We start from the raw sequence: 111,354 nt of genomic DNA on the forward strand, positions 1-111,354 counted from the left end.
GCCAAAGCTGCAAAGCCGCGTCGGCTGCGTGTAGTTGCGGTCGACATAGAGCAGGGCCGAACCGCCGCTGCCGTGCCGGACATCGATGACGCGGCCGATCATGACATTGTGCGTGCCGACGACATGCACAGTCTCGATCTCGCAATCGAAATTGACGATCGCATCCGAGAGTGCCGGCGTGCCGGAGGTCAGCGTCTGCCAGCGCGCCGAGGCGTAGCGTGCCTCCATGTCCCTGGTCGCGCCGGCGAACTTTCCCGCCAGATGCATGTGGTCATGCGTCAGCACGTTGACGCAGAAGCGCTGGTTGGACAGGAACATGGCGGCCTGCGTCGAGCGCCCGTTCATGCACACCAGCAGCGTCGGCGGCTCGTCGGAGACGCTGCACATGGCGGTGGCGGTGAAGCCGCCGCGCCCTGCCGGGCCATCGGTGGTGACGATGTTGACCGGCGCGCAGACCCTCGCCATGGCGTCGCGGAAATCGGTTTTCGAAATCTGCGTGGCCATCTGGTTTCACTCGGCCGTTGAGACAAGCGGATTGAACCAGGTATCGCCCGTCCAGCCATTCTCGTCATAGTCGGCCATGCAGGTGTCGACGAGCTCTTCCATCGCCTTCAGCCGCCCGCCGCGTTCAGCTCCTTTCAGCACCTGCAGCCGCACCTCTTCCGGCGCGCCGGCATAGTTGAGCTCGTAGAGCGCGTGACGGCCGCCGAACTCGGTGCCGGTCGCGTCCCACAAAAGCTTCATGATCTTGATGCGCTCGATGTGGCCCATGTCGTTGGAGCCGCGCACATATTGCGCCAGATACTTGTCGATCTCGGGGTTGTTGAAGTCGCGCACCGACGACGGCAGGTAGATCAGCCCGGACGCGATCACCCGGCGCACGGTGTCGATGACGCGCGGATAGGCTTCCGACATGAAGGTGCGGTAGGCGAGCGCGGCTTCCAGATTGGGCAGCACCGCACCATTCGCCCACGGGATCGGGTTGTAGGCCATGGCGTTGGAAAAGCTCCAGAACATGTGCCGCAGTGCAATGACCTCGCCCAATGCCGCCTGGTTGCCGCGGAAAGCATCGCCGCCCGTGGCGCGCAGCGCCTTGGCCAGCAGGCCGGCGAGGAAATCGAGCTTGACGGCGAAACGCGTGCAGCCCTGGAAGCAGTAGCCATGCATGAAGCCGGACGCCGGGTGGAAAGACAGGATCTTCTGCGCATCGCGCAGCACCAGCACGTCCTCCCAGGGGATGAAGACATTGTCGAGCACCAGGATCGCGTCGTTCTCGTCGAAGCGTGACGACAGCGGATAGTCGAACGGCGCCGCCACCGTGTTGGCCGTCTGCTCGTAGGAGACGCGGCAGAACATCTTTATCCCCGGCGCATTCATCGGCACGATGAACATCACCGACAGCGACGGATCCTCGGTGACCGTCGCCGATCCCTGCGCCAGGAAGTTATAGTGCGTCAGCGCCGAGGACGTCGCCACCACCTTGGCGCCGGAGACGTAGATGCCGGCATCCGTCTCCTTGGTGATGTGGACGAAGACGTCCTTCACCTGTTCGGCCGGCTTGTGGCGGTCAATCGGCGGGTTGACGATGGCATGGTTCATGAACAGCACGGCTTCCTGGGCACGCCTGTGCCAGGACAGGGCATTGTCCCTGAACGGCCCGTACCAGTCTGCGTTGGCGCCGAGCGTATTCATCAGCGCCGCCTTGTAGTCGGGCGTGCGCCCCATCCAGCCATAGGACATGCGTGACCACTCGGCGATCGCCGTCTGCTGGGCGGCGAGTTCGCCAGAGGATTTGGCGACGCGGAAATATTTGTGGGTGTAGCCGCCCGAGCCGGTGTCGGTCGGCGAAGTCAGCGTGTCCCGTCGCAGGGGATCATGCAGCGCATCGTAGAGGCGCGCCAGCGACCGCGCCGAATTGCGCATCGACGGGTGCGTGGTGACATCGGCAATGCGTTCGCCATTGATATAGACCTCGCGGCCGTCGCGCAGGCTCTCCAGATACTCGGCCCCGGTGAACGGCCGTGCCTTGTCGGCGCGGAAGTCTTCTGATCGCATGATGGTCCTCCTCTTGAGTCGCAACACTAGCGCCTTGGGCATGCATCGGTTATGGACGGAACGGCAAAACCGATTGGACTTTTTCAGGCGCCATGAGCCAGAATTCCATCCCCGACTTCTTCGTCTATGGCGAGCCTGTGCGGCCGCTCGATGTCGGTTTCCTGCATGTCGAGACGGTGCTTGCGCGCAGCAATATCCATCTTGGTCAGGTTGCGGCGCACAAGCATCCGCAGATGGGCCAGATCACCTACTGGACCAGCGGCTCCGGCACCTACCGTATCGAAGACCGATCCTGGGACTTTTCGGCGCCTGCCGTCAGCTTCGTGCCGAGCGCTGTCGTGCATGGCTTCTCGATCGGACCCGGCACCGATGCCATCGTCGTCTCGGTCGCCGACGGCGCGCTCGCGGCCATCGCCGCTCACAGCCTGCTGCCGCTGGACAGGCCGGTCTTTGCCGACGGTCTGCCACGACACGCAGCGTGGGCGAGACTGGCGGCGGTGCTGGAGATGATCGCCGCCGAATATGCCGAGGCGCAAGCCGGCAATGACAGGGTCCTGCCGGCGCTGATCGCCGTCGCACTCTCCCACATTGCGCGCCTCAGCCCCGGCGTGACCGCCTCCGCCGCCTCTTCCGATGCTTCGCTGGCGCGGGGCCTGCGTCGGCTCGCCGACACGCATTTCCGCGACAACTGGCCGGTCGATCGCTACGTCGAGGCGCTGGCCACCACGCCGCATCTTCTCGACAAGGCTGCCCATGCGGTTCTGGGCGCCGGCGTCAAGCGGGTCGTCAGCGAAAGGCGGCTGCTGGAGGCCAAGCGCCTGCTGCTGTTCACCGTACGCACGGTGGAGGACATCGCCTACGAGATCGGCTTCGACGACCCGGCGTATTTTTCACGGTTCTTTCGCGCGCGAGTCGGCGAAGCGCCCGCCGCCTGGCGCCGGAAGCACTTGCAGGGCCATTGATCCTGCGTGAAATGCAGACCCCGTGACGCGCAATCCTCGATGCTTGCAGCCACAGCCACTTTTTCGTGAAGCTGAACGGGTTGATCCCTTCGCCTGCCTGCCTAGGTAGAAAGGAGCGGCGGGTGCCACGCAAATCTGACATCGGACCAATCTGACGGTCGGCATGATATTTTCCTGCATTCAAAAGCTTGCCCTTCCTATTCTCTTCGTTGGCATCCAGTCTTCCTGCGTCGTTCCCGACGATACGTCGCGCGTGGCCAAGGTTGACCCCACCGCGGCGGCGGCTCGCAAGGAGATGGTCGGCCTCAGCGAAGCCGACGTCCGCATGTGCGCGGGGTTTCCGACCGCCACCGCGGACGCCGGCCGATCGGGCCAGATCTGGTCCTATAAGCGCGTCGTTCAGCGCGGCAATCTCAGCATCGTCGTCCCAACCATGGCATTGGGCGCGATCCCGGCGGTCGGTGGCTCCGTCAATGTCGCTCCCGGCGGTTATTGCGATACGCAAATTCGCATGGTCGACGGTCGCGTCGCCGAAGTTGCCTACGCCGGCGACAACAATATGCCGAACAGGCGCGACGCGCTTTGTGTCAGCACGGTGGACGCCTGCGTGACCTATGCGCGTCAACACGGTCAGAGGCCAGTGGCAGCGAAACGGCGATGACGGTCACGCAAATATCGTTGAGGGCTTGACTGACCCGCCGGACAGAATACGCTAGCGCAAAATACCGGCTCTGATCGCCGGGCGGCAAGAATGCCTCGTATGCCTCGCCCTCCCGGCGCTGGCTGCGAGGCATTGTCATTTTGGGGATCTGTTTGAAACGGCGTATCGAGATCGGCATCCTATATTCCCGCTCGGGGAGCTATCAGCTCGTCTCCGATGCGTGCCGCATCGGCGCCATGCGCGCCATCGCCGACATCAACGCCGATCGCAGCTCAGGTATCGAACTGGTGCCGGTCGAGCGCGATCCGCAAAGCAATGCCGACCGCTACGCAACGCTGTGCGAGGATATTTTCAGGACCAGCAGCGCGCGCCATGTCGTCGGGTGCGTCACCTCGTGGAGCCGCAAGGAAACCATTCCGGTGCTCGAGAAGGCGGGCGGCATGCTGTGGTACGCCTGCCCCTATGAGGGCTTCGAGGCCAACGAGCACGTCGTCTACATGCACGCCTGCCCCAACCAGCATCTGGTGCCGTTGATGGCGCATGTCGTGCCGCGTTTCGGCGCCAACGGTTTCCTGCTTGGCTCGAACTATATCTGGGGCTGGGAGATGAACCGCGTCGCCCGCGACCTGATCGCCGATGCCGGCGGCAAGGTTCTGGGCGAACGCTATCTGCGCATCGGCGAGACCGACGTGTCGCGTCTGATCGCGGAAATCCGCGCCACGCGGCCGAACTTCATCCTCAACAACCTGATCGGCACCTCGTCCTACGCCTTCCTCGCGGCCTATCGCGACCTAGGTCACGAGGATGCCGCCTTCAGTCCCGAGACTTGTCCCGTCATCTCCTGCAACCTCACCGAAGGTGAGCTGCCGGCGATCGGTGAATCCGGCAAGGGACATCTATCGGTCGGGCCGTACTTCGCGCCGCGGCCGGCCGCCTTCGCCTCGTCTTTCGAGGCCTCCGCCTATGCCTCCGTGCAGGTGATGGCCGACGTGCTCTCCAGCAATCCCGAAGCCGGTCCGGCGGAATTTTCCAGAGCCTTCGCAGAACGCCGCTTCTCCACCCGGCTCGGGCCGATCGCCATCGACGCGCACTCGCAGCACGCCACATTGCCGGTGATCATCGGGCGGATCGCGGACGGCTTCTTCGAGGTCGTCAGCCGCGAAGACGAAGTCACGCCGGATCCCTATCTGTCGCGCTACGACCCGGCAAAAACATTCGGCCGCCCACGCCTGAGGGTGGTGTCGTGACGAGAGCCCCACGCATCCCCAATCTCGGCGGCGCCAAGGCGTTTATCCTGCATCGCCCGCATCCGACTGTGCAGGCGATCACCAGGCAATTGTCGGCCATCGGCCTGATCACGCTGGATTGCTGGCCGGAACTGCCGCCCGAGGCGCTGGCGGCCGATTTCGTGTTCTTCGACGCCGATCTCGGTTTCGACGAGCAGTTCCCCTGGAAGCCGGGCGAGGCGCCGATGCCGCTGGTGGCGCTGATCGGCTCCGAGGCGCCGGGCCGCATCGAATGGGCGCTGTCGCACAAGGCCGATGCCCAGCTCCTGAAGCCGGTCGGCAATGCCGGCGTCTACAGCGCGTTGCTGATCGCGCGCCAGAGTTTCGAGGCGCGAAAACACCTGGCCAGTGAGATTGCCTCGCTTCGCCAGCGCGTCGCCGAGCGCCAGACGATCGTGCGCGCGGTCACCGCACTGGCGAAAGGCACCGATGACGGCCGCGCCTATGCGCAGCTTCGCTCGCTGGCTATGAGCTGGCAGATCAGCGTCGAGGATGCCGCGCGGCGGATCGTGGCAATGACAAGTGAAGAAGCAACAGGGGAAGAAGGCGGCGATGACCAGTCCCATCGCGCCTGATCTCACCGCGCCAGGGCGCATGCCGGTCAAACCACGCGCCGGCGTCTGGCGCCGGCTGGTCAGGCGCCGTCTCGCACTGCTTGGGCTGATGATCGTCGCCATTGTCGTTGCCGGCGCCGTGCTGGCGCCATGGCTGACTGGCTATGATCCCAACGAGCAGATGTTCGACGGCCTGACCATCGAGGGCTCGCCCTTGCCGCCGGATGCAAAATTCTGGCTGGGCACCGACCTGCTCGGCCGTGACCTGTTGACCCGCATCCTCTACGGCGCCCGCACCTCGCTGATCATCGGCATCGTCGCCAATGGCGTGGCGCTGTTCATCGGCACGCTGGTCGGTGTTGTCGCCGGCTATTTCCGTGGCTGGATCGGCAGCGCGCTGATGCGCTTCACCGATTTGATGATGGCGTTTCCGGCACTGCTGCTCGCCATTTGCCTGGCGGCGGTGTTCGAGCCCAGCCTGTGGATCGTCGCCATGGTCATCGCGCTGGTCAACTGGGTGCAGACCGCCCGCGTCATCTACACCGAAACCTCTTCGCTGGCCGAGCGCGAATTCATCGACGCCGAACGCACCATTGGGGCGAGTGCACCGCGCATCCTGTTTCGCCATATCCTGCCGCATCTGCTGCCGACCATCATCGTCTGGGGCACGCTCGGCATCTCGACCACGGTGCTGCTCGAGGCGACACTCTCCTTCCTCGGCATCGGCGTGCAGCCGCCGACGGCGTCGTGGGGCAACATCATCTTCGAGAACCAGACCTATTTCCAGGCCGCACCCTGGCTGGTGTTCTTCCCCGGTGCCGCGATCCTGGCGCTGGCGCTGGCCTTCAACCTGATCGGCGACGCACTGCGCGACATCCTCGATCCGACACAGAGGGGCCGGGCATGATCGCCTATCTCGGCCGCCGCCTGATCCAGTCGCTGCTGATCCTGCTCGGCGTCTCGCTGATCACTTTCGCGCTGCTCTATCTCCTGCCCGCCGATCCGGTGCGCCAGATCGCCGGTCGCAGCGCCACGCCGCAGACGGTCGAGAACATCCGCCAGCAGCTCGGCCTCGACCAGCCCTTCATCGTCCAGTACTGGCGCTATCTCACGAAGCTCATCAGCGGCGATCTCGGCCGCTCCTACATCCAGCGCTCCGAAGTCACCGAGCTGATCGTCTCACGGCTGCCGGCCAGCTTGTTGCTGATGGTCGGCGCCATCCTGTGCGAGCTGCTGCTCGGCCTGAGCATGGGCCTGATCGCTGCCGTCAAGCGCGGTACCGCCACCGACCAGACGCTGATGGTCGCCTCCTTCGTCGGCGTTTCGGCGCCGCAATTCGTCGTCGGCCTGCTGCTGCTCTACGTCTTTGCCGTGCGGCTCAGCTGGTTCCCGATCGGCGGCTATGGCACCTGGCGTCATCTCGTGCTGCCGTCGCTGACCATGGGCATACTCGGCGCCGGCTGGTACGCCCGCATGATGCGCTCGTCGATGATCGATGTTCTGCGCCAGGATTATGTCCGCACCGCCCGCGCCAAGGGCCTGGCGCGGCGAGCCATCCTGTTCCGCCATGCACTGCCCAACGCCATCCTGCCGGTCATCGCCATGATCGGCATCGACATCGGCATCTTCATGGGTGGCATTGTCGTCGTCGAAAGCGTGTTCGGCTGGCCTGGCATCGGCCAGCTGGCGTGGCAGGCCATCCAGCGCGTGGACATCCCGATCATCATGGGCGTCACCCTGATCTCGGCCTTCGCCATCGTGCTCGGTAATCTGCTGGCCGACGTCATCGCGCCCTTCATCGACCCCCGCATCAAGCTCAGATGAAAATGAAAACCAGATAGAGAAAGGGAACATAAAAATGAAAAAGTTTCTCGCATCCACGGTAGCGGTATCGGCGCTGGCGCTGATGCTCGGCATGACAAGTGTTCGCGCCGAAGACGCCGTCGACCCGAACGCCAAGCAGGGCGGCGCCATCACCATCACCTACAAGGACGATGTCGCCACGCTCGATCCGGCGATCGGTTATGACTGGCAGAACTGGTCGATGATCAAGAGCCTGTTCGACGGGCTGATGGACTACGAGCCGGGCACCACCAATTTGAAACCCGACCTCGCCGAAAGCTACGAGATCTCGCCCGACGGCAAGACCTTCACCTTCAAGCTGCGCCATGGCGTGAAATTTCACAATGGCCGCGAAATGACCGCCGACGACGTGAAATATTCGCTCGACCGCGTCACCAATCCAAAGACCCAGAGCCCCGGCGCCGGCTTTTTCGGCTCGATCAAGGGCTATGACGATGTCGCCGCCGGCAAGGCCGAGAGCCTCTCCGGCGTCACCGTCGTCGACCCCTACACGGTCAAGTTCGAACTGACCCGCCCCGACGCAACCTTCCTGCATGTCATGGCCATCAACTTCTCGCATGTCGTGCCGAAGGAAGAGGTCGAGAAATACGGCGCCGATTTCGGCAAGCATCCGGTCGGCACCGGCGCCTTCAAGCTCGCCGAGTGGACACTCGGCCAGCGCATCGTCTTCGAGCGCAATGCGGACTATTGGCACAAGGGCCTGCCGCATCTGGACAAGATCACCTTCGAGATCGGCCAGGAGCCGATCGTTGCGCTGCTGCGCCTGCAGAAGGGCGAGATCGACGTGCCCGGCGACGGCATTCCGCCGGCAAAATTCCAGGAGGTGATGGCTGATCCCGAGCAGAAGGCGCGCGTCGTCGAAGGCGGCCAGCTGCACACCGGCTATGTCACCATGAACACCACCATGGCGCCGTTCGATAATGTGAAGGTGCGCCAGGCGGTCAACATGGCGATCAACAAGGCGCGCGTGATCCAGATCATCAACGGCCGCGCCGTGCCGGCCAATCAGCCGCTGCCGCCGTCGATGCCGGGCTACGACAAGGAATACAAGGGCTATCCCTATGACGTCGCCAAGGCCAAGGCCCTGCTTGCCGAGGCCGGCCATCCCGATGGTTTCGAGACGCAATTGTTCGCCATGAACACCGATCCCAACCCGCGCATCGCCCAGGCGATCCAGCAGGACCTGGCGGCCATCGGCATCAAGGCCAGCATCCAGTCGCTCGCCCAGGCAAACGTCATTGCCGCCGGCGGCGACAAGGCCGGCGCACCGATGATCTGGTCCGGCGGCATGGCCTGGATCGCCGATTTCCCCGATCCGTCGAACTTCTACGGCCCGATCCTCGGCTGCGCCGGTGCGGTGCCGGGCGGCTGGAACTGGTCGTGGTATTGCAACAAGGATCTCGACGCCAAGGCGGCCGAGGCCGACTCGGTGGTCGATCCCGCCAAGGCTGGCGAACGCGACAAGATGTGGAGCGCCATCTACGACAAGGTGATGGAGGACGCGCCTTGGGCGCCGGTCTTCAACGAGCAGCGCTTCACCATGAAATCGGCGCGCATGGGCGGCGCCGACAACCTCTATGTCGACCCGGTCCATATCCCGATCAACTACGACAATGTGTACGTAAAAGATGTGCAATAACTGCGACTACACCATCCACGGGCGCCAACATCATTTCGGCTGGGACAATTCGTTTGCCCCGGCCGAGCGGGTGGCGCCCGGCTCGACCATCGAGTTCCAGTGCCTCGATTCCTCCGGTGGCCAGTTGCAGGCCGACAGCACGGTCGCCGACGTCGCCAAGCTCGACTTCGCCACCGTCAATCCGGTGACCGGGCCGATCTTCGTCGAGGGCGCCGAGCCGGGTGACGCACTGAAGGTGACGATCGAGATGTTCAAACCGTCCGGCTTCGGCTGGACGGCCAACATTCCGGGCTTCGGGCTGCTCGCCGACGACTTCAAGGAGCCGGCGCTGAACATCTGGAAGTACGACGCTGCCTCGCTCGAGCCGGCGCTGTTCGGCAAAAATGCGAGGGTGCCGCTGAAACCCTTCGCCGGCACCATCGGCAACGCCCTGGCGGAAAAGGGTCACCACTCGGTGGTCCCGCCAAGACGCGTCGGCGGCAATCTCGACATCCGCGATCTCGCCGCCGGCACCACGCTGTACCTGCCGGTGGAAGTGGCGGGCGCGCTGTTTTCGGTCGGCGACACCCATGCCGCGCAAGGTGATGGCGAGGTCTGCGGCACGGCGATCGAAAGCCCGATGAACGTCGTGCTCAAGCTCGATCTGGTCAAGGACGCCAGGCTGAAGACGCCGCGCTTCACCACGCCAGGCCCGGTGACGCGCCATCTCGACGCCAAGGGCTATGAGGTGACGACGGGAGTTGGGCCGGACCTGATGACGGGTGCAAAGGAGGCGGTTGCCCAGATGGTCGACCTGCTTTCCACCCGCTACAGAATAGACCCCGTCGAGGCCTACATGCTGGCCTCGGTCTGCGGCGATCTCCGCATCAGCGAGATCGTCGACATGCCGAACTGGGTGGTGTCGTTCTACTTCCCGCGCTGCGTGTTTGAATGAGGTTGGGCCGGCGCTGCACCCCCCTCTGTCCTGCCGGACATCTCCCCCGCAAGGGGGGAGATCGGATGTCACGACGGGCTTCGCCACTTTTCAACGGTGACGAATGGACGCCGCGGCAAGGCCGCCAATCTCCCCCCTTGCGGGGGAGATGTCCGGCAGGACAGAGGGGGGTGTGCCGGAGTAAATCCCCCTCCGGGTCACACGCGCAATGATCGCCGCCAGCAAACCCATACTCGACATCGCCAACCTCTGCGTCAGCGTGCGCGGTGAGGACGGCGAGCGCGAGGTCGTCTCCGACCTGTCGCTGACTTTGGCGCGTGGCGAGACGCTCTGCATTGCCGGTGAATCCGGCTCCGGCAAATCGATGACCGCACTGGCGATCATGCAGCTTCTGCCGCAGCCTGCCGCCCGGATTTCATCCGGCAAAGTCCATCTGGGCGATACAGATCTGACGACTCTGGACGAGCGCCGGATGCGGCGCATCCGCGGCGACCGCATCGCCATGATCTTCCAGGAGCCGATGACCTCGCTCAACCCGGTGCTGTCGATCGGCCGGCAGCTCACCGAATCCATCGAGGCACACACCAGCCTGTCGCAGGGCGAAGTCCGCCAGCGCGCCATCGAGGCTCTGAAAGCGGTGCGCATTTCGGAAGCCGAAAGCCGGCTGAAGCAGTTTCCGCACGAACTGTCCGGCGGCATGCGCCAGCGGGTGATGATCGCCATGGCGCTGGCGCTCGAGCCGGACGTGCTGATCGCCGACGAGCCGACGACGGCACTTGACGTCACCGTGCAAGGCGAGGTGCTGGAGCTGCTGCGCGACCTGCAGCGCCAGCACGGCACCAGCGTCATCCTGATCACCCACGACATGGGCGTGGTCGCAGAGATGGCCGACCGCGTCATCATCATGCGGCATGGCCGCATGGTCGAAGAGGGGAAAACCGCCGACATTTTTTCCAGGCCACAAGCCGACTACACGCGCGAACTGCTTGCCGCCGTACCGCGCATCGGCAGCGGCGTCGGCCGACAGACATCCAGGGAGGCCGAGGCGACGACGGCATCGGCCAATGTCGCCGAGGTCAAGGACCTGCATGTCCGCTTCGACCTGCATGGCGGTTTCTTCGGTCGGGTCAACCGGCGCGTTCACGCCGTCGAAGGCGTTAGCTTTTCGATCGCGGCCAACGAGACGCTGGCGCTGGTCGGCGAATCCGGTTGCGGCAAGTCGACCACCGCCAAGGCGCTGGCCGGACTGGTGCCCTACAGCGGAGGCGTCGTCATCGGCGGCCGCAATTTGTCTGGCCTTGGCCGCGACGAGCGTAAGGCGGTGCGCCGCGACGTGCAGATGATTTTTCAGGATCCCTACGCCTCGCTCGACCCGCGCATGCGCGTCGGCGAACTCGTCGCCGAGCCGCTGCTGATCCATGGCATCGCCTCGAAGCAAGAGCGCAGCGACCGTGTGGCCGCGCTGTTCGAGCGCGTCGGCCTGTCGGCCGATCAGATGGAACTCTATCCGCATGAATTCTCCGGCGGCCAGCGCCAGCGCGTCTGTATTGCGCGTGCCCTTGCGCTGCGGCCGAAGCTGATCATCGCCGACGAAAGCGTCTCGGCGCTCGACGTCTCGGTGCAGGCGCGCGTGCTCGATCTGTTGAAGGAATTGCAGCGCGAATTCGGCGTCGCCTATCTCTTCATCTCGCATGACATGGCTGTGGTCGAGAACATCTCCGACCGCGTCGCCGTCATGTATCTCGGCCAGATCGTCGAGATGGGCACGCGCGACCAGGTCTTTTCCAACCCGCGTCATCCCTACACCAGGCGGCTGATCGAAGCCGTGCCCGTGCCCGATCCGGCTAAGCGGCGAAGCCGCTTCGCCCGCCTCGACCAGGAGATCCCGAGCGCCACCCGCAGGATCGGCGAGGCGCCGTTGAAACTGGCGCTGAGGGATGTCGGCAACGGCCACCTCGTCGCCGCCGAGGGCTGAGGCAAGTACCGCCGCGGGTCGCGGTTCACGTGTTTGTGTTTCTATCTCGGGCTCAACGCCGGCATTCTGTCCCCAAAGCGCATCGCTTCGAACACGAAATCCGGGACGGCCTCTTGCCCTCTGTCCCTATCTTCCTCATGTTCAATACCATTGCGATGATCGATCGTAGGAGGGTCGGTCGGATTCATCGCTATGGGAGGAAGTCAACCATGAAGGTAAGCCTTTTCGTTTCCGCGGCACTTCTCGCCGCATCCGCGATCCCCGCCTCGGCCGCCGACATTTCCGACGGCAAGGTCAAGATCGGCATCCTCAACGACCAGTCGGGCGTCTATGCCGATTTCGGCGGCAAGTGGTCGGTCGAGGCGGCCAAGATGGCGGTCGAGGATTTCGGCGGCAAGGTGCAGGGAGCGCCGATAGAAATCATCAGCGCCGACCACCAGAACAAACCGGATATCGCCTCCAACATCGCGCGGCAGTGGTACGACACCGAGCAGGTCGATGCCATCATGGAACTGACGACCTCTTCGGTGGCGCTCGCCGTCCAGGGGATTTCCAAGGAAAAGAAGAAGATCGACATCGTCACCGGCGCGGCGACCACGGAGCTGACCGGCAAACAATGCTCGCCTTACGGCTTTCACTGGGCCTATGACACACATTCGCAGGCGGTGGGAACCGGCGGCTCTCTCGTGCAGCAGGGCGGCGACAGCTGGTTCTTCGTCACCGTCGACTATGCATTCGGCTATTCGCTGAAGGATCAGACCACCAAGTTCGTCGAGAGCCATGGCGGCAAGGTGCTGGGCGAGGTGCGTTATCCCCTGGGATCGACCGATTATTCGTCCTTCCTGCTGCAGGCGCAATCGTCCGGCGCCAAGGTCATCGGCCTGGCCAATGCCGGCCTCGATACCTCCAACTCGATCAAGCAAGCGGCCGAATTCGGCATCGTGCAGGGCGGTCAGCGTCTTGCCGCACTCCTGTTCACGCTGGCCGAGGTGCATGGGCTTGGCCTTCAAGCGGCGCAGGGCGTTGTGCTGACCGAAGGCTATTATTGGGATCGCGACGACAAGAGCCGCGAATTCGGGCAGCGCTTTTTCAAGCGCACCAACCGCATGCCGAACATGATCCAGGCCTCGACCTATTCGGCGGTGACGCAGTACCTGAAAGCGATCGACAAGGCCGGCACGGACGAGACCGAAGCGGTCGCCAAGCAACTGCATTCGATGCCCGTGGACGACGCCGCGATAACCAACGGCAAAGTGCAGGCGGACGGCAACATGGTCCATGACATGTACCTCTATCAGGTCAAGTCGCCAGCCGAGAGCACCCAGGAGTGGGACTACTACAAATATCTCGCCACCATTCCTGGCAACGAGGCCTTCCTTAGCGAAAAGGAAAGCGGCTGTCCGACGGCCGGCCAGTGATCGGCGCGGCCGATGGCGCCGACTGACCTGAGCGCGAACGAGCCGCCTGTGGTGCTTTCCGCCCGCGGGTTGCGGCGCGACTTTGCCGGCTTCATCGCCGTCAAAAACGTCGATCTCGATGTCCGCCATGGCAACATCCATGCCCTGATCGGACCCAACGGCGCCGGCAAGACGACCGTCTTCAACCTGCTCACCAAGTTCCTGGCGCCGACCAGCGGCAGGATCGAGCTGCTCGGCCACGACATCACCCGCACCTCGCCGGCCAGGGTCGCGCGGATGGGCCTGGTGCGCTCGTTCCAGATATCGGCGATTTTTCCGCACCTCAGCGTGCTCGACAATGTGCGCGTCGCGCTGCAGCGGCCGGGCGGGCTCAGCGTTCAGTTCTGGCGCTCGCTGGCGGCGCTCGACCGGCTGACGCCGCGCGCCGAGGAATTGCTGCGCTCGGTCGGTCTCGACGACGCCAGGAACAGGCTCGCCGGCGACCTTTCCTATGGCAGGAAACGCGTGCTCGAGATCGCTACGACCCTGGCGCTCGATCCGAAAGTGCTGCTGCTGGACGAGCCGATGGCCGGCATGGGGCATGAGGACGTGGCCACGGTTTCCAGCCTCATCCGTTCGGTGGCCAGGGATCGCGCCGTGCTGATGGTCGAGCACAATCTGACCGTCGTGGCCGACCTTTGCGACTGGATAACGGTCATGCAGCGCGGCGAGGTGCTGGCCGCCGGCGACTACGCCACCGTCAGCCGCGACGAGCGCGTCAAGATCGCCTATATGGGCACCGCCGATGACTAGTGCCGCACCTCTGCTTGCAGTCAGCGGCCTCAACGCCTGGTATGGCGAGGGCCATGCGTTGCACGGCGTCGATCTGGAGGTGTTTGCCGGCGAGACGGTCACGCTGCTCGGCCGCAACGGCGTCGGCAAGACGACGACGCTGCGCGCCATCATGGGGCTGATCCGCAAGCGAACCGGCCGGATCGCTTTCGACGGCCAGGATCTGATGCGGCTGCCGCTGCACCGGACCGCGCATCAAGGCATCGGCTTCGTGCCGGAGGAGCGCGGTATCTTCGCGACGCTGACCGTCGACGAGAACCTGGTTCTGCCGCCGGTCGTCGCGCAGGGCGGCATGAGCGTCGAGGAGATTTTCGACCTGTTCCCCAATCTGAAGGAGCGGCGCAACAGTCCAGGCACGAGGCTGTCGGGCGGCGAACAGCAGATGCTGGCGATCGCGCGCATGTTGAGAACCGGTGTGAAAATGCTGCTTCTCGACGAGCCGACGGAGGGTTTGGCCCCCGTCATCGTGCAGCGCATTGGCGCGTTGCTGGCGACGTTGAAAAAGCGCGGCATGACGATCCTACTGGTGGAGCAGAACTTCCGCTTCGCCAGCCGTGTCGCCGATCGTTTCTATCTGATGGAGCACGGCAAGGTGGTGGCGGGGTTTCCGGTCGGCGAGCTGCCGGACCGCATGACGCAGCTCCACGAAGTCCTGGGTGTATGATGGCGCCATGACGATGATCTTCGGCATCCCCGTTCAGGCTTTCCTCGGCCAGTTGCTGGTCGGCCTGATCAACGGCTCGTTCTACGCCATGCTGAGCCTGGGCCTGGCTGTCATATTCGGCCTGCTGCGGGTCATCAATTTCGCCCATGGCGCCCAATATATGCTCGGCGCCTTCGTCGGTTATCTGCTTCTCACCTATCTCGGCATCGGCTACTGGCCCGCCTTGATCCTTGCGCCGCTGATCGTCGGTGCCTTCGGCATCGTGGTCGAGCGCCTTGCGCTGTCGAGACTGTACGATCTCGATCCGCTCTACGGCCTGCTCTTCACCTTCGGCCTCGCGCTCGTGCTCGAAGGCATCTTCCGCTACTATTACGGCGTCTCGGGAAACCCCTACGCCGTGCCGCCGCTGCTTTCGGGAGGCACCAATCTCGGCTTCATGTTCCTGCCCAACTATCGCGGCTGGGTCGTCGTCGCCTCGCTGATCGTCTGCTTCGGAACCTGGGCGCTGATCGAGAAGACCAGGCTCGGTTCCTACCTGCGCGCCGCGACGGAGAATCCCCGCCTCGTCCAGGCTTTCGGCGTCAACGTGCCCTTGCTGCTGACCCTGACCTACGGCCTCGGCTCCGCGCTGGCCGGGCTTGCCGGGATTCTGGCAGCGCCGATCTATCAGGTGAGCCCGCTTATGGGGTCGGATCTCATCATCGTCGTCTTCGCCGTCGTCGTGGTCGGCGGCATGGGATCGATCCTTGGCGCCATCGTCACCGGCTACATGCTTGGCCTTGCCGAAGGCCTGACCAAGGTCTTCTACCCCGAGGCCTCCAACCTCGTGGTCTTCGTCATCATGGCGATTGTGCTTCTGGTCCGGCCGGCCGGCCTGTTCGGAAGGGACGCCTGACATGTCGGAACTGACGCTTCGCGAGACATCGGCCAAAACCTCGGCACGGCTTGAATGGACGCTGGTCGGGCTCGGCATCCTGGCGCTGCTGGTGGCGCCTTTCCTGGTCTATCCGATCTTCCTGATGAAGATGCTGTGCTTCGCGCTGTTTGCCTGCGGGTTCAATCTTCTGCTTGGTTACACCGGGCTGCTGTCATTCGGCCACGCAACCTTCTTTGGCGGCGCCGCCTACTTCACCGCGCATGCCGTCAAGGTCTGGGGCTGGCCGCCGGAAGCCGGCATTCTGCTCGGCATGGCGGGTGCGGCCTTGCTCGGCCTCGTCATGGGCTTCTTCGCCATTCGCCGGCAAGGCATCTATTTCGCCATGATCACGCTGGCACTGTCGCAGATGTTCTTCTTCTTCTGCGTGCAAGCGCCGTTCACGCAAGGCGAGGACGGCATTCAGGGCATACCGCGCGGCATGCTGCTAGGCGTCCTCGACCTGAACGTCTCGCTGAACATGTATTATTTCGTGCTGGCGGTGTTCCTGATCGGCGTCTTCGCCATCTGGCGCATCGTCAATTCGCCATTCGGCATGATCCTGCGCTCGATCCGGGAAAACGAGAATCGCGCCATTTCGCTGGGCTATTCCGTCGCCAACTACAAGCTCGGCGCCTTCGTCATGTCGGCGGCGCTGGCCGGGCTGGCCGGCTCGCTCAAGGCGATCGTCTTCCAGTTCGCCACGCTCACCGACGTCACCTGGCAGATGTCGGGCGAGGTGATCCTGATGACGCTTCTCGGCGGCATCGGTACGATGGTCGGGCCGATCATCGGCGCCAGCCTTGTCATCGGCCTGGAAAACACGCTTGCCACTTCCGGCTTTCCGGTGACCATCGCCACCGGCCTGATCTTCATGGTGTGCGTGCTGATCTTCCGGCGCGGCATCGTCGGCGAATTTTACGCGCGGATTTTCGGGCGGGCGGGAAAGGACTGATCAGCTGCAGGTTGGTGGGACGCGGTTTGCGCGTGGTGACATGCGTCACCACAATGAGCACCTGTCCGGATTCTTCAGAAAACTATAGACCTCGATCAATCGAGGCGACTGCTTGCGACCTGGGGCAATCGCGACCCCATCGGAACGGGTGAGCACTGCTGTGGACAAATCGTGATGCGTGCATTCTTTCGATTGGTTGCGGTTATGACCGTGGTGTCCGGCGTGACCGGCTGCACCAGCATTTCCTACTACGCGCAATCCATGAAGGGTCATCTGCAGATCATGACCGCACGCCAGGATGTCGGAAAACTGATCGAGGATCCTTCGACGCCGAAGGCGTTGCGCGCCCGAATGGCATCGGCGAGCGCTATACGACAGTTCGCAACGGATGAACTGGCGCTGCCCGACAACAACAGCTACCGCAGCTATGTCGACATTGGTCGGGACTCGGTGACATGGGCTGTCTTCGCCGCGCCGGCATTTTCGCTGACGCCGCGAACATGGTGTTTTCCTGTTTTCGGCTGTGTTCCCTACCGGGGGTATTTCTCCAGGAAGTCCGCGACTGAAACCGCTGTCGAACTTCAAGAACAGGGCATGGACGTCTATGTGACGGGCATCACTGCATATTCCACGCTCGGCTGGTCAAGTGACCCGCTGCTAAGCACGATGTTCGGCGAGGATAAAACCTATCTTGCAGGGCTGATTTTCCATGAACTCGCCCACCAGCGCGTCTACGTGCACGACGATTCCGCATTCAACGAGGCGTTCGCTGTCGCCGTCGAAACAACCGGCGTGAGAAAATGGTTGCGCATGACTGGCGATACCGCCGCATTGCGCCGTTACGAAGCCGCCCGGAGACGCAAGGCTGAATTTCTTGCGCTGGTGTCGCGGACCCGGGACGAGTTGGCGCAAGTCTATTCCAACGCCGGCACCTCGGAGCAAAAACTGGCCGCAAAGACGGCCGCTATTGAACGGCTGCGGATGCGCTACCGGCACATGCGCGACAGACGCTGGGGCCGATACCGGGGATACGATGCCTGGTTCGCCTCCCCGATCAACAACGCGAAGCTCGCCGCGACGTCCGTTTATAGCGATCGGGTGACCGCGTTTCTGCGCCTGTTCGACTTGTGCTCGGGCGACTATGTCAGGTTCTATGCATCGGTCCGGCGGATTGGCGCACTGGACGAAGCTCACCGCGTCGAAGCACTTGCCGCGGCAGATCGCTGTTATTGAGTCAGCCCGTGAGGCGTCCACGAAACAACGTGCAGCCGTCCGTCAGGCGCGACCTGGAGATATCCCGGAATCCGGCCTCGGTCATCCACGCGCGATACTGACCCTCAGTGTACGATTCGCCGTGGCGATAGAGGTTCAGGAAGGTGAGATTGAGAAAGACACCCTCTGGCGGGCCGAGGCGGTCGTCATCGACGACACCCCACCCGGCAATTGCGATCTCGCCGCCATGTGTAAGGCAACGCGCCGCGTTCAGGATCGAACTGCGCGCCTGGTCCGGCGGAAGCACCTGGACGACGGCCTTCAGGATCGCCAGATCGTGCCGACCGACCGATGGCGCGACGGTTATGTCCCCCTCTTCGACAACCACGTCGTCGGCACCGTATTCCGACAGGATGGCTGGCGCGACCGCTGAGACCGTCGGCAGTTCCATCAGCGTCGCCGCAATGTGCGGCCACCGCTCGCGAAGCCCGACCAGTATGGTCCCGGCACCCCCGCCGATGTCGATCACCGAACCGACCGCCGAGAGGTCCATCTCCTGGGCCAGATGTCGGCCGAAAATCACCCCACCCGGTGCGAGCATGCGGCTGAAGGCCGCCGCGGCCTCAGGTCCCGCTTCGGAAAAGTCGTGCAGCGCAGCCGGCCGGTTCTGCCGCAGCGACTCGGCGGTTAGTAGGTCGGCTCCCCAGAGCTCGCGCAGGAGCGCATGATCGCCGCCGCGATAGCTTGGCTTGGACGCATCGAGGAAGGCCGACGCTTCGGCTCCGTTGCGAAATTCACCATCCTTGACTTCAAGGAGGCCGATGCTGGCGAGCGCGTAGAGGAGCCGCGACAGACGATCGGGTTCGACTTTGAGCGTGGCCCCGAGGCTGTCAGCAGTCAGCGCGCTTTCACCGAGCCGGGTGAAGATGCCAAGGTCCAATCCGGCGCGAAGCGCCAAGGCGGGGGGCACCGCTGCGATCAGCTTGTCGATCCGGTCAGAATCCACCATGTCACATCCCCTCCGCGATCCAGGATCGGCCTTGAAACAACTCCCATGGACTAGAACTTACAGTCCCGACGTCCGGATGGCGACGGACCGGCCGAGAACTCCCAGTGGTGCGGTTGGGAGCGCGCGCGGCTCTAGTCTGAGAACTTCACGCTCACGCCGCGCTGCCGAAAATAAGCCTGCATCAACTTGCGGCCCGAGCGGTTGTTCTGCGCCAGTTTGGTCGGATCGAACACCGCCTGTTTTATCCCCTCCCGCGTCAGCGCCGCCTTAAGCGTCGCGATATGTGCGTCGATGTCGGCATTGTCCGCCCGGAGCGAGGCATAGATGCTCTCGGTCGCCTCGGCCACGGTCAGTTCGCTCATTGGTGTCGTCCTTTGGTTGGTTGGGCGGCGCTTAGCACAGATTCGCGGTCCGCCGATACCGAGACCGTCAGTACACAGCGCCCGCCGCGAAAGCGAACCGTTCCTTATGGGGCTTCGTAAAGTTCCAGCGGCAATCCATCCGGATCTCTGAAAAAAGTAAACCGTTGGTCTGTGTATGGGTCGATCCGGATTGGCTCAAAGGCAACGCCTGCGGCTTCCAGGCGGATAATTACGGGCTCAAGATTAGCCACAGCAAATGCCAGATGTCTCAGGCCTGTAGCCTCTGGGTGGGATGGCCGCATCGCCGGTGCAGGGAAGGAGAACAATTCCAGTTGGGCCGACCCGATCCGCAGATCCGCCTTCCATGACTGCCGCTCCTCCCGATAAACCTCCCGGATCAGATCGAGGCCGAGGAGTTCGACGTAGAACCGTCGCGACCGGTCATAGTCGGTGCAGATGAGCGCGACGTGGTGAATGGCGTTCAGCATGCTGCTAACTCCAGTCAAGGGGATATGAGGCCAAGGTGCTTCAAGTCCTGGATCGTCGCGCGCCGCGGCTCTGATTTATGCCGTCGCTCAATCTCACCCATAACACCCGCGTTCCACCGCCAGCCGCCGCACCAGCGCCAGCACGGCATCGATGGTCGGGGTCGGCTTGTCCGTTAGCCGGCCAAGTTCCTGCACCGCGCTCACCAGCGCGTCGATCTCCATCGGCCGGCCGCGCTCCAGGTCCTGCAGCATCGAGGTCTTGTGTTCGCCGACATCGCCGGCGCCCTTGATGCGCCGGTCGACCGCTATGGGAAAACGCACGCCGAGGCTTTCGCCGATCGCCTGCGCTTCCAGCATCATGGTGCGGGCGAGCGCGCGGGTGCCATCGTCGGCGACAATCGCGGCCAGCGTGCTGCCGGTCAACGCCGAGATCGGGTTGAAGGAGAGATTGCCCCACAGCTTCACCCAGATCTCGCTGCGGATGTCGTCACGCACCGGCGCCTGCAGGCCGGCCTTGACCATCTCCTCGGCCAGAAGCGTGACCCGTCCGCTGCGCTCGCCGGAGGGTTCGCCGAGCGAAAACCGTTTGCCCTCGACATGGCGGATGAGGCCCGGCGCATTGACTTCGACGGCGGGATAGACGACCGAGCCGATGACCCGCTCCGGCCCGATCCGCTGCCAGATCGCGCCGCCGGGGTCGACCGCGTTCAGCCTGGTGCCTTCCAGCGGCCCGCCGACGCCGTGGAAATACCACCAGGGCACGCCGTTCTGCATGGTGACGACTGATGTGTGGTCCCCGAGCAGCGGCGCGATCTGGTCAAGGGCTGGCGAGAGCGAATGGGCCTTCAGCGCCAGCACGACGTAATCCTGCGCGCCAAGCTCGTCGGCTTTGGCGGCGGCCCGGACGGGGACCGAAATCTCCTGGCCATCCTCGATCAGGCGCAGGCCGTCTGCCTTGATCGCTTCCAGATGCGCCCCGCGCGCGACGATCGAAAGATCGGTCCGCCCAGTCATGGCAAGCTTGGCCGCGAGATAGCCGCCGATCGCACCGGCGCCGAAGATGGTGATCTTCATCGTCAAAGCCCGAGTTTGGCGGCAAGGCCGATGCGCTGCAATTTGCCGGTCGCGCCCTTGGGGATCTCGTCCAGGATCAGGATCTTGCGCGGCACCTTGAAGTCGGCAAGCCGCGTTGCGGCATAGGTGCGGATGTCACCCTCGGTGGCGCTGATGCCTTCACGCAGCACAACCGCCGCGGCCACCTCCTCGCCAAGCTTGTCATGCGGCATGGCGAAGGTGACGACCTGCGCCACCGCCGGATGGTCCATCAGCACATCGTCGACCTCGAGCGGCGAGATCTTTTCGCCGCCGCGGTTGATGATCTCCTTGAGCCGTCCGGTAACCCTGAGATAGCCGTCTTCGTCGAGCACGCCCTGGTCGCCGGTGTGGAACCAGTCATGCGCGAAGGCGGTGGCGTTGGCATCCGGGTTCTTCTCGTAGCCAACAGTCACATTGGGCCCGCGAATGACGATCTCGCCGGTCTCGCCGGCATTAAGCAGCCGACCGTCAGGCGCCATGACAGCCACGTCCGGACCGGCGGAGGCGCCGACGCTGCCCGGCTTGCGCTGGCCCGGCGGCAGCCGGTTCGACGCCATCTGGTGCGCCGCCTCGGTCATCCCGTAGGATTCGATCACCGGACAGCCGAAGGTCGCTTCCAGCTCAGTCATCACCTGCGCCGGCAGCGACGCCGAGGACGAGCGGATGAAGCGAAGACGCGCCGCCGCCAGCGCCTCGGTGTTGCGTGCCGCCCGGGGCAGGATTGCCTGATGCATGGTCGGCACCGCCGTGTACCAGCTCGGCTGCGCCTCGCTCAGCCACTGGAAGAAGCGCAGCGCGTTGAAGCCGGGCGTGCAATAGATGCTGCCACCGGCAGCCAGTGACGACAGCACGGCCGCGATCAGGCCGTGAATGTGGAACAGCGGCATGATGTTGAGGCAGCGGTCATCGGCCGTCAGGCCAAGCGTGCCGCCGATATGGGCAGCCGAGGCTGCGATGTTGGCATGGCTGAGCGGCACCAGTTTTGGCCGCGACGTCGTGCCCGAAGTGTGCAGCAACAGCGCGATGTCACCGTCCTGCGCCATATCAGGCGCTGCCGGCGCTCCGATCGCCGCACCCTCGATTTGGAAGCTGCCGGCAGGTGTGTCCGGCTGCACGACAAGCCGCAGCACGCCGATGCCGAGGCGCTCGGCCACCGTCACCGCCGGGCCGGTCTCGCCCTCCGCAACGAGGATCGCCTTGGCGCCGATGTCGGACAGGTAGAAATCGAACTCGTCTGCCCGGTAGGCGGGATTGAGTGGCGCCGTCGAGGCGGCGGCCGCCACGGCGACGAAGGCGGTGGCCATTTCGGGCCCGTTCGGCAGCATGATCGCCACCCTGTCGCCCCGGCCGATGCCGCGCGCGTGCAGCTGTTTTGCCGTGTCGGCAATCAGGTGGCGCAATCCGCCATGGGTGAGCGTCGCCCTGTCGGGTGCCGAAATCGCCGGAGCATCATCGGCGCCGGCGGCGAGACGGCGGGAGAGGTCTGCGTGGGTTTCGGTTTGGGTCATGATCACCGGCTATGTTTCAAGTGTAGAAGTCTTGCATGCGATTTCGGCCCAAGATAGTCGCTTCGGACCAATTGTCGACGTTAGCGCCGCCCCTCATCCGCCTGCCGGCGCCTTCTCCCTGTATAGGGACGGGAGAAGGGGGAGCCGCACCCTCCTGGACGTTTCTTGCAACGCTGGCGATTGGCGAAACCCTCGATGAAAGCGTCTTTCTCCCCGTCACTATACGGGGAGAAATGCCCGGCAGGGCAATGAGGGGCGGCGCCAACGCTCGCTGGCAACTGCCGCCTTCTCCGTGTCGCAAGGCCGTGCCGATCGCCTCAATATCCAAGCGCCAAACCATCCTTGCGCGGATCGGAGGCGCCGGTCAGCGTCCCCTTCTCCCAGTCGATCAGCACCACCTGTCCGCCGCCCAGCGGATGATGCGGCTCGGCTATGCGATGGCCACGCCGGCGCAGGCCCTCGATCGCTTCGCTGGGAACGCCACGCTCGGCCTCCACCGTATCGTCATTGTAGAACACCCTCGGCGCATCCAGCGCCTGCTGCGGATCCATGCCGAAATCGATCATGTTGGTCAGCAGATGGACATGCCCGAACGGCTGGTAGCCGCCGCCCATGACGCCGAACGGCATCACAACGCGGCCGTTCTTCGTCGCCATGCCCGGCATGATCGTGTGCATCGGCCGCTTGCCCGGCGCGATCGCGTTCGGATGCGCAGGCTCAAGGCGGAAGCTGGAACCGCGGTTCTGCAGCACGATACCGGTCTTCGGGCCGACGACGCCGCTGCCGAACGAATAGTACGTCGAGTTGATGAAGGAGACAGCGTTGCGGTCGCGGTCGACGATGGAGATGTAGACCGTGTCGCTGCCGGGCAATTCCACGCGCGGCAGATGCGTCATGGCGCGGTCGCGGTCGATCTCGGCGCGCAGCCGGTCGGCATAGGCGCCGGACAGGAGCTCTCTGATCGGCACAGGGACATGGTCCTGGTCGCCGAGATAGCGGTCGCGGTCGCGATAGGCCAGGCGCCCGGCCTCGATCTCCAGATGCAGGCGCTCGGCGCCATTGGGGTCGAGTCCGCCAAGCTCGAAGCCCGACAGCAAATTGAGCATCAAAAGCGCCGTCAGCCCCTGATTGTTTGGTGGCATCTGGTGGATCTCATGGCCGCCATAGGAGGTGCTGACCGGCGCCACATAATCGCCTCGGGTCGCGGCGAAATCCTCGGCCGAATGAAGTCCGCCCAATTCGTTGAGCCGGCTAACCATATCGTCGGCGACAGCGCCTTCGTAGAAACCGGCCCGGCCGTGTTTGGCGATGATGCGCAACGTCGCCGCCAGTTCCGGCTGCCTGTGGATGTCACCCGCCTTCGGTGCCTTGCCGCCGGGCAGGAAGATGCGCGCGGCGTGCTCGTCGGTCGACAGATCGGTCTCCGGCTCGGCCCAGTCGAAGGCGACGCGATCATGCACGACATAGCCGTTTTCGGCATAATGGATGGCCGGCGCCAGCACCTCGGCAAGGCCCTTGCGGCCATGGTCTTCGAGCAGGCGGCTCCAGGCATCGACGGCGCCCGGCACGGTGACCGCGTGCGGTCCCTGCAGCGGGATGCGGTCGAAGCCTTTTTCGCGATACCAGTCGACCGTCGCCTTGGCTGGCGCTCGGCCTGAACCATTGAAGGCCAGCACATTGCCTTGCCCTGCCGGGCTATAGATGACGAAGCAGTCGCCGCCGATGCCCGTCGATTGCGGCTCGACGACGCCCTGCACGGCGGCGGCGCAGACGGCGGCATCCATGGCATTGCCGCCGGAGCGCAGCATCTCGATGGCCGCGAGCGTTGCAAGCGGATGCGACGTCGCGGCGACCGCCTGCGTGGCACGAACCGGCGAGCGGCCTGGAAACTGGAAATCACGCATTCTGTCTGGATATCCCCTGGTCACGTCTGCAAATTGGTCACTTCTGCGAATTCGTCTGGTGAAATCAATGCCGCCGGCCGAAGATCTGCGCAACCGACAACAGCACGACCGAGAGCACGATCAGGCAGGTCGAGATGGCGGCGATCGTCGGGTCGATCTGGTCGCGCAGCGCGTTGAACATGCGGCGTGTCAATGTCGTGGTCTCGCCGCCCGATATGAACAGCGAAACCACCACTTCGTCGAAAGAGGTGATGAAGGCAAACAGCGCGCCCGAAACGATCGAGAAGCGGATCTGCGGCATCGTCACCTGCCAGAAGGCGGCGACGCGGCCGGCGCCAAGGCTGCGCGCCACCCGCTCCTGGTTCATGTCGTAGGAGCGCAATCCCGACAGCACCGTCAGCACCACCAGCGGCAAGGCCTGCACCGTATGCGCGATGACCAGCCCGGTCAGCGTGTTGTTGAGCCCGATGCGGGCATAGAGGAAGAAGGTGCCGATGCCGATCAGGATCACCGGAACGATCAGCGACGCCGTCAGCAGCGCGTTGATGGTGCCGTTGAGGCGCAGCGTGCCCCTGTTGATGGCATAGGCTGCAGCGGTGCCGAGCGGTGTCGCGACGAGCACGGTCATAACAGCCACCTTGACCGAGACGATCGTGGCGTCGCGCCATTCCAGTGAGCCAAAATAGGTCTGGTACCAGCGCAGCGACCATTGCTGCGGCGGGAATTGCAGCAGCGTCGAATCCGAAAACGACATGATGACGATGATGATCGACGGCGCGATCAGGAACAACAGCACGAGGCCGCCGAGGCCGTAGAGCCACAGACGTTGCCGGTGCGAGATCGGCAGGCCGACGTCTTCGCTCATCGTGAACTCCACACACCTGTGGCGCGCGCGCCGAGCAGCCACTGGAACAGTCCGAGAAGCGCCAGCGTGACCACCAGCAGCACCACGCCAAGCGCCGCCCCCGCACCCCAGTTGGAATAGAGGCTGGTGGTCTGTTCCATGCGCATCGCCCACATGATCACCTTGCCGCCGCCCATCAGCGCAGGCGTGACGAAGAAGCCCAGGCACAGCACGAAGACGATGACCACGCCCGAGGCGAGGCCGGGCAGCGACAGCGGAAAGAAGATCTGCCGGAAGGTAGCGGCCGGGCCGGCACCGAGATTCATGCCGGCGCGCAGGCAGTCGGTGTCGATTGTCTTCATCGAGGCGTAAAGCGGCAGCACCAGGAACGGCAGCAGGATATGCGTCATGCCGATGACGACGCCCGAAAAATTGTTGGCGAGCGACAGCGGCTGGCTGATCACGCCGAGGTCGATCAGCCAGCTGTTGATCAGGCCCTTGCGCTGCAGGATCACCAGCCAGGCATAGGTGCGCACCAGAACCGATGTCCAGAACGGCAGGATGACGAAGATCAGGCAGATCGACGCCGCCCGGCGCGGCAGCTGCGACAGCATGTAAGCCAGGGGATAGCCAAGCAGAACACAGGCGCCGGTGACGATGAAGGCGACCTTGAAGGTGGTGATGAAGGTCTTGATGTAGGAGGCCTGTTCGAAGAAGCGCGCATAATTGGCGGGACTGAAGGCGCCGGCTTCGTCGAACAGCGACAGCCAGAACAGCCAGCCGATGGGCACGATGATGATGGCGAAGACCAGCAACAGGCTCGGCGACAGCAGCGCCAGCAACCGCAACGACTCGCGCCGAGCGTCCATATGCAGCGCCTGCGTGTTCAGATCCGGGCCCGAGCGGCCGGCTTTCTCCTGCATGAGGGCGGTCTGCGCGCTCATCAGTCTGCCGCCACCAGGATCGTGTCCTGCGCATCGAGACCGAATGAGACTGGCTGGCCGGGTGCGGGCATTTTCGCCAGCACATCGCTGCGGCAATAGTCGCGCAAAGTCAGCTGCCGGCCGTCGCGCAGCACCGCATAGCAGACGAAGCTGTCGCCCTGATAGATGATGTCGCTGACTTTCGCCTCGAGCACGTTGATGCCGCTTGTCGGTTTGGCGTTTGCCAAGAGCCGCAGCTTTTCCGGCCGCACCACCATCAGGTGCTGGCCTGCCGCCGGCACGGGTGCCGCGGTGTGGATTCTCCGGTCCTCATACCAGACGGAGCCGTTGCGGCACTCGACCGGAATGAAATTCGATTCGCCGATGAAGCCGGCTACAAATTGCGTCCGCGGCGTGGCGTAGAGGGTTTCGGGCTTGTCGAGCTGTTCGATGCGCCCGCCATTCATCACCGCGATGCGGTCCGACATGGTGATGGCTTCGCGCTGGTCATGCGTGACATAGACCGTGGTCATGCCAAGCCGGCGATGCAGGGCGCGCAGTTCGATCTGCATATGCTCGCGCAGGCCCTTGTCCAATGCCGACAGGGGCTCATCCATCAGCACGATGCGCGGTTCGAAGACGATGGCGCGCGCCAGCGCCACGCGCTGGCGCTGGCCGCCGGAGAGCTGGTCGACCCGGCGCTCGCCCAGCCCCTGCAATTTCACCAGATCGAGCGCCTTTTCGACACGCTCGGCCGTCTCGGCGGCGGCAACGCCGCGCTGCTTCAGCGGAAAGGCGATGTTGTGAAAGACGTTCATATGCGGAAACAGCGCGTAGTTCTGAAACACCATGCCGATGTTGCGCTTGTGCGGCGGCGTGGTGATGATCTCGTCGCCGCCGACCCTGATCGAGCCGGCATTGGCCCGCACAAAGCCGGCCAGGATCATCAGCAGCGTCGTCTTGCCGGAACCGGAAGGCCCCAGCAGCGTCAGGAATTCACCAGCCTCAACGTCGAGGTTGAGGTCGCGCAGCACAGGCACGCTGCCAAATCGTTTCTCGATCCCGCGCATGCCGATCGGCAACGCGGATGGCGCAATGGACAAGATTTTTCTCTCCCAGGGGCTGAGGCGGCGAAAGCAGGGCGAGGCGTCGCCCTGCCGTGGTTTGGGTTGCGGCCGCAGCCTATTGCTGGATCAGATTGTTGAACTTTTCCGTCGCCTCGACCAGATTGTCGCGCCAGAACTCGGCATCCTGCAACACCTGCTTCTTGACGTTTTCGGGCGCCGAATTGATGTCCTTGATCCTGTCCTGCGGGATCTTGCCGGTCTCGAAAGCCTTCTCGTTGACCGGGCCATTATCGACATAGAGCGGCAGATTGGCCTGCAATTGCGGGCTGACGAACATCGCCAGCGCCTTCATCGCGGCTTCCTTGTTCTTGGAGCCCTTGGGGATGACCATGCAGTCGGCGGTCAGCACGCCCTGGTCGAAGGAGAAGCTGACCGGCGCGCCTTCCTTCTTTAAGGTGCCGGCACGGCCGTTCCAGATGCTCGCCATGTCGACTTCGCCGTCCTTCACCAACTGCATGGCCTGCGCGCCGGAGGTCCACCAGGCGTCGATATGGCCACGGATCTTGTCGACGGATTTCAACGCGCCGTCGATATCGACCGGATAGACCTTGTCGATCGGAATGCCTTCGGCCAGTGCCGCGACGCTCAGCGTTTCGGTCGCCTGGCTGCCGCTCAGCGCGCGCCGTCCCGGAAACTTTTCCACGTTCCAGAAGTCGGCCCAGGTCTGCGGGCCTTTGTCGCCGAACACATCGGTCCGGTAGATCAGCACGACGGATGTGTAGGAAATGCCGACCCAGTCGTCATGGACAAGCTTCGGGTTGATGCCGCTCTTGTCGATGATGCCGTAGTCGAGCTTCTCGAACAGCCCTTCCTTCGAGCCGCGCGCACATTCGTCGGCGCCAAGTTCGGTGATGTCCCACTTCACCGCATTGCCGGTCACCTGCAGCCGGACGTCGTCGAGGCCGTTGGTGGTGTCTTCCTTGATGGTGATGCCGAGCGCGTCGGCGGTCGGCTTGAAAAACGCCTTGGTCTGCGCCTCCTGGTAGGTGCCGCCCCATGAGGCGACGGTGATGGTGTCGCCCGCCATGGCGGGGGCTGCGAACGAAGCCATGAGGCCCGCCATCGCAACGATACTAACGCTTCTGGTCCTGTTCATTTTTCGGCTCTCCAACCGGTGTTCCCATTATTTTTGATTTGGCATGCTGTTTTGTATACAATTTTGAGTGTAGCTTAGCGATCGATGTTGTCAACACCGCCGGCGCGCTCGAAATTACGCTTTGTGCTGGACCAGGTTGGCGAGGAACGGCGTCGCCGGGGGCGTGGCAAATTATGCCGACTGCGGCTACAGCTATGCGTGTTCCGGCTGAAAGGCCGGAGAAGTGGGAAGGGAAGCTTGGCCAAGGAAACCAAAAATACGTTGCGCGACTCGGTCTACTCCGCGCTCAAGGCGATGATCGTGACCGGCCAGATTCCGCCGGGCTCGCGCGTCACCGAAAACGACATCGCGGCGAAGCTGACTGTCAGCCGCACCCCGGTGCGCGAGGCCTTCAACCGTCTCGAGCGCGACGGGCTGGTCACCGGCCGGCCGCGCCAGGGCTATGTCGTCACCGAGTTCGACATCAACATGTTCCGCGAGGCCTTCGAGATACGCGAGCTGCTCGACGGCCACGCGACGGAACTGGCGGCAGCGGCGGCGACGGACCAGGACAAGGCACGGCTGCGCGCCATGCTGGCCGAATGCGAGCGGCTGGCCGCCATTCCGGAGCGCACCAACAGGGAAAAATTCCAGGAGCTTGAGGTCGGCATTGACCTGCACCGCGTCATCGCCGAAATCAGCGGCAATGTGATGCTGCACGGCATGCTGTGCGGCATCCTCGACAAGTGCCAGCACTATGTCTGGACCGAACTTTTGTGGCTGGACGAATGGAAGATCGCCCGCGACGAGCATGCCGAAATCGTCGATGCCATCTGCGCTGGCGACGCCGCCAGAGCCGGCACGCTGGCACGCGCCCATGTGCGCGGCTCGCGCGACAATGTGCTGCGCCTGCTGCAGGCCAAGTCGGACTATCGGAATTTCCTGGCCAAGGCGTCGTGAACGGGCTGATGGCCTGAAGTCGCTCAATGAACCGGTTGCGCTAAGACAAGGCGCCTGCCCGCGTCCTGCGGGCTGCCTCAGTCGCCGGGCTCGGGCGACACGTCCTTCAAGAAACCGTAGTTTCCTCGGTATTTTTGAAATTGATTTCACAAGCTAATGCGCCGTCAGCATAGCGAGCAGCGCGACGAAATATCCCGCACAAAGCAGGATGTAAGCTAACTGGATAAGGGTCATGATTTGGTCCTTCGCTTTTGGAGGACCCCTTTCATATGCGCAGATAGTTGTCGGTCAACCATCATTTTCTCAAGTGGGGCAGCAGAGGAACCAGTCCTGCGGTCCCAAGGCTAAAACTTGGAGGATAATCAACCTCGTGAGATACTGGTAGCGGACGGTTCCTCAACGAGCCGCACCAACTGTTTGCGGAATATTAAGCAACAACCACGATTGCAACCGGCCACGCAATCGAACCGATCACGTTGGCACCAATCGTCAGATAGTTGATCAAGCGGCCCGGCTCGGGCGCTGGCGGAGGATCGGGCGGGCTGCCGAAGTGAAGCTCAAACATTATGTCTCTCTCACTTCTTTAGAAGGGCCTGGGCACCATCCATAAGGAACACTCCGAAGCCGATCGAAAATATCAACATCGCGATCGAAAGCACTACGATGAGTAGCTTCATGCGAACCACGCTATTCGCGACGAGGTACTTCTCGCCGATATATTTGGCCATTATCTGATTGAGAAATACCAGCATTTTGGCTGCCAGAAGCCCGAAGACAATTGCACAAAAAAGGAAAATAACATTGAAAGGGACAGGCGTTTCCTGTCCCTTTTTGATGAAATAAAGAGTGACAAACAGAACGAACGACATGCGGACAATCATTCCGATAAAATCGGACAAACGTTTTCCGTCGTCAAAAGCTGAAGCAAAGCGCACTTCAGGGTTTTTAGCTTTGTCGGTATTCTGATTGTCGTCCATCAATGTCCCACCCGTATCCCCACTACGGCGAGAATATACGAGACAGCGAGCATTGCGTAAGCGATTTGCAGAAGGGTCATAAGCGGCGTCCTTGTTGACGCCTGCTCTATAACGCTATGCAGACCGTGTTGCGTTTTACGGTGAGAAGCTCGTGTTATTCAACGACAAGCGGCGGGATTGATGCGCCGTACGCATAACGACAAGCGCCGGGAATTACCGCGTACACAAGCTGGTCATTTGTGCAATCAATGCCCGGAACAATGAACGATAATGGCCGCAGGCAAACGCAATCAATTGCGGATAGCTAAATGGGAATGATTGGTCGAATTACCGGTTACCATAACGGTTACAAAGTTGACAAACGTAGGCAGTGTGCGTAATGCACAAACACGAAAGCGCCATTGGTTTCCCAACAGCGCTCTCGCTTAGATCAGACCGGTTTTGGAGACCGAGTAGTCATACCGGCGGGAGCTGCGAACTCCCGTCGCCTTTTTCAGGAGCCTGGCGCGGTGGCGCTTCGGTTCCGTTCCGCGTTGCTGTGGACACACCGCGAAGGCAGAGTGCGGTCTAGCAGCATTTTGTGACGCTGCCAATGTCACTTTTCCGACTTTTTCTACTTGTCCAGCACTCCCTGTATCGGCGTGACGGCTGGGAGATCCAGGCCGGTTAAGCGTGCATCTATAGGGTACAAGAAGAAGGCCCCAGCGTTTTGCTCGCCGAGCCCCCGAAGCCGCTGAGGGGAGCGCTTGCGGTCTCTGCACGGCATCCTCGATAAATGCCAGCACTATGTCTGGACGGAACTGCTCTGGCTGGACGAATGGAAGATCGCCCGCGATGAGCACGCCGAAATCGTCGACGCATCTGCGCCGGCGACGCCAGCCGAGCCGGCACGCTGGCGCGCGCCCATGTGCGCGGATCGCGAGACAACGTGCTGCGCCTGCTGCAGGCCAAGTCGGACTATCGGAATTTCCTGGCCAAGGCGTCGTGAGGGGCGTTGGCAGCGCGGACGAGGCGTGCCCGCCGACTGACCCTAATGACAACTGCCGGCAGGGCCTTAGCCCTTGCGCTCCTGAAGGCTGTTGCCGCCATCGATCACCAGCAGGACGCCGTTGACATAGTTGGCGCCTTCCGATGCCAGGAACACCACAGCTGCGGCATCCAGCCGCCCGGCCCGCGAGCGGGGATGCGATTTCTTCATTGCTGGACCGCGAACAACAAGTATTCAGGGACGAAGCACTTTTTCTTGTAGGCGGGCGGTATCAATGATTTATCTGGATTGGGGTTTGGATTTTTAGGGGCGAAATGAAGATGGCACCTCAAGCTGTCGCTAGTGAATTGCAGTGGTGGATAGCCCTGATTGGTATTATCGTGCCACTAACCACGTTGTCAGGGACGGCTGCTTATGTAGTCCGGCTGTTTCAGGACGCTGGAAACAAGCGGCGAGGCCAATTTTTCGAACTTATGCAGTACATCGACAGTCCCACTCCTATTGCGAGTAAGATGGCTGCCGTTTACCAACTCCGCCAATTCCCTGAGCATAGGGATTTCGTGATCCGATTTTGCGAGAGCCAGCGCGGCAACATCGCCGGAGCCCCAACGTCCGTCGGTCCTCTGCAGGCCGAAATGGACGGCACACGAGACTTCATGCGGACCGTATGATCCCCAACGAGCCTTGGCGACAAGTGCCGACGCTGTTCAAAGCGAAAGCGGGCGGGGGTGGGGAGAGATGACTATGTTTGCAGGTTGGGACAGTCAAGATTGGTTCGGTTTTGCGGCGGTGCTGGCAATAATCGCTGCTTCGTTGGCCTCTATCTGGGCGTCATGGATCACCGCGAGGCGAGCTGGGCGACAGAAAATAGCTGAGGCCCGATTGAGATGGAGTGATCGATACAAGGACTTGGTATTGGACCTCGATGCCAAGCTTAGTGAACTCGACAGGCTGATCGATCGGCCGCGCTACAACATCACTCGCAGACGGCTGCGTTTGGGAATCCGTCGCATTGCTACGGAAATGCTTTTCATGACCAACCCTGACAGCGTAGACGCCGCGGCCCAAGACGAATACGCGATGGAGCGCGACCTTCTTGACCGACTTGCCTACTTGGGAATGTCGCTAGACATGAACTTCGTCCGCAAGCATCGGCTGGTGATGAAGCACAACTGGCGGCAGGCTAAATCTGAGTTTTGATTGCCTTCTTGCCAAGTCGCGAATGGCCTTCGCGGGACAAAGCGCGCCCCACACGGCGGCAACAGCCTTCAGCCCTTGCGCTCCTGAAGGCTGTTGCCGCCATCGACCACCAGCAGGGCGCCATTGACATAGCTGGCACCTTCCGAGGCCAGGAACACCACCGCTGCAGCCACCTCGTCGGGCCGCCCGGCTCGTGCCGGCGGCGTATGCAGGGCGGCTTGCCGCTCCATCTCGCTCGACGACCCCGTTTCGATCCAGCCTGGAGCCACGGCATTGGCCGTGATGCCGCTTTTCGCCACTTCGAGCGCCAGCGTGCGCGTCAGGCCGACCATGCCGGCCTTGGCGGCGGAATAGGCTGATGTGCCTTCGAAAGACACCAGCGGCCCGGTGACCGACGCCACATTGACGATGCGCCCGTAGCCCGCTTCGACCATCGCCGGCAGGAACGCACGGGTGACCAGAAACGCGGTCTTCAGGCTGACGTCGATCCCCCGGTCCCAGTCGGCCTCGGTCATGGCGAGGAACGCCTTGTCGACCGATGGCGACGCCAGCGAGCCCATGCCGGCATTGTTGACCAGGATATCGACCGCACCGACATCAGCCCGCAGCCGCGCGACATCAGCAGCGATGGTGAGATCGGCGACCACGGCTTTGGCATCGATGCCTTCGCGGCAAAGCGCGGCGGCGCGATCGAGCACACGCCCACTGGCACCCGTGAGGAAAACGGCATGGCCGGCATGGCCAAGCTGCCGGGCAATGGCAAAGCCGATCCCGTCGGCCGCACCAGCCCCGGTGATTAGTGCGCGCTTTATGGTGTTCTTGGTCAAATCCGGCTCCGCCTCTCGCCTATTGGTTTTAGAACAATGGAAGGCCGAACATCGAGCCCTCTTGAAGAGCTTCGTCAGCAGCGCGCTGCTGGGAAGGATCAATCCAGCCACTGACCAGACTTGGCTTGGGCCAGCATAGCGACGGCATCCACTATTCGGCGGCGTTGGGCTACCGCAAGCCCGATCGCCCGTTTTTTGAAGAACTAACCGCCCTTTCACGATTTCCGGCTGAGCAATTGCTGCAGTCGATGGTTCTGCCGCAAAACCGCGTCAAGCGTTGCGCGAAGTGGAAGCCTTATGCGATTGTCCGCACGACACCGCCGTCGACACGCAAGGACGTGCCTGTTGTCCCCGACGCCTGCTCCGAGCAGACGTAGACGACCAGGTTCGCGACCTCTTCAGTTGTCGTGAAGCGATTGAGGAGTGTTGTCGGGCGCAACGTCTTCAGGAACTGCTGCTCGGCTTCCTCTTGCGTAATGCCCTGCGCCTCCGCGGTCGCCTTCATCCAACCGCTCATGATCTCCGAATTCGTTGGACCAGGGAGGACCGAATTGACGGTGACCCCCGTTCCGCCGACCGCCTCGGCCAGTCCCCTCGCGATGGCGAGCTGAGCGGTCTTGGTCATGGCGTAATCGATCATGTCCTTGGGGATTGCGAGCGCGGACTCGCTGCTGATGAAGACGACACGCCCCCAGCCGCGCTTCGCCATGCCCGACGCATAGTGGCGGGAAGCGCGGACGCCGCTCATGACGTTGAGCTCGAAGAGGTCAATCCACTCCTTATCGGCAATATCGAAGAACGGCTTCGCGCGCCCCGTGCCCACATTGTTCACGAGAATGTCCGCATCCGGCGCCCGCGCGAACAACTCGGCCGCGCCTTCCGGGGTGGCAAGATCGGCGACGACACCGACGAATTCGCCTTTCGGGAAAAGGGCGCGCAACTCGCGAAGCGTTGCGGCGACCCTGTCCTCGCGGCGACCGTTGATGACGACCGAGGCGCCCGCACGCGCCAACCCTTCGGCAATGGCTCGGCCAATGCCCGCCGTAGACCCAGTAACAACCGCCTTGCGTCCGGTACTATCGATATTCATGGCACATTCCCTTTCAAGCGTTGGTAGACGCCTCATTTAGGTCATGTGAAAAACATTGATAATAACGCATATCTCCATAAGATTGATGCCTAAGGAGAATAGAATGGACCGATTTCACGAGTTGAGTGCCTTTATCGCGGTGGTCGAATCGGGCGGCTTTTCGGCTGCTGCGCGTCGGACCGGCGAGTCACAGCCCGCTGTCAGCAAGGCAATCGCCGCGCTCGAGAAACGCCTCGGCGTGGCGCTGTTCAATCGAAGCACCCGCAGCGTGACCCTGACGGATCAGGGGCAGCGATACTATGACCGGACGAAGCCGCTCGTTGATGAAATCGACGATGCCGATAGCGAACTCACGAGCAGCACGCAGACTGTTTCGGGCCTCATCAGGATCAGCGCGGCCTCCACATTTGGCCGCCTGCATATCCTGCCGCTGATACCCGAGTTGTTGTCGCTTTATCCCGGCCTTCAGGTGGATCTCGTTCTTTCGGATTTCGTGCGAGACATGGTGGAAGATCGGATCGACCTGGCGATCAGGGTGGGGCCTGTCGAAGACTCAGACGCGGTTGTCCGCCGGGTGGCGGTCACGCCCCTCGTTTGCGTCGGGTCCCGTCGCTATTTCGAGAAGCATGGGATGCCGAAGACCCCCTCAGACCTGAGTGAGCACAATTGCCTTCTATACGGTGGCCTGACGGAATTGGCGAAATGGCCCTTTGCAGGCCCACACGGACGGTTCAGCGTGTCCGTTCGCGGCAACTTATCGTCCAACAGCGTCGAAATGATCCGGGCTGGGGTTCTAGCCGGCGTCGGAATTGGCCTCTTCGCCAAGGTCTCGCTCGCCGATGAGCTCAATCATCCTGATGTGATCACGATACTCGACGATTTTCTCGACGACGTCAGAGACATCAGCCTCGTCTGGCCGAAGCGTCGGTTCGTGCCGGCACGCGTGCGCCGCGCGACCGACTTCTTTGCAGCAGCCGTCCCGCAGCGTCTCTAGCTCAGGCCGAAGTAACGCCGATCACCATCGGTGGTGCTGGACGCCTAGCTAGGTACCGCAACGCCCTGTCGCCGCAACTTCCGCTTAGGGCCAAAGGGAGGCTTCGCCTGCTGCGCGAACAGTGCAAAGCTGTTGGTTGACGCTTTCCAAGCAGCCTTCACAACCGCACCTGGCCGGCAATCGACACGCTACGACCATTGCTCAAGCCTCCTCGTTTTTCCACTCAGGCTGACGCGTGGTGTTCGCAGCAGTGTACCGTAGTGGTGGGGTATTTGGCGCGCCCGAAGAGATTCGAACTCCTGACCCCCAGATTCGTAGTCTGGTGCTCTATCCAGCTGAGCTACGGGCGCGCATCAGGCCGTGTTTTGAACGGCCCCGCGATCCGATCCTGAGGACCGGCCGCGACGAGACGTGTTCCCTAGCGACTGAATTTCGGAAAAGCAAGCCGCTCCGGTAAAAGTTTTGTCACAAGTGCCTTGGCTGGCGATGACGGCCCGGATTCCGGCGTCTGGAAACGGTCCGAAGCCGAGGCCGGTTTCCTCCTCGTTAGGAAGAAGCATCTGCCCAGAGAGGCACGAGCATAGGGCAGACAGTGCTTAAAGGATCACGCCGGGCGGCGCAGGCCGTTGCGGGCCTGGTCGAGCCGGACCGGCTGGTCGGGGATGGTGACCGCGAATATGGTGCGCCCGCCAATGCTCTCGACCAGTTCCACCGTGCCGCCATGCGCCCGGATCAGTTCGTGCGCGATCGCCAGGCCAAGGCCGGTGCCGCCGCTGCGCGCCGAGCCGCGAAAGGCCGCGAACAGGTTTTCGCGCGCTTTCGGCGGCAGGCCGGGGCCGGTGTCGCTGACGGCGATGCGGCTGACGCTGCCCAGGCGCACGGCCGACACCGCCAGGCGGCGCACCAGGGCGTTTTCGCTGTCTGCCGCCATCGCCTGCACCGAGTTGCGGCACAGATTGGTGAGCACGCGGAACAGCTGATCGGAATCGGCGTCCACCTCGAAGGCCGGCTCGACGGAATTCACGAACTCGATGCCCTGCTCGATGTCGAGCAGGCCTTGCACGTCCTCGACCAGCTGGCGCAGCCTCAAGCGTCGGCGCGCCGGCGGCGGCTCCTGGGTGCGGCCATAGGCCAGCACGCCTTCGGAATAGGACACGGCACGGTCGAGCGCGCGCAGCAGTTTCGGTGCGAAGGCCTGCACGGTCGGGTCCTTGACCTGGCGCAGGCGGTCCGACATCAGCTGCGCCGAAGCCAGGATGTTGCGCATGTCATGGTTGATCTTGGAGACGGCAAGGCCGAGGTCGGCAAGGTGCTTCTGCTCGGAGAGCATTTTTTGCAGCCGCTCCTGCATCTGCGACAGCTCGCGCTCGGCGACGCCGATCTCGTCGGCGCGGGCGGCCGGATGGATGACACGCCCCGGATCGTCAGGGGCTTCGGAGAAGGACAGCATCGAGCGCGTCATCGTCCGGATCGGCCCGATCATGATCAGGTCGATGGCGGCATAGACCAGCATGGCGGTGAACAGCGAGATCAGCAGCGAGACGAAGGCGACGTTGCGCGAATAGCGCAGCATCGCATTGCGCAGGCTGTTGTCCGGCATGATCAGCTCGAACTCCTTGTCGGACTCGCCGACCGGGCCGAAGACGCGCAGCATCCGGTCGCCGCCGAAAAACAGCGTGTCGAGCGCGCCGGTCATGCCCTTGATCATGCCGATCGAAGCGATATCGATGTGTTCGTCGACCTTCGGCGGCATTTCGGCCACCACCAGCAGCCGCGAGACGCCGCCGTCGCGCACCGCGATCGCCTTGGCGCCGATCGCCATCAGCACGTCGTTCTGGGCCGTGCGCGACAGCGAGGTGGATTCACCTTGCACCAGCACGATCGACACCGCCGCCGCCGTGCTCAGCCGCTCCTTCAGCCAGTTCAGCCGGTAGCTGGCGATCCAGGGCAGGAAGATCAGCACTTCGGCCAACAGCACGAAGACGATGGTCAGCAGCAGCAGCTTGGTCGATAGGCCGCGCGACAGCGGAACCGTGCGCACGGTGGCTGGCGCCTCGGTGGGCCCCGCCGTGCCGATCCCTTCCTGTGCCTGTACGGTTTCGCTCATGCGGCTAATGTCTTCACGATCACTTGATCAACGCAGATTAGGCGATTACGGCTTTCTTGCCAATTTCATCCTTGGTCGCAAACATAAACCGGCCTGAACGGAGCCGGATTGCGCCCGACGACTCCGGATTGACTTCCAAAAGCCTTCTTTCTATAAGCCCGCACACGCTCGGGCCATTCGTCCCGGCGCGGTTTCGATCGCGCCAAAGCCGGCCCGGCAAAGCTCCTGTTACACAGTGACAGAATCAAGAAGGGCCGCACCCCGCGGTATTAAAACAAATGAAGCGTACCTACCAACCGTCTAAACTCGTCCGCAAACGTCGGCACGGCTTCCGTGCCCGCATGGCCACCAAGGGTGGTCGCGGCGTCGTCGCAGCTCGCCGCAACCGCGGTCGCAAGCGGCTCAGCGCCTGAACGGAAGACGAGATCGTTGCCCGCATCCGGCAAGCCAGTGGGACCAAATCCCAAGCGGCTTCTGAAGCGCGCGGAATTCCTGGCTGTCCGTCGTGGTGAAAAGCGACGCGGGCGGCTTTTTCTCGTTGAAGTCCTCGACCGCGGCGACGGCCTGTCGCCGCGCGTCGGCTACACCGTCACCAAGAAGGTCGGCAATGCGGTTGTCCGCAACCGTGTCCGGCGGCGGCTGCGAGAAGCCGTCCGCACGCATGCTGCAAGTGACATGGCGCCTGGCAATGACTATGTCATCGTCGGGCGCGAAGACGTGCTTACCACTCCGTTCGGCCAGTTGAAGGCCGAACTCTCCCGCCGACTGCGCGGAACACGATAGGCCAAGGGCTTTCGATGGAAAACAACCGGAACTTCTTCATCACCATCGCGCTGTCGGTGCTGATCCTGGCGGTATGGCAATATTTTTACGTGTTGCCGCGCAGCGAAGCGCAGCGCGAGGCAGCCCGCGTCGAACAGCAGCGCGTCGAGGAGCAGAAGAAGGCCGCCGGCACCAAGCCCGGTACCGACACCGGAACGCCCGCCGCCCCTGGCGCCATTCCCAACGCACCGGGAACAGACGCCGTGACGCCGGCCGGCCGCGAACAGGCACTCGCCACGACCACCCGCGCCAGGATCGACACGCCGAGCCTCGAGGGTTCGATCAACCTGACCGGCGCCCGTCTCGACGACCTCAAGCTCAAGCACTACACCGAGACGGTCGACAAGAACTCGCCCGAGATCAGCCTGCTCAACCCGGCAGCACTCCCCAATGGCTACTATGCCGAGATCGGCTTCGTCGGCAACGACAAGACCGGCGCGGTGCCCGGTCCCGAGACTGTGTGGGCCGTCGACGGCAATGCGACGCTGACGCCGACGACCCCGGTCACGCTGACCTATTCGAACGACAAGGGCCTGACCTTCAAGCGCACCTTTTCCGTCGACACCAACTACATGTTCACGGTGTCCGACACGGTGCAGAATACGGGCACGGCCGCCGTCTCGCTGTCCAATTACGGCCGTGTCACCCGCTTCGACAAGCCGCTCGTTGCCAGCACCTATGTGCTGCATGAGGGCCTGATCGGCTTCACCGGCACCGAAGGCCTGCAGGAGCACAAATACGCGTCCATCGAGAAGGACAAGCAGTTCACGCCGGGCAAGTCGACCGACGGGTGGCTCGGCATCACCGACAAATACTGGGCGGTGACGCTGGTGCCGACGGAGAAGCAGCCGTTCCAGCCGCGCTACGCCTATTTCGAGGACGGCCGCCATCGCTACCAGTCCGACTTCCTGACCGACCCGATCACCGTCGATGCCGGCCAGTCGGCGACGGTGGAGAGCGAAATCTTCGCCGGCGCCAAGGAAGTCGGCAAGATCAACGCCTATGCGGAAGACCGTCATATCAAGCGGTTCGATCTCCTGATCGACTGGGGCTGGTTCCACTTCATCACCAAGCCGATGTTCTGGCTGATCGACACGCTCTACAAATTCTTCGGCAATTTCGGCCTGGCCATCCTCGCCACCACCGTCATCGTCAAGGCCATCTTCTATCCGCTCGCCAACAAGTCCTACGCGTCGATGGCGAACATGAAGAAGGTGCAGCCGAAAATGCTCGAGATCCGCGAGAAATACGCGGACGATAAGATGAAGCAGCAGCAGGCGATGATGGAGCTGTACAAGACCGAGAAGATCAACCCGCTTGCCGGCTGCTGGCCGGTGGCGCTGCAGATCCCGGTCTTCTTCTCGCTCTACAAGGTGCTCTACATCACCATCGAGATGCGGCACGCGCCGTTCTTCGGCTGGATCCAGGATCTGGCCGCACCCGACCCGACGTCGCTGTTCAACCTGTTCGGCCTGATCCCGGTCACCCTGCCGCACATGCTGATGATCGGCGTCTGGCCGCTGATCATGGGCGTCACCATGTTCCTGCAGATGCGCATGAACCCGACGCCGCCGGACCCGACGCAGGCGGCGATCTTCACCTGGATGCCTGTCATCTTCACCTTCATGATGGCGGGTTTCCCGGCCGGCCTGGTCATCTACTGGGCCTGGAACAACACGCTGTCGATCCTCCAGCAGGGCATCATCATGAAGCGCCAGGGCGCCAAGATCGAGCTGTGGGACAATCTGGTCGCACTGTTTCGAAAGAAACCATCACCGGCCGAATAGAAGGCGCAGCGCTTTCTCCAGCCTTCAAAGCCCCGCCTCGCGCGGGGCTTTTTCCGTTTAAGCAACTCCGGGATCACGTTCCCGTGATCGGCGAAACTTGCGCCTCGCCGGGGGCGTGACTGCCTGTGCGTTTCCAAAGGCTATCAATTCCGATCAGCCCTCACCCGGAGGAAGACCACATGCGCTTGCCGTCATTCAGGACCATCGCCCTTTCCGCGCTCATCGCCGGCGTGGCGATTGCCGCGCCCGCCTACGCCAAAAACCCGAATGTCGGCGGCGCACCGATGTACACCACCAAGAACATCGTCGAGAACGCCGTCAATTCGAAGGACCACACGACGCTGGTCGCCGCCGTCAAGGCCGCCGGCCTGGTCGACACGCTGCAGGGCGCTGGCCCGTTCACAGTCTTTGCCCCGACCAATGCAGCGTTTGCGAAATTGCCCAAGGGCACCGTCGACACGCTGCTGAAGCCGGAGAACAAGGACAAGCTCACCAAGGTGCTGACCGCGCATGTCGTGGCCGGCAAGATTTCGGGCGCCGAAATGATGAAGAAGGCCAGGGCGATGGGCGGCAAGTACGAGATGAAAACCGTCTCCGGTGACACGCTGACCGCCGAAGTCAAGAAGGGCAAGCTCTACATCATGGATGAGTCAGGCGGCGAGGCGCGGGTGACGATCGCCGACGTCAACCAGTCGAACGGCGTCATCCATGTCGTCAACAAGGTGCTGTTGCCGAAGTAACGGCTTTCGGCAAAGGGGATCAAGGCAGGTCCGTTGGGGCTTTCTCGGCCTGCCGTCCCACCTCATGACGAGGTGCCATGTTTCTTGGGAAGTCGTATCGGCATCGGCCTGGGTCCTGTAGTCCCTCACAGGACCCCGTTTTCTTTTTGGCTGTTGCTTGTCCTGCCAGATGAGCCTCGACCGTCGTCACTCCATCACGGCGCTGTGGTCAATCTTGGCCGGAGTCGCCGGCTTGCGCAGCAACAGAACCAGCGGAATGGCGGCAAGCGACAGGATCATCATCAGCTTGAAGTCGTTCATGTAGCTGATGATGGTCGCCTGCAGCGTCACCACGCCGTCGAGCGCGGCACGGCCGGCGGCGCTGTAAGGGTTCATCGCCTGGAAGATCGCCGGATTGCCGAACGCCTGGTTGTAGGGCGTCACATAGGTGGCGATGTTGGCGTGGTTGATCTGCACGTTCTGCGTCAAAAGCGCGGTGACCACCGAGATGCCGACGCTGGAGCCGATGTTGCGCGACAGATTGTAAAGACCTGTGCCTTCCGCGCGCCGCTCCGGCGCCAGCGTGGCGAAGGTGATGGTGGTCAGCGGCACGAACAGGAAGCCGAGCCCCGCTCCCTGGATGAAGCCGGTGCTGATGATCGCCCACTGCGAAACATCAGGCGTCCAGCCGGTCATGTCGTACATCGCCCAGGCGGTGACCAGCAGGCCGGTCAGCAGCAGCCAGCGCGTGTCCACCTTGCCGATCAGCCTGCCGACCAGGAACATGCAAGCCATGGTCCCAAGCCCGCGCGGCCCCATGACGATGCCGGCCGTCACCACCGGATAGCCCATCAGCGTCTGCAGATAGGGCGTCATCAGGGCCAGCGAGGCCAGATAGGTAATGCCGATGATGAAGATGAAGACCATGCCGACGGCGAAATTCCTGTCGAGGAACAGCCGGGGGTTCACGAAGGTGTTTTTCGCGGTGAAGGTGTGGACGAGGAAGATGTAGAAGGCCGACGCGCAGATCAGTGCCTCGACGATGATTTCGGACGACGAGAACCAGTTGAGCTGCTCGCCGCGATCGAGAAACATCTGCAGCGATGCGATGGTGACGCTGAGCATGCCGAAGCCCAGCCAGTCCAGCCTCGCCTTGAGGTCCGTCTTGGTTTCCTGGACGAACATCGACACGCCGGCGAAGGCCAGGGCGCCGATCGGGACGTTGATGTAGAACACCCAGCGCCAGCTGACATTCTCGGTCAGCCAGCCGCCGATGACCGGCCCGAGCACCGGCCCGACCATCACCGAAACGCCGAACAGCGCCATCGCCGAGCCGCGCTCCTCGACGCTGTAGATGTCGAGCAGGATGCTCTGCGCCAGCGGCACCAGGGCGGCACCGAACAGGCCTTGCAGCAGGCGGAAGCCGACGATCTGCGGCAGCGACTGCGCGAAGCCGCACAGCACCGACGCGACGACGAAGCCGGTGATGGATATCAGCAGGATGCGCTTGCGGCCGAAACGATTGGCAAGGTAGCCTGAAGGCGGAGTCATGACGGCGGCCGCCACGATGTAGGACGTCAGCACCCAGTTTATCTGGTCGGCGCTCGCCGAAACGCTGCCCTGGATATAGGGCAGCGCCACATTGGCGATAGTCGTGTCCAGCGCCTGCATGATCACGGCCAGGATCACGCAGGCGGTGATGGCGCCGCGATTGGCGACCACGCCACCTGTCGCGGACGCGCCGGTCATGACTTTTGTCCGAACCGGCCGAGGAGGTCCGTCACGAAGTCCGGCAGGCCGCGCGCATGGCCGGTATCGATGCCGACCACGACGCTCATCCCGCCACGCAACGGCGGCTTGCCCTGGAGATCGTCCAACGTCACGCGCATCGGAATGCGTTGTACGACCTTGACCCAGTTGCCGGTGGTGTTCTGCGCCGGAAGCAAGGAGAAGCTCGACGACGACGCCGGGCTGATCGAGGCGACCGTACCGTGCCAGACGGCACCCGGGTAGCTGTCGACGCTGATCGTCGCCGTCTGTCCCGGCCGCACATAGGTCAGTTCGGTTTCCTTCGGCTCCGCCGCGATCCACAGATCGGTCGCCGAAATCAGGCTGAAGGCCGGCTGCGAAGCCGGCAGGTACTTGCCGACCTGAAGCGCGTCGACATTGGTGACGATGCCGTCGAACGGCGCCTTGACGATGGAATCGGCAAGGTTGCGCTGGGCGTCGTCGACCGCCGATTGCGCCTGAAGGTAGAACGGATTCTTCTCCACCGGCTGGCTGGCGTCGCCGCCAAGCTGGGCAAGCGTCGCCTGTGCCTGCGCTTGGGCAACGGACACTTTCTGGCGGGCGGCGACGAGGTCGTGTTGGGCGCTGTCGAAGGTCGCCTTGGAGGAGGTGGAGGTCTTGAGCAGATCCTGCTGGCGCTGGAAAGCGGCCTCGTAGTAGGGGATGTCGGCCTGCGCCTGCTCGATCAGCGCCTGCGACTGCAGGTAACTCGCCTGCAGGGTCAGCACCTGGTTGCGCACCGTGCCGAGCTGCGCCTGGGCGGCGGCAAGAGCGGTTTCGAAAGAGGCCGGCCGCAGCCGGAAAAGCACCTGGTCCTTCTTCACCGCCTCGTTCTCGTGCACATCGATCTCGGACACAGTGCCGGAGACATCGGTGGAAACGCCGAGCGACTGCGCCTGGATGTAGGCATTGTCGGTCGTCATGACCTGGCCGCCGATGACGTAGTAATAGCCGCCGACGACCAGCGCGACCGGAAGCAGGGCAAACAGGATCGGCCGTGCTCGGCCGCGCTTGGGCTTGACCGGCGCCGGAGGCGCCACCGCAACCCCGGCCTGGCGTGGCTCCTTGGACGGAGCCTCGAGCGCCGCCGGCTCCAGGGCGACCGGTGCTTCGAGCTCGTCATTGTCGATGACGGTGCCGGCTCGCCTTTGCTCGCGTTCGCTGTCCAGTCGGATGACCTGGTCGCGCGCCCGGTCGGCGGCGGATCCGTCTTCTTCGACAGGCTTCTTTGGTGAGGTTGATTCAGCCATGTGTTTTCTCCCGGTCGGCGGCAGGCTGGGCGCAAGCCGCGAGCAGATTGGATTTGATGAGGGATAGGGTTTGCAGCAGATGCAGTTGCGCATCCGCGGAAAGGCCGACGAAGGCCTCGTCACGCGTCTTCTGCCCATTGCTGCGCATGATTTCGATAAGCGGATGGGCTTGCGGCTTCAGGTAAAGCAGCCATGCCAGGCGGTCGGCGGGATTGGGCCGGCGCTCGATGAAGCCACGTGCTTCCATCTTGTCGAGCAGCCGGGCGAGCGTGATCGGCGTGATCTCGATAAGGTCCGCCAATTTGTTCTGGTGCATGCCTTCATGCACGCTGAGATAGGCCAGCACCTGCCACTGGGCGCGGGTCAGCCCCGATGCCCGCGACCTCTGCTCGAACCGCTTTCGAAGCAGGCGCGCGACATCGTGCAGCACGAAGCTGATGTTGGGTGACGATGGCATGGGAGGTACTGGAGTTTCGGCGCAACTTTTAGTGAGCATGCTTATTATCATCATGCACATAATCCCGCTGGACGCGGTGCGCAAGACGGACTAAGCCCGCCTGGAAAAAATGACGCATGGGCTGCGACGCCACAAAAAGGCTCCGGTAGCAGGCTGTTGCCGCGCAGGGATGAGACGATGAATTGGCTGAAGATCTTGACCGTATCGGCCATCGCGGGATGGCCGGGCATTGCGTTCGCAAAGGACGCCGTCAGCTGCGGTGGCGCCGCCATGCTGGGTGGCGCGCAATTGAACTGCAGCCACGTCGAACCCCAGGCGCCGCCTCAGTTTTGCACCTATAGCTGGGCTCTCCACATGCCGACCGGAGACCAGAAAATCGTCGAAGGCAGCTTCATGCTGCCGCCCGGCGCGGCGAACGTCACCGTCTATCAGGGCAGCGGTTTCGACAGCGCGCTGTCCGATCCGATCGTGATCTGCCGCGGCAGCAAATGAGCAAGACCGTCAAGGAAAGCTCGCTCGTCGCCCGATTGGTGCTATAGGGCGGATCACGCTATTTTGAACGGGCGCATTCGAGTTTCGGATGCGCCTGGCGGCCAATATTTTACGGACCTCGACATGGATGGACCCAACCCAGACATCAAGCACCCGATCCCGATGCACACGCGTGTCGGATTCCTCAAGGGGCTGGTGAGCGCACCGAACATCGAGATCGGCGACTTTACCTATTACGACGATCCGGACGGGCCGGACAAATTCGCCGAAAAATGCGTGCTGCACCACTATCCCTTCATTGGCGACAAGCTCGTCATCGGCAGGTTCTGCGCCATCGCCGAGGGCGCGCGCTTCATCATGAACGGCGCCAACCACGCTATGTCCGGGTTTTCGACCTATCCGTTCAATATTTTCGGCCATGGCTGGGAAAAGGGTTTTGACCCGGCGACCTGGTCCAGGGAAGTGCGCGGCGACACCATTGTCGGCAGCGATGTCTGGATCGGCATGGAGGCGGTGATCTTGCCCGGGGTGGAAATCGGCCACGGCGCCATCGTTGCCGCGAAATCGGTGGTGACTCATGACGTGCCGCCCTATGCGATCGTCGCCGGCAACGCGGCCAAGATCGTAAAGATGCGTTTCGACGACCGGACAATCAGGCGGCTGCTGGCGGTGGCGTGGTGGGACTGGCCGGTGGACAAGGTCAGCCGCAACCTCGATGCTATCCGGGGTGCCAATATTTCTCTTCTGGAGGCAGCAGCTTGAACGCTCTGAACAGCAGCATAATCGGCACCGAACTGTTTACGCGAGGATGGATCTTCATTCGCGGCGTTCCGGCCATGAAGTTCCTGCCGCCGGAAGGGCCGCCGGAAATCGCCTTTGCCGGCCGCTCGAATGTCGGCAAGTCGTCGCTGATCAACGCACTTGTCAACCAGAAGGGGCTGGCGCGCACTTCCAACACGCCGGGGCGCACGCAGGAACTCAACTATTTCGTGCCGGACGGATTTTCGGGTGAGGGCGCCGACCTGCCGCCCTTGGCGCTGGTCGACATGCCCGGCTATGGCTATGCCACCGCGCCGAAGGAAAAGGTCGACGAGTGGACCAAGCTGGTCTTCGACTATCTCAAGGGCCGCGTCACGCTGAAGCGTGTCTATGTGCTGATCGACGCCCGCCACGGCATCAAGGCCAAGGACGATGAAGTGCTGTCGCTGCTCGACAAGGCGGCGGTGTCCTACCAGATCGTCCTGACCAAGACCGACAAGATCAAGACTGCCGGCGTGCCGAGGCTGATCGAGGAGACGCTGGCAAAGATCAAGAAGCGGCCGGCGGCGTTCCCGTTCGTGCTGGCGACGTCTTCGGAAAAAGGCGAGGGCCTTCAGGAATTGCAGGCGGCCATCGTGCTTGCCGCCAATGGCGGCTAAGCTATGTCGATATTCAGGTGATGCCGGCCTGCAAACGACGGCTTTCTGCGCTTCCGGTGCTCACGGACCCGAATGTCCGCTCCGCTCCGGTTCTCGAAAGCCACCGTTTTCGGCTCGGCCTGACCTGAATCTCAACACACCTTAGAACTGGGTTAAGGCTTGGCCTCGATAGCAATCGTCTGATGGCCTTCTTCCGCCACAAGCCTTTCGGTGCCGTATGCCCTGAGGAACATGCTGACGCCTGACCTGACGATGTGATCGATCTCGTCCTGGGTCGGGGCTTTCGTGCGGTAGGCGAAGATGCACTGGCGGAACAGACCGGCCAGGCACAGTTCGGTGAACTGATAGGCGGCAAGATCGACATCGTCGATGCGCAGCAGGTCGCGCTCGATGGCGGCATTGAGAAAGGCCGCGACCTTGTCGTGGCCACGCTTGGGACCGCGCTCGTAAAAACGCGCGCCCATGTCGGGTATCCGGTCGGATGCCCCGATCACCGTGCGCTGTGCCTGGATGACCTTGGCCGACGTGATCTTGAGGGCCAGCACCTTGCCGAACTTCACCAGCGTCTCGCGCAGGTTGTCGGCGTTGTCCAGCACGTCATACATGTTCTTGAAGATGGTGCCGCGCTCTTCCTCGATCAGCGCCTCGAACAGCTCCTCCTTGTTGGCGAAGTAGACGTAGATCGTACCCTTGGAGACACCGGCCTCGCGGGTGATGTCGTTCATCGAGGCGGCTTCGAAGCCCTTGTCGATGAAGACACGACGGGCGCCGTCGATGATCTGGCTGCGCTTGACCGGATCCTGCCCCGCGGCCGGGCGGCCACGGCGCAAGCTTTCCAACAGGTCGTCGCACGACTCGTTTTCGACATTGGGCGGGGTCTCGGCCATGAAAGTCACACCTCGAAAATAATTCGAACCAAGCGGTTCGATTGCCCTTGATATGGTCCTCTTTACGCGCTATGTCAACGGCCGGATCGAACCGAACGGTTCAGTATCATATTATAACTTTAGAGAGATGTCATGTCCTCGAACGCGCCGACCACAGCCGAAGTCCGTCCCTTCCCCAACGCCAAGGTTGCGCCGGCGACGGAAGCGCCGGATATGCCTGTCCAGCCCGTCTCGTCGCCGCCGGCAGAGGCTCCGGTCAAGAAGAAGCGCTCGGTGCGTTCTTTTCTGCTGCCGATCATCGGCGTCGCCTTGCTGAGCGCCGGCGCCTGGTACGGTTACGATTACTGGACAACGGGCCGCTTCATGATCTCGACGGATGACGCCTATGTCCAGGCGGACATGGCGTTCATCTCGCCCAAGATTTCCGGCTATGTCGATCAGGTCAAGGTCAGCGAGAACCAGCTGGTCAAGGCCGGCGATCCGCTGCTCGTCGTCGATGACGGCGATTACAAGATTGCCGTCGCCCAGGCCGAGGCGCAGATCGCCACCTTGAGCAAGACGCTCGACCGTATTGACGCCCAGACCGACGCAGCCCGCGCCTCGCTGCAGCAGGCCCAGGCGCAGAAGGTCGCCGATCAGGCCGCCGCCGACAATGCAGCCAAGGTCGCGGCGCGCGCCTCGCAGCTGCTCAAGACGCATGTCGGCACGCAGGCGCAGCTGGACGACGCCCAGACGGCGGTCCAGCAGGCCGATGCCGCCCTTGTCGGCGCCGACGCACAGATCGCCGCCGCGCAGGCCAATATCGGCGTGCTGCAGGCGCAACGCGCGGAATCGGCGAGCACGCTGGCGTCCCTGCAGCTCAGCCATGACAAGGCGCTGCGCGATCTTTCCTTCACCGTGCTCAAGGCGCCTTATGACGGCATCGTCGGCAACCGCTCTGTCGAACAGGGCGACCTTGTCAGCCCCGGCCAGAAGCTCGCCGTCATCGTGCCGATGGACAAGCTCTACATCGTCGCCAACTTCAAGGAGACGCAGCTTGCCCGGCTGGTGCCCGGCGAGAAGGTCAAGATCTCGGTCGATGCGACCGACGGCCAGGACTTCGAGGGAACCGTCTCGTCGCTGGCGCCGGCTTCGGGTGCCGTGTTCTCGCTGCTGCCGCCCGAAAACGCCACCGGCAACTTCACCAAGGTCGTGCAGCGCGTTCCGGTCCGCATCGATGTGCCCGCCGATGCGCTGAAGAGCGGCAAGCTGCGCGCCGGCCTGAGCGTCGTCGTCGCCGTCGACAGCCGTACCGCCCCATCTGGTTCGGCATCAGCGGCAGCGTCGAACTGAGCGGCCGCCGGGGAGCAATGCCATGGCAACCGCAACCCTGACAGCAGGAGCGCCGCCGGCGAGGCCGGCTGTGCCTGACACCATTTCGACGCGGCGCGTCATCGCCTTCCTGGCGATGGTGTTCGGCATGTTCATGGCCATCCTCGACATCCAGATTGTCTCCGCCTCTCTGTCGGAAATCCAGGCCGGCCTGAGCGCCAGCTCCGACGAAATCCCGTGGGTGCAGACCGCCTATCTGATCGCCGAAGTGGTGATGATCCCGCTGTCGGGCTTCCTCAGCCGGATGCTGTCGACGCGCGTGCTGTTCACGATCTCGGCGGCGGGCTTCACCGCGGCCAGTGCGCTGGCGGCGACCGCCACCAACATCGACCAGATGATTGTCTACCGCGCCGTCCAGGGCTTCATCGGCGGCGGCATGATCCCGAGCGTCTTCGCCGCTGCCTTCACCATCTTCCCGCCCTCGCGCCGCGCCTTCGTCTCGCCGATGATCGGCCTGGTGGCGACGTTGGCGCCGACCATCGGCCCGACTGTCGGCGGCTACATCAGCCATGCCATGTCCTGGCACTGGCTGTTCCTGGTCAATGTCGTGCCCGGCATCCTGGTCACAGCGGCGGCCTGGACGCTGATCGACTTCGACAAACCCAACCTCAAGCTGTTCAGCAAGTTCGACTGGTGGGGCCTCGCCGGCATGGCGGCTCTCCTGGGCTGCATGGAATATGTGCTCGAGGAGGGTCCCAACAATGACTGGATGCAGGATCAGGGCGTCTTCATCTGCGCCATTGTCATGACCATCGGCGCGGTGCTGTTCTTCTGGCGGGCGTTCACCGCCGAGGAGCCGATCGTCGACCTGAAGGCCTTCACCAACATCAACTTCGCCTTCGGCTCGCTGTTCTCCTTCGTCATAGGCATCGGCCTTTACGGCCTGACCTATCTCTACCCGGTGTATCTCGGGCGCATCCGTGGCTACGATTCGATGATGATCGGCGAGGCGCTGTTCGTCAGCGGCCTGGCCATGTTCTTCACCGCGCCGATCTCGGGCATCCTGTCGAATAAGATGGACCCGCGGCTGATGATGATGATCGGCTTCTTCGGCTTCGCCACCGGCACCTGGTGGATGACGCATCTGACCGCCGACTGGGATTTCTATGAGCTGCTCATCCCGCAAATCCTGCGCGGCTGTTCGATGATGCTGTGCATGGTGCCGATCAACAACATCGCGCTCGGCACCTTGCCGCCCGAGCGGCTGAAGAACGCTTCAGGCCTGTTCAACCTCACCCGCAACCTTGGCGGTGCGGTTGGCCTCGCCCTGATCAATACCGTGCTGATCGACCGCAATGCCTTCCACTACGCAAGGCTCTCCGAACATGTGCAATGGGGCAGTGAAGCCGCGCAGACCAAGCTGCAGAACATGACGCTCAATTTCGAGCAAACCCCCGGCCTCGACGCGACAAGTGCCGCGATCTCCAAGCTGTCTGGCATGGTCCAGCAGCAGGCGGCGCTGCTGTCCTTCATGGATGTGTTCTTCATGCTGACGGTGCTGTTTGCGACGCTTGGCATGTTCACCATGCTGATCCGCAAGCCGGCCGCGGCGGGCGGAGGTGGCGGCGGCGGCCACTGATACGTGGGCAGCTGTTTCGGGAAGCTCCTCCAGTCCACGCCTGAAAAAGCTCTGACCGCGCAAAAAACTCCGGGCCCGCAAGCCCGGAGTTTTCATATCCAGTTGGAATTTGTCAGGCTGTGGCGGGCTTGAAGGTCAGCGCGACGCCGTTGATGCAGTGGCGCAGGCCGGTCGGCGCCGGACCGTCGTCGAAGACGTGGCCGAGATGGCCGCCGCAGCGGCGGCAATGCGCCTCGGTGCGCGTCATGCCGAGCGAGCGGTCCACGGTCGTGCCGATAGCCTTGGGGATCTCTTGCCAGAAGCTCGGCCAGCCGGTACCGGAATCGAATTTCGTCTCCGACGAATAGAGCGGCAGGTCGCAGCCGGCACAGGCGAAGATGCCCTTGCGGTGTTCGTTGAGCAGCGGGCTGGTGCCGGGATACTCCGTGCCTTCCTTGCGCAGCACGTTGAAGGCGGCAGGCGACAGGATGGCTTTCCACTCGGCGTCGGTCTTGGTGACTTCGAAATTTTCGGCGGCCTGTGCTGCCTGCGGATCGCCCATGCGCAGCATCGTTGCCGCGATCCCGACGACGCCGATGGCGGCGGCACCGCTCAAAAGAAAGTCGCGACGGTTCATGACCAGTTCCTCCTGATGTCCTTTTGCCAAACTATACCGTCGCGCGGAAATCAAAAGCCGGTGACGGAAGCCCCTCGAACGAACACTCCGCGCCCGCCCACATCCGAATGTGGGAGGCGCGGAGTGCGCGGGTCAATTGCGGATCACAGAGCGGGATCGTGCAATCGACGGAGGGCCCTTGCTGCCAGTTCGCCGGCAGCAAGCCCCTTGTTACATCTTCGGCAAAAGAACCTTGTCGATGACGTGGATGACGCCATTGGACTGTTCGACATCGGCGATCGTCACATTGGCGACATTGCCGTTCTCGTCTGTGACCGTGACCTTGCCGCCGTCAGCCTTGAGCGACAGCTCGCAGCCGCCGGCCGTCTTGACCTTGTGGGTGCCGCCGTCAGCCTTGGCCATCGAGGCCACGTCCGCCCCCATCGCCTTGGCACCGATGACATGGCAGGTGAGGATCTTGGTGAGCTTGTCCTTGTTTTCAGGCTTGAGCAGCGTCTCGACCGTCCCGGCCGGAAGGGCTGCGAAGGCCTCGTTGGTCGGAGCGAACACAGTGAACGGACCGGCGCCCTGTAGCGTCTCGACAAGGCCGGCGGCCTTCACGGCGGCGACCAGCGTGGTGTGGTCCTTCGAGTTCACGGCGTTCTCGACGATGTTCTTGTCGGCAAACATCGCGGCGCCGCCAACCATGGGGTTTTCGGCATAGGCGGCGGTGGCAAGGGCCGAAACGGCGATCGTACCGGCGAGCAAAAGGGTGGCGTATCTACGCATGATGTCGAACTCCTCGGGTTTTTCTCTTCCCATTTTTGGGGACGCGAGGAGATACGGGACAAAATCGCCCGAGTTTCAGAAATATCGTGATTTTTTATTTTATCTAACGCGCCCGGCGGATTTCCCAAGCAATCGGTCGCGGCCCACATGCTGTCTATGGGCATGTTCAGTGAGGGATAGACTTATGATAGTCTTTTGTGATTTTTCAAGCGCGCGGAGCCGGTCAGATGCTCTTCAGGTCGCCGGCGGCGACTACCGGTCCGGTCGGCTGTCCGGTCGGCGAACCGCCTGACGGCTCGAGGCTGACGGCAAGCACCGCGCCCTGGGCAAGCTTCTGCTGGGCCGCCGGCGAGACGACAATGTGCGCCGTAGCGCCGGCCGGAATGACGCCCATCGACACCGGCGGGTTCTTGCCCTCGATCATCCACAGCTCGAAGTCCTTGCCGGAAGCACGCTCACCGGAGACATGCGACAGGCCGATTTCGTGATGCGCGGCATCATAGACGGCGAGATATCTGACGTCGCTGCCTTCGGCGGCCAGCGAAGCGACGAGGCGCGCCTGCGGCTGCTCGACCGGGGGGTTGAGGACTGGCACGGCGATGTAAATCGCCAGTGCCGCAGCCGCGGCCGCGGCAAGGCCGCGCCAGAAGGCCAGGCTGGACCACAGGCCGCCGCGCGATTCGGCGGGCGTGGTCACGGCGGCAGCGTTGGCGAACAGGCGGCGGTCGACAGCGGTCTTCACCGAAACCGACGGCTCGACTTCCCGATAGGCGGCGGCAAGCGGTGAGAGACTGACCTCCCAACTCTCGACAAGACGAGCGAAAACCGTATCCGCATCGATGCGGCGGGAGACGATCTGGCGTTCGTCGGCATCGAGCACGCCGAGAACGTATTCGGCGGCGAGCAGGTCGTCGCCTCCACGTTCCGGTCCTGTGTCTTCTGCCAGCGTCATCTTTCCAGACATTCTCTGAGTTTCAACAGGCTGCGGCGCAGCCATGTCCGCATCGTGTTCAGCGGCACGCCATGGCGCTCCGCCAGTTCGGCATAGCTCTCGCCCTTGAGATAGGCGCCCCGGACGGCGGCTGCCCGGTCCTTCTCCAACTCATCGAGACAATGGTGGATACGTTCGGATTCGTCGCCCGCCACCGCCATCGCTTCAGGCCCCGGCGCCGGATCGGCCACGTCGAGCGCGGCATCGATGTCGGCGGCGGGCTTGCGTCGCGCTCGTATGCGATCGATCGCATGGTTGCGCGCGATTGCCACCAGCCAGGAGATCGGGCTTAGATCGGAGACCGCAAAACGATCCGCCTTCGTCCATATCTTGACGAAGACTTCCTGCAGCGCTTCTTCCGCGTCTCCCCGGTCGTTCAAGACACGAAGGCAGACGCCAAAAAGTTTCGCGCTGGTCTGCCGGTAAAGCAGATCGAACGCGGCCCGATCCTTCATCGAAGTCCGAACGATCAGCTTGGTGATGTCCTGCGGCGTCATTGCAGGCAAGTTAGGCGATTGCGATGTATTTGCAACGGCGGAAATAATCTTGTGCACGCCTAAGCTTTTGTGTGTCGCCGGCCCGGATCCGTCCACCGATTGCCAATGGAATCGCCACTGGCTAGCTTGCCCTCAGTGATGGGGGAGCGCGCATGTCGGTCGAACGGATCCTTTGGGAAGAAGATGCCACGGGCCTCGCCAATCTGGTCCGCAAGGGCGACGTTTCGGCCGTCGAGCTGACGGACACCGCGATTGCCCGCGCCGAGGCCACCCGTCCCGACATCAATGCCACGGCCGAACCGCTCTACGATGCCGCCCGGGCCCGCGCCAAGACCATCGACCGCTCGCTGCCGCTGGCCGGTGTTCCCTTCGCCATCAAGGATCTCGGCATCGCCATCAAGGGCGTGCCGACGCATGGCGGCAGCCGCATTCCGGCATGGCTGGCCGATGTCAATTCGGTGCTGACCGACCGCTATCTCGCTGCCGGGCTTATCCCGATCGTCACCTCGACATCGCCGGAGCACGGGCTTCGATTGATGACCGAATCCAGGGCCTTTGGCATCACCCGCAATCCGTGGAACACCGGCCATACCAGCGGCGGCTCTTCGGGCGGTTCGGCAGCCTTGGTCGCAGCCGGCGTCGTGCCGGTGGCGCATGCCTCCGATGGCGGCGGCTCGATCCGCGTGCCTGCCGCCTGCACCGGGCTTGTCGGCCTGAAAACGTCGCGCGGCCGCACACCGCTGACGCCGCTGGTGAGCGAAAGCTGGTACGGCATGGTCGTCGACCATACGCTCACCCGTTCGGTGCGCGATTGCGCGCTGCTGCTCGACCTCATCCACGGCCCCGATCCTCTGTCGCCCTATGCCGCGCCGCCGCCGAAAGGCACGTTCGCGGCTGCCGCCGCGCGCGATCCCGGCAAGCTCAGCCTGGCCGTGTACCGCAAATCGCCGCTTGGCCTGCCGATCTCGGACGAGACGCTCAAGGCGCTCGACACGGCGGTGGCGCTTGCCCGCGAGGGCGGCCACACGGTCGAAGAGATCGACCTGCCCTTTATCGGCCGCGATTTCTTCGCCGATTTCTGCAGGACGGTTGCCTCCGCCGTTGCCGGCACGATGCGCGCCGAAGCGCTGCGTGTCGGGCGCTCCGTTACCGGTGACATCGAGCGGGCGACGCGCGTGCTCGCCCGCTTCGGCGAACTGGTGTCGGCGGGCGAGACCTATGCCGACCTGCAGCGGCTGCATGCCGCCTCGCGACGGCTGATTTCGGAGACTGCGCGGTATGACGCCGTGCTGATGCCGGTCATTGCCCACCCGCCGCTCGCCTGCGGCGCCATGGATCCGAAAGGCGCCGACGAACTCATCGAGAACCTGCTCGACAAGCTTCATCTGACGCCCTTGCTGAAGCTGAAGCCGTTCTTCGGCCAGCTGATGGACAAGAGCCTCTGGTTCACCCATTGGCCGGCGATCCAGAATGTCAGCGGCCAGCCGTCGATCGCGCTGCCGGTCCATGTCACTGACGCCGGCCTGCCGCTCGGCGTCCAGGCGGCCGGCCGTCCGGGCGACGAGGAGACGCTTTTGTCGCTCGCCGCGCAGATGGAGAAGATCTCGGGTTGGCTGGACCGCAGGGCGCCGCTGATGGTGCCGACACAATGACGAGGTCGTGAAGCGCTCGAATATGACAGCAAAGCCATTTGCGGGCGACGCCAATTCCCGCTAAGACGCCGCCGTCCTTACCTGATGCATGTCGCCCAGAAGTGTCCAGCGGTTTGGGACAGCGACATGCTTAAAATAAAAAGCCGGGAGCCAAGCCGATGACGGAAGTAACCGCCACCGCCGAAATGCAGGCAGCCCTGTTGTCGCGGGCGCTGCCCTACATGCAGCGCTACGAGCACAAGACGGTCGTGGTGAAATATGGCGGCCATGCCATGGGCGACATCGAGCTCGGCAAGGCCTTCGCGCGCGACATCGCGCTGCTCAAGCAGTCCGGCGTCAACCCGATCGTCGTCCACGGCGGCGGCCCGCAGATCGGCGCCATGCTGGCCAAGATGGGCATCGAATCGAAGTTCGAGGGCGGCCTGCGCGTCACCGACCAGAAGACGGTCGAGATCGTCGAAATGGTGCTGGCCGGTTCGATCAACAAGGAGATCGTCGCGCTGATCAACGCCGAGGGCGAATGGGCGATCGGCCTGTGCGGCAAGGACGGCAACATGGTGTTCGCCGAAAAGGCCCGCAAGACCATGATCGACCCGGACTCCAACATCGAGCGCGTGCTCGATCTCGGCTTCGTCGGCGAGCCGGTCGAGGTCGACCGCACCTTGCTCGATCTTCTGGCACGCTCCGAGATGATCCCGGTGCTGGCGCCGGTGGCGCCAGGCCGCGACGGCCACACCTACAACATCAATGCCGACACCTTTGCCGGCGCCATTGCCGGCGCCTGCCAGGCGACGCGCCTGCTGTTCCTCACCGACGTGCCGGGTGTGCTCGACAAGAACAAGAAGCTGATCGACGAACTGACCGTGGCCGAGGCCAAGGCGCTGATCAAGGACGGCACGGTCTCGGGCGGCATGATCCCCAAGGTCGAGACCTGCATCGAAGCGATCGAACGCGGCGTCGAAGGCGTCGTCATCCTCAACGGCAAGACGCCGCATGCGGTGCTGCTGGAACTGTTCACCGAGCATGGTGCCGGCACGCTGATCGTGCCCTGAGGGGCTCGTCAGCCGGCTAACTTTTTCGCCTCGGAATCTTCAATATTGCCGATGATGGGAATGGCAGGCTTTCTGGCCGGGCGTCGAACGGACATCGATTCCTCCTCAGCGTCCTGCGGCGCGCCCCAGAACTCGGCAAGTGTGGGGCCGTCTTTCACTCTGATGTCGTGGACTAGAAAGCCCCACACCTCGCGGAACCAGACGCGGCGGCCCATCTGCGTATACCAGCGCATCGAATGGCGCTGCTCGGGATCCCTATGGAACAGGATGCGCGCCAGCGCCTTCGGCCGCGACTGCACCGCCAGCTCGATCAGCTTGACGCTGAAGAACAGCATCCAAGGTTTCAGCCGCGTCATCTGCAGCACCTGGTGCTTGTAGTCCCACAGGCGCGCGTCCTGCTGAATCACCTTGCGGTCCCGCGCGATGCGGAAGAACGGCGTCCAGCGATGCGGCGTCACATAAAGCGCCTGGATCTGGTCCGGGTCATAGGCGATAAGCTGACGAAAGCCGCGCCATAGGTCGCGAAACCCCTCATCCTCGAAGCCGGCCACCCAGGTCGCCATCGACAGGATGCCGTTGAGGCGCAGCAGCCTTATCGCCTCGCGATCGGATGAGGTGCTGCCGCCCTTGCGGATCAATTGAAGCGTCTGCTCGTCGGTGTTTTCCATGCCGAGCAGCCAGCGGATGACACCGGCCTTGCGGTAGAGATGCAGGATGTCGGCATCGCGCACGATGTCGTCGGCACGGGTCGAACCGACGATCAGCACCGGCACGTTCTCGGCGATAAGGGCGTCGAGGAAGACGCGCCAGGCCTTCTTCGAGACCGTCGGATTCTCGTCGGCGAGATTGATCAGTTCGACGCCGTGCTCGCGGTGCAGCCAGGCGATCTCCTTGGCGAACTTTACGGGATCGCGATGCCGCCAGCGGGTCCAGAAGCCGCGCTGGCCGCAATAGTTGCACAGATGCGGACAGCCGCGCGAAAACTGCATGACCACGGCACGCTTGCCGCCCCAATAACTGTAGCGCCCGTGATCGATCAGTTCCCAGCCGACGCGGTAGGCATCGAGTTCTGCGATGGTCATGGCCGGCTGCGTGGCAAAGGGACGGCGCAGATCGTCGCGATAGGCGATGCCGGCCACGCTCGCCGGTGGCTGGCGCATTTCCAGCGCCTCGACCAGCGCCACGACGGTCGCTTCGCCCTCGCCGCGCACGATGAAGTCGAATGTATCCGTTGCGGACAGGATGTCGCGCCAATGATAGGTGGGGAAAACGCCGCCATAGATGATGATGGTCGCCGGCTCCCGCTGCTTGATCTGCTCAGCGATCAGCAAGGCGGTCGGATGCGCCGAGGTCGAGCCGGAATGGCCGATCAGGACGAAGTCGGGGTGGTCCTCCAGTGCGTTGCGCACGACGTCATCGAGCGGCATCGGCCCGAACTCGGCGTCGACGAGCCGTACTTCGTGCCCGGCATCGATCAGCGACCCGCCGATCGCCAGCAGGCCGAGCGGCGGCAAATGATCGTCGGGCACGCGGCTGCCGATGGCGGTGTGCGGCGGATTGATCAGGACGATTTTCATGGCGGACCTCTTGGGCATTTGGTCCGCGCAAGCTGGCCGGCGATGTGGACACGCGCTTGGCCCGTTTCAGCAGTTTGCGTGCAGCTTTTGCTTAAGGGGTGAGGAAAGGAGGCATTCTCACTTCCGGAGATGCCCGAGCGGCACATGGCCCGGCCCCTTGATGTTCTGCAGCACCAACTGCGTGTGGACGTCGCGCACGCCGTCGAGCCGCATCAGCCGGTGCATGACGAAAGCGTTGAGCTCGTCGACCGACGGCACCATGACATGCAGCAGAAAGTCATGGTCGCCGGTCATCGTCCAGCACGACGACACCTCGTCCATGCGCTGCACGGCGGCGATGAAGCTTTCGGGCGAGCCGTCGCTGTGGCTCACCAGGCGCACCTGGATGAACACCTCGACCATCAGCCCGACCGCGCGGCGGCTGATCACCGCGGCAAAACCCTTGATGATGCCGGCATCCTGCAGCGCCTCGAAACGCCGCGCGCACGGCGTCGTCGACAGGCCGATCTCTTGCGCCAGTTCGGAAACCGGCTTGCGCCCGTCGCGCTGCAGGACATCGAGCATCTTGATCTCGAAATCGTCGAACTGAGGCATTTTCACTCCGAGAGAGGGTTTTGTGAGTGGATATTATCTCGAATATTCCGTTCGAGCCATCATCAAAACCGATTTCCCTCGGCAAATCCGGGTAGCCTTTCGGCACGTCTGCCATTCATGATTTGCGAGGAGAAAACCATGACGACGATGAGCGTTGCCGAATACGCCCGCGACTGCGCGGCGCAAGGATTGCGCGGTGACTATTCGGTCTGCCGTGCCGATTTCACCGTGTCGCAGGGTTACGATTACAGCGAAGAAGAGCAGGCGGTGTGGCGCACGCTGTGCGACCGCCAGACCAAGTTGACGCGCAAGCTCGCCCACCATTCCTATCTCGACGGCGTCGAAAAACTCGGCCTGCTCGACCGTATTCCCGATTTCGACGAGGTCAGCGCCAAGCTGCGCAAACTGACCGGTTGGCAGATCGTCGCGGTGCCGGGGCTCATTCCCGCGGCCCCGTTTTTCGATCATCTCGCCGATCGCCGCTTCCCGGTCACCAACTGGCTGCGGACCAGGCAGGAGCTCGACTACATTGTCGAGCCCGACATGTTCCATGATTTCTTCGGCCACGTGCCGGCGCTGTCGCAACCGGTGTTCGCCGATTTCATGCAGATGTATGGCGAGAAGGCCGGCGACATCATCGCGCTGGGTGGCGACGAGATGATTTCCCGGCTCTACTGGTACACGGCCGAATATGGCCTGATGCAGGAGGCCGGCCAGCCGCTAAAGGCCTTTGGCGCCGGCCTGATGTCGTCGTTTACCGAGCTGCAGTTCGCGGTCGAAGGCAAGGACGCCCACCACGTGCCCTTCGACCTGGAAACGGTGATGCGCACCGGCTACGAGATCGACAAGTTCCAGCGCGCCTATTTCGTGCTGCCGTCCTTCGACGCCTTGCGCGATGCCTTCCAGACCGCCGATTTCGAGGCGATCGTCGCCCGGCGCAAGGACCAGCCGGCGCTTGACCCGGCGATGCTCTAGGCAGCACGTTGCCCTGCAGCCGTCAGGCGGTGACCACCTTGCTCAGATGGTCGCCGAGCCGGCAGGCCAGCGCGGTGATTGTCGTCGTCGGGTTGCATTGACCTGACGTGCAGAACACCGAGGAGCCGCCGACATAGAGATTGTCCATGCCGTGCATCTTGCAGTTGGCGTCGACAACACTTTTGGTGACGTCGGTGCCCATGCGCGTGCCGCCCATGTGATGATGGCCCGCCGTCTCGTCGTTGGTGGGATAGTCCTGGCCGTTGCTGATCCAATCGGCAATGCGCACGCGGCCGAGATTCTTCTCGATCAGTGTCTTGCCGAACAATCTGAGCCCTTCGAGCAGTGTGCGGCGCTCCATTTCCGATTTCTTCCAGTGTAGCTCGATGCGCGGCACGCCGGCGTGGTCGACATCGGTCTTCGACAACTCGATCTGGTTGGATGCCAGCGGCGCCTGTTCCCAGGCGACGTAGAGCTGGGCGGCGCAACGCAGCCTCTGGCTGAGCTTGGAGGACATCCACTCGGCCATGTCGGGCGCCGTGCAGGCGAGGTCGGCGATAAGGCTCTTGACGCCGGGATACGGCGTCTCGATCAGCCGGATGCCAAAATTCATGATCTGCAGCCGCTCCATGGCGGCAAGTGTCGGCGAGAAGAAGGCCTCGTTGACGGCATCGACCTCGAACGCGTTGTAGTCGGTCAGGATGGCATTGCCGCCCTCGAAGGTCGGATGCTCCATCCAGTAGCGGCCAAGCGCCGTCGCATTCGGCACGACGCCGCCGTTCGAGCGCTGGTTGGACCACAGAAGCAGCCGCGAATTCTCCAGCCCACCGGTGCAGACGATGAAATAGTCGGCGCTGAAGGAGCCGGCATCCTGCCCGTTCGACCACAGTCTGGCGCCAGTCACGCGTCTGCCGTCGCCGGCAAGTTCGGTGGCACAAGTGTTGAGCACCACCGCGATGTTCGTGGCCTTGTCGAGTTCATCGCCGAATTTCTCGGCGAAGCGCACGGCCGGGCTCTTGATCAGCTGCACCCAGCGAATGTCGTCCGAGATCGGCATATCGGGCCGGAGGGCCGGAAGGTCGAGAATGTCGCGCACTTCCGGCAGATAGGGTTCGATGTCGGTGCGGCGGATCGGCCAGCCCGTGTCGGGTACCCAGGCCTTCGGCTCGAAATCCTGCTTGTCGAGGACGCGGCACCAGCCTGCCCAGTGGTTGGAACTGCCCCCCATGAACCGCAGCCGGGTTATGTCGAGATCGAAATAGAAATCCCCGACCGTGCTGCCCCGGTAGAAATCCTGCGAGTCGTCGCTGAATTCGCGCGGACCGGCTTCCATCACCACCACCGGAATGCCGGCGGCGCCCAGCTTGCGGGCAATGGTGGTACCGGCCGGGCCGGAGCCGAGGATGCAGACTTTTGGAGTGAAGTTCGCGGCGCGATACGCCTCGTAGCTGTCAAAGATCATGCCAAGTCGCTCCGCTTCAGGATCCAGCCATTGACCTCGACGATCTCGTTCGGGTCGGGCTCTGGATCGGCGGCATCGGCATCAGGCAGCTTGCGGAACAAAGACAGGGCAGGCAATGCGATCAACGCCTGCACGAGCGCGCGGCGTGACATTCTTTTGATGATGAAACTCATGGCTGGTTTCTCGTCTGGGCTTCGGCACTGCATGGGCGTTCCCAGAACGGCAATTCCCGGAACGACACATGCATCACCGTGGAAGCCAGTATCGTGCCAAGTCTGGCCGTGAAGCAGTGAAAACCCGGCTAAGCGGTACAACCGAGTGCAAACAGGGTTAGAGTTTGCTTAACGGGCCGGTTGCGGCAGATCGGATCACGCCGCCTCGGAAATGCCGGTATCGATGATCGTCAGATTGCGGCCCTGGTGCTTGGCCTGGTAGAGGCGCCGGTCGGCGGCGCGCATCAGCTCCGACACACTGGCTTCCTCGCCGCAGATGGTGCCGCCGATGCTGACCGTGAGCGGGATGGTCCGCTCGTCGACGGGCCGGAAGCGGATCAGCTCGACTTCGCGGCGAATGCGCTCGGCGACGCGCTTGGCCTCCTGCTCGGTGGCGCCGATCAGGAAGGCGCCGAACTCCTCGCCGCCGATGCGGCCGAGCACATCGCCGCTGCGCACGCCGCGCTGGATCGCGCTGGCGATCAAAAGCAGCGCGTCATCGCCGGTCAGGTGGCCAAAATTGTCATTGATGGTCTTGAAGTGGTCGGCGTCGATGATCAGCAGCGCGCCGCGATCGGACTTGCGGCGCGAACCGTCAAGCGCGGCAAAGAAACTTTCCCGGTTGAGCATGCCGGTCATGTCGTCGCGGCTCGCCTTTTCCGCCAGTCGGCGATGCGCGGCGGCGAGCTGGGCATGAGCGCGGGCGAGATCGCGATGCGCGTTTTTCAGCCTGTCGCTTTGCCAGAAAGTGCTTGCGCTGGCGGCCCACGCCAGCACCAGCGGACAGAGGGTGGAGGTCAGCCAGATCGTGCGGTTGACCGGAAATCCCATGGCCGGAACGATGATCAGGGTCAGCAGGAGAGAGGCCGCGACTGAGGCGAAAGCAACGGCGGCGGATCTCAGAATTATGCTGTTCATCGCTTGCTCCCACAAGACTGCCTCTCTGCCAGCAAGCCCTGAAGGCCACCTTTCCCAGATGCCTAAAATTTGAATCGTGAGGCGATTTACGCAACCTCAACGAGCAGAAGTTGTGGATAAAGTCGCTTTCGGAATGCGCGTTTCATGCCATAAGGAGCCCATGACCACGCTCCCTGACCCCGCCCGCTTCGCCCATGTCACCGACTGGGTCTTCGATCTCGACAACACGCTCTATCCGCATCATTCGAATCTGTTCTCGCAGATCGACGTCAAGATGACCGCCTATGTCGGCGAGCTGTTGGCATTGCCGCGCGACGATGCGCGCAAGTTGCAGAAGGAACTCTACCGCGAATATGGCACGACGCTGAACGGCCTGATGACACGTCATGGCATCGACCCCGACGATTTCCTCGAGAAGGTCCACGACATCGACTATTCATGGCTGGTGCCAGATCCCGTTCTCGGCACCGCCATCCGCCAGCTTCCGGGCCGCAAGTTCATCTTCACCAATGGCGACCGCAGGCACGCCGAGCGCACCGCGCGCCAGCTCGGCATCCTCGACCATTTCGACGACATCTTTGACATCGTCGCCGCCGGGCTCAATCCCAAGCCGGCGCGCCAGACCTACGAGAAGTTCGCTGAACTGCACGCCGTCACCGGCCACAATGCGGTGATGTTCGAAGACCTTGCCCGTAACCTTTCGGTGCCGAAGTCGCTCGGCATGACCACGGTGCTTATCGTGCCGCGCAATTTCGAGCCGACCTTTTCCGAGATCTGGGAGCGCGACCCGGCCAACGAGGATGATGTCGATTTTGTAACCGACGATCTGGCGGGGTTTCTGACGGCGATTGTGGAGGGGGAAGGAAGAGGGGAATTGAAGAATTGAAGAATTGAAGAATTGAAGAATGAAGGACGGTCTCCACGGATCAAGTTCCCCAGTTCTTCAATTCACCAGCCCTTCAATTCCCCACTGCCCTACTCCCCCAGCTTGTAGAACCGGCTGATGATCCCCCAGGCTTCGTCGGCGGTGTCGACGAAGTCGATGATGTCCTGATCGCCGGGGCTGATCGTGCCCTGCTCGGCGAGAAAATCGAGATTGATCGCCCGCTTCCAGAAGGATTTGCCGAACAGGATCACCGGCACGCGCTCCATGCGCCCTGTCTGGATCAGGGTCAGCGTCTCGAAGAATTCGTCCATCGTGCCGAAGCCGCCCGGAAACACCGCGACCGCCTTGGCGCGCATGACGAAATGCATCTTGCGGATAGCGAAATAATGGAAGTTGAAGCAGAGCTCCGGCGTCACATAGATGTTCGGCGCCTGCTCGTGCGGCAGGACGATGTTGAGGCCGATCGACGGCGCGCCGACATCGTCGGCGCCGCGGTTTCCCGCTTCCATCACGCCGGGCCCGCCGCCGGTCACCACGACATATTCGCGGTAATAGGAGGTAGCCGACTGTTGCGAGCAGAGGCGGGCGAATTTCCGCGCCTCCTCATAGTATTTGCTGTTCTCCTCGAGGTTCTTCTTCTGCGTCTCGTTCTTGGCCGCCCAGGCCTCGCCGCCGGGTTCCGGCAGGCGCGCGCCACCGAACAGGATCACCGTCGAGCGGATGCCGCGTTCGGCCAGGATCATCTCCGGTTTCAGGAGTTCGAGCTGCAGCCGGACCGCGCGCAACTCGCGCCGCGTCATGAAGTCGGGATCGTTCCAGGCGAGCCGGTAGGTCTCGGCACGCGTCTGCGGCGTATCCGGTACGCTCTTCGACCGCTCCAGATCCTCGTCCGAATGCGGCAGCGGCGTCCAGCCCGCCTTTTCCATAGGTGTCATATGCTCTACCCGTCCAAATTCTTCACTTGCGCCGTCCCGTGGCGCAGCCGCGATTGACCCTCACCAAGGCTTCACATAAGCAGGTTCCGCAAAAGTGTCCCGCGGTTTTGTGACAAGAACCTGCTACATGCAAAGACGCAAGCATGCGAAGCATGCATGGGGGTCCGCGCGACTTTCAAAACAGGTTAAGGCGCAGCCCCTTAACAGCTTGGTAATGGAGCGAATTCATGTCGAAGCCCGATCTGGCGAGCCTCGAAAAGACCATCGAGAAGGCCTTCGAGGAACGCGACGCGATTTCGACGGCGACGCGCGGCGAAACGCGCGATGCCATCCAGTCGGCGCTCGACCTGCTCGACCGCGGCGCCGTCCGCGTCGCCGAACGGCAGGCCGACGGCAAGTGGCATGTCAACCAGTGGCTGAAGAAGGCCGTGCTGTTGTCCTTCCGGCTCAATCCGATGGAGATCATCAAGGGCGGTCCCGGCGAAGCGATGTGGTGGGACAAGGTGCCGTCGAAGTTCGATGGCTGGGGCGCTGTCGATTTCGAAAAGTCGGGCTTTCGGGCCGTGCCGGGGTCGATCGTGCGTCGCTCGGCCTATATCGCACCGGGCGCCGTGCTGATGCCGTCTTTCGTCAATGTCGGCGCCTATGTCGATACAGGCACCATGATCGACACCTGGGTCGGGGTAGGCTCCTGTGCCCAGATCGGCAAGAACGTGCACCTTTCCGGCGGCGTCGGCATCGGCGGCGTGCTGGAGCCGATGCAGGCCGGCCCGACCATCATCGAGGACAATTGTTTTATCGGCGCGCGTTCGGAAGTGGTCGAAGGTTGCATCGTGCGCGAAGGCTCGGTGCTCGGCATGGGCGTCTTCATCGGCCAGTCGACCAAGATCGTCGACCGCGCCACCGGCGAGATCTTCTATGGCGAAGTGCCGCCGAATTCCGTCGTCGTCGCCGGAACGATGCCGGGCAAGTCCTTTCCTAACGGCGAGGCAGGTCCGAGCCTCTACTGCGCCGTCATCGTCAAGCGTGTCGACGCCAAGACCCGCTCCAAGACCTCGATCAACGAATTGCTGCGCGATTGATCTTTGCGCAAAGCGAGCGCACCTTCCGTCGGCGCGACAATCGGTCGCGCTGGTTCAACATGGAGGGGTGACATGGACTGGAAGGATCTGCTCACAAGTTTTGATGGTCGCATAAACCGTGGCAAGTTCTGGGCCGCGATTGGCGTTTTCATCGTCATTGGCATCGTTGCCTTTATTCTCGATGCGATTCTCGGTACACGCATCACCACCGCCAGTGGCGCCCAAATCGGCATCATCGGCATTCTCATCGCTCTGGCCTCGATCTATTTCGCACTCGCAGTCTACGCCAAGCGCTGGCATGATCGCGGCAAGTCGGGCTGGTGGAGCCTGATCATGCTGGTGCCGCTCATCGGCCCGATCTGGTTTCTGGTGGAATGCGGCATTCTCGAAGGCGCCAGGGGCGCCAATCAATATGGACCGGACCCGCTTGCCTGACAGATCAGATCTCACCTGGCTTTTTTTCAAAACCTCGGGCCGCGTCAGTCGCGCGGCCTATTTTCTTGGCGGGTTGCTCGTCGCCATCATCCAGGCCTTCCCGCTTTACCGCTTCACGCTGGTGCCGGAAGGTTCGGCCGAGAGCAACATGTGGTCGTTCATCTTCTTCGTCGCCTTCGTCGCCTCGCTGTGGTCGAACATCGCCCTGGCGGTGAAGCGGCTGCACGATTTGGACAAGCCGGGCATTGCCGCGCTGATCCTGTTCGTGCCGGTGGTCTCGATCGTCGCCTTCCTTGTGTTGTGCCTGTTTCCGGGGCAGCCTGGACCCAACCGCTATGGCCGGCGCACCAACGAGCCGGAACAATCCTGAGGGCCGATCGGACATGCGCTACCGCACGCTTGATCCGAAGCTGATCATCGAGACCGCGGAACGGCTGGAGACGCGTGTTGCGGAGCGTTTCCCCAAGGCCGGCCTGCGCGGCGTTGCCGCCGAACTGGTCTCGCTGTCGCGCGATCTGGCACAGGGCGCCAAGGCCCTGGAAGCGCCGATCTGGTGGCTGCGCGGCCTCATCGTCGCCGCTGTCGTTGCCGGCGCATTGATGTTCATCTTCGTCGGCACCGTCCTGCCATTCGACCGCATTTCCAAACCCGGTGATGCCGTCCAGTCGGTGCAAGGCATCGAAGCTTCGCTCAACATGTTCATCCTCGCCATTGTCGGCTTTCTCGCCTTGATCCGCTCCGAGGAGCGCATCAAGCGCAAGCAGGTGTTTCGCCAACTGCATGGCCTGCGCTCGCTGATCCACGTCATCGACATGCATCAGCTCACTAAGGATCCGGCGGTACTGTCGGCCGATTTCAAGCCGACGTCGCATTCGCCCGCCCGCATCACCAATGCCGCCGACCTGGCCCGTTACCTCGATTATTGCTCCGAAATGCTGTCGATCACGGGCAAGATCGCCGCATTGTTCGCACAGTCGGTCAATGACGACGTGGTCATCGACGGCGTCAACGACATCGAGAACCTGGCGTCAAACCTGTCGCGGAAAATCTGGCAGAAGATCACGTTGATCGACGGCCGGCCGGTGCAACAACCTGCTCCGGCGGCAGGCCCGGCGAGCCAAGCCGCTCCGCTTCCGCCGCGCGCACCAAGGCGGTGATCCGCTGAACCGTCGGCACGGGCGTGCCGACCTTCCCCGCCAGCTGCAAGATGGCGCCTTGCAAGTCGTCGATCTCCGTCGGCCGGCCGCGCTGAAGATCGTCCCACATCGACGAGCGCGCCTGCGCGTCGATCGCCAGCATGCGCCGCGCCAGAAGCTTGAACAGCCAGTCAGGCAGCCTGAGCACCTTCGGCAGCAGCGCCGGCCGCAGGCCGGCGATCCGCGCCGGCTCGATGCCGGTCGCTTTCATCGCCGTGAGCGCCTCGTCGATCTGGCTGGCCAGGATCAGCCGCCAGCGCCGATCGGCCAGTTCGGCCGTCAGCGGCAGGCCGGAAAGCGCCACCAGCGCGTTGTTCAAATTCATCAGCAGCTTGCCCCACAGCACAGCCTTCATGTCGCGATGGGTTTCGACGGCAAATCCTTCGACGCCAAGCAAGTCGGCCAGGCCGGCGGCGCCATCCTCGACCATTACCGTGCCGTCGCTGGCGCGGTGAACGCGTAGCGGCAGTTCGCTGTCCGGCGACTGCACCACATTGAACGGCACCATGCCGGCCAGCACCGTACGTCCGGCAAGTTCAGCGCGCAGCCTGTCGGCATTGCCGACACCGTTCTGCAGGCTGATCACCACGGCATCGGGGCGGGCATGGGCCTTGATGAGGTCCGCCATATCCTGGGTGGCGCCGCTCTTGACCGTGACCAGGATCACGTCCGCCGGCGGCAGGGCGACGGCCGGATCGGCGGTGACGACAAGCGCCTCGGGCTTGATCGAGCGATCGCGGCCCTGGAGGTCGCTGACCCGCAATCCGTCCTGCCGCACCGCTGCCTCGATGCGGGGCCGCGCCAGCAGAATGACCTCTCGGTTGGCCAGCGCCAGGCAGCCGCCGGCATAGCAGCCGATGCTGCCGGCACCGGCCATGACGATCCGTTTGTCCTTGTCTGCCATCCTGTCGCCCGCGCCGGGTCGCAACTATACGACATGAAAACCATAATATCGGCGGTATCGCCAGCCATGAGGCTGGCCCCTATGTCTGGCCGTGACAGGCCCTGCGCTTTCGACTATCGCTTTTGCCATGACGCTGCCGACCGATCCCGCCGAAAACCTCGCCGCCCTTATCCGTTGCGCTTCGGTGACGCCCGCTGAGGGCGGTGCGCTGACCGCGCTGGAGACGATGCTCAAACCGCTCGGTTTCCTGGTCGATCGGCCGGTGTTTTCCGAAGACGGCACGCCCGATATCGAAAACCTCTATGCAAGGCGTTCCGGCAACGGCCCTCATCTGATGTTCGCCGGCCACACCGACGTGGTGCCTGTCGGCGACGAAGCCGCCTGGACGCATCCGCCTTTCGCCGCCGAGATCGCCAATGGCGAGATGTATGGCCGCGGCGCCGTCGACATGAAGGGCGGCATTGCCTGTTTCATCGCCGCCGTGGCGCGCCATGTCGAGGCCAATGGCGGTCCGAAAGGGTCGGTCTCGCTGCTGATCACCGGCGACGAGGAAGGCCCCGCGATCAACGGCACGGTGAAGCTGCTCGAATGGGCGGCTTCGCGGGGCGAGAAATGGGATGCCTCTGTCGTCGGCGAGCCGACCAATCCGGACGCTCTCGGCGACATGATCAAGATCGGCCGCCGCGGCTCGATGTCCGGCGCCGTCACCGTCAATGGCCGCCAGGGCCATGTCGCCTATCCCCTGCTTGCCGACAATCCGGTGTGCGGGCTGATGAGCCTGGTCGATGCCTTGCTGCATCCGGTTTTCGACAAGGGAACCAGGGATTTCCAGCCGACCAATCTGGAGATCACCTCCATCGATGTCGGCAACCCGGCCACCAATGTCATCCCGGCCAAAGCGACCGCGACCTTCAACATCCGCTTCAACGACACCTGGACGGACGAGACCTTGCAGGCCGAAATCCACAACCGGCTCGACCAGGCAGCCAGGCGCAAGAAGTACCGGCAGGGCAAGAAGACGCCGGTCGACTACGAGCTCGTCTGGCGCGACCGGCCGAGCCATGTCTTCCTGACCCGTGACGACAGGCTGATCGAAACGCTGCGCGGTTCGATCAGGTCGGCGGTCGGCAAGGAGCCGACGCTGTCGACCTCCGGTGGAACGTCCGACGCGCGTTTCATCAAGGACTATTGTCCGGTGGTCGAGTTCGGGCTGGTCGGCAAGACCATGCATATGGTCGACGAGCGCGTCGCCATTGCCGACCTCGAGACGCTGACGCAAATCTACCAGCGCTTCATAGAAGACTGGTTCGGACAGGGCTGAACGGCATGCTTTCGGCGGACGAAACCCAAGCTTCGCTGACGGGCGCCTGGCGATTGATGCTCGGCAAGGCCGACGGCCTGCGCCTGCTCGACCTGTCGGCCGACGGCTTCTGGAATTCCTTCTTCGCCATTGTCGTTGCAGCACCGGCGCTGATCGTCGGCTGGGTCGGTATCGCCAACGAAATCGGCGATCCCGACGCCTTCGCAGGGCGCTTCAGCATGCTGGTGCGCCTGGCGACGGTCGACATCGGCTCCTGGGTGCTGCCGCTGGTTGCGCTCGCTTTGATCGCGCCGCGCGCCGGCATCGGCGGCCGCTTCGTCCACTACGTCGTCGCCAGCAACTGGGCTTCGGCCATCACCGCCTGGCTGATGCTGCCCTCGGCGCTGATCCGGCTTTTCCTGTCGTCCGCAAGCCAGGTTTCGAGCCTTGTGTCGCTGTTCCTGTTTGCCCTGTCGATGGTGCTGACCTGGCGCATGACCAACGCCACGATCGGCAGGGGCGCATCGGTCGGCACCGCCGTTTTCGTCGGCATGTTCATCGCCTCGCTGCTGGTGCTGTTCGGCCTGCAGACGCTGCTCGGCATCACCGTGCCGGACGATGTCGGAGTTCAGAGCCTGTCCGGGCTCGTCTCGACTGGATAATCGACACCGGTGAGAAACAGCCCGTCGGGCGGCGCCACCTGGCCGCAGGCGGCGCGGTCGTGCGCCTCAAGCGCCGTTTTCAGGTCGGCCGCGCTCCAGCCGCCGTCGCCGACGCGCTTCAGTGAGCCGACCATCGAACGCACCTGATTGTGCAGGAACGAGCGCGCCGAAGCCCTGACCTCGACTATGTCGCCCTGTCGGCTCACATCGAGCCGTTCCAGCGTCCTGATCGGGCTGTTGGCCTGGCACTGGGTCGAGCGGAAGGTGGTGAAGTCATGTCGTCCGAGCAGGACTTTCGCCGCTTCGTGCATGGCGCCGGCGTCGAGCCGCTTCGGCACCCACCACACCTTGCCCTTGTCGAGCGCGGCCGGGGCACGGCGGTTTAGGATGCGGTAGAGATAGTGGCGGCCGATGGCCGAGAAGCGGGCGTCGAAGCTGTCGGAAACGACCGTCGCTTTCAAGATGGCGATGCGCGCTCCGGCCGCCTGCAGATGGGCGTTGACGGCATCGCGCACCTTGTCGCCCGGCCACCCCTTGACGAGATCGACATGCGCCACCTGCGCTGTCGCATGCACGCCGGCATCGGTGCGTCCGGCGGCGCGCAGCCTGATCGCTTCGCCGCAGAATTTTTCAATCGCCCGCTCGATCGCCTGTTGCACCGAAGGCTGATCCGCCTGGTGCTGCCAGCCGGCAAACAGGCTGCCATCATATTCGATGTCGAGGCGAAAACGCGGCATTTGCGACTAGAGCTCTCGCCTCGGGCAATTCCAGGAAAAGTGTGAAACGGTTTTCCGTTCGGAATTGCGTTCAAACAAAGAGGTAGAGCAGTTCGCCGTTTCCATGAAACGGTGGACTGTTCTAGGCGGCGAGAGCGGTGAAGGCGGAGGCGTATACCAGCCTGCCGGCGTCAGGCGCGTCGCCCCAAGCCAGCGCCTGCAGCGCTTCGCCCTGGTATTCGCTCTCGAAGTTCTCGGCACGCGTGTGGCTATATCCGAAACGCCCGTAATAGGTGGGGTCGCCGAGCACCACGGCCAGCGTTTCGCCGGCATCCCTGAGGCGGATATGCGCCTCGCGGATCAGCGCGCCGCCGATGCCGCTGCCATGGAACGAGGGCTCCACCGCCAGCGGCGCGAGCGCCACGGCGGCGAAGGTCTTGCCGCCGTTCTGGACGAACAGCCGCGAAAACAGGATGTGGCCGACCACCTGGCCGTCCTCTTCCGCCACCAGTTCGGCAACAGCGTTGCCGCCAGTCACCAGCGCGTCGACCAGACCGGCCTCCGCCTGCTGGCCGAAAGCGTGTTCCTCGACGAGGCGGATGGCCTCGCGATCCCGCGGCGTTGCCGCGCGTATCGACATCATGCTCATGAGAATTTCAGTCCTTTTTCGATCTTGGCCCCGCGCAGGAATTCCGACGCGGCAGCGGGCTTTCCGCCCGCCCGTTGAACTTCGACCAGCCTGATCGCGCCTGCCCCGCAGGCGACCGTCAGCCGGTCATCGAGAATTCCTCCCGACTCGCCCAACTCTTCCCAAAGCGACAGGCCTTGCGACAGCGTCGAGCGAAGCAGTTTCAGCCGCTCCCGGCGGCCGCCAATTCCTATCTCCGACCAGGCGCCGGGAAAGGGCGACAGGCCGCGAATATGATTGTGGACCTCACTTGCTGAGCGAGTCCAGTCCACGCGAGTCTCGGATTTATCGATTTTCTTGGCGTAGGTCACCCCCTCCACAGCTTGTGTGGTGAATGTCAGGGTGTTCCCTTCCAACCGCGCCAGCGCTTCCACCATCAAGGCAGCACCGACGCTCATCAACCGATCATGCAAATCGCCGGCTGTCATATCGGGTTCGATGGCGCATTTTTCAATCAGCCCGACCGGGCCGGTGTCCAGCCCCTCTTCCATGCGCATCACCATCATGCCGCTTTCCAGGTCGCCGGCCATGATGGCGCGCTGGATAGGCGCGGCACCGCGCCAGCGCGGCAGAAGCGAGGCATGGCCGTTGATGCAGCCGAGCCGGGTCGCCTCCAAAACCGCCTTCGGCAGCAGCAAGCCATAGGCGACGACCACGGCGACGTCGGCCTGCAAGGCACGGAAGGCGGTCTGCTCGGCCTCGCCTTTGAGCGAAACCGGCGCTCGCACCTCGATGCCCAGTCGCTCCGCCTCGCGCTGCACCGGCGACGGTGTCAGCTCCAGCCCGCGCCGTCCGGCAGCGCGCGGCGGCTGGGTATAGACGACTGATATCTCATGGCCAGCCTCGGCGATCGCGCGCAAAGTCGGCACCGAAAACTCCGGCGTGCCCATGAAGATGACGCGAAGGGGCATTTTTCTTCCGAGACCTTCTCTCTACCTGCGCCGGGAAGTCAGCTCAGGCTTCAAACGGGTTTACCAGCTTCAGGTCAAGTCCGTCGAAGTCTCGAACGTTGCGGGTGGCAAGCGTGGCGTCGTGCACCTGGCAGATCGCAGCTATCATCGCGTCCTTGGTTTCGACAGGTCTGCCAGCGAGTCGTCTTGCCGCGGCAATGCGGCCATAGTGTTCTGCGGGCAGATCCCCAAAAACCAGGATCCGACCCGAAAATTCGCCCCGGATCCTCGAAATGCTTTGGAGAAGACCATCCCGCCGGATCGCCTCCTGAACGAGGTAGGCTCCGAAATAGAGCTCTGCAAAAACAATGGTGGAGAGGAAAAGGGTCGCAGGCTCTTGGCCATTCAACCAGTTGAGAACGTTTTTGCTCCGTTGCCGCGATAGCACGTCCGATATGACGTTGGTGTCCAGTATAATCATTTCGGTCAACGGAAATCAGGCGGCCCACGATCGGCCTCACTTCGCGACCTCGCTATTTCCTGAATCTCGTCGCTTGTGAAACGATCATCGCCGACGAGCGAATAGAGGCGATCGCCGACTTTTTCGGCGCCAGCAAATTGTGTTGCAAAACCCTTCTGTATCAAGACGACCGCTTCCTCCGAAAGGCTGCGCCTGTTCAGCCGCGCACTTTCCTCGAGACGCCGTTTCAATTCCGGATTGATCCCACGGATCAGCATGTCACCCATAGACACCTCCTACGTGATATCACTGATATCACAGCAAGTCGGTATTTTCAATCGAAGGTTCGTGAAGCTGAACCGCCGAGGCTGATCGGAGGGGCCGTGCTCCGACAGAGCATGCCCTATCCCACCAGCTTGCCCGGCGCTTTGTCCTTGGCGAGCTTCTTGAATTTCTTCACCACCATGTCGCGCTTCAGCTTCGAGATGTGGTCGATGAACAGGACGCCATTGAGGTGGTCGATCTCATGCTGCAGGCAGGTGGCCATCAGGCCCTCGGCCTCCATCTCCTGCAGCTTGCCGTCGCGGTCGAGATACTTGACCCGTACGGCGGCCGGGCGTTCGACCTCGGCGTAATAATCCGGGATCGACAGGCAGCCTTCCTCGTAGACGGAGCGCGCATCGGCGCTCTCCAGGATTTCCGGATTGATGAAGACATGCGGCGCCGGCGTCTCGTCTTCCTTGGCGAGATCGATCACCAGCAAGCGCAGCGGCTCGCCGATCTGGATTGCCGCCAGACCGATGCCCGGTGCGTCATACATGGTCGCCAGCATGTCGTCGGCTAATTTGCGCAGGGGCGCGTCGACACGCTCCACCGGTTGGGAAACCTGGCGCAGGATGGGGTCGGGAAGGATGATGAGCGGCTTGATCGGCATGGCGTTCCACGTAAGACCTCCAGCGAAAAGCGTCAACCGGTTGGCATGAGGCTCGTTCACGTTTTGATCTGTGCTATCGCGGCGAATCGTCTATGCTGTCCACATGAATGATTTGAGCACCATCCTTTCGGAGCCTGTCGCCCGGCTTGGCGCCACAACCATCACGCTCGGCCATGCGCTGGCCTTCGGCGCTTTGCTGTTTCTGGCCCTGTTCGTGGCGCTGGTCGTTGCGCTGTGGCGGTCGGCGAAGGCGCGCGCCGTGGCGGCTGCGGAAGCCGCCGATCATGCCCGCGATGCCGAGGCGCGGATGGCCGGAATTCTGCAAAGCCAGGCCGAAATGCAGGGTCGCATGGGCGCCATTGCGGAAGTGTTCGGCGCACGGCAGGCGGAGCTGACGCAATCGATCGGCCAGCGCCTGGACGCCATGACCGGCCGGCTCGGCCAGACCATGACCGAGCAGACGAAATCCACGCATGAGAGCCTGGCCAAGTTGCAGGAGCGGCTGGCTATCATCGATGTCGCGCAGGGCAACATCCAATCGCTCGCCGGCCAGGTCGTGCAGCTGCAGGCGATCCTCTCCAACAAGCAGACGCGCGGTGCTTTCGGCCAGTCGCGCATGGAGGCGATCGTTGCCGACGGCCTGCCGCATGGCGCCTATGAATTCCAGGCGACGCTGTCGAACGGCAGCCGTCCCGACTGCCTGGTGAAGATGCCGAACGGCGCGCCGTCGCTGGCCATCGACGCCAAGTTTCCGCTCGAGGCCTGGAATGCCATCCGCGCCGCCGACGGCGCCGACCTGCAGAAGGCCGCCTCGCAGGCCTTCCGCCGCGACATCGAGATCCATGTCCGCGATATCTCGGAAAAATACCTGATCCAGGGCGAGACGCAGGACACGGCCTTCATGTTCGTGCCGTCGGAATCGGTGTTCGCCGAGATCCACGAGAATTTCGAGGCGATCGTCCATAAGGCGCACCGTGCCCGCATCGTCATCGTCTCGCCGTCGCTGCTGATGCTGTCGATCCAGGTCATCCAGGCGATCCTCAAGGATGCCCGCATGCGCGAACAGGCGCATCTGATCCAGGGCGAGGTCATTCGGCTGATGGAGGATGTCGCGCGTGTCGATGAGCGGGTGCGCAAGCTGCAGGTCCATTTCGGCCAGTCGGCCAAGGACATCGACGACATCCTGGTTTCGACGTCGAAGGTCACCAAGCGCGGCCAGAAGATCGAAGCGCTGGAGTTCGGCGCGCAGCCCGACGGCGATGCCGCCGCGGACGCAGCGTCACGGGCTCCCGCCGCGAAAGTCGATACTGGCGCGCGCGTTGCCGATTCGAAAACCGGGCAGCTCAGGCTGAGGGTCGTCGAAGGCGACGACTGAGCAGCAGCGCCGGATCCGCCCTACTGCTCTTCCTTGGTCGTCATACCCGGGAATTCCGGCAACCAGGGCAGCGCCGAGCGGTGCCAGCTTTGCCGTCTCGGGACCAGCTGTTCACGTTGCCGCGCCGTGCCGACCCGGATGCCATAAACCTTCGGCCCGTCGCCAACCGATGTCGCGTAGAGATGCGAGCCGCACTCGCCGCAAAAGCCCTGCGCGCGCTTGTCGCCGCTCGATCCTGTCTTGATATAGACCTTTGGCGCACCCTTGGTGATCCGGTAGTGGCCTTCCGGCGCGCCCACGGTCACGCGAAAAGCCGTTCCGGTCAGTTGTTGGCAATCGGTGCAGTGGCAGATTCCGGTGTTCTCCGGGTCGACCTCCGCCTCGTAGGTGATGGCGCCACAATGACAGCCGCCGTCTATTCTCATCTTCGTTCCTCCAAAGTCCCGTCAATCTAGCGGGGCATGGCCGTGAGGCAATGGTGCAGCGCTAGTCCAGGGTCGGATCGGATGCGTTCTCGATCAGCCTGCGCCGCTGCTCCCAGGTGCCTGATGTCTGCGGCTTGACGAACAGCCGCGTGATCTCCGGCATCTCCTTCTTGAGCTGCGCCTCCAGGCGCTCGACGCAAGCTTCGATCTCGGGCGCCGTCAAATGGTCCTCGAACTCGATGCTGAGCCCGGCGACGATCTCTGTCGGCCCCATATGGACAGTCAGGACGCCGTTCGCCCGCTGTACCGCCGGATCCTGCTGGGCGATCGTCAGCACCTTCATCTGGACCTCGAGCGAGGCCGGCTCGCCGATCAGCAGGCCCTTGCTTTCGCGCGCCAGGAAGATCGCCGTCGCGCCCAGGATCAGCCCGATGCCGATCGAGGCGGCGCCGTCGAGCTCCGGCATCTCCAGCAGTTCCGCCGCCAGGATGCCGGCAAAGGCGACGATCAGGCCGAGAAGTGCTGCGCTGTCCTCGAACAGCACGGTGTAGACGCTCGGATCCTTGCTCGATTGCACCGCCCGCAGCCAGCCCTGCTTACCCTTCTGCTTGCGGAACTCCCTCAGCGCGACCAGCCAGGAGCTGCCCTCGAACAGAAAGGACAGGCCAAGAACGATGTAGTTGACCTTGCCGTTGGCGACCGGCTCCGGCGCCATCATATGGATCACGCCTTCGTAGAACGACACGCCGGCGCCCAGCGCGAAGACGAGGAGCGCGACGATGAAGCTCCAGAAGTAGAGTTCGCGGCCGTGACCGAGGGGATGCGTCCGGTCGGCCGGGCGGGCGGCACGGTGCATGCCGTAGAGCAGCAGGCCGCCATTGCCGGTATCGACCAGCGAATGCACGCCCTCCGACAGCATCGCCGAACTGCCGGTAAAGGCGGCGGCGGCGAACTTGGTCAGCGCGATGGCGAGATTGCCGGCGAGCGCCGCGTAGATCACCTTTTTTGAGCCGCCGTGCCCGGCCATGGCATTTGTCCCCGTTCAAGGCGCAGTCTAGCGGCCAGGCCGCTAAAGCTCCACAGGCATCACCGCGCGAATGTCGGGTCGTCCAAGGCAGCGGCCATAAGAGATCGGTCTATGGAAGACGGTGACTACTCGATGATCTCGCTGGTCCACACCTTGAAGCCGGCAAGCGTTCCCGGCCCGAATATATGGGTCAGCGGCACGTCGGCGGCGTCGCGGCCGGAGGCGATCAGGATGCGGCCGATGCGCGGTGCATTGTTGCGCGGGTCGAAGACATGCCAGCGGCCGCCGAGATAGACCTCCATCCAGGCGCAGAAATCCATGCTCGCCCATGGTTTCGGCATGCCGATGTCGCTGATGTAGCCGGTGCAATAGCGCGTCGGGATGTTGAGCGCCCGGCAGAAGGTGACCGCGAGATGCGCGTAATCTCGGCACACGCCGCTCTGTTCGCGATAGGCTTCCGCGGCGGTGCGTGTCGGCCGCGCATTGCCGTAGTTGAAGACGATGTGGTTGTGGACGAAATCGCAGACCGCCTGTACGCGTGGAATGCCAAGCGGCGTGTTGCCGAACAGCTGCCACGCCTCATCAGCCAGAAGGTCGCTCTCGCAAAACCGGCTGGGCAGCAGGAACAGCAGCGTGTCCGCCGGCAGGTCGCGCACCTCGTGCTGCCAGGCCATCAGGTCGCCCATCTCGAAAGTGCCGGGATCGCGGATTACCGCGTCGGTGCCGAAGGTGAAACGCCCGGGCGGCGCGACGAACCGGTTGCACCAGTTGCCGAAACTGTCGCGATAGCTTTCGATCGGCACCGGCGGGTTAGAGATCAGGAAGTCCGGCCGCTCGAGATCGGAGGCACGCGAGTAGTGGACATTCAGCATCGCGATGAGCGGCGTTTCCTGCGGAAAGTCGAAGCTCATCTCGCAGCCGATGTGAATTCGCATTGTCGTCCTGACGGCCTGCCTGACGATCACCCGGCGAAGCTCGGGCCGATGCTGCAGTGCGAAGACAACCATGGCATGGACGGCCATGGTTTACGAGCAAATTAGAAACCGGTTGAAAGCGAGCCGTTGACGGCGGCAGCAGTCGCTAACCCCTTGCAGTCCGGCGGTTCTCTTGTTTCACTTCGCTTCCCACATCAGGAGGAACGAATCATGGCTAAAGGTGCGATGAAGGCAGGCAAGGAAGCCCGCAAGCCGAAGAAGGACGCCAAGAAGCCCGCCCCGGCTCCGGCCCTGAAGGCGCCGCCGGTGAAGGCGATGAAGCTCAAGGACAAGTAAGTCCGGCCAATTTGCTTCGAAATGGGATTGACCGGCAGCGCTGTTGCCGGTCGTTGTTGATCGAGCGCCCGAAATTCCTATATTGGCATGGCGGGGACGACCTCGCGCTTCCTCAAAATCCGGACGGGACGACCCGCCATTGTTTGATTGATCGTCGGACTCCGAAAATCGTTTTTCGGTCCGATGCTCTGATGGAGCGTTGTCGATGTCTTGGATTCTTCTTTTTTTTGCCGGCCTGTTCGAGATCGGCTGGGCAATCGGCCTCAAATACACCGATGGCTTCTCGAAGCTCGTGCCCACCGTGCTGACCGTTGCCTCGATGGTCGTCAGCCTAACTCTGCTCGGCCTGGCGCTGAAGGCGCTGCCGGTCGGCACCGCCTATGCGGTGTGGACCGGCATCGGCACCGTCGGTACGGCATTGCTCGGCATCTGGCTGCTTGGCGAGCCGGCCACCGCGATCAGGCTGGCCTGCATCGCGCTCATTGTCTGCGGCATCATGGGATTGAAGTTCGCCGCCTGACCGATAGCGCTTCTTGTTTTATGCATGTCGTCCTCCCAAAACCGGGACCACTTATGGGCGACATGCATGGGACAAACACAATCAGGGCCGCTGCGAGGCGACCCTGATTCTCGAAGCCGATTGCTTCGTAGCCTGGAGGCTAGCGGGCCGAGAAGCCCGGCGGCGTCCTGCCGGTGCGCTGCTTGCGTGCCGCATAACGCGCGTCACGCTTGGCCTTGCGCTCGGCTTCATCGGCCAGAAAACGGGCGATGCGCTCGTTCTCTTCGGATTCCCGAATCTTGGCCTCAGCCTGTGCAGCTTCCTCGGCGGCGATACGTGCCGCTTCGGCTGCTGCCTCGCGCTCGGCCTTCTCAACCGCTTCGCGTGCCAGCTTCTCCTGCTTCAGCCGGGCCTTTTCGGCCTCGCGGATTTCGCGAGCCGCAAGGATAGCCTTGCGTTCAGCCTGCCGCGCCAGCACTGCGGGATCATCCGCCGCCGGCTTTGCCTTGAAGCGCTCGAGGAGCGCCTTCTTTGCCTCGTTTGCGGCGTTGCGCCGCTCGAAAACGTCTTTTTCCCTGTAGATAGCCAAGTCCACTTCCCTGAAGTCAATTCGCGACGCTTACATACGCGCGAAAACCGAGAGTTCAAGCGCCAAAACGGCATGGCAGCCATGAAATTGTCGGCTGTTGCAGCCGGGAGACGCCTTTGGAGCAATTCCAGGAGAAGTGTGAAGCGGTTTTCCCGGGAAAAGCGCGCAGCGCTTTCCCTTGGGAATTGCGACGAAGAGATAGAGTCGAAAACGACATGCACTGTTCACCGTCGCCCCTCTGGCAGCGAGGTTGGCGGATGGCTACGTCTAGCGGCAAATTCCAACATCAGGATGACATTAGATGGAACTCGGTCTCTACACCTTCGCCGACGTCAGCCCACAGCCGGGCCCCGGCGCAATCGGCCCGCATGAGCGGCTGCGCAACCTGATCGAGGAGGTCGAACTGGCCGACCAAATCGGCCTCGACGTCTTCGGCCTCGGCGAGCATCACCGGCCCGACTATGCCGCCTCCGCACCGGTCGTGGCCTTGGCCGCGGCGGCCGAGCGTTCGAAGCGCATCAAGCTGACCAGCGCGGTCACCGTTCTGTCCTCCGACGACCCGGTGCGCGTTTTCCAGCAATTCGCCACGCTCGATCTTCTGTCGGGCGGCCGCGCCGAGATCATGGCCGGGCGCGGCTCGTTCATCGAATCCTTCCCGCTGTTCGGTTACAACCTCGAGGATTATGACGAGCTGTTCGCCGAAAAGCTCGATCTGCTGCTTGCCATCCGCGACAGCGTGAAGGTCACCTGGTCGGGCGATCTGCGCGCGCCGATCAACGATCGCGGCGTTTATCCCCGGCCCTTCCAGGACAGGCTGCCGGTCTGGATCGCCATTGGCGGCACGCCGCAGTCTGCCGCCCGCGCTGGCGCGCTCGGCCTGCCGCTGGCGCTCGCCATCATTGGCGGCGAGCCGGCGCGTTTCGCGCCGCTGTTCGATCTCTACCGCGAAGCCGCCAAGCGCGCCGGTAGTGATCTGGCGGGCCTCGCCACCAGCATCAACGTGCACGGCTTCATCGCCGAGACGACCGAGCAGGCGGCCGACGATTTTTACGGCCCGCAGGCGGAGGTGATGAACCGCATCGGCCGCGAGCGCGGCTGGGGTCCGACATCCCAAGCGCATTTCGACCAGTCGCGCGGCCCGAACGGGGCCTTGTTCGTCGGCGGCCCCGAGCAAGTGGCTGAGAAGATCGTCGCCCAGCACAAGATCTTCAAAAACGACCGCTTCCTGCTGCAGATGGCGATCGGCACCATGCCGCATGCCAAGATCATGAAGGCGATCGAACTCTACGGCACCAGGGTGGCGCCAATCGTACGCAAGGAAACAGCCAAGGCTGAGCCGGCACCGGCAGCGCCGGTCGCCTGACCCGGAGTCCGGTGCGAGCGGCCTCATTCCGGAAGCCGGCTCATGGAACCTGCGCCCATAACTCTGCGTTCATGCAGGCAATAGCCGATCGCCGAGGGCGCCGGCTCGAGGGTGAGCATGAAAACCGAACCCGCTGCCTTGGCTCACGCCGTCGCCGACGAATCGGATTCGCGCGTTGCGGCCCGCGCCGACACGCATCTGATGCGTTCGCTGCTCGTCGGCATTTTCCTGTTCATGGCCATCTATGCACTCTACTTCGCTCGCGCTTTCTTCATGCCGGTCATTCTGGCTTTCCTGCTGGCGCTGACGCTGACGCCGATCGTTAGGCTCCTGCGCAGGCACGGCATCTCCGAAGTGATTTCGGCGACCCTTCTGGTGCTGGTGTCGATCTGCATCTTTGCCAGCGTAGGCTACCTGCTCAGCGGACCGATCATCGACCTCATCAACAACACCTCTTCGATAGGCCAGCAACTTGCCGAACGGCTGGCACAATTGCGCCGCCCGCTCGAGAAGATCATGCAGATTTCGCATCAGATCGAACAGCTGACCCAGACTTCGCAGGAGCCGGGCATTCAGAGGGTGGCGGTGGCGCAGTCCGGCATCCTGTCGGCGGCCGCCAGCAACATCCTGTCGGCGGGAACAGGCCTGACCATCATCTTCGTGCTGTCGCTGTTCCTGCTCGCCTCCGGCACGATGTTTTATGAAAAGATCATCCAGTCCTTCGCCCGCCTCAGCGAAAAGAAACGGGCGCTGCGCGTCGTCTATGACGTCGAGCGCGAAATCTCGCACTATCTGCTCACCGTCACCATCATCAATGCCGGCCTTGGCACAGTCATCGCTCTCGGTCTGTGGGCGCTTGGCATGCCCAATCCGCTGGTCTGGGGAGCCGCCGCGGCGTTGCTCAACTTCTTGCCCTATGTCGGAGCGCTGATCACCATTGCGCTTGTCACGGTCATGGCGTTGATCAGCTTCGATACCATCTTCTACGCGCTTCTGGCGCCGGCCTTCGTGATCTTGTGCGACATCGTCGAAGGCCAGTTCGTGACGCCGATGGTGGTCGGCCGGCGCCTGGAGATCAACGCCGTGGCGATCTTGATCGCCATCGCCTTCTGGTCATGGCTGTGGGGCTTCGTCGGCGCCCTGATGGCGGTGCCGCTGCTGGTCGTCATCAAGGTATTCTGCGATCATTTCGACGGGCTCAGCCATGTCGGCAATTTTCTCTCCGCGCAGCACGCGGTTGTCGTTGAGGAGGACGACATCGCCGACCCCGAAGCTGTCAAAGGCTGATCAATATTTTTGAATTTGCGGCGCCGCCGGATGCTTCCTACATGCGGTCCTGACACAGGATCCCACCCATGACCGCTCTTTCCGTTCTCGACCTGTCGCCGATCGTCGAAGGCAGCGATGCCTCGCAGTCGCTGGCCAACTCGCTCGATCTTGCCCGCCATGCCGAGCGCCTGGGCTACAAGCGTTTCTGGCTGGCCGAGCATCACAACATGCCGGGTATCGCCAGCGCGGCCACAGCCGTCGTCATTGCCCATGTCGCCGGCGGCACCAAGACCATTCGCGTCGGCGCCGGCGGTATCATGCTGCCCAACCATTCGCCGCTGGTGATTGCCGAGCAGTTCGGCACGCTGGCCGCCTTGCATCCGGGCCGCATCGATCTCGGCATCGGCCGGGCGCCCGGCACCGACATGGGCACCGCCCGTGCCTTGCGCCGCAATCTCGAGGCCGGGGTCGACAATTTCCCTCAGGATGTCGTCGAGCTGATGGGCTATTTCCAGCCGGCCGAGGAGGGCCAGCGCATCCGAGCCGTGCCCGGCGAAGGCCAGGACGTGCCGGTCTGGATCCTTGGCTCCAGCCTCTACGGCGCGCAGCTCGCCGCCATGCTCGGCCTGCCCTACGCCTTCGCTTCGCATTTCGCGCCGGCGGAGCTGGATCACGCGCTGGATGTCTACCGCTCGCGCTTCCAGCCGTCCGAGCAGCTCGACAACCCGCATGTCATGCTTGGCCTCAATGTCTTCGCCGCGCCCACCGATGCGGAGGCCCGTTTGTTGTTCACCTCGCTGCAACAGGCTTTCGTCAATCTGCGCACCGGTCGGGCCGGCCGGCTGCCGCCACCTGTCGAGAACTATGACCGCGATCTCGATCCGATGGCAAAGACAATGCTCGGCCAGGCATTGTCCTGCGCTGTCGTAGGCTCCCCGGAAACGGTGCGGCAAGGCATCGATGCCTTCGTGCGCCGCACCGGCGCCGACGAACTGATGGTCACCGCGCAGATTTTTGATCATGCGGCGCGGGTGCGATCGTTCGAGATCCTGGCCGAGGCGCACAAATCCTTGTCGCAGGCGGCCTGACAAATCCTGGTACGACTTACGCCGGGGGAAGGCTACGCGCTCACGCTCTGCGCAATCGCGCCGAGCGGACGGCATGAATTGCGGATCATCAGCCGGCCCTTGAGCAAAAGCTTGCGCGGCGGCGCGTCCCTGTTGCCGGCAAGACGGTCGAGAAGCAGATTGGCCGCCTGTTCTCCGATCGCCTGCACCGGCTGGGCCACCGTGGTCAACTGCGGCTGGAACACGTCGGACCATGGAAAGTCGTCGAAGCAGGCGACCGAAATGTCTTCCGGGCAGGACAGGCCGATGTCGCGGATCGCCTTCATGGTGCCGATCACCATCGGGTTGTTGGCCGAGAAGATAGCACTTGGCCGATCATGCGAGGAAAGCATCTGCATGGTTTCGTTATAGCCGTCGATCTCATGGAAATTGCCGAAGCGGATCAGTTCTTCGGCGATCGGCAGGCCGGCGGCGTGAAGCGCCTCGCGATATCCCGCCATGCGGTCATGCATCGGCGAGATGTCCGAGGTGCCGGTGATGTAACCGATGCGCCGGTGGCCGAGATTGATCAGATAGGTGATGGCGTCGAACACCGCGCGCTGGTTGTCCAGTACCACGGCATCGGTGTCGACGCCTTTGCAGATACGATCGAGCAGCACGACCGGCACGTTGGCGTCGTCGACGATCCGCTTGAGGATCGCGCCGTCGCCGACGCGCGCCACGATCAGCCCGTCGACCATGCGGTCGAGCAGCAGCCTGATCTGGTCGTCCTGGGTGTTCAAATCCTCGTCCGTGCAGCACAGCATGACGGCATAGCCGGCCCGGTCGAAGGCCTGCTGGATGACCGAGACGACATCGGTGAAGAACGGGTTGGTGATGTGCGGCACGGTCAGTCCGATGGTGCGGGTCGTGCCCATCTTCAGGCTGCGGGCGATCGCGTTGCGCTTGTAGCCGATATCGCGGATCGCCTGCTCGATGCGCTGGCTAAGCTCCGGGCTGACCGTCGCCGTGCCATTGATCAGCGCCGAAACGGTGGCGACAGAAACCCGCGCCGCTTCAGCCACATGGAGCATGGTGGGCGCGGTGGATTTGCGGTGTCTTTTTTGCCCTGACGCTGTCATTTTCGAAACGTTTCGCCACCCCTTGCTGGCCAATACGTACGGAATCCTGTCCTTTTAAGCAAGAATCGAATTGCATCAAACGCCCGGCACCTTATATCGGCTTGACATGATCGAAACGTTTAGATTAGCGTTTGCGGGAAATTGACGACGACGGAAGGGAGGCCGCCATTGTCATGCAAGAGAGCAATTCCCTTTCCCCGCAGCACGATGCGACTAATCGGTCGGACACCGTTCTGAGTGCCGAGCGCATTTCCAAGAGCTTCGGCGGCATCGCCGCGCTTGTCGATGTCAGCTTTGAGCTGCGGCGCGGCGAGGTTCATGCCTTGATGGGCGAGAACGGCGCCGGCAAGTCGACGCTGATGAAAATCCTCTCCGGCGTCTATACCGGCTATGAAGGCACGGTCAGCGTCGATGGCCGCCCCGTCAGCTTCGCCGGAGTGCGCGACGCCGAGGATGCCGGCATCGCCATCATTCATCAGGAGCTCAACCTGGTGCCCGAGCTCAGCGTCGCCGACAACATTTTCCTCGGCCGCGAGAAGCTGATCGCCGGGCTGATCGTCGACCGCAAGGCAAGCAGCCGCGCGGCGGGTGCTTTGTTGCAGCGGCTCGGCATCGAACTCGATCCGCAAGCCCGCGTCGGCGCCTTGCGTGTCGGCGAGCAGCAACTGGTCGAGATCGCCAAGGCGCTGTCGATGTCGGCGCGCATCCTGATCATGGACGAGCCGACCTCGGCGCTGTCGCCGGCCGAATGCCAGCGGCTGTTCCGCATCATCCGCCAGCTTGCCGACAGCGGAGTCGCCATCGTCTACATCTCGCACCGCATCGACGAGGTCATGCATCTGGCCGGCCGCGTCACCGTGTTTCGCGACGGACGCCATGTGCTGACCGAGCCGATGGCCAGGCTCGACGAAGATGCGATCATTTCGGCGATGGTCGGCCGCAACCTGCTTGCTTCCTCCCAGGAAGAGCGCAACACCACTGGCATGACCGTGCTTTCGGTCGAAAACCTATCGCTGTCGAAGCCCGATGCGCATGGCTGGCGCACCGTGATCGACGGCGTCGGCTTCGATCTTGCCGCTGGAGAAATCCTTGGCATTGGCGGGCTGCTGGGTTCGGGCCGCACCGAGATCCTGGAAGCGATCTTCGGTTCGAGCGATGGCCGCACCGGCGGCGAAATCCGTATCGACGGCCAGCGCATGGATATCCGTTCGCCGCGCGATGCAAGGCGGCTGGGCATCGCGCTGGTGACCGAGGATCGCAAGACGCAAGGGTTGCATCTGCAGGCTTCGATCGCGGACAATGTCGCGCTGCCGCTGGTCGGCTCGCTGGCCCGCTTCGGCATCCGCTCGCTGGCCGGCGAGCAGGGGCTGGCGCGGCAGGCGGTCGAGGCCCTCGGCATCCGCTGCCGGGACATCGATCAGCCCGCCGGTACGTTGTCGGGCGGCAACCAGCAGAAGGTCGTCATCGGCAAGTGGCTGGCAACCAGGCCAAGGGTGCTGCTGCTCGACGAGCCGACGCGCGGCATCGATGTCGGCGCCAAGCGCGAGATCTACGACCTGATCTTCAGGCTGGCGCGCGACGGCCTCGCCATCGCCGTCATCAGCTCCGAACTGCCGGAGCTGCTGCACCTCTCCGACCGCATCCTGGTGATGGCCGATGGCCGCCAGACAGGCATTCTTTCCCGCGACGCGGCCAGTGAGGAGGCCATCATGCGCCTCGCCGCCCCGCGTCGGACCATATCGAGACCAGCCGCATGACTGCCCTGAAACTCCTGTCCCGAACCAAGCTCTATTGGGGCCTGATCGCCATCTTCCTGATCGGCGTGCTCGGCTCGCCGATGAGCTCGAAGGGCAACAACATCTTCCTCTCCTACGGCAATCTGCTCGATGTGCTGCGCCAGGTGTCGACCACCGGCCTGATCGCCACCGGCATGACGGCTGTCATCATCACCGGCGGCATCGATCTCTCCGTCGGCTCGCTGATGGCTATCTGCTCGGTGGTCTGCGCCATGCTGCTGACGGTTCCAGGCGTGACGCCGGGCGTCGTGCTGGGCGTGCCGACCGTCGCGCTGGTGGCGCTTTGCCTCGGTTTCGTCGTCACCCGTTTCATTTTCCAGAACCTGGCAAAATCCCGCGCCGGCGCCGATCTCCTCCGCGAGATCAGGCTGGACGGGATTCGTGGGGTGGTCACGCCCGCCGTCGTCGGCGTGGTCCTGTGCTGCCTGTCGCTTTGGTACCTGCTGCCGCAGATCGATCCGAAATTCGGCGTGTTCGGCGTGCTGCTGGTGGCGCCATGCGTCGGCCTGCTGTGCGGCGCGCTCAACGGCTTCATCATCGTTGCCGGGCGCCTGCAGCCCTTCATCGTCACCCTGGCGATGATGGTGACGGCGCTCGGCATCGCACGGCTGACCGCCGGCCAGAACAATGCGGTGCTGCCGGTCTATACCGGCTCCAACGCGACCGCCGATTTCGAGATCCTGCGCTCGCTGGTGTTCGGCATCATCCCTATGCCGGGCCTGTTCTTCCTCGGCGCCATCCTGATCTATGGCGCGGTGCTGCGCTTCACGCCGTTCGGCCGCTATGTCTACGCCATCGGCGGCAACGAGGAGGCGGCGCGCCTCTCCGGCATCGCCGCCGGCCGCGTCAAGATCGCTACCTATGCTGTCTCCGGGCTGCTCGCCGGCATCGCCGCCGTGCTCTATGTCGCGCAGTACCGGCAAGGCAAGCCGGATGCCGGCGCCGGGCTGGAGCTCGATGCCATCGCCGCCGTGGTCATCGGCGGCACCAGCCTGATGGGCGGCCGCGGCAGTCTCACCGGCACGTTCTGCGGCGTGCTGATCTTCGGCCTGCTCTCCAACATCCTGCAGCTCCACAACATCAATTCGAACCTTCAGCTGGTGCTGAAGGGGATGATCATCATCGGCACCGTGCTCGTGCAGGAGCGCAATGCCGGTGATCTCCTGGCCTATCTGCGCCTGCCCGGCGGGCAATCGGCGCACAAGGAAACGGCCGCGGCAAAGCGGCCGTCGCAAGAGACACCGTCTCTCAATCTCGGAGGAAACAAAAAATGAAACGACGTGACATGCTGAAGCTTGCCGCCCTGACCGCGGCGCTGCTGACCACCACCGCGCTTCTGACCACCGGCAATGCCTTCGCCCAGGACAAGAAGTGGAAGATCGGCTTCTCGCAGGTGACGACCATCGAGCCCTGGCGCGCGCAGTTCAACAAGGACATCCTGGCCGAAGCCGCCAAGCATCCCGAGGTCGAACTGATCATCACCGACGGCGAGGACAAGACCGAAAAGCAGGTCGCCGATGTCGAGAACCTGATCCGCCAGGAGGTCGATGCGCTGTTGGTGTCACCGAAGGAATCTGCCGGCTTGACCGGCGTCGTGCAGCAGGCGATCGACGCCAAGATCCCGGTCTTCGTGCTCGACCGCAATGTCGACACCAAGGACTACACGCAGTTCGTCGGCGGCGACAACGCGCTGATCGGTCGCGCGGCCGGCGAATATGCCGTCGAACTGCTTGGCGGCAAGGGCAAGGCTGCAGGCAACGTCGTCGAGATCTGGGGCGGCATGGGCACCCAGCCGGCGCATGACCGCCATGACGGTTTCCATGAATTCACCGACAAGGAACCGGGCATCAAATATCTGCTCGACCAGCAATCGGGCGACTGGAAGCAGGACCAGGCCTACAATCTGATGGCCAACGCGCTGAAGAGCAACGAGAAGATCGATCTCGTTTACGGCCACAACGACCCGATGGCCTATGGCGCCTATCTCGCCGCCAAGGATGTCGGCCGCGAGAAGGACATCAAGTTCATCGGCATCGACGGCCTGCCCAATGAAGGCGTGCAGATGGTGAACAAGGGCGAGCTGACGGCGACCTTCACCTATGTCACTCCCGGCGCCGAAGGCCTGCGCCAGGCGATCAAGTTCCTCAACGGCGAGAAGGTCGAAAAGACCATCACTCTGCCGACCGAGAAGATCACCAAGGAAAACGCTGCCCAGGTGCTGAAGGACAACGGCCTCTGAATGCTATTGCCGGAGAAGGTAGCTCCGGTGTTTAGAATTCGGCCATAGCTCTCCCGCTCTTTGGTGGGCTATGGCCGGAACCTCTTCAGCCGTCGAACTCGATAACGGAAGCTTCATCACCTTGAATTAACCATCAACGTGAAGGAGAATCTTCCTATGGCTGAGACTTCGATCGAATGGACCGACGCGACGTGGAACCCGGTGGCCGGCTGCACGATCCTGACCGCCGGTTGTACGAACTGCTACGCGATGCGCATGGCGGCACGACTAGATGCCATGGGCATGAACAAGTACCAGGGCTTAACACGGAAGACGGGTGGCCGGGCGAAGTGGACCGGCAAAGTCATCACCGATCCGAAATCGCTGTCGATCCCCGCAACTTGGTCAAAACCACGCCGCGTCTTCGTGAACTCGATGTCCGATCTCTTTCATGTCGATGTGCCAGCCGATTTCATTCGGCAGGTATGGGCTGTGATGGAAGAGACGCCACGGCATACTTATCAGATTCTAACGAAGCGCCCGGAAGTCATGGCCAAGGTTCTGACGCGTGGCGACTTTCCCGTTCTGCCGAATGTCTGGCTCGGGACCAGCGTTGAAGACCATCGAGTGCTGGGCAGACTCGATGACCTTCGCCGAGTGCCAGCAGCAATCCGGTTCGTTTCTCTAGAGCCGTTGATTGGATCTGTGGCCGGTGCCAATCTCACCGGTATTCAATGGGCAATCGTTGGCGGTGAAAGCGGGCCAGGGGCACGGGATATGAATCCTCACTGGGTCGACGAGATCGAAACGATGTGCCGACGCGCGGGCACGGCATTCTTCTTCAAGCAGTGGGGAGGCAATAATAAGAAAGCCGCCGGTCGTATGCTCAATGGTCGTATCTACGATGAGATGCCGTCAGCTACCGCCTAGAAAAGGTTGCCCTGTCTTTGGTTGTTGGCAGCGACCTTCCAAAACGCCAGAGCGAGTTCATGCTTGGCGGCTAGCAGAAGCCAATATAGCGGCTGGTTGCCGGGTCCGGTTACTAGCTTGGGTTCGGGGGAGGGCCATACGCCGAGTCGTCCAACAAGTTCCGACCAATAACGCAAAATTGCCTGGCGTGTTGCCTTGGCGTTTCCCGCTTTGATGGCGTCACGCCAGCCAGGAATGAAGGCATCGAACACCGTCGAGTCGCCCGACGAGTATTTGTCGAGGTTCCGCTGCAGGTCCATTTGGCTGACATGTACAAGCATGTCGACGTACCGAAGGTCTGACAGCGTGCTGATCATCTCGAAGTTGAGCGTCTCCAGGTTGTAAGGATCCAGGTATGCGAAATTCAAGCTATGAGGGTTCACAACGCCGACGACCGTCTTGATGGTGGCAACAGCATTACCCGTGAAAGCCACGACCGGAGCGTTCAGCGCTTGTAGCCGTTTCTTGCAAGCCTCAACCCGCCCGGGTTCGATATCTCCGATATATACCGCAGAGAATGGCGTTCTGCTGTCCGCACTCTTCTTCCAGGCAGCAACCACACCGCCATCAATGAACTCATTGGTGCCGCGAATCCTGCATCTGCCCGGTCCACAGAACGGATCAATCAGAGTTGCTCCAGCCTTTCCGTGATCGAGCCATTTTGATCGGACGCCACGGCTGATGTCGACATAACGACATAGATACTCGTGCTTAGTTTTGGCCCAGGCGCCGACCTCCTCTACGGGCGATCCGTCGTCGCCTTGAACAAGCTGCCCCACAAACGCCCCCGTTTTGATCGATCCAATCATCTTTGGTGTCAATCGACAAGCGACGAGCTAACCGCATTCGCCTGAGGCGAACTCTTCTCCGACAGCTATATTACATAAGGCCTTGCTAGTCGGCCCATTCTCGCGGCAGCGCCGCTCTAAGCCAGCTTCACCAGCAGCTTCATGAAGGTGGCGATCTCCTTGGCCGAGAGCGGCGCCAGCGTCTCCTGGGTGATCTCGCGCGCCAGCGGGATCAGGCGCTCGATGGCATCACGGCCTGCCGCGGTCAGATTGACCAGCAGCCGTCTCTTGTCGACCTCGTGCCTGGAAAGCTCGACCAGGCCGCGCGCCTTCAGCCGGTCGATGACGCCCTTGACCGTCGCCGCATCCATGGCGATCAGCGTGCCGAGCTGGTTCTGCGAGGTCTCGCCGACGTCACGCAGCTTGGCCAACGCCGCGAATTGCGGCGGCGTCAGGTCGCCGATATGCGCGGCAAAGATCGCGACATGGCGCTGATGCGCCTTGCGCAGGATGAAGCCGACCTGCTCCTGCAGGAGGTAATCCTGGTCGTCCGGCGCCTCGACCTCGACCAGCTTGAGCAGATTGTCCTCGCCGCTCACCGCAAGCCATCCCAGGCTTTGATGTCATCGGCCGCGAGACCACCCATGCGATCGTGGATGCGCGGGCCGCAGGTCATGGCGAGGCAGAACAGGATCTCGTCGGGGCGCGGACCATCGGACATGCCGACTTCCATGGCGTCGAAATGGCTGCGCACATAGGCGGCGTTGATGTGGCCGAGCGGCACGTCGAGCTTCGAACCGAAAGCGCCGACCTTCTTGGCCGAGGGCACGATCGCCTTGGCGTCGCCGAGCCGCTCGCGCATGGCGTAGCCGCCGGGCACATGCCAGAGCGCGCCGTGCTCGAGTTCGCCTGCTGTGCCGACAATGGCGCCCTTGCCATAGCCGTCGATCTGTTTCACATCGCCGCCGAGGGCCGCGATCAGCCGGTCGGCGAGCAGCAGGCCGAGCGGCTTTAGATCATCCATGGCGCTCTGCAGCTCCTCGACATAGCGCCCGGCGAACGGATTCTTCACCACGGCAAGAGCGGCGGCGCGGCGGCGCGGCACCCTGGCCACCGGCCCGCCCTCGTGAAAAATCTCTTCGGTCAGCACCGCGATCTTGCGGATCGGAAACTCAGGCATGGGCAACCTCCTCCCTCGAACTTTTGTTGGGCGCGGCAAGCGCAACCGAGCCACTGATGCGGGCCTCACCGCCAAGAAACAACGCCGATCCGGCAATGAGGCCGCGCCGGCGAAAATCTTCGGCGACGGCAAGGCCATTGTCCAGCGCCTGCGCCACTTCGCCAGGTGCAAGCGTGCCGACGCCTTGGGTCACCAGCCGCGAGCCAAGATCGCTGTCGGGCGACAGTTCATGTGCGGAAATGCGTCTGATGGCGGGATTGCTGGGCAGGTCCACTGCGTTGGCAATGAGGGTCGCCGCCGCATCGGCCTCGGCGCCAGTCCGCGCGAGCACGGTGACGGCGTCGGCAATGCCAAGCGAGAAGGAGCGGCCGCGCCAGCCGCTGGTGGCAACGCCACGAACGCCATCTTCCGCGCGGATCGTGATCCGGTCGGCCATGCCGTTGCCGGTGCCGGCGACCGCCAATCCCATCGACTGTTCCCTGCCGATATGGATTGCGCAGTCGCCGCCATTGTTGACATAGGCGCGATCGAGCTTGCGACCCTCAAGCAATGCGGCGAGCATTTCGTCGGCTACCGATCCCGCGACGGCGGCCATCGGTGTTATGAAGCATTCCGCCAGGGGCATGACGGCTGCCTCCATGCGGCGCGCCGTCGGGCCGGCGAAGGTGCGCGGCGCCAGGAAAAACGCCGGCAGCCGCAATTCGGGGAGTTCCTCGACCAGTTCCATCAGGATCGTCTGGAACCGCGCTATGGCCTGTTCATAGGCTCGGCGGCATTCATCCGCCTCACCAAAAACCTCGACGATCAGGTCGATCGGCCCGTGGTTGAGATGCAGCCGCTTGCCGTCCTGCAGCCAATGGGCTTGCGGACCTTGCATCACCCGGCCCCGTTCGGGCCAGCACGACGTAGCTGCGCGAGTGGCGGCCATGGATTGTTGGCTTCGGCGCCTGTGCCGCGGCGCGGATTGAGGTACTCACCGCCTTTTGCGACAATGTCCTCGACGCTGCGTATCTCGGCCTCGTAGCCGCCGAGCCTGACATAGTCGTCGCGGCGCAGCGTGAACTCGATCGGGGCCACCAGCGCCGGCGTCGGCACATAGCCGAAGGCGCCTTCCGGCACTCGTGTGACATCGACCATCAGCGTGATGCCGCCGCCCGGCCAGACATAGACCGGCGCGCCGCCGACCGTCACATAGGTGGTCAGGCCTTGCACCGAACGGGTCAGATTGACCGGGTTTTCGGTGACGCCGGCACGCAGCGAACCGCCGGCGCCGCCGATGAACAGCACGGTGCACAAAGCCGGTTCGCAATTGTCCTCGATCAACTCGACGGACTTTTGCAGCCTTTCGGGAAAACGCTTCTGCACCGGCTTCAGCTCGTCGTCGAGCTCGTAATAGGCGAACTGCTCGCCAGTGGTCGAAACCATCAGCAGCGACAGGCCCGGCCGCGCGCCCTTCCTGGCGTTCCATTCGCCGAGGATCGACAGCGGGTCGGAAATGCTGGTGCCGCCCCAGCCGAGGCCGGGTTCGGAAACCTTGAAATAGCGGCCCGGCGTCGAACGGCGACCGATGATTTTTATGCCGGTATCCTGCCAGCCGAGCACCTTGCCGGCCTGGTGCTCGGAAACGACGCCGGTGATGTGGTCGTCGACCACCACCACCTCATCGACCAGGCCGCGCCATTGCGTGGCGAACATGCCGATGGTGGCCGAGCCGCAGCCGACGCGCATGCGGTGTTCCTGCTTGCCGTCGATGACAGGCGGTTTGCCGGCTTCGACTGTTATGGTGGCGCCGCCGTCGATGGCCAATTCCACCGGCTTGCGGTTGCACAGATTGAGCAGAGCGTCGCAGGTGGCGCGGCCCTCGGCCTTGGAGCCGCCGGTCAGGTGATGCACACCGCCCAGCGACAGCATCTGCGAGCCATATTCTCCCGTCGTGACATGGCCGATCGCTTCGCCTTGCGATCGCACGACAGCCGTTTCGGGTCCGATATGACGGTCGGTGTCGATCTTCACCTTGACGCCGCAATACGAAAAAATGCCTTCGGTGACCACGGTGACGAGATCGACGCCTTCGACTTCCTGGCTGACGATGAACGGCGCCGGCTTGTAGTCGGGATAGGTGGTGCCGGCGCCTATTGCCGTGACGAAGCGGCGGCCGGTGTTAACCAGTTCGCCGTCCCATGCCTCGCCTTCGGCAATGAACGGCACGATTGCCGCGCCGGTCTCGGCCGCATGATCGAGGATCGTCAGCGGGTCCATCCGCACGATCCTGCCGCCGACATTGCCGTAGCGGTCGCAGGCGCCGGTGCGCCCATCCGATATGTAGCACATCACTGGACAGGCATCGCAGCGGATCTTCTCCGCCACCTGCTTCTCGCCGGGATCATGGGTTTCGAAGCGCTCGGCAAGCTCGCTCATCGGCGTGCCTCCTTTTCGCGGATACCATCTTTTTCGCGGATGCCAGCGCGGATACGCGTCGGCGTCGCCGGTATCTTGGTGACCAGCACGCCGGTGGCGTGGCGGATGGCGTTGAGGATCGCCGGCGCCGTCGGGATCAGCACATGCTCGCCCAAACCCTTGGCACCGAAGGGTCCTTCCGGATCCGGAACTTCTATCAGGATGGTCTCGATCGGCGGCACGTCGCCAATGGTCGGGATCAGATAGTCGTGCAAATTCTCGGTGCGGCCGGGGATATACTCTTCCATCAGCGCCATGCCGATGCCTTGCGCGATACCGCCTTCGATCTGGCCCTCGGCCAGCAGCGGGTTGATCGCCTTGCCGACATCGTGCGCGGCGGTGATTTTCAGCAGCTTCACCGTGCCGAGCTTGAGGTCGACCTCCAGTTCGGCGATCTGCGCGCCATAGCCGTAAACGGCATAGGGCTTGCCCTGTCCTTTGGCATCGAGCGGCAGTGTCGGCGGATCGTAGGTCTCCTCAGCACGGAAGACGAAGCCTTCGGTATCCACATCCAATGTCGCGAGATCGATGCGGCGCGTGGCTTCGCCTTCGCGGATGACGATCGCGGGGCCGTCGAGTTGCAGGGCTGCGTTTTCGGAAACATTGGCAAATCGCAGGATCTTTTCGCGCAAGGCGCGGCCGGCCTTTTCGGCTGCCTTGCCGGTGACGAAAGTCTGGCGCGAGGCCGAGGTCTTGCCGGCGTCGGGAGTGATGGCTGTGTCGGCGCTCTTCAGTTGGAATTTCTCCAACGGCAGGCCGAGAGCGTCGGCGCAGATCTGGGTGATGACGGTGTTGGAACCCTGGCCGATATCGACGGCGCCCTGGTGCAGGATGATGTCGCCTGAAGCCGCGATGCCAACCCGGATGGTCGACGGGTTGGGCAGCGAAGTGTTGCCGCAGCCATACCAGCAGGACGCGACGCCAACGCCGCGCTTTCTATCCCTGTTGGCACTGTTGAATGCATCCGCATCAGCCGTCGCGCGCACCCAATGCGGCTGCAGCGATTCGAGGCATTCGGCAATGCCGACGCCGGACTCCAGAAGCTGCCCGGTAACCGTTTCGGAACCGTTCCGAAGGCAGTTCCTTAAGCGGAAGTCGAGCCGGTCCATGCCGAGTTTGCCGGCCAGCTCGTCATAGAGCGTCTCCTGCATGATCGTCGCCTGCGGCACGCCGAAGCCGCGGAAGGCACCGGAAATTGGCCCATGCGTGTGAATGGCGCGGCCTTCGGCGCGGTAGTTCGGCGTCGCGTAGGGTCCGGAGGCGTGCACCGGCACGCGGTTGGCCACGGTAGGGCCCCAGCTTGCATAGGCGCCGGTGTTGAAATCGCCCTCAAAGATCATGCCGGTGACGAGGCCATCGGCATCGGTGCCGATAGTCGCTTTCATCTCGGCCGGATGGCGCTTGGTGGTCGACATCATCGATTCGTTGCGGGTGTAGGCGAGTGCCGCCGGCCGCCCCGTCTTCAGCGCCACAAGGCCGATCAGCGGCTGCAGCGAAACGTCGAGTTTGGAGCCGAAACCGCCGCCGGTCGCGGTCGGCACGATGCGCACCTTGTCGACGGCTAGGCCGAGCACCTTCGCCGTCTCGTCGCGGTCCATATAAGGCGCCTGGGTGCAGGCGACGACCACCAGCGTGTCGCCGTCCAGATAGGCATAGCCGGCTTCCGGTTCGATATAGGCGTGCTCGACATAGGAGGTGTCGATGGCGCCGGACACGGTGAACGCAGCGCCGGCAAGCGCCGTCTCGGGGTCGCCGCGTTCGACCAGGCCGGAGGTGAGCAGGTTCGCCGGCCGACTTTCATGGATCAGCGCAGCACCCTCAGCCTGCGCCTCAGTGGGTTGCAGAAAATGCGGCAGTTCGCTCCAGCGGATAGGAAAATCCGACAAATCGAGATCGAGGATCGCCTCGCGCTCGCCGGCGACCAGCGCCACCGCCTCGCCGCGAAGACGAGTAAAACCTACGGCCAGCGCCGGCTGGTCGGCGAATGGGCCGATAGCGCCGAAACAGTTTTTTCCCGGAATGTCGGCGGCGGTGAAGACCCCGGCGATGCCAGGATGCTGTTTCGCCCAGCCGTCGAGGTCGCCGAAGGCGAAACTGGCGTGATAATGCGGCGAGCGGACCACCAGCACGGCCAGCGCATCGGCGGGGAAGGAATCGCCGCCGAATTTCTCAGCCCCGGTGACCTTCGGCACGCCGTCGAGTCGGATCGGCGAGGAGCCGATCGCGTGGCCGGATGGAGGCAAGCGGAAATCCAGGCTTACTGCCTGCACGGAGGCATCCATCACTGCGGCAATGATCTTCCGGTAGCCGGTGCAGCGGCACAGAATTCCGCCGAGCGCGTCCTGTACCTCGACTTCGGTCGGGCTCGCCTTCTTCTCCAGCAACGCCGTCGCCGCAACCAACAGGGCGGGCGTGCAGATCCCGCACTGCGCGGCGCCGTAGGCGAGGAAAGAGGCCTGCAACGCCGACAGCCGGCCGTTGGAAAGCCCTTCGACTGTCGTCACCGATGCGCCGGCAGCGGAAGCCGCCGGCATCAGGCAGGCGCAGACGGGATCGCCGTCGACCAGCACCGTACAGGCGCCGCAATCGCCGGCATCGCAGCCGACCTTGGTGCCGGTCAGCCCCAGTTCGTCGCGCAGCACCAGAGACAGCCGGCGCAGCGGCGGCACATTGACCGAGACGGCGGCGCCGTTGACCTCGAAGACGATATCGGCGCGCGCAGCGCCGAAGCCTGGCTGGGCACTGCTCGGATCGGGCAAGGCTTCACGCGCGTCAGGCTGAATTTGGCTCATGCCGCCACCTCTTCGCCAGTCGTCCGGCCCACAGCCGCGAGCACGGCGCGGGCAACAATCTCGCGCACCGCATCGAGCCGGTATTCGGCGCTGCCGCGCACATCGGCGATCGGCGACAGTTCGCTCATCGGCGCGGACAGGACCGCAAAGGCAAGTCCGCCATCCGCCGGCAGCCCGCACAACGCGGCTTCGACGCCGGCCAGCCGCCTGGCCACCACCGAGCAGGAGCCGGCGGCGACCGCCGCTTGCCGGACAAGGCCGTTTTCGACGACCAGACGTGCCGCCACCATGGCAATGGAAATGACGAGATAACGGCGCGCGCCGAGCTTGACGAAAGCCGACATGCCCGTAGCAGCGGGTCTCGGCACGCGGATGGCCGTGACCATCTCACCGGGCAGCAGAGCCGTTCGGCGGTTGCCGAGAATGAAGTCCTGCAGCGGCAGGTGCCGCGTGGCTGCCACCGAGCGCAGCTCGACCTCGGCATCGAGGACGAGCAGGGCAGGCACACCGTCGGCGGCCGGCGACGCGTTGCAGACATTGCCGGCGACCGAGGCGACGTTCTGGATCTGCACCGAGCCGACCTCGCGCGCCGCCTGTTTCAAGGCATCGAAGGCCGGCGGCAAGGGGTGGCGGACGATGTCGGTCCAGGTCGTGCGCGCGCCGATGACGAAATGGTCGCTCGTCTCGGCAATGCCGCGCAGCGAACCCAGGCCGTTAATGTCGAGAACATTGTCGCGGAAGGGTTTGCTGCCCTGTGCCGGATAGAAATCGGTGCCGCCGGCAAGGATGCGCCAGGCGCCCTCGCCAAGCAAAGCGAGCGCTTCGTCGACCGAGGTGGGTTTCGCGTAACGGATCACGCTTTGCCTTCTAGAAAAGGAACTTTCCGAATCCGGTATTTCCGGCGTTCAAGCCGAGAAATTCATTCGTATGCAAATGATATCAAGCCCGCAGGATTTGTCAAAGCCGGAGTTTGCAGCGACCCGGCCGGCACGCATTTGTTATGTCGCGAGAGGTTGACGCCGCCGGCCATCTGGTCAAGTTTCTGCGTCCGGTCGCGTCAGCGGCATTTTCCACTGGAGCCTGCATACGGAAGAGGAAAGCCCATGGCCGACGAAGCGCTTGTCGTCATCGACCTGCAGAACGATTTTTGTCCGGGCGGCGCGCTGGCGATTGCTGGCGGCGATGAGATCGTGCCGCTGGTCAACGACCTGATCCGGCGAACCGACCATGTCGTGCTGACGCAGGACTGGCATCCCGCCGGTCACTCCAGCTTTGCTTCGAGCCATCCGGGCGCGCATCCCTTCACCATGATCGAGATGCCGTACGGCCAGCAGACGCTGTGGCCGGACCACTGCATCCAGGGCAGCTTGGGCTCCGATTTCCATTCCGGCCTCGCCTGGACCAAGGCCGAACTCGTCATCCGCAAGGGATTCCGGCCTGATATCGACAGCTACTCGGCCTTCTTCGAAAACGATCGCACGACACAGACCGGCCTTGCCGGCTACCTCCGGGAGCGCGGCATCGACACGCTGACCCTGGTCGGGCTGGCGACCGATTTCTGCGTTGCCTTCTCGGCGCTGGACGCCGTTAGCCAGGGCTTTAAAACCATAGTGCGGCTCGATGCCTGCCGCGGCATCGATCTCAACGGCTCGCTCCATGCCATGCTGCAGCGCATGCGCGACGCCGGCGTGACGCTCGAAGACCCTTTGTCGGATTGAACGGATCGTGGGGCAACAGGTAGAGATCCGATGTTTAAAGGCAGGATTGTCGCCTTCGGTGAAGGTCCCCCTCACCCGGATTGCCAGCCGAATTGCGAAGGGCAATTCGGGGCGATCCGACCTCTCCCCTAGGGGAGAGGAGGCTGCCGGCGCCGAAGCTCGTCTCTTCTCCCCAACGGGGAGCAGATGGCCGCGTAGCGGCCGGATGAGGGGGCCTTTTTCATATCCGATTCCCCTGTTGGCTGCATGCGCTGCGATAATTGCCGCTACGCTGTTTCCGGCACAAGCTTTCGCGGCGGAGGAACACGGCCTGCCCGGCGCTTCGATGTCGCTGTGGTGGACGCTGCCCTTTGCCGGGCTGCTGTTGTCGATCGCCACCGGTCCGCTGCTGTTTCCTCATGTCTGGGAGCATCACTACGGCAAGATCGCGGCCCTTTGGGGCGCTCTGGTGGTCCTGCCGCTGGCGGTTGCCTTCGGTGTCCCCACAGCGACCGAAGCGGTGCTGCATGCGTTGCTCACCGAATACATGTCGTTCATCATCCTGCTGTTTGCGCTGTTCACCATTTCGGGCGGCATTCTCATTGCCGGCAACATTCACGGCACGCCGCTGGTGAATGCCGGCCTGCTGCTGGTCGGCGCGCTGCTGGCCTCGGTGATCGGCACGACCGGTGCCTCGATGATCCTGATCCGGCCGATCATCCGCGCCAATGATAACAGGCCGTTCAACGCCCATGTTGTCATCTTCTTCATCTTCCTCGTCTCCAACATCGGCGGCTCGCTGACACCTTTGGGTGACCCGCCTTTGTTCGTCGGTTTCCTCAGAGGCGTCGATTTCTTCTGGACGACCGCCAACCTCTGGCGCGAAACGCTGTTCGTCGGCGGCGTCGTGCTGGCCGTCTTCCTGGGCATCGACATCATCCTGCACCGGCGCGAGGCTGGCGCGCCGAAGATCAAGGATCCGACACCGGATACCAAGGTGCGTCTGCGCGGCCTGGCCAACCTTCCGCTGCTGGCGGGCGTGATCGGCGCCATCCTGCTGTCGGCGGCCTGGAAGCCGGGCGTCAGCTTCTCCGTGTTCGGGGTCAGCCTGGAACTGCAGAATCTGGTGCGCGACGCTCTCATCCTGGCGCTTGCCCTCGTTTCACTTGCCATTTCGCGCAAGGAATACCGCGAAGCCAACGGCTTCAACTGGGGTCCGATATCAGAGGTGGCCAAATTGTTTGCCGGCATCTTCATCTGCATCGTGCCTGTCGTCGCTATCCTGAGGGCCGGCCATGAGGGCGCGCTGGCGCCGTTGGTCGCCCTCGTCACTTCGCCCTCGGGAGGGCCCAATGACCTCGCCTATTTCTGGCTGACAGGGGCGCTGTCATCCTTCCTCGACAATGCGCCGACCTATCTGGTGTTCTTCGAGCTTGCCGGCGGCGACCCCCGGCACCTGATGACGGAATTCGCCTCGACTTTGGCGGCGATCTCCGCAGGCGCGGTGTTCATGGGTGCCAACACCTATATCGGCAATGCGCCGAACTTCATGGTCTACGCCATCGCCAGGCATCGCGGCGTCAAGATGCCGGGCTTTTTCGGCTATATGGCATGGTCGGGCCTGGTGCTGATCCCGACATTTTTGGTAACGGGTTTTCTGTTCTTCGGCTGATCAGCCCACGCCGACATAACGGCGCACCGCCGACGGGTCGGCACGCAATTCCTCGACATCGACCGTCTCGCGATTGCGGCCGTTCTCGATGAAGGCAACGCGGTCGGCGACCGAAAGCACCGCATCGACGCGCTGTTCGACCAGGATCGTCGAGACCCCCATGTCGCGCAGCTTCGACACCGTCTCGCGGATCTTGGCGATCATCGACGGCATCAGGCCCTCCGTCGGCTCGTCGAGCAGCAGCACTTGCGGTTCGAGGCAGAGTGCGCGTGCCATCGCCAGCATCTGCTGTTCGCCGCCGGACAGTGTGCCTGAACGTTGCCGCAGCCGCTGGCGCAGCAGCGGAAAGAGGTCGAGCACATTTTCACGCGTCGCCTTGCCCTTGCCGCGCGCCATCAGGCCGATCTCGATGTTTTCCGCCACCGTCATCTCGGCGAACAGCCGCCTTCCCTGCGGCACATAGGCGACGCCGGCCTTGGGCACTTCATGTGCCGGTAGCCGAGTCAATTCCTGACCGTCGAGCCTGATCGAGCCGGCGCTCGAGGGAACCAGCCCCATGATGGCTTTGAGCGTCGTCGTCTTGCCGGCGCCGTTGCGGCCGAACAGGCACAGCACCTCGCCCTTGTTCAGCACCAGGTCGAGGCCATAGAGCACCTGGACCTCGCCATAGAAGCAGTCGAGCCCCGAGATGGTGAGTGCTTGAGACGTCGCCTCGGCCTTGTTTGTCTCGGTCATGGGGCGGTCCCCAGATAGGCTTCCTGCACCGCCACGTTCCCGCGGATTGCTTCGGGCGTGCCTTCGGCGAGGATCTTGCCGGCGTTGAAGACGGTGATGCGGTCGGCCAGTTGCATGACCACGGGCATGTTGTGCTCGATCAGAAGCACGGTGGCATTTTTGGCGATCTCGCGCACCAACGTGATGAAATTGTCGATCTCAGAGTCGGCCAGGCCTTGCGTCGGTTCGTCGAGGATCAGCAGGCGCGGCTTCAGCGCCAGGCCCATCGCCACTTCCAGCAGGCGCTGATGGCCGTAGGACAATTGGCCGGCCGGCATGTGGGCACGATCGGCCAGGCCGGTGCGTTCGAGCGCGGTCATGACAGCGGCCTGTATCGCGCTCTTGGAATGGCCATGCCGCAGCGTCAGCTGCACGGGCAACGCGACGTTGGCGTAAACGGACAGGTTGGCATAGACGCTGGTGAGCTGGAAGGTGTAGGCGATACCCCTGCGGACCCTGACATAGGCAGGCAGATTGGTGATGTCGGCGCCGTCGAAGACGATCATGCCGGCAGACGGCTGGATGCGGCCGCTGACCAGGCTGACGAAGGTGGTTTTCCCCGCCCCGTTGGGGCCGATCACGGCGCGGATTTCGCCGGGCATCAGCGCGAAATCGACATTGTCGACGGCGCGCAGGCCGCCGAAGTTGCGCGACAGGCCCTTGGTGGTCAAAAGCGGCATCATGGCAGCCACCCGAGCCAGCGCTGGCGGATGCTGCCCAGAATGCCCTTTGGGAAAAACAGCACCAAAAGGATGAGCGCGATGCCGACTATCAGCAGATAGGCGGAGGTGTAGCCGCTGGTGATATCGATGACATAATACATGAACAGCGTGCCGATCAGCGGCCCGAGCGTTGTGGCAGCACCCCCCAGCAGCACCCACAGCAGCGGCAGGATCGAATACTGCACCGAAGCGAAACTCGATCCGACATAGCCGAACAGCAGCGCGTAGGCGGCGCCCGAGGCAGCGCAGATGGTGCCGGAGATGACGACGGCGGTGAGCTTGTTGGAGAAAGTGTCGTATCCCAGCATCTTCGTCCGCTCCTCGTTCTCGCGGATGGCGACCAGCACGCGGCCATAGCGGGAGCGGACCATGGCCAACTTGACGAGAAGCACGATCGAAAACAGCCCGAGCGCTGTCAAGTAGCGCACCGTTGGATTGGTGAGTTCGAGCGATGTCGTGCCGAAGCTAAGCACCCGCGCCGGCTGCGGGACGACCATGCCCTGGTCGCCGCCAGTCCACGTCGCGAAATAAAGAATGAGGAGATAAAAAACCTGGGCGAACATCATGGTGACGATCATGAAGGCGACGCCCGAGGCGCGGAGCGCCAGCAGGCCGATCACCAGCGCCAGCACAGCGCCGCAGGCAATTCCGCTGAGGAAAGCCGCTGGTACGCCCCAGCCAAGCTGGATGACAGCAAGGCCGGCGCCATAGAGACCGGCGGCAAAGAACATGGCGTGGCCGAGGCTGAGCAGGCCGACATAGCCGAACAGCATGTTGTAGCCCATGGCAAAGACCGCCAGCACCATGATGCGGGCAAGCAGTCCGTGATAGTACTCCGGCAGCAGGAAGCTCAGCACGAAGAGCAGCGCGATGACGCCGAGATGCAGGGCATAGGCTTTTGCCGGCGAAGCTTCGCTCATCGCGATGCCGTCCCGAACAGGCCTTGCGGGCGGAACACCAGCACCATGGCGACCAGCAGCGTTGCGATGATCTTGGCCAAAGTCGGCGAGAAGAACATCGAGATGATGCCGTCGGAGAGGCCGATCAGCACGGCGGCGACGACCGTGCCGCGCAGCGAGCCGAGGCCGCCGATGATGACGACGATAAAGGAGAGCAGCAGCGGATCCTGTCCCATCAGATAATGCGCCTGGCTGATCGGCACGATCAGCACCGCGGCAATGGCCGCCAGCATGGCCCCAAGCGCGAAGACGCCGCCATAGACACGGCCGACAGGGATGCCGAAGGCTTGCGCCGTTTCGCTGTCATACTGCGTGGCGCGCATGACGAGGCCGATCCTGGTGCGCGTCAGCACCAGCCATGTCGCGGTGAGCAGCAGCGCGGAAGCGGCGATAACAGACAGTTTGTAGCCGGAGTAACCGAACCAAGGCAAAAGGATGCGGTAGCTGAACGGCGGCTCCACCGGCCGCGCCTCCGGGCCGTAAAAAGTCAGCGCCAATTGCTGGATGATGTAGAGCATGCCGATGGTGGCGACGATGGTGGCTTCCGGATTGTAATTGAGCCGGCGCAGCACCAGCCGTTCGGCGACCAACGCAATGGCGCCGACGATCAGCGGCGCAATCACCAGCGCCGCCAGGAAGCCGAGCACAGGGTGACCGCCGATGGCCGTGGTGATCGCCCAGGCGAGCACCGCGCCCAGCATGAAGAACTCGCCATGCGCGACATTGACCACCCGCATGACGCCGAACACCAGGGACAGCCCGAGCGCGGTCAGCGCCAGCACCGCGGATGTGACGAGGCCTTCGAGGGCGGCGAGGAGAAGGTGGGGACCGAAGTGCATCGGCTACGCACCGGCGGATGCGCGAGGCACCCCCCTCTGTCCTGCCGGACATCTCCCCCGCAAGGGGGGAGATTGGATGTCCTCACTGGTTTCGCCAACCATCAACGCTCGCAGATGGGCGCCGCCGCACGAACTGCCGATCTCCCCCCATGCGGGGGAGATGTCCGGCAGGACAGAGGGGGGTGCCTTGGCGCTCACGCTGCTGAAGCTAAGCCTCACAGCGCCTGCGTCGTATAATCCCCCTCGGCCTCGTAAAGCCCGTCCTCGATCTTGGTCTTGTGCACGACCTTGAGCTTGCCGCCCTCGACCTTGGAGATGTTCTGGATGCCAAAGCACTGGTGGATCTTGCCGTTGAAGGTTTTCGGCCCCTGCGGATGCTCGGCACCTTCGGCGAATTCGGTCAGGGCTTCGGTCGCCTCGACCAGCTTGGCGCGGTCTTCCGGTCCCTTGTAGCCGGCATCTTCCATCGCCTTCTTGACGACGTAGAGCGTCTCCCAGCAGCCGAACATGTGCGCGGCAGTGGAGACGTCCTTGGGGTCTCCGACGGCGGCGCCATTGTCGTCGATGCCGACAGCAGCGCGATAGGCCTTCTGCGCTTCGGAATCATCGGCCTGGGCATAGCGCGGCGAGCCTTCCCAGAAATGGCTGCCGTCGAGGAATTCGAGGCCGGGGCTGTTGATGTCGGTGGCCTCGAGCGAATCGATGAAGCCGAACAGTTGCGGCCGGTTGGAGCCGTAGAACTCGCCGAGCTCCTTGACGAAGGTGAGCACGGCCGGGCCGACCATGACGTGGTAGATCACCTCGGTCTCGGCCGGGATCTGCGGGAAGTATTTGGTGAAGGACGATTCCGTCGGCGGAATGGCTATCTGCGCGATGACCTCGGCGCCTTGCGCCTTCAGTGCCGGCGGCAGGTAGTCGCGATGGTCGTAGCCGAAGGCGAAATCGGGGAAGATCTGCGTCACCTTCTTGCCGGCATTGGCCGCGATCCACGGCGCCATCGACTGGATCTGGCTCTTCACGTCGGTGATGCCGGGCTGGAAGACATAGCGGTTCAGCTTTGTCGAGGCGACGTGATGGCCTTCGCTGACGACGAAATAGGGCATCTTGTTTTCGCCGGCGGCGGGCGCCGAGCCGATGACGACATGCGAGAACAGCGTGCCGAAGACGATGTCGGTCTTGTGCTGGGTGGCGAACTTGCCGACCACCTCGGCGCCACGGCCGGGATCGGTGCCGTCGTCCTCGATGATCACCTCGACCTGGCGGCCGTTGATGCCGCCGGCGGCATTGATCGCCTTGACCGCGGCAGCCGTGGTCTTCTCGTACCAGCGGCCGTAGGCAGCGCCGATGCCGGTGCGGTGCGACTGGAAGCCGATCTTGATCGGCGCCGAGCTCTGCGCCTGGGAATAGCGGACGAAGCCGGGGGCCAGGCCGAGGCCGGCGCCCGCGGCCAGACCCTTCAGCGCCGTGCGGCGGGTGAGCGTGGATCTGGAGAGATCGAAAAACCCATTCTTGTCAGTCACGGCAGTTCCCCTGTTCTTGAGTTTTGACTGGCTGTAACGAGGCAAAAAATCGCATGTATACAAACTAAATCACCAAAGCCCCGACGTGGCAAGCGGGCTTTCCCCGAAGGTATGTTGGTCGCCTTTTCTCACCCTGTGGTCGGCGTGGCAAGCAACCAGAGGCCGAAGACGGTGTAGGCGATCATCAGCAAGGTGAGCGGGAGCTGGCTGAGTGCCGCGCGGGAGGGCTGTGGGTGCAGGCGCCAGGCGAAGCCGTGAGCGACGAGGACGGCGAGCACATGGCCCAGGATGATGGCGCCGGCCTGGATATTCCACAGCCACCACGCAGAGTCCGCCCCCGCAACGATGCCGGTCTCGATCTGCATGTCGGCGGTGTCGAACAGGTTCCAGCCCATCGCGAACGGATCGGAAAGTGCCGCGAGCGCATATTGGCCGTCGACGAGCAGCGCCGTCAGATAATGCGCAACGTGATAGGCGAGCGCGATCGGCACGATCGACCACACCAGCAGGCCTGCGGCCTGGCCGAGAGTGTGATCGCTGCCGGCAAGACGCTGGCCGAGCCGGACGGCAAGCAGGAACACCGCGGCCAGTAGCGCGAATGTCAGGATCAGCCCGAAAGTGCCGCTGCCGATCAGCGCGGTGCGGCCGGGAAATTCGAGTGGGTTGATACCGAACAGGCCGAGCCAGAAGAAGGCCTTCGACAGGCCGTCGAAGGATACCGACGACAGGGCTAGTAGCAGGAAAGCTATGCCGCTGGCCGGCAAGGGCTCCGCGGCCAGCAGCTTGGCGCCGGGCCAGCAAAGTGCAAGCCGGCCGTCTTGGTTGCGTTCGACCACGGCGAAGCGCGCCACTATCGAGAAGAAAACCGTCAGGAATTCACCGCTGCGGCTCCAGCCGCGATAGCCGAACGCCAGCATGGCAAGGAAAGAGAACAGCCAGTAGAGGCCGGCGGCCAAGGCCAGTCGCGCCGGATCATCCGGAGCCGGATCGACAAGTTCCAACCAGGCAAAGGCGAAGAACAGTACTACAGCCGGCCAGCAGCCAATCCATCGCGGGAGACGCCATCTCCCTTCATTGTTTCCGCCCGACAGGCGCGAGGTAAGGCGCCACGGCCCATACCAGGGGTTCAGCCATGACCAGAGATCGCCGAAGACACCTTGCAGCAACGTGACGCCGGCCCATAGCAGCGTCCAGATCACCAAAGGCAGAGGGTTGGAAAGCGGGTCGCGGCTGCCGAAAAGGCCGGCGGCGATGAGAATTGCAAAGCCGGCGAAGGATAGCAGGCTGATGGCGGCGCGGGTGGCGTCTCTGAGGGCAAACAAAGGCAGGCGCCGGCGCCAGAAACGGTCGAGCAAATCCGCAGGCAGCAGCGCCAGCACGAGGAAGCTGATGGCCACGGCGAAGGCGCCGCCGACCAGATAGTAGCCGGTCGGCAGGAGCAGGACATGGCCACGATCGGAGGCGTGCGCGAAGGCGGGGGTGGGGAGGGATACGAATAAGCAGATGAAGCTTGTGATCAAGAGGCGATAACCTTCGCCGCCGCGATCCTTCACACCCCCCTCTGGCCTACCGGCCATTTCCCCCGCAAGGGGGGAGATCGGATGTCGCCCAGGCTTTCGCCAATCTTCAACTTCGGAGAAAAAGGCGGACTGGTCGAAGCGGCCAATCTCCCCCCTTGCGGGGGAGATGTCCGGCAGGACAGAGGGGGGTGTGCGGGAAATCAAGCTATCCGAGATTCCATCTTTGCAGGCGATGCCAGGAGCCCCATCACCCCTCACACCTTGACCAATTGCTCCACGCGGTCCTTCTCGCCAAAGATCCTGAGATACCGCTCGATCTCTTTCACATCGCCGGTCGCCTTGGCCGGATTGTCGGAAAGCTTGACCGCTGGCCTGCCATTGGCCTCGGTGACCTTGCAAACCAGCGATATGGCGTCGAGGCTGTTGGTTTCCGTCGGCGCGCAGCCTTCGAAATCATTGGTCAGATTGGTGCCCCAGCCGAAGGACATACGCACCTTGCCCTTGAAGTGGCGATAGGTCTCCTCGATCGTCTCGACCTCGAGCCCGTCGGAGAAGATCAACAGCTTCTGCTTGGGATCCTTGCCCTTGTCGCGCCACCAGGACAGGATTTTCTCGCCGCCTTCGATCGGCGGCGCGCTGTCGGGGCGAAAGCCTGTCCAGTCGGCCACCCAGTCCGGCGCGTCGCGCAGGAAGGAGGCAGTGCCGAAGGCGTCGGGCAGCACGATCAGCAGATTGCCGCCATAGTAACGCTGCCAGTCCTGCAGCACCTTGTAGGGCGACTGCCTCAGCTCTTTTTCCGAGTCGGCAAGCGCGGCGAACACCATCGGCAGCTCATGTGCGTTGGTGCCGAGCGCTTCGAGGTCGTTGTCCATGGCCAGAAGCACGTTGGAGGTGCCGGTGAACGCTTCGCCGATGCCTTCCTTCAGCGCCTCGACGCACCAGCGCTGCCACAGGAAGGAATGGCGCCGGCGCGTGCCGAAGTCCGAGATGCGGATGCCGGGCAGCGCCTTCAGCCGCTCGGTCTTGGCCCACATCTTGGACTTGGCGCGGGCATAGAGCACGTCGAGCGCGAAAGGCCCGAACGCCCGCATCGCCGCGCGCGATCGAAGTTCATTGATGATGGCGAGCGCCGGGATTTCCCACAGCGTGGTGTACATCCACGGCCCGCTGAAGGTCAGCTCATACTGCCCGTCGCGCTTCGACAGCTCATATTCGGGCAGCCGGAAGCCTTCCAGCCAGGCGAGGAATTCCGGCTCGAAGATCTGCTTGCGGCCGTAGAAATTGTTACCGCCGAGCCAGATCATCTCCTTCTTGGAGAAGCGCAAGGTGCGGGCATGGTCGAGCTGTTCGCGCAGTTCGCCCTCGTCGATCTCGTCGGCAAGGCGCACCGAGGTCGAGCGGTTGATCAGCGAGAAGGTGGTGTCGACCTTGGGGTACATGCCCCAGATCATCTGCAGCATCAGAAGCTTGTAGAAATCCGTGTCGAGCAGGCTGCGCACGATAGGATCGAGCTTCCAGGTGTGATTGTAGACGCGCCGCGCAATATCGGTCTTAGCCATGTTTCAACACCGCCTTCGCTGCCTGCCATCCACAATCGCGACAGGCCTCATAGCATCGAATCGGCCGGAACGCTGCCCGCTTTCAGGCTGGCCCGACAAAAAGAGCTGCCTGCATGCGGCGGCGCGCAGCCTGGCATCAGCCTGCGGATTTGGCGCCCATCACCCTGAGCGCCGGACGCTTGCGGCGGCTGACGATGCGGCCGGCCACCGGGGCGTCGGCGCGCCCGTCATCCCCGGCCTTCTCGGCGAACAGCCAGTCGATGAACACCTGCACGATCGGCGTCGTCCGCATCTCGTTGCGGCAGACGACATAGAAATCGTCGACCGCCGGCACCGACAGGCTGAACGGCGCGACCAGCATGCCCCTGGCCAGCAGCGCGCTTGCCGTCACCGAGTCGCCCAGCGCCACGCCATGGCCATGCACCGCCGCCTCGGTCGCCATACGCGCATCGCCGAGGTGATGGCGACGACCCCGCTCCAGGTCCAGCGCATCGGCCGCCGCCAGCCAGGTGTGCCATTCGCGGCCGTCGTCGCCATGCAGGAAGACATGGTCGGCGAGATCCCTGACGCTGCGGATCGGCCGGTTGTTGATCAGTGTCGGGCTGACCACGGGAAACAGTTCGAGGCCCGACCATTTGCGCATCCAGCAATCGGTCCAGCTGCCGTCGCCATAATGCACGCAGACATCGATGGTGGGCGCCCGCAAATCCTTGGGATCGTTGGAAGGAATAAGCGTCAGCCTTATGTCGGGATATTGCGCCATGAAACTGCCGAGCCGCGGTGTCATCCACAACAACAGAAGCGCCGGCACGCAGGAGACCGAAAGTGTGCCGCTGCTTGCCGGCCTTGTCATGCGCTGGGTGGCGGCCGCGATGCCGTCGAAGGCGGTCGACACTGCCGGCAGAAGCTCCGCGCCATGCGGTGTCAGTTTGACCCGCTGACCGACCCGCTCGAACAGCTTGACACTGAGCGACTGCTCAAGCGCCTTGATCTGGTGGCTGACGGCGCCATGCGTGACATTCAGCTCATTGGCCGCCTTGGTCAGCGAGCCATGCCGGGCCGTTGCCTCGAAGGCGCGCAGCGGATTAAGCGGTGGCAGGCGTTTGGTCATGGGTCAACTTTATTGTGAGATTTTCTCACAGAAAGCACCCTAACAATATCAATTGATTTTTCAATGCCGCTGCCAGACACTGGCCTGGAACAGCATCAAGACGTGAAATCTGCAGGCAGCCAGCGGGACAGCGGCCCGGCCGGATGACGGTCGGTTCGCAGGCGTCACCCGCGTCGGCACTGTATCAGCCCAGGAGGAGCGGACATGGGATACGATCGCGGCAAGCTCGACGCGTTGCGTCGCAAATATGGTGAAAGCCATGGCGGCGAGATGTTCGACCCGAAATTCCGCAAGGTCGCCGACAAGATCTTTTCCAAGAGCGGCACGCGGCTGGCGCCCTATTCCGGCATCCCGACCTTCCTCGCCGCGCCCTACCGCGAAATATCGGCCGACAATCCGGATTTCGGCGATTTGCAGGTGGCCATGATCGGCGTGCCGATGGATCTCGGCGTCACCAACCGGCCAGGCTCCCGCTTCGGGCCAAGGGCGCTGCGCGCCATCGAGCGCATCGGTCCCTACAATCACGTGCTGGAATGCGCGCCGACGCATGAACTTCGGGTGGCCGATATCGGCGACACGCCGTTCCGCAGCCGCTACCGGCTGGAGATCAGCCATGAGGATATCGAGCGCCGCACCAACCAGATCGTCGATGCCGGCGTCATCCCGCTTTCGATCGGCGGCGACCATTCGATCAGCCATCCGATCCTGAAGGCCGTCGGCAAGAAAGCTCCGGTCGGGTTGATCCATATCGACGCCCACTGCGACACCAGTGGCCTGTTCGACATGACCAAGTTCCACCATGGCGGCCCGTTCCGCAACGCGGTGCTTGACGGCGTGCTCGACCCGACGCGCACGATCCAGATCGGCATCCGCGGCTCGGCCGAATATCTGTGGGAGTTCACCTACGAGTCCGGCATGACCGTGGTGCATGCCGAGGAGGTGACCGGTCTCGGCATTCCGGCCATCATCGAGAAGGCGCGCAGAATAGTCGGCGACGGGCCGACCTATGTCTCCTTCGACATCGACAGCGTCGATCCGGCCTTCGCGCCCGGCACCGGCACGCCGGAAGTCGGCGGCCTGACGACGCGCGAAGTGCTCGAACTGCTGCGCGGCCTGAAGGGGCTCAACATCGTCGGCGGCGACGTTGTCGAAGTGGCGCCGCAATACGACGCCACCACCAACACGGCGCATGCCGCCGCACAGGTGCTGTTCGAGATATTGAGCCTTATGGTGTTCAGCCCGGCAATCACGGGCAAGGGAGCCTGACGTTCAGAAAGCAAAGGCGGCCGCCGCGCTGGAGCCGGCGGTCGACTCCCAACAAACAAAGCTTCCAGACAGGGGAATGACAATGACAATCCGAAAGACATTTGCCTCCATCGCCGCCGTGCTGATGCTCGGCACGGCCGGCTTCGGCCTCGCCACACAAGCCGCAAGCGCCGATGCGCTGGCGGACATCACCAAGGCCGGCACCATCAATGTAGGCGTCTTCGCCGACTTTCCGCCCTTCTCCTCGGCCAGCGCCGATATGAGCCTCAAGGGCTATGACATGGATGTCGCGCAATACATTGCCGATACGCTCAAGGTGAAGCTCAACCCCATCGCCGTCACCGGCCAGAACCGCATCCCGTATCTGAACGACAAGCGCGTAGACATCCTGATGAGCGTCGGCTACTCGAAGGAACGCGAACAGGTCATCGATTTCGCCGCTGCCTATGCGCCCTACTACATCGCCGTGATCGGTCCGGCGGCACTTGCGGTCAAGGGCAAGGAAGACCTCGCCGACAAGTCGATCGCCGTCAATCGTGGCACGCTCGAGGACACCTCGCTCACCGAGGCAGCACCGGCGTCGGCCGACATCAAGCGCTTCGACAACTACAATTCCGTGATCCAGGCCTTCATCTCCGGCCAGACGCAGTTGATGGTCGTCGGCAACGATGTCGGCGCGCAGGTGCTGGCCAAGCAGGACGCGCTGAAGCCCGAGCAGAAGTTCCAGCTTCTGACCTCGCCTTCGCATATCGGCCTCAACAAGAATGAGGACGGCCTGAAGAAGGCCGTCAACGATGCCATCGCCAAGATGCTGGCCGACGGCAAGCTGGACGAAAGCTCGAAAACCTGGCTGAAGACGCCGCTCAATCCCGAAAACCTCAAGGATTGAGTTTCCGTGGCCTTTGCCTGGCTTCCAGGTGCTGTCGGCGACATCGCGCACGGTGCGCTCACGACGATTCTGTTGATCGCCGTGACCACGCTGGTGGGAACGGCCCTCAGCATCCTGGGTGCCGCGGGGCGACGAAACGGCCCGGTTCTGCTCAAGCGGGCAATCGCCTGTTATGTCGAGGTGATGCGCAACACGCCGTTCCTGGTGCAGCTGTTCTTCATCTTCTTCGGCCTGCCCAGCCTGGGCATCCGGCTCGATCCGATCCTGGCCGCCATGCTGGCGATGACGCTCAACATGGCGGCCTACACGATCGAGATCGTCGGCGCCGGGCTTGACGCCGTGCCCGGCGGACAGACGGAAGCAGCGCTCGCACTTGGGCTGCGGCCACGCCAGGTGTTCGTCAAGATCGTGCTGCCGCAGGCACTCAAGATCATCTATCCCGCGCTCACCAGCCAGATCGTCATCATGATGCTGGAGTCGGCCGTGGTGTCGCAGATCGCCGTGCGTGAACTGACCTACGAGGCCGATATGCTGCAGGCGCGCACCTTCCGCTCTTTCGAGACCTATTTCGTCGTGACGCTGGTCTATCTCGCTCTGTCGATGGCCTTGCGCCGGCTGCTGGTGTCAGGCGGACGCCGTGCGCTCGGAGCCGGCGTGTCATGATCGAGTTCACCTTCTGGGACATCGTACGCAACCTGCTGCTCGCCGCCCGCTGGACGGTGCTGCTATCGCTGGCCGCCTTCATCGGCGGCGGCATCGTCGGCCTGGTCGTGCTGTTCTTCAGGATCGCCAAGAACAAGTGGAGCAGGCGTGTTGCTTCCGGCTACATCGCCCTGTTCCAGGGAACGCCGCTCTTGATGCAGCTGTTCCTGATGTTCTTCGGCCTGCCGATGCTCGGCCTGCGCATCGAACCGTGGACGGCGGCGGCGCTCGGCCTCACCTTCTTCGCCAGCGCCTATCTCGCCGAGATCTGGCGCTCGGGCGTCGCGGCGCTACCCCTCGGCCAATGGGACGCCGGCGCCAGCCTTGGCCTGCACTATCTGCAGGAGCTGAGGCTGATCATCCTGCCGCAGGCCTTTTCGATCACCCGCGCACCCACCGTCGGCTTCCTGGTTCAGCTGATCAAATCGACCGCGCTGACCTCGATCATCGGCTTCGAGGAACTGGTGCGGACCTCCAATGCCATCAACAATGCGACCTTCGAACCGTTCAAGGTCTACGGGCTGGTGGCTCTGATCTTCTTCGTCATGTGCTTTCCGCTGACGCAATACGCCCGCAGGCTCGAGAAACAGGCGGCTGCCCGCTGACGCGCCAAGGCAGATGTCCTTGCGGTTAGCGCTCGATTTCAGGCCGGCAGCCCAAGCTGCTTGCGCAGGCTCTTGTCGAATGCGGACGCGGGGACGAAACGGCGCAGGAAACTGACCTGGCGCGCCATTTTTCCCGCCGCATAGCGCTTCTTCGGCGCGGGATCTGTCGCCGCGGCCAAAACGGTGTTGGCGACCACTTCGGGCGCATCGCCTTTCTCCATCGATTTCCGCACGGATACAGTCATCCCGGCGCGCGCGGAGTCGTAGATTTCGAGCGACCGGTCGGGGGCGGCAAGATTGTCCTCGAATGCCGTTCGGGTATAGGCGGGCTCCACCAGCGAAACGCGGATGCCGAACGGGCGCAATTCGTGATCGAGCGACTCGGAATACCCCTCGATGGCATGTTTGGTCGCTGAGTAAAGCGCGAAATAGGGAGCGGGGATGAACCCCTGCACCGAACTCAAATTCACGATTCTGCCCTTCCCTTGGCTTCGCATTGCCGGCAGCACCGCGTTGGTCACGCGCAAGACGCCGAAGACGTTCACGTCGAACAGCGCCTTGGCCTGGGCGGTCGAGGACTCCTCCGCGCCGCCAAACAGGCCCATACCGGCATTGTTGACAAGCAGGTCGATGCGTCCGGCCTTGGCCAGAACGTCATCGACCATTGTCGCAACGGACGCGTCGTCGGTCACGTCGCAGGTCAGCATGGTCACGCCGGCGGATTGCTGGGAGGCCGTGCGACGGCTGGTTCCGAAGACGCGAAAGCCGGCGCCCAGCAAGGCGTCGGCGGTAGCGCGCCCGATGCCGGAAGATGCCCCTGTCACCAGGGCGACGCCAGGATTGGTCTTGTTCATGGAAATCATATCCTTCTTTGCGTTGGATTGGATTGGGAAAAGCATGAGGGGCCGGGGCAAAGGGCGTTGGTCATGACTGCGTCTGGC

113 protein-coding genes and 1 tRNA gene are annotated in these 111,354 nt (G+C 63.2%); 53 read left to right on the forward strand and 61 right to left on the reverse strand.

From position 1 onward, the window contains the following. Both EOA19_RS15880 and EOA19_RS15885 read right to left on the reverse strand, forming a co-directional pair. On the reverse strand, window positions 1-504 hold a 504-nt coding region (locus EOA19_RS15880; RefSeq protein ID WP_128304147.1), incomplete at its 3' end, for a flavin reductase. A 6-nt stretch (window positions 505-510) separates the two neighbouring features. After that, window positions 511-2,055, reverse strand: a complete 1,545-nt coding sequence (locus EOA19_RS15885) for a 4-hydroxyphenylacetate 3-hydroxylase N-terminal domain-containing protein (protein ID WP_023810827.1) — start codon at window positions 2,053-2,055, stop codon at window positions 511-513. Window positions 2,056-2,147: 92 nt separating this feature from the next. Here EOA19_RS15885 and EOA19_RS15890 point away from each other — a divergent pair, with 92 nt between their 5' ends. The 15 genes from EOA19_RS15890 to EOA19_RS15965 all read left to right on the forward strand — a co-directional run bounded on the left by EOA19_RS15890 (window position 2,148) and on the right by EOA19_RS15965 (window position 17,943). Further along, a complete protein-coding gene (locus tag EOA19_RS15890; RefSeq protein WP_023810826.1) occupies window positions 2,148-3,017 on the forward strand; it encodes a helix-turn-helix domain-containing protein in 870 nt (289 codons plus the stop codon). 253 nt (window positions 3,018-3,270) lie between these two features. After that, entirely contained in the window at window positions 3,271-3,678 is a 408-nt protein-coding gene (locus EOA19_RS15895; RefSeq protein ID WP_245273201.1) for a hypothetical protein, read from the forward strand. Window positions 3,679-3,830: 152 nt separating this feature from the next. Continuing rightward, window positions 3,831-4,925 (forward strand): transporter substrate-binding protein, encoded by a 1,095-nt coding sequence (locus EOA19_RS15900; RefSeq protein WP_128304148.1) that lies wholly within the window; start codon window positions 3,831-3,833, stop codon window positions 4,923-4,925. Then, window positions 4,922-5,539 (forward strand): ANTAR domain-containing protein, encoded by a 618-nt coding sequence (locus EOA19_RS15905; RefSeq protein WP_023810823.1) that lies wholly within the window; start codon window positions 4,922-4,924, stop codon window positions 5,537-5,539. The genes EOA19_RS15900 and EOA19_RS15905 overlap by 4 nt, the downstream gene beginning before the upstream one ends. Window positions 5,540-5,558: 19 nt before the next feature. Next, entirely contained in the window at window positions 5,559-6,425 is an 867-nt protein-coding gene (locus tag EOA19_RS15910) for an ABC transporter permease (RefSeq protein WP_196815320.1), read from the forward strand. After that, window positions 6,422-7,342, forward strand: coding sequence for an ABC transporter permease (locus EOA19_RS15915; RefSeq protein ID WP_023810821.1), 921 nt, complete (start codon window positions 6,422-6,424; stop codon window positions 7,340-7,342). The genes EOA19_RS15910 and EOA19_RS15915 overlap by 4 nt, the downstream gene beginning before the upstream one ends. 34 nt (window positions 7,343-7,376) lie before the next feature. Beyond that, the gene (locus tag EOA19_RS15920; protein WP_128304149.1) at window positions 7,377-9,020 is read left to right on the forward strand and encodes an ABC transporter substrate-binding protein; all 1,644 of its coding nucleotides are present in this window, start codon (window positions 7,377-7,379) and stop codon (window positions 9,018-9,020) included. Continuing rightward, window positions 9,010-9,954 (forward strand): acetamidase/formamidase family protein, encoded by a 945-nt coding sequence (locus tag EOA19_RS15925; RefSeq protein ID WP_023810819.1) that lies wholly within the window; start codon window positions 9,010-9,012, stop codon window positions 9,952-9,954. The genes EOA19_RS15920 and EOA19_RS15925 overlap by 11 nt, the downstream gene beginning before the upstream one ends. A 208-nt stretch (window positions 9,955-10,162) precedes the next feature. Further along, on the forward strand, window positions 10,163-11,929 hold the full coding sequence (locus EOA19_RS15935) for an ABC transporter ATP-binding protein (protein ID WP_023810818.1): 1,767 nt from the start codon (window positions 10,163-10,165) through the stop codon (window positions 11,927-11,929). 209 nt (window positions 11,930-12,138) lie between these two features. After that, entirely contained in the window at window positions 12,139-13,347 is a 1,209-nt protein-coding gene (locus EOA19_RS15940; RefSeq protein ID WP_128304150.1) for an ABC transporter substrate-binding protein, read from the forward strand. A gap of 12 nt (window positions 13,348-13,359) precedes the next feature. Next, window positions 13,360-14,139, forward strand: coding sequence for an ABC transporter ATP-binding protein (locus EOA19_RS15945; RefSeq protein ID WP_023810815.1), 780 nt, complete (start codon window positions 13,360-13,362; stop codon window positions 14,137-14,139). Then, the gene (locus tag EOA19_RS15950) at window positions 14,132-14,842 is read left to right on the forward strand and encodes an ABC transporter ATP-binding protein (RefSeq protein ID WP_023810814.1); all 711 of its coding nucleotides are present in this window, start codon (window positions 14,132-14,134) and stop codon (window positions 14,840-14,842) included. The genes EOA19_RS15945 and EOA19_RS15950 overlap by 8 nt, the downstream gene beginning before the upstream one ends. 7 nt (window positions 14,843-14,849) lie before the next feature. Next, window positions 14,850-15,737, forward strand: a complete 888-nt coding sequence (locus tag EOA19_RS15955; protein ID WP_023810813.1) for a branched-chain amino acid ABC transporter permease — start codon at window positions 14,850-14,852, stop codon at window positions 15,735-15,737. A 1-nt stretch (window position 15,738) separates the two neighbouring features. Next, window positions 15,739-16,710, forward strand: a complete 972-nt coding sequence (locus EOA19_RS15960) for a branched-chain amino acid ABC transporter permease (RefSeq protein WP_023810812.1) — start codon at window positions 15,739-15,741, stop codon at window positions 16,708-16,710. A 174-nt stretch (window positions 16,711-16,884) separates the two neighbouring features. Further along, a complete protein-coding gene (locus EOA19_RS15965) occupies window positions 16,885-17,943 on the forward strand; it encodes an aminopeptidase (RefSeq protein ID WP_128304151.1) in 1,059 nt (352 codons plus the stop codon). Between the two features lies 1 nt (window position 17,944). Here EOA19_RS15965 and EOA19_RS15970 read toward each other — a convergent pair whose 3' ends face one another. The 10 genes from EOA19_RS15970 to EOA19_RS16020 form a co-directional block, all read right to left on the reverse strand. Then, window positions 17,945-18,931, reverse strand: a complete 987-nt coding sequence (locus EOA19_RS15970) for a methyltransferase (protein ID WP_128304152.1) — start codon at window positions 18,929-18,931, stop codon at window positions 17,945-17,947. Between the two features lie 131 nt (window positions 18,932-19,062). Next, window positions 19,063-19,293: a hypothetical protein gene (locus tag EOA19_RS15975; RefSeq protein ID WP_023810809.1), complete on the reverse strand. Its 231-nt coding sequence runs from the start codon at window positions 19,291-19,293 to the stop codon at window positions 19,063-19,065. Window positions 19,294-19,397: 104 nt separating this feature from the next. Beyond that, a complete protein-coding gene (locus EOA19_RS15980) occupies window positions 19,398-19,781 on the reverse strand; it encodes a VOC family protein (RefSeq protein ID WP_128304153.1) in 384 nt (127 codons plus the stop codon). Between the two features lie 93 nt (window positions 19,782-19,874). Continuing rightward, the gene (locus EOA19_RS15985; RefSeq protein ID WP_128304154.1) at window positions 19,875-20,855 is read right to left on the reverse strand and encodes a 2-dehydropantoate 2-reductase; all 981 of its coding nucleotides are present in this window, start codon (window positions 20,853-20,855) and stop codon (window positions 19,875-19,877) included. A gap of 2 nt (window positions 20,856-20,857) precedes the next feature. Then, the gene (locus EOA19_RS15990; RefSeq protein ID WP_128304155.1) at window positions 20,858-22,384 is read right to left on the reverse strand and encodes an acyl--CoA ligase; all 1,527 of its coding nucleotides are present in this window, start codon (window positions 22,382-22,384) and stop codon (window positions 20,858-20,860) included. A gap of 317 nt (window positions 22,385-22,701) precedes the next feature. Further along, on the reverse strand, window positions 22,702-24,288 hold the full coding sequence (gene ggt, locus EOA19_RS16000; protein ID WP_128304156.1) for a gamma-glutamyltransferase: 1,587 nt from the start codon (window positions 24,286-24,288) through the stop codon (window positions 22,702-22,704). 64 nt (window positions 24,289-24,352) lie between these two features. Next, window positions 24,353-25,153, reverse strand: coding sequence for an ABC transporter permease (locus EOA19_RS16005; RefSeq protein ID WP_128304157.1), 801 nt, complete (start codon window positions 25,151-25,153; stop codon window positions 24,353-24,355). Further along, complete coding sequence (locus EOA19_RS16010) at window positions 25,150-26,076, reverse strand: ABC transporter permease (RefSeq protein ID WP_128304158.1); 927 nt, start codon at window positions 26,074-26,076, stop codon at window positions 25,150-25,152. Before EOA19_RS16010 ends, EOA19_RS16005 begins: the two co-directional genes overlap by 4 nt. Beyond that, window positions 26,076-27,158: an ABC transporter ATP-binding protein gene (locus EOA19_RS16015; RefSeq protein WP_128304159.1), complete on the reverse strand. Its 1,083-nt coding sequence runs from the start codon at window positions 27,156-27,158 to the stop codon at window positions 26,076-26,078. The genes EOA19_RS16010 and EOA19_RS16015 overlap by 1 nt, the downstream gene beginning before the upstream one ends. 79 nt (window positions 27,159-27,237) lie before the next feature. Further along, a complete protein-coding gene (locus EOA19_RS16020) occupies window positions 27,238-28,278 on the reverse strand; it encodes an ABC transporter substrate-binding protein (RefSeq protein ID WP_128304160.1) in 1,041 nt (346 codons plus the stop codon). A gap of 237 nt (window positions 28,279-28,515) precedes the next feature. Here EOA19_RS16020 and EOA19_RS16025 point away from each other — a divergent pair, with 237 nt between their 5' ends. Further along, entirely contained in the window at window positions 28,516-29,217 is a 702-nt protein-coding gene (locus EOA19_RS16025; RefSeq protein ID WP_128304161.1) for a GntR family transcriptional regulator, read from the forward strand. A 427-nt stretch (window positions 29,218-29,644) separates the two neighbouring features. Here EOA19_RS16025 and EOA19_RS35280 read toward each other — a convergent pair whose 3' ends face one another. The 3 genes from EOA19_RS35280 to EOA19_RS16040 all read right to left on the reverse strand — a co-directional run bounded on the left by EOA19_RS35280 (window position 29,645) and on the right by EOA19_RS16040 (window position 31,392). After that, a complete protein-coding gene (locus EOA19_RS35280) occupies window positions 29,645-29,782 on the reverse strand; it encodes a hypothetical protein (protein WP_164892940.1) in 138 nt (45 codons plus the stop codon). 10 nt (window positions 29,783-29,792) lie between these two features. Continuing rightward, the gene (locus tag EOA19_RS16030; RefSeq protein WP_128304162.1) at window positions 29,793-30,194 is read right to left on the reverse strand and encodes a hypothetical protein; all 402 of its coding nucleotides are present in this window, start codon (window positions 30,192-30,194) and stop codon (window positions 29,793-29,795) included. Between the two features lie 1,054 nt (window positions 30,195-31,248). Further along, a complete protein-coding gene (locus tag EOA19_RS16040; RefSeq protein WP_245486188.1) occupies window positions 31,249-31,392 on the reverse strand; it encodes a hypothetical protein in 144 nt (47 codons plus the stop codon). Window positions 31,393-31,926: 534 nt separating this feature from the next. On the opposite strand from EOA19_RS16040, the gene EOA19_RS16045 reads away from it, so the two are divergent. Then, window positions 31,927-32,382 (forward strand): hypothetical protein, encoded by a 456-nt coding sequence (locus EOA19_RS16045; protein ID WP_128304163.1) that lies wholly within the window; start codon window positions 31,927-31,929, stop codon window positions 32,380-32,382. 68 nt (window positions 32,383-32,450) lie between these two features. On the opposite strand, the gene EOA19_RS16050 is transcribed toward EOA19_RS16045, so the two are convergent. Continuing rightward, the gene (locus EOA19_RS16050) at window positions 32,451-33,209 is read right to left on the reverse strand and encodes an SDR family NAD(P)-dependent oxidoreductase (RefSeq protein WP_128304164.1); all 759 of its coding nucleotides are present in this window, start codon (window positions 33,207-33,209) and stop codon (window positions 32,451-32,453) included. A 295-nt stretch (window positions 33,210-33,504) separates the two neighbouring features. After that, window positions 33,505-34,299 carry an SDR family oxidoreductase gene (locus EOA19_RS16055; RefSeq protein WP_128304165.1) on the reverse strand — a complete coding sequence of 265 codons (795 nt, stop codon included), beginning with the start codon at window positions 34,297-34,299 and terminating at the stop codon, window positions 33,505-33,507. A gap of 103 nt (window positions 34,300-34,402) precedes the next feature. Between EOA19_RS16055 and EOA19_RS16060 the strand changes: the two genes are divergently transcribed. Then, complete coding sequence (locus EOA19_RS16060) at window positions 34,403-35,293, forward strand: LysR family transcriptional regulator (protein WP_128304166.1); 891 nt, start codon at window positions 34,403-34,405, stop codon at window positions 35,291-35,293. A 273-nt stretch (window positions 35,294-35,566) separates the two neighbouring features. Here EOA19_RS16060 and EOA19_RS16065 read toward each other — a convergent pair. Both EOA19_RS16065 and EOA19_RS16070 read right to left on the reverse strand, forming a co-directional pair. Then, window positions 35,567-35,643, reverse strand: a tRNA-Arg gene (locus tag EOA19_RS16065). Window positions 35,644-35,897: 254 nt separating this feature from the next. Then, the gene (locus tag EOA19_RS16070; protein WP_128304167.1) at window positions 35,898-37,400 is read right to left on the reverse strand and encodes a HAMP domain-containing sensor histidine kinase; all 1,503 of its coding nucleotides are present in this window, start codon (window positions 37,398-37,400) and stop codon (window positions 35,898-35,900) included. 278 nt (window positions 37,401-37,678) lie between these two features. Here EOA19_RS16070 and rpmH point away from each other — a divergent pair, with 278 nt between their 5' ends. The 4 genes from rpmH to EOA19_RS16095 all read left to right on the forward strand — a co-directional run bounded on the left by rpmH (window position 37,679) and on the right by EOA19_RS16095 (window position 40,749). Beyond that, the gene (gene rpmH / locus EOA19_RS16080) at window positions 37,679-37,813 is read left to right on the forward strand and encodes a 50S ribosomal protein L34 (protein ID WP_008833937.1); all 135 of its coding nucleotides are present in this window, start codon (window positions 37,679-37,681) and stop codon (window positions 37,811-37,813) included. A 16-nt stretch (window positions 37,814-37,829) separates the two neighbouring features. Next, the gene (gene rnpA / locus EOA19_RS16085) at window positions 37,830-38,183 is read left to right on the forward strand and encodes a ribonuclease P protein component (RefSeq protein ID WP_013528505.1); all 354 of its coding nucleotides are present in this window, start codon (window positions 37,830-37,832) and stop codon (window positions 38,181-38,183) included. Between the two features lie 14 nt (window positions 38,184-38,197). After that, the gene (yidC, locus tag EOA19_RS16090) at window positions 38,198-40,009 is read left to right on the forward strand and encodes a membrane protein insertase YidC (protein WP_128304168.1); all 1,812 of its coding nucleotides are present in this window, start codon (window positions 38,198-38,200) and stop codon (window positions 40,007-40,009) included. A gap of 179 nt (window positions 40,010-40,188) precedes the next feature. Next, a complete protein-coding gene (locus EOA19_RS16095; RefSeq protein WP_128304169.1) occupies window positions 40,189-40,749 on the forward strand; it encodes a fasciclin domain-containing protein in 561 nt (186 codons plus the stop codon). A gap of 186 nt (window positions 40,750-40,935) precedes the next feature. On the opposite strand, the gene EOA19_RS16100 is transcribed toward EOA19_RS16095, so the two are convergent. From EOA19_RS16100 to EOA19_RS16110, 3 genes are read right to left on the reverse strand one after another with little or no spacing between them, the layout of a single operon-like run. Beyond that, complete coding sequence (locus tag EOA19_RS16100; protein ID WP_128304170.1) at window positions 40,936-42,477, reverse strand: DHA2 family efflux MFS transporter permease subunit; 1,542 nt, start codon at window positions 42,475-42,477, stop codon at window positions 40,936-40,938. Beyond that, the gene (locus EOA19_RS16105; protein WP_128304171.1) at window positions 42,474-43,766 is read right to left on the reverse strand and encodes an HlyD family secretion protein; all 1,293 of its coding nucleotides are present in this window, start codon (window positions 43,764-43,766) and stop codon (window positions 42,474-42,476) included. The genes EOA19_RS16100 and EOA19_RS16105 overlap by 4 nt, the downstream gene beginning before the upstream one ends. Beyond that, a complete protein-coding gene (locus tag EOA19_RS16110) occupies window positions 43,759-44,223 on the reverse strand; it encodes a MarR family winged helix-turn-helix transcriptional regulator (protein WP_128304172.1) in 465 nt (154 codons plus the stop codon). Before EOA19_RS16110 ends, EOA19_RS16105 begins: the two co-directional genes overlap by 8 nt. 177 nt (window positions 44,224-44,400) lie before the next feature. Here EOA19_RS16110 and EOA19_RS16115 point away from each other — a divergent pair, with 177 nt between their 5' ends. The 3 genes from EOA19_RS16115 (at window position 44,401) to yihA (ending at window position 46,133) form a co-directional block, all read left to right on the forward strand. Beyond that, the gene (locus EOA19_RS16115; protein ID WP_128304173.1) at window positions 44,401-44,715 is read left to right on the forward strand and encodes a hypothetical protein; all 315 of its coding nucleotides are present in this window, start codon (window positions 44,401-44,403) and stop codon (window positions 44,713-44,715) included. A 123-nt stretch (window positions 44,716-44,838) separates the two neighbouring features. Then, entirely contained in the window at window positions 44,839-45,477 is a 639-nt protein-coding gene (locus tag EOA19_RS16120) for a CatB-related O-acetyltransferase (RefSeq protein WP_128304174.1), read from the forward strand. Beyond that, window positions 45,474-46,133: a ribosome biogenesis GTP-binding protein YihA/YsxC gene (yihA, locus tag EOA19_RS16125; RefSeq protein ID WP_128304175.1), complete on the forward strand. Its 660-nt coding sequence runs from the start codon at window positions 45,474-45,476 to the stop codon at window positions 46,131-46,133. The genes EOA19_RS16120 and yihA overlap by 4 nt, the downstream gene beginning before the upstream one ends. A 152-nt stretch (window positions 46,134-46,285) precedes the next feature. On the opposite strand, the gene EOA19_RS16130 is transcribed toward yihA, so the two are convergent. Beyond that, window positions 46,286-47,020 carry a TetR/AcrR family transcriptional regulator gene (locus EOA19_RS16130; RefSeq protein ID WP_023810783.1) on the reverse strand — a complete coding sequence of 245 codons (735 nt, stop codon included), beginning with the start codon at window positions 47,018-47,020 and terminating at the stop codon, window positions 46,286-46,288. A gap of 132 nt (window positions 47,021-47,152) precedes the next feature. On the opposite strand from EOA19_RS16130, the gene EOA19_RS16135 reads away from it, so the two are divergent. After that, window positions 47,153-48,352, forward strand: a complete 1,200-nt coding sequence (locus EOA19_RS16135) for an HlyD family secretion protein (protein ID WP_023810782.1) — start codon at window positions 47,153-47,155, stop codon at window positions 48,350-48,352. A 22-nt stretch (window positions 48,353-48,374) separates the two neighbouring features. Then, a complete protein-coding gene (locus tag EOA19_RS16140; RefSeq protein WP_023810781.1) occupies window positions 48,375-49,970 on the forward strand; it encodes a DHA2 family efflux MFS transporter permease subunit in 1,596 nt (531 codons plus the stop codon). Between the two features lie 112 nt (window positions 49,971-50,082). On the opposite strand, the gene msrB is transcribed toward EOA19_RS16140, so the two are convergent. The 4 genes from msrB to EOA19_RS16160 form a co-directional block, all read right to left on the reverse strand. Next, window positions 50,083-50,586, reverse strand: a complete 504-nt coding sequence (msrB, locus tag EOA19_RS16145) for a peptide-methionine (R)-S-oxide reductase MsrB (protein WP_023810780.1) — start codon at window positions 50,584-50,586, stop codon at window positions 50,083-50,085. Window positions 50,587-50,796: 210 nt separating this feature from the next. Next, window positions 50,797-51,354, reverse strand: coding sequence for a fasciclin domain-containing protein (locus tag EOA19_RS16150; protein WP_023810779.1), 558 nt, complete (start codon window positions 51,352-51,354; stop codon window positions 50,797-50,799). Between the two features lie 223 nt (window positions 51,355-51,577). Further along, window positions 51,578-52,306, reverse strand: coding sequence for an anti-sigma factor (locus tag EOA19_RS16155; RefSeq protein WP_023810778.1), 729 nt, complete (start codon window positions 52,304-52,306; stop codon window positions 51,578-51,580). Then, the gene (locus tag EOA19_RS16160) at window positions 52,303-52,842 is read right to left on the reverse strand and encodes a sigma-70 family RNA polymerase sigma factor (RefSeq protein ID WP_013528490.1); all 540 of its coding nucleotides are present in this window, start codon (window positions 52,840-52,842) and stop codon (window positions 52,303-52,305) included. The genes EOA19_RS16155 and EOA19_RS16160 overlap by 4 nt, the downstream gene beginning before the upstream one ends. A 152-nt stretch (window positions 52,843-52,994) precedes the next feature. Between EOA19_RS16160 and EOA19_RS16165 the strand changes: the two genes are divergently transcribed. Together EOA19_RS16165 and argB are read left to right on the forward strand one after the other, a co-directional pair. Further along, window positions 52,995-54,494: an amidase gene (locus tag EOA19_RS16165; protein ID WP_128304176.1), complete on the forward strand. Its 1,500-nt coding sequence runs from the start codon at window positions 52,995-52,997 to the stop codon at window positions 54,492-54,494. A 158-nt stretch (window positions 54,495-54,652) separates the two neighbouring features. After that, window positions 54,653-55,546 (forward strand): acetylglutamate kinase, encoded by an 894-nt coding sequence (gene argB, locus EOA19_RS16170; protein WP_128304177.1) that lies wholly within the window; start codon window positions 54,653-54,655, stop codon window positions 55,544-55,546. 8 nt (window positions 55,547-55,554) lie between these two features. Here the strand turns inward: argB and bchE are convergent, their stop codons facing one another. Together bchE and EOA19_RS16180 are read right to left on the reverse strand one after the other, a co-directional pair. After that, window positions 55,555-57,123, reverse strand: a complete 1,569-nt coding sequence (gene bchE, locus EOA19_RS16175) for a magnesium-protoporphyrin IX monomethyl ester anaerobic oxidative cyclase (RefSeq protein WP_128304178.1) — start codon at window positions 57,121-57,123, stop codon at window positions 55,555-55,557. A gap of 117 nt (window positions 57,124-57,240) precedes the next feature. Next, complete coding sequence (locus EOA19_RS16180) at window positions 57,241-57,717, reverse strand: Lrp/AsnC family transcriptional regulator (RefSeq protein ID WP_128304179.1); 477 nt, start codon at window positions 57,715-57,717, stop codon at window positions 57,241-57,243. Between the two features lie 138 nt (window positions 57,718-57,855). Between EOA19_RS16180 and phhA the strand changes: the two genes are divergently transcribed. Further along, window positions 57,856-58,692, forward strand: coding sequence for a phenylalanine 4-monooxygenase (gene phhA, locus EOA19_RS16185; protein ID WP_128304180.1), 837 nt, complete (start codon window positions 57,856-57,858; stop codon window positions 58,690-58,692). Between the two features lie 22 nt (window positions 58,693-58,714). Here the strand turns inward: phhA and EOA19_RS16190 are convergent, their stop codons facing one another. The 3 genes from EOA19_RS16190 to EOA19_RS16200 all read right to left on the reverse strand — a co-directional run bounded on the left by EOA19_RS16190 (window position 58,715) and on the right by EOA19_RS16200 (window position 61,284). After that, on the reverse strand, window positions 58,715-60,154 hold the full coding sequence (locus tag EOA19_RS16190; protein WP_023810773.1) for a GMC family oxidoreductase: 1,440 nt from the start codon (window positions 60,152-60,154) through the stop codon (window positions 58,715-58,717). Continuing rightward, entirely contained in the window at window positions 60,151-60,327 is a 177-nt protein-coding gene (locus EOA19_RS16195; RefSeq protein ID WP_023810772.1) for a hypothetical protein, read from the reverse strand. The genes EOA19_RS16190 and EOA19_RS16195 overlap by 4 nt, the downstream gene beginning before the upstream one ends. Window positions 60,328-60,522: 195 nt before the next feature. Beyond that, window positions 60,523-61,284, reverse strand: coding sequence for a GGDEF domain-containing protein (locus tag EOA19_RS16200; protein ID WP_023810771.1), 762 nt, complete (start codon window positions 61,282-61,284; stop codon window positions 60,523-60,525). A 160-nt stretch (window positions 61,285-61,444) separates the two neighbouring features. Between EOA19_RS16200 and EOA19_RS16205 the strand changes: the two genes are divergently transcribed. Continuing rightward, window positions 61,445-62,170: a pyrimidine 5'-nucleotidase gene (locus tag EOA19_RS16205; RefSeq protein ID WP_127395611.1), complete on the forward strand. Its 726-nt coding sequence runs from the start codon at window positions 61,445-61,447 to the stop codon at window positions 62,168-62,170. 89 nt (window positions 62,171-62,259) lie between these two features. On the opposite strand, the gene EOA19_RS16210 is transcribed toward EOA19_RS16205, so the two are convergent. Then, the gene (locus EOA19_RS16210) at window positions 62,260-63,105 is read right to left on the reverse strand and encodes an LOG family protein (protein WP_023810769.1); all 846 of its coding nucleotides are present in this window, start codon (window positions 63,103-63,105) and stop codon (window positions 62,260-62,262) included. Window positions 63,106-63,332: 227 nt separating this feature from the next. On the opposite strand from EOA19_RS16210, the gene dapD reads away from it, so the two are divergent. The 4 genes from dapD to EOA19_RS16230 all read left to right on the forward strand — a co-directional run bounded on the left by dapD (window position 63,333) and on the right by EOA19_RS16230 (window position 65,779). Next, window positions 63,333-64,187, forward strand: coding sequence for a 2,3,4,5-tetrahydropyridine-2,6-dicarboxylate N-succinyltransferase (dapD, locus tag EOA19_RS16215; RefSeq protein ID WP_128304181.1), 855 nt, complete (start codon window positions 63,333-63,335; stop codon window positions 64,185-64,187). Between the two features lie 72 nt (window positions 64,188-64,259). After that, window positions 64,260-64,622 carry a DUF805 domain-containing protein gene (locus EOA19_RS16220; RefSeq protein WP_128304182.1) on the forward strand — a complete coding sequence of 121 codons (363 nt, stop codon included), beginning with the start codon at window positions 64,260-64,262 and terminating at the stop codon, window positions 64,620-64,622. Continuing rightward, window positions 64,615-64,992 (forward strand): DUF805 domain-containing protein, encoded by a 378-nt coding sequence (locus EOA19_RS16225; protein WP_164892941.1) that lies wholly within the window; start codon window positions 64,615-64,617, stop codon window positions 64,990-64,992. Before EOA19_RS16220 ends, EOA19_RS16225 begins: the two co-directional genes overlap by 8 nt. A 13-nt stretch (window positions 64,993-65,005) precedes the next feature. Further along, the gene (locus EOA19_RS16230) at window positions 65,006-65,779 is read left to right on the forward strand and encodes a hypothetical protein (RefSeq protein WP_128304184.1); all 774 of its coding nucleotides are present in this window, start codon (window positions 65,006-65,008) and stop codon (window positions 65,777-65,779) included. Here EOA19_RS16230 and EOA19_RS16235 read toward each other — a convergent pair. Continuing rightward, window positions 65,682-66,722: a 2-dehydropantoate 2-reductase gene (locus EOA19_RS16235; RefSeq protein WP_128304185.1), complete on the reverse strand. Its 1,041-nt coding sequence runs from the start codon at window positions 66,720-66,722 to the stop codon at window positions 65,682-65,684. The two genes, EOA19_RS16230 and EOA19_RS16235, sit on opposite strands and share 98 nt — an antisense overlap. Window positions 66,723-66,849: 127 nt before the next feature. Between EOA19_RS16235 and dapE the strand changes: the two genes are divergently transcribed. Beyond that, entirely contained in the window at window positions 66,850-68,043 is a 1,194-nt protein-coding gene (gene dapE, locus EOA19_RS16240; RefSeq protein WP_128304186.1) for a succinyl-diaminopimelate desuccinylase, read from the forward strand. Between the two features lie 5 nt (window positions 68,044-68,048). Further along, on the forward strand, window positions 68,049-68,684 hold the full coding sequence (locus tag EOA19_RS16245) for a transporter (protein WP_128304187.1): 636 nt from the start codon (window positions 68,049-68,051) through the stop codon (window positions 68,682-68,684). On the opposite strand, the gene truA is transcribed toward EOA19_RS16245, so the two are convergent. The 6 genes from truA to def form a co-directional block, all read right to left on the reverse strand. Continuing rightward, window positions 68,651-69,421: a tRNA pseudouridine(38-40) synthase TruA gene (truA, locus tag EOA19_RS16250; protein ID WP_128304188.1), complete on the reverse strand. Its 771-nt coding sequence runs from the start codon at window positions 69,419-69,421 to the stop codon at window positions 68,651-68,653. The two genes, EOA19_RS16245 and truA, sit on opposite strands and share 34 nt — an antisense overlap. A gap of 121 nt (window positions 69,422-69,542) precedes the next feature. Next, entirely contained in the window at window positions 69,543-70,049 is a 507-nt protein-coding gene (locus EOA19_RS16255; protein WP_023810760.1) for an N-acetyltransferase, read from the reverse strand. Beyond that, window positions 70,046-70,999, reverse strand: a complete 954-nt coding sequence (gene fmt, locus EOA19_RS16260; RefSeq protein ID WP_128304189.1) for a methionyl-tRNA formyltransferase — start codon at window positions 70,997-70,999, stop codon at window positions 70,046-70,048. The genes EOA19_RS16255 and fmt overlap by 4 nt, the downstream gene beginning before the upstream one ends. A 43-nt stretch (window positions 71,000-71,042) precedes the next feature. Beyond that, window positions 71,043-71,459: a type II toxin-antitoxin system VapC family toxin gene (locus tag EOA19_RS16265; RefSeq protein WP_023810758.1), complete on the reverse strand. Its 417-nt coding sequence runs from the start codon at window positions 71,457-71,459 to the stop codon at window positions 71,043-71,045. Window positions 71,460-71,464: 5 nt separating this feature from the next. After that, the gene (locus EOA19_RS16270; protein WP_023810757.1) at window positions 71,465-71,725 is read right to left on the reverse strand and encodes a hypothetical protein; all 261 of its coding nucleotides are present in this window, start codon (window positions 71,723-71,725) and stop codon (window positions 71,465-71,467) included. A 116-nt stretch (window positions 71,726-71,841) separates the two neighbouring features. After that, entirely contained in the window at window positions 71,842-72,372 is a 531-nt protein-coding gene (gene def, locus EOA19_RS16275; protein ID WP_023810756.1) for a peptide deformylase, read from the reverse strand. A 103-nt stretch (window positions 72,373-72,475) separates the two neighbouring features. Here def and EOA19_RS16280 point away from each other — a divergent pair, with 103 nt between their 5' ends. Further along, window positions 72,476-73,747 (forward strand): DNA recombination protein RmuC, encoded by a 1,272-nt coding sequence (locus EOA19_RS16280; RefSeq protein ID WP_128304190.1) that lies wholly within the window; start codon window positions 72,476-72,478, stop codon window positions 73,745-73,747. Window positions 73,748-73,767: 20 nt separating this feature from the next. Here the strand turns inward: EOA19_RS16280 and EOA19_RS16285 are convergent, their stop codons facing one another. The 3 genes from EOA19_RS16285 to EOA19_RS16295 all read right to left on the reverse strand — a co-directional run bounded on the left by EOA19_RS16285 (window position 73,768) and on the right by EOA19_RS16295 (window position 76,134). Next, window positions 73,768-74,172, reverse strand: a complete 405-nt coding sequence (locus EOA19_RS16285) for a GFA family protein (protein ID WP_127296482.1) — start codon at window positions 74,170-74,172, stop codon at window positions 73,768-73,770. A gap of 61 nt (window positions 74,173-74,233) precedes the next feature. After that, window positions 74,234-75,199: a cation diffusion facilitator family transporter gene (locus EOA19_RS16290; RefSeq protein ID WP_128304191.1), complete on the reverse strand. Its 966-nt coding sequence runs from the start codon at window positions 75,197-75,199 to the stop codon at window positions 74,234-74,236. A 125-nt stretch (window positions 75,200-75,324) separates the two neighbouring features. Next, the gene (locus tag EOA19_RS16295) at window positions 75,325-76,134 is read right to left on the reverse strand and encodes a transglutaminase family protein (RefSeq protein ID WP_128304235.1); all 810 of its coding nucleotides are present in this window, start codon (window positions 76,132-76,134) and stop codon (window positions 75,325-75,327) included. 210 nt (window positions 76,135-76,344) lie between these two features. On the opposite strand from EOA19_RS16295, the gene EOA19_RS36400 reads away from it, so the two are divergent. Together EOA19_RS36400 and sugE are read left to right on the forward strand one after the other, a co-directional pair. Next, the gene (locus tag EOA19_RS36400) at window positions 76,345-76,470 is read left to right on the forward strand and encodes a hypothetical protein (protein ID WP_013528464.1); all 126 of its coding nucleotides are present in this window, start codon (window positions 76,345-76,347) and stop codon (window positions 76,468-76,470) included. 205 nt (window positions 76,471-76,675) lie between these two features. Then, a complete protein-coding gene (gene sugE, locus EOA19_RS16305) occupies window positions 76,676-76,990 on the forward strand; it encodes a quaternary ammonium compound efflux SMR transporter SugE (protein WP_013528463.1) in 315 nt (104 codons plus the stop codon). 139 nt (window positions 76,991-77,129) lie between these two features. Here sugE and EOA19_RS16310 read toward each other — a convergent pair whose 3' ends face one another. Next, window positions 77,130-77,558 carry a DUF6481 family protein gene (locus EOA19_RS16310; protein WP_023761392.1) on the reverse strand — a complete coding sequence of 143 codons (429 nt, stop codon included), beginning with the start codon at window positions 77,556-77,558 and terminating at the stop codon, window positions 77,130-77,132. Between the two features lie 301 nt (window positions 77,559-77,859). On the opposite strand from EOA19_RS16310, the gene EOA19_RS16320 reads away from it, so the two are divergent. The 3 genes from EOA19_RS16320 (at window position 77,860) to EOA19_RS16330 (ending at window position 81,278) form a co-directional block, all read left to right on the forward strand. Continuing rightward, window positions 77,860-78,921, forward strand: a complete 1,062-nt coding sequence (locus tag EOA19_RS16320; RefSeq protein WP_128304193.1) for an LLM class flavin-dependent oxidoreductase — start codon at window positions 77,860-77,862, stop codon at window positions 78,919-78,921. Between the two features lie 117 nt (window positions 78,922-79,038). Then, a complete protein-coding gene (locus EOA19_RS16325; RefSeq protein WP_023810749.1) occupies window positions 79,039-80,208 on the forward strand; it encodes an AI-2E family transporter in 1,170 nt (389 codons plus the stop codon). A 68-nt stretch (window positions 80,209-80,276) separates the two neighbouring features. Beyond that, window positions 80,277-81,278, forward strand: coding sequence for an LLM class flavin-dependent oxidoreductase (locus tag EOA19_RS16330; protein WP_128304194.1), 1,002 nt, complete (start codon window positions 80,277-80,279; stop codon window positions 81,276-81,278). 32 nt (window positions 81,279-81,310) lie between these two features. Here the strand turns inward: EOA19_RS16330 and EOA19_RS16335 are convergent, their stop codons facing one another. After that, complete coding sequence (locus EOA19_RS16335; RefSeq protein WP_023810747.1) at window positions 81,311-82,330, reverse strand: LacI family DNA-binding transcriptional regulator; 1,020 nt, start codon at window positions 82,328-82,330, stop codon at window positions 81,311-81,313. Window positions 82,331-82,551: 221 nt separating this feature from the next. Between EOA19_RS16335 and EOA19_RS16340 the strand changes: the two genes are divergently transcribed. The 4 genes from EOA19_RS16340 (at window position 82,552) to EOA19_RS16355 (ending at window position 87,322) form a co-directional block, all read left to right on the forward strand. Further along, window positions 82,552-84,135 (forward strand): sugar ABC transporter ATP-binding protein, encoded by a 1,584-nt coding sequence (locus EOA19_RS16340; protein ID WP_128304195.1) that lies wholly within the window; start codon window positions 82,552-82,554, stop codon window positions 84,133-84,135. Next, complete coding sequence (locus tag EOA19_RS16345) at window positions 84,132-85,448, forward strand: ABC transporter permease (RefSeq protein WP_128304196.1); 1,317 nt, start codon at window positions 84,132-84,134, stop codon at window positions 85,446-85,448. Before EOA19_RS16340 ends, EOA19_RS16345 begins: the two co-directional genes overlap by 4 nt. After that, window positions 85,445-86,413, forward strand: a complete 969-nt coding sequence (locus tag EOA19_RS16350; protein WP_023810744.1) for a substrate-binding domain-containing protein — start codon at window positions 85,445-85,447, stop codon at window positions 86,411-86,413. Before EOA19_RS16345 ends, EOA19_RS16350 begins: the two co-directional genes overlap by 4 nt. A gap of 156 nt (window positions 86,414-86,569) precedes the next feature. Continuing rightward, window positions 86,570-87,322: a DUF5131 family protein gene (locus EOA19_RS16355; RefSeq protein WP_023810743.1), complete on the forward strand. Its 753-nt coding sequence runs from the start codon at window positions 86,570-86,572 to the stop codon at window positions 87,320-87,322. Here EOA19_RS16355 and EOA19_RS16360 read toward each other — a convergent pair. The 7 genes from EOA19_RS16360 to EOA19_RS16390 form a co-directional block, all read right to left on the reverse strand. Continuing rightward, a complete protein-coding gene (locus EOA19_RS16360; RefSeq protein WP_031213061.1) occupies window positions 87,319-88,170 on the reverse strand; it encodes a three-Cys-motif partner protein TcmP in 852 nt (283 codons plus the stop codon). The genes EOA19_RS16355 and EOA19_RS16360 overlap by 4 nt on opposite strands. A gap of 116 nt (window positions 88,171-88,286) precedes the next feature. Next, the gene (locus EOA19_RS16365; RefSeq protein WP_023810741.1) at window positions 88,287-88,748 is read right to left on the reverse strand and encodes a MarR family transcriptional regulator; all 462 of its coding nucleotides are present in this window, start codon (window positions 88,746-88,748) and stop codon (window positions 88,287-88,289) included. Beyond that, complete coding sequence (locus tag EOA19_RS16370; protein WP_128304197.1) at window positions 88,745-89,329, reverse strand: amino acid synthesis family protein; 585 nt, start codon at window positions 89,327-89,329, stop codon at window positions 88,745-88,747. Before EOA19_RS16370 ends, EOA19_RS16365 begins: the two co-directional genes overlap by 4 nt. Then, entirely contained in the window at window positions 89,322-90,206 is an 885-nt protein-coding gene (locus EOA19_RS16375; RefSeq protein ID WP_128304198.1) for a UPF0280 family protein, read from the reverse strand. Before EOA19_RS16375 ends, EOA19_RS16370 begins: the two co-directional genes overlap by 8 nt. Further along, window positions 90,206-91,747, reverse strand: a complete 1,542-nt coding sequence (locus EOA19_RS16380) for a 6-hydroxynicotinate reductase (RefSeq protein WP_128304199.1) — start codon at window positions 91,745-91,747, stop codon at window positions 90,206-90,208. The genes EOA19_RS16375 and EOA19_RS16380 overlap by 1 nt, the downstream gene beginning before the upstream one ends. Then, on the reverse strand, window positions 91,744-94,578 hold the full coding sequence (locus EOA19_RS16385; protein WP_128304200.1) for a molybdopterin-dependent oxidoreductase: 2,835 nt from the start codon (window positions 94,576-94,578) through the stop codon (window positions 91,744-91,746). The genes EOA19_RS16380 and EOA19_RS16385 overlap by 4 nt, the downstream gene beginning before the upstream one ends. Beyond that, complete coding sequence (locus EOA19_RS16390; protein ID WP_128304201.1) at window positions 94,575-95,435, reverse strand: xanthine dehydrogenase family protein subunit M; 861 nt, start codon at window positions 95,433-95,435, stop codon at window positions 94,575-94,577. Before EOA19_RS16390 ends, EOA19_RS16385 begins: the two co-directional genes overlap by 4 nt. 246 nt (window positions 95,436-95,681) lie before the next feature. Between EOA19_RS16390 and pncA the strand changes: the two genes are divergently transcribed. Both pncA and EOA19_RS16400 read left to right on the forward strand, forming a co-directional pair. Then, entirely contained in the window at window positions 95,682-96,296 is a 615-nt protein-coding gene (pncA, locus tag EOA19_RS16395) for a bifunctional nicotinamidase/pyrazinamidase (protein WP_023810735.1), read from the forward strand. Between the two features lie 238 nt (window positions 96,297-96,534). Then, window positions 96,535-97,947, forward strand: a complete 1,413-nt coding sequence (locus EOA19_RS16400) for a sodium:proton antiporter (protein ID WP_245486189.1) — start codon at window positions 96,535-96,537, stop codon at window positions 97,945-97,947. On the opposite strand, the gene EOA19_RS16405 is transcribed toward EOA19_RS16400, so the two are convergent. The 8 genes from EOA19_RS16405 to gcvA all read right to left on the reverse strand — a co-directional run bounded on the left by EOA19_RS16405 (window position 97,948) and on the right by gcvA (window position 106,951). After that, window positions 97,948-98,682 (reverse strand): ABC transporter ATP-binding protein, encoded by a 735-nt coding sequence (locus EOA19_RS16405; protein WP_128304203.1) that lies wholly within the window; start codon window positions 98,680-98,682, stop codon window positions 97,948-97,950. Continuing rightward, a complete protein-coding gene (locus EOA19_RS16410) occupies window positions 98,679-99,404 on the reverse strand; it encodes an ABC transporter ATP-binding protein (protein WP_128304204.1) in 726 nt (241 codons plus the stop codon). Before EOA19_RS16410 ends, EOA19_RS16405 begins: the two co-directional genes overlap by 4 nt. Next, window positions 99,401-100,363 carry a branched-chain amino acid ABC transporter permease gene (locus EOA19_RS16415; protein WP_128304205.1) on the reverse strand — a complete coding sequence of 321 codons (963 nt, stop codon included), beginning with the start codon at window positions 100,361-100,363 and terminating at the stop codon, window positions 99,401-99,403. The genes EOA19_RS16410 and EOA19_RS16415 overlap by 4 nt, the downstream gene beginning before the upstream one ends. After that, window positions 100,360-101,241 (reverse strand): branched-chain amino acid ABC transporter permease, encoded by an 882-nt coding sequence (locus EOA19_RS16420; protein WP_128304206.1) that lies wholly within the window; start codon window positions 101,239-101,241, stop codon window positions 100,360-100,362. Before EOA19_RS16420 ends, EOA19_RS16415 begins: the two co-directional genes overlap by 4 nt. 215 nt (window positions 101,242-101,456) lie before the next feature. Beyond that, window positions 101,457-102,761, reverse strand: coding sequence for an ABC transporter substrate-binding protein (locus EOA19_RS16430; RefSeq protein WP_128304207.1), 1,305 nt, complete (start codon window positions 102,759-102,761; stop codon window positions 101,457-101,459). A gap of 128 nt (window positions 102,762-102,889) precedes the next feature. Then, complete coding sequence (locus EOA19_RS16435; protein WP_128304208.1) at window positions 102,890-104,338, reverse strand: hypothetical protein; 1,449 nt, start codon at window positions 104,336-104,338, stop codon at window positions 102,890-102,892. A 197-nt stretch (window positions 104,339-104,535) separates the two neighbouring features. Further along, a complete protein-coding gene (pncB, locus tag EOA19_RS16445) occupies window positions 104,536-105,840 on the reverse strand; it encodes a nicotinate phosphoribosyltransferase (RefSeq protein ID WP_128304209.1) in 1,305 nt (434 codons plus the stop codon). Between the two features lie 136 nt (window positions 105,841-105,976). Further along, entirely contained in the window at window positions 105,977-106,951 is a 975-nt protein-coding gene (gcvA, locus tag EOA19_RS16450) for a transcriptional regulator GcvA (RefSeq protein WP_128304210.1), read from the reverse strand. A gap of 204 nt (window positions 106,952-107,155) precedes the next feature. Here gcvA and speB point away from each other — a divergent pair, with 204 nt between their 5' ends. The 4 genes from speB to EOA19_RS16470 all read left to right on the forward strand — a co-directional run bounded on the left by speB (window position 107,156) and on the right by EOA19_RS16470 (window position 110,413). Next, a complete protein-coding gene (gene speB, locus EOA19_RS16455) occupies window positions 107,156-108,217 on the forward strand; it encodes an agmatinase (protein ID WP_127260884.1) in 1,062 nt (353 codons plus the stop codon). An 82-nt stretch (window positions 108,218-108,299) separates the two neighbouring features. Then, window positions 108,300-109,106: a transporter substrate-binding domain-containing protein gene (locus EOA19_RS16460; RefSeq protein WP_128304211.1), complete on the forward strand. Its 807-nt coding sequence runs from the start codon at window positions 108,300-108,302 to the stop codon at window positions 109,104-109,106. A gap of 6 nt (window positions 109,107-109,112) precedes the next feature. Beyond that, the gene (locus tag EOA19_RS16465; protein WP_128304212.1) at window positions 109,113-109,769 is read left to right on the forward strand and encodes an amino acid ABC transporter permease; all 657 of its coding nucleotides are present in this window, start codon (window positions 109,113-109,115) and stop codon (window positions 109,767-109,769) included. Then, the gene (locus tag EOA19_RS16470; protein WP_128304213.1) at window positions 109,766-110,413 is read left to right on the forward strand and encodes an amino acid ABC transporter permease; all 648 of its coding nucleotides are present in this window, start codon (window positions 109,766-109,768) and stop codon (window positions 110,411-110,413) included. Before EOA19_RS16465 ends, EOA19_RS16470 begins: the two co-directional genes overlap by 4 nt. 38 nt (window positions 110,414-110,451) lie before the next feature. Here the strand turns inward: EOA19_RS16470 and EOA19_RS16475 are convergent, their stop codons facing one another. Continuing rightward, the gene (locus EOA19_RS16475) at window positions 110,452-111,267 is read right to left on the reverse strand and encodes an oxidoreductase (RefSeq protein ID WP_128304236.1); all 816 of its coding nucleotides are present in this window, start codon (window positions 111,265-111,267) and stop codon (window positions 110,452-110,454) included. Between the last annotated feature and the right edge of the window lie 87 nt (window positions 111,268-111,354).

This window comes from Mesorhizobium sp. M7A.F.Ca.US.010.02.1.1, assembly GCF_004023085.1.
GTDB lineage: Bacteria > Pseudomonadota > Alphaproteobacteria > Rhizobiales > Rhizobiaceae > Mesorhizobium.

Excerpts from the sequence above, each read along its gene's own strand:
- EOA19_RS16180 (WP_128304179.1), bottom strand. The coding sequence starts at position 57,717 with ATGCCTCAGTTCGACGATTTCGAGATCAAGATGCTCGATGTCCTGCAG.
- EOA19_RS16005 (WP_128304157.1), bottom strand. The coding sequence starts at position 25,153 with ATGAGCGAAGACGTCGGCCTGCCGATCTCGCACCGGCAACGTCTGTGG.
- pncA (WP_023810735.1), top strand. The coding sequence starts at position 95,682 with ATGGCCGACGAAGCGCTTGTCGTCATCGACCTGCAGAACGATTTTTGT.
- EOA19_RS16155 (WP_023810778.1), bottom strand. The coding sequence starts at position 52,306 with ATGACGCTGGCAGAAGACACAGGACCGGAACGTGGAGGCGACGACCTG.
- EOA19_RS16095 (WP_128304169.1), top strand. The coding sequence starts at position 40,189 with ATGCGCTTGCCGTCATTCAGGACCATCGCCCTTTCCGCGCTCATCGCC.
- msrB (WP_023810780.1), bottom strand. The coding sequence starts at position 50,586 with ATGAACCGTCGCGACTTTCTTTTGAGCGGTGCCGCCGCCATCGGCGTC.
- EOA19_RS15960 (WP_023810812.1), top strand. The coding sequence starts at position 15,739 with ATGTCGGAACTGACGCTTCGCGAGACATCGGCCAAAACCTCGGCACGG.
- EOA19_RS16105 (WP_128304171.1), bottom strand. The coding sequence starts at position 43,766 with ATGGCTGAATCAACCTCACCAAAGAAGCCTGTCGAAGAAGACGGATCC.
- EOA19_RS16290 (WP_128304191.1), bottom strand. The coding sequence starts at position 75,199 with ATGGCCGGGCACGGCGGCTCAAAAAAGGTGATCTACGCGGCGCTCGCC.
- EOA19_RS16200 (WP_023810771.1), bottom strand. The coding sequence starts at position 61,284 with ATGAACAGCATAATTCTGAGATCCGCCGCCGTTGCTTTCGCCTCAGTC.
- EOA19_RS16030 (WP_128304162.1), bottom strand. The coding sequence starts at position 30,194 with ATGGACGACAATCAGAATACCGACAAAGCTAAAAACCCTGAAGTGCGC.
- EOA19_RS16120 (WP_128304174.1), top strand. The coding sequence starts at position 44,839 with ATGGATGGACCCAACCCAGACATCAAGCACCCGATCCCGATGCACACG.
- EOA19_RS15990 (WP_128304155.1), bottom strand. The coding sequence starts at position 22,384 with ATGACCCAAACCGAAACCCACGCAGACCTCTCCCGCCGTCTCGCCGCC.
- EOA19_RS15885 (WP_023810827.1), bottom strand. The coding sequence starts at position 2,055 with ATGCGATCAGAAGACTTCCGCGCCGACAAGGCACGGCCGTTCACCGGG.
- EOA19_RS16160 (WP_013528490.1), bottom strand. The coding sequence starts at position 52,842 with ATGACGCCGCAGGACATCACCAAGCTGATCGTTCGGACTTCGATGAAG.
- EOA19_RS16205 (WP_127395611.1), top strand. The coding sequence starts at position 61,445 with ATGACCACGCTCCCTGACCCCGCCCGCTTCGCCCATGTCACCGACTGG.
- fmt (WP_128304189.1), bottom strand. The coding sequence starts at position 70,999 with ATGCCCCTTCGCGTCATCTTCATGGGCACGCCGGAGTTTTCGGTGCCG.
- EOA19_RS16285 (WP_127296482.1), bottom strand. The coding sequence starts at position 74,172 with ATGAGAATAGACGGCGGCTGTCATTGTGGCGCCATCACCTACGAGGCG.
- EOA19_RS15955 (WP_023810813.1), top strand. The coding sequence starts at position 14,850 with ATGACGATGATCTTCGGCATCCCCGTTCAGGCTTTCCTCGGCCAGTTG.
- dapE (WP_128304186.1), top strand. The coding sequence starts at position 66,850 with ATGACGCTGCCGACCGATCCCGCCGAAAACCTCGCCGCCCTTATCCGT.
- EOA19_RS16325 (WP_023810749.1), top strand. The coding sequence starts at position 79,039 with ATGAAAACCGAACCCGCTGCCTTGGCTCACGCCGTCGCCGACGAATCG.
- EOA19_RS16195 (WP_023810772.1), bottom strand. The coding sequence starts at position 60,327 with ATGAGTTTCATCATCAAAAGAATGTCACGCCGCGCGCTCGTGCAGGCG.
- EOA19_RS16110 (WP_128304172.1), bottom strand. The coding sequence starts at position 44,223 with ATGCCATCGTCACCCAACATCAGCTTCGTGCTGCACGATGTCGCGCGC.
- EOA19_RS16385 (WP_128304200.1), bottom strand. The coding sequence starts at position 94,578 with ATGAGCCAAATTCAGCCTGACGCGCGTGAAGCCTTGCCCGATCCGAGC.
- EOA19_RS16320 (WP_128304193.1), top strand. The coding sequence starts at position 77,860 with ATGGAACTCGGTCTCTACACCTTCGCCGACGTCAGCCCACAGCCGGGC.
- EOA19_RS16335 (WP_023810747.1), bottom strand. The coding sequence starts at position 82,330 with ATGCTCCATGTGGCTGAAGCGGCGCGGGTTTCTGTCGCCACCGTTTCG.
- EOA19_RS16295 (WP_128304235.1), bottom strand. The coding sequence starts at position 76,134 with ATGCGAATTCACATCGGCTGCGAGATGAGCTTCGACTTTCCGCAGGAA.
- EOA19_RS16330 (WP_128304194.1), top strand. The coding sequence starts at position 80,277 with ATGACCGCTCTTTCCGTTCTCGACCTGTCGCCGATCGTCGAAGGCAGC.
- EOA19_RS16135 (WP_023810782.1), top strand. The coding sequence starts at position 47,153 with ATGTCCTCGAACGCGCCGACCACAGCCGAAGTCCGTCCCTTCCCCAAC.
- EOA19_RS16370 (WP_128304197.1), bottom strand. The coding sequence starts at position 89,329 with ATGCCTGAGTTTCCGATCCGCAAGATCGCGGTGCTGACCGAAGAGATT.
- EOA19_RS16040 (WP_245486188.1), bottom strand. The coding sequence starts at position 31,392 with ATGAAGAAATCGCATCCCCGCTCGCGGGCCGGGCGGCTGGATGCCGCA.
- yidC (WP_128304168.1), top strand. The coding sequence starts at position 38,198 with ATGGAAAACAACCGGAACTTCTTCATCACCATCGCGCTGTCGGTGCTG.
- EOA19_RS15945 (WP_023810815.1), top strand. The coding sequence starts at position 13,360 with ATGGCGCCGACTGACCTGAGCGCGAACGAGCCGCCTGTGGTGCTTTCC.
- gcvA (WP_128304210.1), bottom strand. The coding sequence starts at position 106,951 with ATGACCAAACGCCTGCCACCGCTTAATCCGCTGCGCGCCTTCGAGGCA.
- EOA19_RS15920 (WP_128304149.1), top strand. The coding sequence starts at position 7,377 with ATGAAAAAGTTTCTCGCATCCACGGTAGCGGTATCGGCGCTGGCGCTG.
- EOA19_RS15980 (WP_128304153.1), bottom strand. The coding sequence starts at position 19,781 with ATGCTGAACGCCATTCACCACGTCGCGCTCATCTGCACCGACTATGAC.
- EOA19_RS15890 (WP_023810826.1), top strand. The coding sequence starts at position 2,148 with ATGAGCCAGAATTCCATCCCCGACTTCTTCGTCTATGGCGAGCCTGTG.
- EOA19_RS16435 (WP_128304208.1), bottom strand. The coding sequence starts at position 104,338 with ATGGCCGGTAGGCCAGAGGGGGGTGTGAAGGATCGCGGCGGCGAAGGT.
- EOA19_RS16375 (WP_128304198.1), bottom strand. The coding sequence starts at position 90,206 with ATGCAAGGTCCGCAAGCCCATTGGCTGCAGGACGGCAAGCGGCTGCAT.
- EOA19_RS16360 (WP_031213061.1), bottom strand. The coding sequence starts at position 88,170 with ATGATTGGATCGATCAAAACGGGGGCGTTTGTGGGGCAGCTTGTTCAA.
- dapD (WP_128304181.1), top strand. The coding sequence starts at position 63,333 with ATGTCGAAGCCCGATCTGGCGAGCCTCGAAAAGACCATCGAGAAGGCC.
- EOA19_RS15985 (WP_128304154.1), bottom strand. The coding sequence starts at position 20,855 with ATGAAGATCACCATCTTCGGCGCCGGTGCGATCGGCGGCTATCTCGCG.
- EOA19_RS16460 (WP_128304211.1), top strand. The coding sequence starts at position 108,300 with ATGACAATCCGAAAGACATTTGCCTCCATCGCCGCCGTGCTGATGCTC.
- EOA19_RS16255 (WP_023810760.1), bottom strand. The coding sequence starts at position 70,049 with ATGAGCATGATGTCGATACGCGCGGCAACGCCGCGGGATCGCGAGGCC.
- EOA19_RS35280 (WP_164892940.1), bottom strand. The coding sequence starts at position 29,782 with ATGTTTGAGCTTCACTTCGGCAGCCCGCCCGATCCTCCGCCAGCGCCC.
- EOA19_RS15940 (WP_128304150.1), top strand. The coding sequence starts at position 12,139 with ATGAAGGTAAGCCTTTTCGTTTCCGCGGCACTTCTCGCCGCATCCGCG.
- sugE (WP_013528463.1), top strand. The coding sequence starts at position 76,676 with ATGTCTTGGATTCTTCTTTTTTTTGCCGGCCTGTTCGAGATCGGCTGG.
- EOA19_RS15950 (WP_023810814.1), top strand. The coding sequence starts at position 14,132 with ATGACTAGTGCCGCACCTCTGCTTGCAGTCAGCGGCCTCAACGCCTGG.
- EOA19_RS16230 (WP_128304184.1), top strand. The coding sequence starts at position 65,006 with ATGCGCTACCGCACGCTTGATCCGAAGCTGATCATCGAGACCGCGGAA.
- EOA19_RS16220 (WP_128304182.1), top strand. The coding sequence starts at position 64,260 with ATGGACTGGAAGGATCTGCTCACAAGTTTTGATGGTCGCATAAACCGT.
- EOA19_RS15915 (WP_023810821.1), top strand. The coding sequence starts at position 6,422 with ATGATCGCCTATCTCGGCCGCCGCCTGATCCAGTCGCTGCTGATCCTG.
- EOA19_RS15975 (WP_023810809.1), bottom strand. The coding sequence starts at position 19,293 with ATGAGCGAACTGACCGTGGCCGAGGCGACCGAGAGCATCTATGCCTCG.
- bchE (WP_128304178.1), bottom strand. The coding sequence starts at position 57,123 with ATGAAAATCGTCCTGATCAATCCGCCGCACACCGCCATCGGCAGCCGC.
- EOA19_RS16130 (WP_023810783.1), bottom strand. The coding sequence starts at position 47,020 with ATGGCCGAGACCCCGCCCAATGTCGAAAACGAGTCGTGCGACGACCTG.
- EOA19_RS15910 (WP_196815320.1), top strand. The coding sequence starts at position 5,559 with ATGCCGGTCAAACCACGCGCCGGCGTCTGGCGCCGGCTGGTCAGGCGC.
- EOA19_RS16415 (WP_128304205.1), bottom strand. The coding sequence starts at position 100,363 with ATGAGCGAAGCTTCGCCGGCAAAAGCCTATGCCCTGCATCTCGGCGTC.
- EOA19_RS16100 (WP_128304170.1), bottom strand. The coding sequence starts at position 42,477 with ATGACCGGCGCGTCCGCGACAGGTGGCGTGGTCGCCAATCGCGGCGCC.
- EOA19_RS16280 (WP_128304190.1), top strand. The coding sequence starts at position 72,476 with ATGAATGATTTGAGCACCATCCTTTCGGAGCCTGTCGCCCGGCTTGGC.
- ggt (WP_128304156.1), bottom strand. The coding sequence starts at position 24,288 with ATGCGTGATTTCCAGTTTCCAGGCCGCTCGCCGGTTCGTGCCACGCAG.
- rpmH (WP_008833937.1), top strand. The coding sequence starts at position 37,679 with ATGAAGCGTACCTACCAACCGTCTAAACTCGTCCGCAAACGTCGGCAC.
- EOA19_RS16405 (WP_128304203.1), bottom strand. The coding sequence starts at position 98,682 with ATGACCGAGACAAACAAGGCCGAGGCGACGTCTCAAGCACTCACCATC.
- EOA19_RS15970 (WP_128304152.1), bottom strand. The coding sequence starts at position 18,931 with ATGGTGGATTCTGACCGGATCGACAAGCTGATCGCAGCGGTGCCCCCC.
- EOA19_RS16350 (WP_023810744.1), top strand. The coding sequence starts at position 85,445 with ATGAAACGACGTGACATGCTGAAGCTTGCCGCCCTGACCGCGGCGCTG.
- EOA19_RS16420 (WP_128304206.1), bottom strand. The coding sequence starts at position 101,241 with ATGCACTTCGGTCCCCACCTTCTCCTCGCCGCCCTCGAAGGCCTCGTC.
- EOA19_RS16190 (WP_023810773.1), bottom strand. The coding sequence starts at position 60,154 with ATGATCTTTGACAGCTACGAGGCGTATCGCGCCGCGAACTTCACTCCA.
- EOA19_RS16470 (WP_128304213.1), top strand. The coding sequence starts at position 109,766 with ATGATCGAGTTCACCTTCTGGGACATCGTACGCAACCTGCTGCTCGCC.
- EOA19_RS16060 (WP_128304166.1), top strand. The coding sequence starts at position 34,403 with ATGGACCGATTTCACGAGTTGAGTGCCTTTATCGCGGTGGTCGAATCG.
- phhA (WP_128304180.1), top strand. The coding sequence starts at position 57,856 with ATGACGACGATGAGCGTTGCCGAATACGCCCGCGACTGCGCGGCGCAA.
- EOA19_RS16345 (WP_128304196.1), top strand. The coding sequence starts at position 84,132 with ATGACTGCCCTGAAACTCCTGTCCCGAACCAAGCTCTATTGGGGCCTG.
- EOA19_RS16070 (WP_128304167.1), bottom strand. The coding sequence starts at position 37,400 with ATGAGCGAAACCGTACAGGCACAGGAAGGGATCGGCACGGCGGGGCCC.
- EOA19_RS16380 (WP_128304199.1), bottom strand. The coding sequence starts at position 91,747 with ATGAGCGAGCTTGCCGAGCGCTTCGAAACCCATGATCCCGGCGAGAAG.
- def (WP_023810756.1), bottom strand. The coding sequence starts at position 72,372 with ATGCCGATCAAGCCGCTCATCATCCTTCCCGACCCCATCCTGCGCCAG.
- EOA19_RS16245 (WP_128304187.1), top strand. The coding sequence starts at position 68,049 with ATGCTTTCGGCGGACGAAACCCAAGCTTCGCTGACGGGCGCCTGGCGA.
- truA (WP_128304188.1), bottom strand. The coding sequence starts at position 69,421 with ATGCCGCGTTTTCGCCTCGACATCGAATATGATGGCAGCCTGTTTGCC.
- EOA19_RS16270 (WP_023810757.1), bottom strand. The coding sequence starts at position 71,725 with ATGGGTGACATGCTGATCCGTGGGATCAATCCGGAATTGAAACGGCGT.
- EOA19_RS36400 (WP_013528464.1), top strand. The coding sequence starts at position 76,345 with ATGGCTAAAGGTGCGATGAAGGCAGGCAAGGAAGCCCGCAAGCCGAAG.
- EOA19_RS16045 (WP_128304163.1), top strand. The coding sequence starts at position 31,927 with ATGTTTGCAGGTTGGGACAGTCAAGATTGGTTCGGTTTTGCGGCGGTG.
- EOA19_RS16355 (WP_023810743.1), top strand. The coding sequence starts at position 86,570 with ATGGCTGAGACTTCGATCGAATGGACCGACGCGACGTGGAACCCGGTG.
- EOA19_RS16140 (WP_023810781.1), top strand. The coding sequence starts at position 48,375 with ATGGCAACCGCAACCCTGACAGCAGGAGCGCCGCCGGCGAGGCCGGCT.
- EOA19_RS16340 (WP_128304195.1), top strand. The coding sequence starts at position 82,552 with ATGCAAGAGAGCAATTCCCTTTCCCCGCAGCACGATGCGACTAATCGG.
- EOA19_RS16475 (WP_128304236.1), bottom strand. The coding sequence starts at position 111,267 with ATGAACAAGACCAATCCTGGCGTCGCCCTGGTGACAGGGGCATCTTCC.
- EOA19_RS15935 (WP_023810818.1), top strand. The coding sequence starts at position 10,163 with ATGATCGCCGCCAGCAAACCCATACTCGACATCGCCAACCTCTGCGTC.
- argB (WP_128304177.1), top strand. The coding sequence starts at position 54,653 with ATGACGGAAGTAACCGCCACCGCCGAAATGCAGGCAGCCCTGTTGTCG.
- EOA19_RS16150 (WP_023810779.1), bottom strand. The coding sequence starts at position 51,354 with ATGCGTAGATACGCCACCCTTTTGCTCGCCGGTACGATCGCCGTTTCG.
- EOA19_RS16055 (WP_128304165.1), bottom strand. The coding sequence starts at position 34,299 with ATGAATATCGATAGTACCGGACGCAAGGCGGTTGTTACTGGGTCTACG.
- EOA19_RS16235 (WP_128304185.1), bottom strand. The coding sequence starts at position 66,722 with ATGGCAGACAAGGACAAACGGATCGTCATGGCCGGTGCCGGCAGCATC.
- EOA19_RS16115 (WP_128304173.1), top strand. The coding sequence starts at position 44,401 with ATGAATTGGCTGAAGATCTTGACCGTATCGGCCATCGCGGGATGGCCG.
- pncB (WP_128304209.1), bottom strand. The coding sequence starts at position 105,840 with ATGGCTAAGACCGATATTGCGCGGCGCGTCTACAATCACACCTGGAAG.
- EOA19_RS16265 (WP_023810758.1), bottom strand. The coding sequence starts at position 71,459 with ATGATTATACTGGACACCAACGTCATATCGGACGTGCTATCGCGGCAA.
- EOA19_RS15925 (WP_023810819.1), top strand. The coding sequence starts at position 9,010 with ATGTGCAATAACTGCGACTACACCATCCACGGGCGCCAACATCATTTC.
- EOA19_RS15965 (WP_128304151.1), top strand. The coding sequence starts at position 16,885 with ATGCGTGCATTCTTTCGATTGGTTGCGGTTATGACCGTGGTGTCCGGC.
- EOA19_RS16020 (WP_128304160.1), bottom strand. The coding sequence starts at position 28,278 with ATGAACAGGACCAGAAGCGTTAGTATCGTTGCGATGGCGGGCCTCATG.
- speB (WP_127260884.1), top strand. The coding sequence starts at position 107,156 with ATGGGATACGATCGCGGCAAGCTCGACGCGTTGCGTCGCAAATATGGT.
- EOA19_RS16210 (WP_023810769.1), bottom strand. The coding sequence starts at position 63,105 with ATGACACCTATGGAAAAGGCGGGCTGGACGCCGCTGCCGCATTCGGAC.
- EOA19_RS16410 (WP_128304204.1), bottom strand. The coding sequence starts at position 99,404 with ATGATGCCGCTTTTGACCACCAAGGGCCTGTCGCGCAACTTCGGCGGC.
- EOA19_RS16010 (WP_128304158.1), bottom strand. The coding sequence starts at position 26,076 with ATGAGCGCGCAGACCGCCCTCATGCAGGAGAAAGCCGGCCGCTCGGGC.
- EOA19_RS16165 (WP_128304176.1), top strand. The coding sequence starts at position 52,995 with ATGTCGGTCGAACGGATCCTTTGGGAAGAAGATGCCACGGGCCTCGCC.